This window comes from Nannocystis bainbridge, assembly GCF_028368995.1.
Taxonomy (GTDB): domain Bacteria; phylum Myxococcota_A; class Polyangia; order Nannocystales; family Nannocystaceae; genus Nannocystis; species Nannocystis bainbridge.
In genome coordinates, this window is sequence record NZ_JAQNDL010000003.1 from 1,901,611 (window position 1) to 2,016,953 (window position 115,343).

Genomic DNA, 115,343 nt, shown 5'->3' on the forward strand with positions numbered 1-115,343 from the left:
GCCTGCGCGCCGTGGCCGCAGTGGGAGGAGTGCTCCAACGCTCTCTGCGCGACGGCCTCCACCGGGGACAGCACCGGAGACATCACGACGCCGACCTCGGGCGGCGGGATCCAGACCGTCACCGGCGCCGACGAGAGCTCGACCGACGTCGAGCTGGACACCAGCAGCACGACATTGACCGAGCCGGCCGGGCCGCCGGCGGTCGTGGAGTTCAAGCTGACGCCGGACCCGATCGGATTCAACGGGGCGATCACGGTGGCGGTGTCGGCCGAGCACGCGGACGGCGTGCGCATGGAGCTCGACTCCGGCGAGGTGATCGAGCTGGCGATGATCGAGCCTGGGCTCTTCGACGGCGAGACCGCCGTGCTGACGGGCCTCGTCAACGGGCCGCACGTCGCCCTGCTGACGCCATGGCGCGACGTCGTCGACGGCGAGACGGTGCAGGCGCCCTACGAGGTCGCCCTCCCCACGCCCGGAAGTCAGGGCTTCTGGGAGACCGGCGACCTGATCGGCGGCGGCCAGGTCGCGGCCATGGGCGTGCTGCCGACCGGCGACGTGGTCGAGCTCGGGACGTTCCTCCCGAACGGCGAGTCGCGCTGCTACCTCCGCCGCCGCAACAAGGGCGGCGCGTGGGGGCCCGACGACTTGGTGACGATCTTGCCCGACAACAACTGCGCGCCGATCGACCTCGTGATCGGCGACGACGGCGCGATGTTCGTCGCCGTCAACCGCGAGGGGGTCGACGGGGTGCGCTGGTGGTTGGCGAAGATCCCAGCGTGGGGACAGGCGCCGACGAACCTCGGGCTCGGGGCGAAGGACGAGACGGCCGTGGCGCTCGCGCGTCACTCGTCGGGCGCCGTGGCGGTCTGCGGCTACGCGCCGTCACCGTGGATGTACGACGACACGATGGTGCGGATCTTCCGGCCGAACCTGCCGGGCGAGACGCTGAACTTCGACTTCCCTCTCAAGCAGGCGCATTGGTTCGCCGAGCGACCGCGCGACTGCGTCTACATAGACGACACGCTCGCGCTCGTCGGTGAGATGTACGGCCCGCACGGCGACGACAACAAGCTTCGGGATCGCCTCTTCATCCTCAACCTCGACAGCGAGGGCCAGGCAGCCTGGACCGTGGCCCCCGCGGGCGCCAAGACCCAGAGCGGCGCTCAGGCGGTCGACACTGACAACGAAGGTCGGCTCGTCATCGCCGGCTACACCTGTGACGACGCCTGTCAGCCGGAGGGCGACCTGCGCATCTACGACACGCGCGGCGAGCTCGCCTGGCAGACCTCGCTCGGCACCTTTCCGACCAAGCAGTTCGGCACCCGGGACCTCGTGTGGAGCCCAGCCGGCTACGCCCTCGTGGCGACCGGCGGGCCGAAGGGGAACGAGACCGCTTTCACCGTCCGGGCCTACGCGCCCTCCAAGATCGAACCGGTGTGGACCTTCGCGCGCAAGGACGGCCAGGTGCTCCACCTGGCGCTGGCGCTGGCGATCGGCCACTACGGCGAGGTCTACGCCGGAGGCCTGGGCGCGAACGGCTACCCGGCCGTCGCGTACATCGGCGGGTAGCGCGAGCTACCCCGGCGGGACGAAGTCGGCGCAGGCGACCTCGACGAGGTCGGTCGCCTGGTCGAAGAACGGCCCGTAGTCGGGCTCCTCGCGATCGACGAGTAGGTGGTGGGGAAACATCTTGACCATCTGGCAGGTGCGGTCGTCGGGATCGCACTCGGGTTCGCCTGAGTGGAGGATGCTGAACATGACCGCCGACTCCGGGTCGTCGTGCTTCGCCTGGAGCACCGCCGCCGCCCAGTCTCCCGGCGACCCCTTGGAGCTGAAGGGTTTGGGGCCGTAGTCGAAGGTGTTGGAGATGAGCGTCACCATCAGCAACGCGTCTTCCCGGAGGAAGCCCTCATTGCAACTGCCGGGTTTGTTGAGACCCGGGAGAACCGCCGCCGTGAGCGCCTCGCCGATCCAGGCCCTGCCGTTGCTGCCCACCTGCGCGACGCAGGCGAAGGCGTCGTCGAGGTTCTTCTGGCCCTTGATCATGTAGCGGCGGTCGCCGTCGATCGGGCACGGCTTGTTGGGCGCGTCGTCACCCGCGGGGAACACGGTGCCGGCGCCGATGGTGGTGTCGCAGACAGTCGGGGTGTAGCTGCAGGGATAGCCGGGAACCGGACATGGCATCGGGCACTGCGCGTCGCACGAACTGGAGCCCCAGTCGGCATCGCCGTCGACCACCATGATGTGGTAATCGAAGTCCGCGAACTTCGCCTGGATGGTGTCGATGAACTGCGGGAACGCGGCGAGGAGCTGCGTCTGGAAGTAGCTCATGCCGCCGTAGCGCGAGATCACGAACAGGAAGTCGATCTTCCCCTTGCAGCCGGGCGGCTTCGGGTCGGCGAGGTCCTGGTCGGTGCCGACGTCCCAGATCATAGTGGTCCCACCGCTGCTCGCGTCGCCGCTCCCCGAGCCGGTGGACAGCTCGGTCGTCGAGCTCGAACCGGTGCTGCTCGAGCTGATGGCCGGCGAGCCACCGGTGCTCGAGTCGAGGCCGGTCGCGGTCGGCGACGAGGTCATCGGCGGCATGGTTGTGAACGGCGACGTGTCCTCCTGCGATGGTTGGCAAGCGGACGCGAGGCCAAAGGCGACGACGATGGGCCGGGATCGCAGCCGCATGACCCGGAAGCGTAGCGCGAATCCAGCTGTCGCGGGGATGTTGGCCATCCCGACCCGCGACAACGGGGCCGCCTCGGTGTGCTGCAGGTGGTCGCGTCCAGATTCAGGGCGCACCCCGCGCCACTTCGATAAATACGGCGACGGACCTTCGAGGAGCTCGACGAACACTGCGGTGACGTTGTCCTACCGCGGCAGAGGTTGGCGTAGCGGATCGCCGTCGGTGCGGCGACGCGGGGGTCGAGCCGGAACAGGTCAATCAGAGGGACGGCGGCGCGGTCGAGGTATCGTAAAGGCTGTCGAAGCAGAGTTGGAGGCGGTCGCCGGCTCGCAGTGGAAAGGCCATGATGTCGACCTCGTCAAATTCACGCAGGCCGATCGCGCGGCGCGTCCACAAGAATACGGTCTCTCCCGTCGCGGACGCTCCCAGCGCTGCCCGCCTCCTCGGCGCCATCACCTCGCTCGGGGGGCCGTTCGACCGGTCCTTCGCGCATCGGCTGAACAACGCCTCGCGCTTGAAGATGGACGACATCGCGGAGAACGGCCACCAGCCACTCGCGAACCGCGATAACTTCGACGTGGTCACGAGCGGACCTGGATTCCCAGGCCCCCAGCATGACGGCCACCGTCAACAGGGGAGCCAGCGGCGACGAGGCTAGCCGAGCGGCGGACGCGGCATCGTCTTCAGACGGGCAAGCGGCGTCCCCAGCGGCCACCGCACCCGAGGTTTCCATCGAGTCGGTCATGGGCTCATCACGAGCAGCGTCGGCGGACTCCGTGCTGGACCCCACCGCGCCCGCGGGTACGCCAGCCTCAGCCGTACTTGTGGTCGCGGAGGTGGCCGCCGCAGCACCGACTTCCTCGCGCGCCAACTCGTCGGCATCGTGCGCCGCCGGCTCGCGAGCATGGGCGGCCTGCTGGGATGTCCGGCCAGCATCATCGATCCCTACCTTCGGTTCTTCGTGCGGGCTGCTGCCCTTCGTCTCGCCCCACGACGACGAGCTCGGCGCCGTCAGATCTGCCGTCGGGGTCGTCTCGTCGTCTTCCGCCAACACCTCGCCGGTCGCCGACGCGGGGAAGCGGAACGGGATCGGCGTCTCCTCCAGCAGTCGGCGGTGGAGGACGGACGACGGATCGTTCAGGCCGACGAGGTGGATGTGCCAGAGCCGTTCCCCGTCCGCTCGCGTCACGAGGCAAGTCCCTGTCGCGCGCAGCAAGTTGAGCGTGTCCGCCAGCGCCTCGAGAGTGATCACGAACGACGGGTCGTGCCGCTGGATCTCGTCGCGGAGCACGCCCGTCAGCCCGACGAGATCGTCGGAGCCCCTGAGGCTGCATTGAAACAGGGCGCGTAGTAGCCGGCGGAGGTACTTCTTGCCCTTGAGCCGCCTGGGCCTGCACAGCTCCTGAGCGGCCTGGCCGTCCTGCTCGAGACGCCGGCCCACCGGCACCGAGCGCAGAGCCTTCGCCCGGTGCTCGAGGCCCTTGAAGCAGCGCCAGACCACGTCCGGGATCGAGGGCCCGTCCACCACATCGATCGGCAGGCCGTGGACGATCCCGATGTAGCGGGCCCGCGTGGCCGACGAGACGCGCGCCTGATCGAGCTCTCGCGGCGGCTTCGCCCCCCTCGGAGCGGCGCCCCTTCGGAGGCCGCGCATGCGATCGACGAACACTTCGCGGAGGTCGAGCGGCGCCTTGATGTCGAGGACGACCCGCCGCTTGCCCTCGACGAGGACGACCGCGAGCTGCTGGCCGAGCACCGCCAGCAAGATCGTGCTGGAGCCCTCCTGCGCGACCCCGACGAGGAAGCGCCCGTACGTCGGCTTGAAGTGCCGGCGCACGTCGCCGAAGCGCACCACGGGCCGCGACAACTGACGAGGATCGACGGCGTCACGGACCCGCGCCCACGTCGCCTTCACATCCGCGAGCGCGCCGACAGCCAGCGGCGTGACGGCCTGGCCGCCGTCACCGACGTAGGCGGCGTGCCAGCGGGCCTCGTCGCCCGGGGCCCCGCAGAAATGCACTTGGCCCCCCGCTGGCCAGGCGAACCGGAAGCACTGCACCTGCTCCTCCGAGTGGTTCATGCCGACTGCCGTGGTCGATTCGTCGACCGTGATCGCCAGCCGCTCGCCCGCCAAGTACGCCTCATACTCCGCGAACGCCTGGTCGATCGCCCAGTCGTCGGACCCTGATTCCGCCGCCCTCACGTCCCCCCGCGCTGTCACGATAGCACGGCGACAACGCGCGAGCCGCTGGGACGCTTCATGAGGTTGGCACCCAACGGGGATTTGCGAAGTTGTTTGCTTGTACGACGGGACGGGCAGTAGCCGTCCCGATGCTCTACCACGCCAAGGCGCGCAAAGCCTCGTTATCCGCGGGATACGAGCGGCCTCCTCCAGGACCAGCTTCGTGCCTCATGCGGGCCAACATCGGGACAACATCGGGACAACATCGGGACAACATCGACGAGCGGTATCCAGTAATGCTCGCACTCGAGCATTCAAATACAGAAAATTTCTGGTTGCACGCGATGCGAACATCGGCTTGTCTGGTTCGCAGCGGAGGGTTGAGGTCGATGCGGCGCATGGTCGTCAGCACAGCGTGTGGTGATTTCGTCACGGAGAAGGATGTCGCGGAGGCGCAGCTCGTCGGCGAGCTCGTTGACTGCTACCGCCTGCTGCCTGACGCCGCCATCTACCTCGACGGCCAGCTCGTGCCCGAGGAGGCTCGCCAGGCGGCGCTCGCGGCCCTGTCCGTTGGGACAGCACCCGCGGCGGCCCGAGTCGCCGCGCAGCCGCTCGAGCCGGAGAAGTTGAAGGAGTACGGCGAGGTGCTCGCGCAGCTCTTCGACGACCTGCGCAAGGGCTACGTCCAGTCAACGAACGACCTGCACGACGTCTTCCGGCGCTACCGCGAGATGTGCCTCGACAACGAGCGGCGGTTCGCAGACGAGGTCGCGCAGCAGCGGGCGCTCACCCACAAGAGCCTCGCCGACGTCGACCTGCTCCGGCGCAGCGTCACGACCACCCAGCTCCTGAACGGCTTCGCGTCCGAGGTGCGGCCGCGGGCGATCCAGGAGGGCGGTCCCACGCTCACCGACTACGTCGCCGGGCTCGTGCGAGCGGTCGCCGGCGACAAGAAGAAATAGGGAGGAGAGGGAAGATGGCCCAAAAGACATCATGGTCCGCAGGACAGGTCCTCGCCCAGGCCGAGGGCTCGATCGGCACGACGCTGCGCGTCGCCGTCGCCAACTATTACAAGGGGCATGACCTCGGCACCGCGCAGGCGATCCGCAAGGTCGAGACCGACACCGAAGCCGCCGCGCTCGTCGCGGCGATCCGCCAGGGTCGCGTTCACGAGGTCCTGATGGTCGCCACCAGCGCGGCCGTCGGCGCGATCGCCGGGGCGCTGTCGCAGAAGGCCGTCAGCAACGCGACGGCGGGCGGCGTGCCGCCCGTGACCGCCCTCGGCGCCGTGCCGACGATCGCCGGGCTGGCGGCGCCGATCAGCCTGTCCGGGCGCTCGATGCTCGCGGCCGGCGGCCTGTCGTACATCACCGGCGCGGTGATCTACAGCATGCTGGCGCCGAAGCCGGAGGCCGCGCCATGAAGGGCTCGATCCTCGCCCACCTGCGGCGCGTCTCGACCAGCCCCGAAGGTCGTGCCCTCGTCCACGCCGTCGATGACGCCGGCCTCGAGTACAAGATCGAGGTCCCTGTCGAGGCTGTCCGCGGGGTCAGCCCCGACCAAGGCCTCGTCCTCGCCCTCTCGTGGTCGCTCGAGGCGGGCCCGCGAGTCGCCGAGCCTGCTGCGACACCGATGCCGGCCGAACCTTCCTCGACCGCGACGACCCGCAGTTCCACCGCGAGCGAGGTGGATCAGGCGTTCATGGAGTTGATGGGCCGCCCCCGCGGCTCGACCTCCGCCGTTACGTCCGCTCCCGCCGCATCTACCCCCGGATCGTCCGCTGCGGATAGCCCCTCCCAGGGACTCGCCGAATTGCTCGGCCTGCGGCGCGTTTGATCTGACCTGATCTATTGACATTTCAACCGCACCCTCGCCCGTTCGGGTGAGGCCAGAAACACTCATTTCAAAATCAGGAGACACGATGGATACGGATACACAAGAGAAGATGGAATTCCTCGGCCGCGAGATCGCCCAGAACCTGGCACGCATGGGCAACCCGGCCGCGTTGCCGGCCGGGCAGACCGAGCCGCCGGCCTGCGGCCTCGGCGTGCCGACGAGCGGCTGCGACAACCTGCTGTATGCCCCGATCACGGTGGCCCGGTTCCGCCGTGGCGGCCGTACGAACATCGACCAGGCCGTCGAGGGCAAGATCCCGGTCGCACCCGGCTCTTCCGTCATGTTGTCGCAGGCAGCCTATCCGCCCTGGGCGACCGGCTGCTACATGTTGCGGTACCGGCTCGCCAACAATGGCAACAACCACGACGAGATCAAGATCGAATGGTTCGTCGATACCGAGCCGCTCGACGCGATCCAGTTCGGCAGCGAGATCTATAATGCAGACAATACCGTGATCGGCGTAGGCAAGCTCCCGATCCCGCTCGCCCTCGGCGAGCACTGCTGCATCGGCGGTAACAACCGCCTGCGGGTCCGGATCTCGCACACGGGCAACGCCAACCAGATCGAGAACATCCGCCTCCACGTCGAGCACGCCAACGCGGTCAAGTGCTGCAGCGCTTGCGCGACCGGCCACAGTTGTCAGAGCGGGTGCAAGAACTCCGCCGCCAAGTAGGAGCCGCCGTGAACAAGATCAAGCTCGTCATCCGCGGCGGTTTCGATGGCCAGACTCCCGTCACACAGGCCCCGACTTTTCGTTTGGTCGAGGGCTGGGACGAGGCGGAGCTGGAATCCCCGGCGGGGATTCTGCCCGCTGGCCTCTGGGGGCATGTTCCCGCCGGCGATCCCTACCTTCTCCACGCCTCCTTGCTGACCGTGAATCCGCTCGACCCGCAGACCATGATCGAGGTGCGGACCGGTGCGCCGACGCATACCCGGGCGCAGTTCACCCCGAGCGCCGACAACCTGCGACTCACGCTCGTTCGTCCCAGCGACGAAATCCGCGTGGTCAGCTCGCCGCAAGGGCTCGTCAAGCTCGAGCTGCTGGTCGAGAGTATCGGCGGCGTCAACGAACTCGGCTCCCGCCTCTACGAATGGTCAGACGCCGCGTTCAAGGCGCGTGACACCGGCGTCCGCATGGCCCGCTTCACCGCGAATGCCGCCGTGCCGGGATGGCTCGGCACGCTCCACGTCATCTACGACAGCGTCAACGCCGGCAACCTCACCCTCCCCCCGCGGGTGATCGTGCCGCTCGACGCCGTCCTCACGGTGACGCGCAAGGGTCCCGGCATACCCACGCTCATGGCCGCCGCAGGTGACTCGTTCGCCGGCGGCGTGATCGCTCAGGCCATCCAGCGCAGCGGATTCATCATGAACAACGGCGAGCAGTGGACCTGGGTCGCCGACTAATTCGGGCGCGCGCCGAGACTTCCTCCCCTCTTCAAGGAGCATCACCATGGCCGTCATCGATAGACATCGCGTCGCCCGCCTCGTGGAGCTGTCGGCGGCCGAGCGCACCCTCAAGGGACCCGAGCGTCAGCTACGCGAGGAAGACGTCAAGCTGCTCATCAAGGCGGCCTACGACGATGCCACGGACGCGGCGCGCGCCGACTTCATGGCTCGCGTGCAGAGGCTGCCGACGAGCGCGTGGCCCTGGTCCGCCGTCCAGCTGGTGGCGCCACGCGGCGGAACGGGCGTCAGCCTCGGGAGCATCGTCGGAGTGCCGAGACCCGCCTTGGTCCCGGCGCTGCTCGTGCTGATCCGCGGCCAGGCGGACTCGGCTGACCTCGACCCAGGCAATCGGCTCCCCGAGCCGGGTTCGCCCGAGTTCGCTGAATGGGAGCCGCTGCAGAGGGCGCTCGATACCTGGGACACGCAGACGATCACGAAGTCGATCGGCCCGCAGGGGTGGGTCAGCATGATGGGCAACACTTCCGGACAGGTCTCGAAGGACACGAACGGCGCGACGAGCGGCGCCCCGGCGCCGTCGCCGTCGCCCGGACCGACCGAGCCCGCGACGAAGGATCTGCCTGCGCCGCAACCACCGGCGACGCCGGCGGAGATCACGTGGAAGCACCCCGCCGTGCTCGCGGCGGGGGCCGCCGTCGTCCTCGCCACCGGCGTGGCGGTCTACGCCGTCAGCCAGAGCCGCAGCCGCCGCGAGCTCGAGGACGTGCTCTCGCAACAGGAGGAGCAGCCGTGAACCGCGGGATCTGGGTCACGCTGGGCACCGCGCTCGGCGTCGCGGGCGTGGGCGGGGCGCTCCTCTACAGCCGTCGCGCGAGCGCGGCGAGCCCTCCCACGTTTACACCCCCGTCCGGTCCCGGTACTGGGCCTGCACCGGCGATCGAGCTGGCGCCGTTGCCGAAGGCCGCCCACGTCAAGGGCGACCTCTCGTCCAACTGGGGCGAGACGCCGGTCGACCTCCGGCCGCTCTTCGTGCTGATGGAAGAGGTAGCGAGGATCCCGGGCTCGGCCCGCGTGTTCGCTACGATCTCCTACCGCGAGTCGCGCTTCGTCACGACGGCGCACAACGGCAACGCGACCGGCGAGCAGGACGAGCGCGACGGCTCGCGGCTCGCCTACGACAACAACAAGGCGAAGAATCCGCCACTGCGCTACGGCGAGCAGGCCGCAGAGTTCGGCAGCGGCGGCCTGTTCGGGGCGCTCGCGCCGTACTTCCTGTGGACCGGCGTGCCCGAGGTCGGCAGCAGGGCCCCGCTCCTGAACGCGCCACCCGAGCTGGTCTTTCAGCCACGTGCCGCGGCCTTCGGCGCTGCCGTGTACATGCAGCGGATCCTGAGGAACTACCGCGTCGACGACATCGCCGACATCAAGGTCGGCTGGGCCAACCCGTCGCTGCTCGGCAGCGGGCGCGGCGGGACCAAATACCATGACGTCCGCGCCCGGTTCCTCATCGACGCGGTCGCCCTCGGCATCGAACTGACCGACGCGACGACGATCCCGCCGAAGCTCGACGCTTCGGCATGGCCCGGCGTGCCCGCTGTGTTCGCCGGCCTCGCCGGCGCCCTGCCCAAGGAGCTCGCATGACCCCCGACCTCAGCTGCTACGGCGAGGGCATCCGCGGGCTCGCCGACCTCGTCGGCGATTTCGACCTGCGCTCGCCGATGGACGTGCATGCCTGGTATCGCGTGGAGTGGCAGGCGATCGCCGAGCTGCTCGGGTTTTCGCAGGAGCTAGAGGCGACGCTCGCCCCGCTCCGCGTCGTCCGCGACCGCGTGACCGCGACCAACCAGGCCGGCGTCGACGCGTTCGCGCGCTGGCTCCGGGGGCAGCGACCTGGCCTTTCCGACAGCCACGCGCGCACGCAGGATGCCGTGCTCGCGCAACTCCTCGCAGTGGGCCAAGAGCGGGGCGAGCTGTGGCGTGTGACGGCCGACCCGACGACCCTCGCCGCGGGCGCCTGCTACGACGATGGCGGCCAGCTCCGCCGCGCGTTCTATTCCGATACGGCGCCGGGCTACTTCGGCGACGGCTGGAACGGCCCCCCGCCGCGGGCAGAGAGCGCGTGCGGCTGGACCACGCCGCTCGTGCTGCACCTCGGCACCTTCCCGTGGGTCTACAGCTCGCGGATCGACGGGACCGCCGTGGGAGCGCGCTGGGCCTCGGGCGCGACCATGCCCGCCATCACCGGCATGCGGGCCATGGCGCGGCTGCTCGAGCCCGGTGGGAACCTCCACCAGGACGCCCGCCAGGTCGCGGCGATCTTTGAGCACTTCACCGCCCACACCGCGCCGCTCATCGCCCGCCTGCCGGTCTATCAGTCCGGCCGCGCTGTAGCCGGACATCTCTACCGCCGCGCGGGCTTCCTGTATGTCCATCAAGGCAGCCTGCACCTCGCCGGCCTGCCCGGCCCCCGCGGTCGGATCGCCGCACCGGCATATAACTACGCCCTCCGCCGCTTCGCCTGCTTTTTCGCAGTGCGGCGCGCAGCGCTCCGGGCACTCGTCGCGCTGCCGTCCGACATCCAGCGGATCGCCGAGTGTTCGGCCGACCCATGCCTGCGACGACACGTCGAGGAGGTGGCTCGTGCTGGCTGAACGCTGTCCCGATAGCTCGACGGGCGGAACCGCGCTGGTCTACGCTGCGCCTATGAACGCTCGCAACCTCATCGTCCCCGCCCTCCTGCTCCTCCTCGCCGATAGCATCGGCTGCGAAGAAGACGACCGCAACAGTTTTGGCGAGCCTTGTGCTCCCGAAGTCTGCGACGAAGGCCTCTCCTGCTACGCAGGCTATTGCGAGGAGGAGTGCGTCGAGGACTCGGACTGCCAGCCCATCGACGGTTGGAAGCATGAGTGTCATGCCGGGCAATGCCAGATCGCATGTGACGATCAGGGCGCTTGCCCCCAAACCCTGGCCACGCCGCTCGAATGCATCACCGAATGGTGCGCGGCGACGAAACCGGACTGATCATGCTCATCGATCCGAACAGCCGCCTTTTCGACCGCGTTCCAGATCTCTTCGTCAGCCCATTTCCGGGCGCTGACTCCTACGCCGATGATGCCTTTCAGGCGCTGATGAAGCGCGCGTCCGGGAGCGGCTCTCACTCCGTCGGCCGCGAGCTTCTCACTCGCGCGGGAGGGCAGGCATGGAATAGCGCCACCCAAATCCTTTGGAAGACAAAGGCGACGCAGGCAGGCGATCTGATCTCTGATATCTGGTCCAAGGTCTCCTGGATCGACACTCAGAAGGACACCATCGCAGGTGTACTTGCGGAAGTGCCCTTCGCGTTGACCACGGACCCGGAGAAGCTGGTCGCGTCGATCGCTTCGGTGGCACTCGATGCGGCGCTCGACGCGGTGACGGCGGTCCCCGTCGTTGGATGGATCGTGGGAATCGTCGCGGGCATCGGGCAGGCGCTCATTCCTTTGTTCGAGGGATTGCTGGATGGGGATCGTGTGCCACCGGAACGCCGAGCCATCCTGCCATGGCGGCGGTACAGCAGCGACACTGATCAGCAGTGGGTCCGAGCCTTCGTACAGGTTGAGGCCGCCGGCGTCGACTGGACACCGATGTTTTCGCCGCCGACCGACGCCCGCCCGTGGGCTCTCGCTGACGGCGTGGACGACGAGAGCAACATCATCGGTCAGGTCCTCGCACCGTTCTCGGGCAAGTCAGTCGCATGGAACGGCGCCTACGGCTGCCTCCCCGGCACCTTCCGTGTGGCCGGCATCCTCCAGTACCGCGGCCGCCCACAGCCGCCACACTCGGCGCTGCGCTTCTACAACGACGGCACCCTGATCCACCTCTACGGTGACTTCACCCAGACCGGCGACTTCTACCCCTCGCTGCAGCAGCTCGCCGGCACGACCTGGCAGCAGATCGCGGCAGGCGGCCCCGACAGCTACAAGGTGGACTGCGTCGCGCTCGAGAAGTTGTGGCGCGACTGGTTCAGCGCCCTTTACACCTCCGTGCTCGACCAGGGCCACGGGGACTGGCTCCTCGGCTACCTCGCGCGCGAGGTCCACGGCGAGTGGCGGTTCGGCGCCAGCGCCTCCGGTGCCCTACGCCCCGAGGCCATGGACGGCACCACCGTTCCCCTGGTTACCCGGGGGACCTTTCAGAACGGGGCGCTGGCGACCCCGCGGTCGCGGACGACCTGCATGTACAGCGACCTCGTGCTCAAAGACAAACCGCGGACCCAGAGCGGATATCTGCCCCAGAAGTGGTCGCGCGACGCCAAGACCAAGGAATATATCGCGCCGCCGCTGTATGCCCAGACCCGCGGGCCCGGCATGGCGTGCGTCCCATGGCCGCCCGGCGAGCTGCTGCTCTCGAAGTACAGGCGGGCCGACGACGCGATCGTGCTCCCGGCCGTTCGCGCGGTCGCCCAGCTCCAGCGGCGCAGGCTCTCGCGCAGCCTCGACTGCGCCTACGTCCGCCCCGACGCCGTCGGCGACAAGCCGGCCTACGCAGCCTTCCGTGACGCATCGCTGCGCGCCTATTGCATCGAGATGCGCAAGCGCCTGCTTCAGCACCCGTCGCGGATGATGGTCGAGTACGAGACAGCCCGCGAGGTCGACCCCGAGTACGCGAACGCCCTCAAGGAGGCCGGCGTGCCGACGAACGCGATCCAGCGCGGAGTGGCCAAGCTCGGGCTGCGCGGCTCCCCCGGCGCCGAGGCGCTCGACCCGAAGACGCCGGCCCCCGAGCGGCCGGTGCCGCCACAGGGCGGACTACCCTTTGACCCGGGTCCCGAGCAGGACCGCGGCGGCCCCGGATGGCTCGGCCCCGCGGTGCTCGGCGGCGCCGCGCTCGCCACGACGATCGCCGTCGCGGTCGGCGTCGCGCGGAGCAGAAGAGCCAATGCACGATAGGGAGGTGGAATATGAAGTGGGGACTCCAGCACGTCAAGGTGACGCTCGAGGAGAGCGAATCAGGGGAGACCGTCGTCATCGAGCAGAGCTCGGATGGCCGCGTCACTTGTGAACGCGGGAAGCAGAGCAAGTCCGAACGCGCGGCGAACCAGGCGCCCCGCGTGGCCAAGACCACGGCCGAGGCGCCCACCGCGGCCCCAACCAAGCGCGCAGCCGAGAAGCCGCGCGAGGGAGAGACACGCGCCGCGAAGGACAAACCGAGGGCCAAGGCCGCGGCGAAGAAGTCCCCCGCCACCCGCCCGGCGGGACCGCAGAACGGCAGCCGGCGCACGTCGCTCGAATGGGTGCCGGTCAAAGATCATGAATACGACGGCTTCGCCGCTCCTTCCGGTGCAGGTCAGTTCAAGGCGCTGATCGCCCAGGATACGCAGTGGGCGCTTTTCTACGAGCTCAAAGGCACCTGGCCCAAACACATCGGCTGCTTCCGCAAAGTCGCGAACGCGAAGAAGCGCGCCCAGGAGCTCCACGATGCTGGCTGGCCCGAGTCCGAGTTCGGGCCGGTCACGGCGGGCCAGATCGCGCGCGCTTGCCCGACGCCGGCGGGGAGGGCCGACGAGGAGGCCGAGAAGGGCGAGGAGAGAAGGGCCACGCCCAAGGCCGAGGAGAAGTCAGCGCCCCCGAAGCCCGCGCCAAAGGCCAAGGAGAAGCCGGCCGGGCCGAAGCCCGAAGAGAAGCCGGCCAGCCCGGAGCCCGAGCCGAAGGGCCCGAGCAAGTCCGAAGCAGCCCAGGATCAGGAGCTGATGAGGGGCTTCACCAGCGAGATCGAAAAGGCCCTCGACGAGGACGAGGACGAGGACGACTGACATGTCTCATCAGCCAGGATCCATCTACAAGATCGGCGGCCGTCGCTACATCGACAGCCAGGCCGTCTACAACCTCGCCGATGCCCACGAGGTCGTCGCGCAGCATGACGGCTGGCGCGTGATGCTCGGCGCGGGCGCGGTCCATTGTGCCCGCGTCGAGGATCGCCCCGAGCTGCCGCGTCAGCGCGGCGCCCTCTACGAGCTTTCCGCCGCGGGCGGTGCGAGCCTCAAGGCCCAGCGAGCCACGTGGCTCTCCCAGGGCCTCGTCCAGCCCGGCGGCACCTTCGACGCCTGGCCCGGCGGCCCGCCGGCGAAACCCGGCTGCGGCGGCTGCGGCAAGACCTGCGGCTGCGGCCCCTGCCGCCTCGAGCACGACACTGGCGAAGAGCATTCGTAGGAGAGACCTGTGAAGCCCGCCGAGCTCCTCAAGATCGTCTTGCCGCGCTGGCGCGCGAAGATGTCGCGGCAGTTCTCGCTGGCGACGCTCGATGGCTTTGTCCGTCGAAACCGCGCCACGCTCGAGGAACTCGTCGCGCGCGCGCTCGCAGATCGCCAGGTCACGTGCGGTGCATTGCCGGAGACTCCCGAGGAGTTCGCCGCTTACCTCGCACGCGCCGCCTGACTGCCGTCGATCGCCTCCCTCGCATACGGAGATCCTCATGACCCCCGCTGCCATCCTCGACAAGCTCCTGCCCCGCTGGCGCACCAAGCTGTCGCCGAGCTACTCGCCCGAGTACATCGACGGCTTCATTCAGCGCAACCGCCCCATGCTCGAGGCCGTCGTCGCGCGCGCGATGATGCTGCGCCGGATCAAGCGCGGCGACCCGCCCAAGACGGCCGATGAGTTCGCGGTCTACGCGAGGATCGTCGCGCGCGAGCGGCCGAAGGACGCGGAGCCCGACGCCGCCGTGGTCAAGCGCGTCCTGAAGCGCATGGACAAGATGCTCGCCCGCAAGGGGGACCCGGCCGGCCAGGAAGCCGCGGGCGCGTTTGGCGTCGAGTACGCCGAGCTCCGCGCCGAGGCGATTCTCCTGCGACGAGCTGGCTGGGACGCGGTCCCGCTGCTCCTGAGCCGACCCTCGCTGGCGCTCTTCTCCGCCGGCTCGGTCGTCGTCGTTCGCGACGCCCAGAAGTCGCTGCACTTCCTCCCTGGCCTCGAGGACAGCGGGGAGAAGATCCGCGCCGATGTGGCGGAGGTGCAGAGGCGAGTCCTGCAGCTCCGTGACGGCATCGCCGACGCAGCCCGCTTCGATCGCTACGCCATGGCCCTGTGGACGCGCGCCCGCGCCGGTGGCACCTCGGCCACCCCCTTGCGCGAGGTCGAGACCCCGCCCGACCTGCGCGACAAGTCGTGGCGCACCGAGGCCAACCTCCAGGCGATGCGCCTCGTGCTGTCCAAAGAGCCAGGCGAGCTCACCGCCGAGGACCTCCAGGCCCTCGCGCAATATTCGGGCTGGGGCGGCCTGTCGATCGACAGCGTCAAGAAGATGCTCCCGCCCGAGCTCGTCCCCGAGTCCTTCGGCCTGATCCACGAGTATTACACGCCCACGGCGATCACCGAGTCGATCGCCGAGACCTTGTGCCCCCTGTTGCCGGAGCTAGCCGGCAACGACGGCATTGTCCGAGCACTGGAACCCAGCGCGGGCGTCGGTCGCCTGATCCGCGCGTTCAGCCCACGCCGCTGCCTCGCGCTCGAGGCCGGCGGCCAGATCAAGAAGATTGCCTGGACGGCCGTCGAGTTCTCCAAGGTCAGCTCGACGCTGCTCCGCGCGCTGCGCCCCGACGTCGACCTCTACCACCTGCCCTTCGAGCGCTGGGTCCGCGATGAGGGCTCCCGCTATCAGGGCACCTTCGGCCTCATTGTCTCCAACCCGCCCTACGGCGAGCGCGGCGCGATGGCCCGCGAGGATCCCGACGAATTCTACAAGGAGAAGCGCGCCTTCGCGTACTTCATGCGACGCGCGCTCGACCTCCTGGTCCCGGGCGGCGTTGGCGTGTTCCTGATCCCCGCCGGCTTCATGAGCGGCAACCTCAATCGCAACCTGCGCGAGAAGCTGCTGCGTCGCCATCACCTGCTCGGCGCCTTCCGCCTGCCGAGTCACGATCGCAAGGGGCGCGAGACGGTCCCCGGTGCGTCGGTCGTGATGGACGTCGTCTTCTGGCGCAGCCGCGGCGGCGAGCTGACCGAGATCGACGAGGCCGATGACTTCATCCTCGACGGCGACTACTTCAAGCATCACCCGGACCACGTCCTCGGAAAGGAGGACGGCTCGTTTGCCGGCGACGACGAGGCCGGCATGGCGCGGAGCTGGCGCTACAAGGTCACGGGCGACTTCAAGGGTCTGCCTCCGCTCGAGCCGCGGCCCGTCTGCACCGCCTGCGTGCTCACGTCGATCGTGCAGCGCGACGATGTCGGTACATTTCAAACGGTCGCGCGCGAGGACGACGGCATCCCCGCCGACGTCGACGACGATTTGCGCCCGGCGCTCGAGCTCGGCCGCCGCGTCGGCCGCTACCTCGCCGCTGTCGGCGCCGACGAGGCCGACAGGGCCGCGCAGCTCTGGCCCGAGCTCCACACGGCGCTCCGCGACTTCTCCGCGAGCTTTGGGAACCCCTGGCGCTCCAAGCCCCTGCGCGAACTCGCCGAGGGCCGCCGCAAGCTCGCCATGGCCCAGCAGGTCCTCAACGCCTTCGAAAAGACCGGCAGCGTCGTCCCCGCGCTGCGCGAGGCCCCGGTGGTCGCGCCGAAGTTCTCCGGCCAACCCGACGATGTCATCGCCCAGGCCGAGGGGCTCTATCGCCAGCAGCGCGCCCTGACCGTCGCGCAGCTCATGAGCTTCCATCAGCGCCAGGGCGGCACTCTCTCGACCGAAGCCACCCTCGCGGCTCTCCTCGCCGCCGGCTGGAACCTCGACGGTGATGCGTGGGATCAGCTCCTCCCGAGCGACGCCTACCTGACCGGCAACGATCTGTGGGAGCGCCACGACCGCGCCGTCGAGCGTGCCCAACGCGGCGACGAGCAGGCCAAGGTGCAGGTCCGCCGGTTGCTCGAGGCGATCAAGCCCGCTGTCTTCGATGACCTCACCGATATCAGCCCCCAACACGGCTACGTCCCGCTGGACCTCGTCGCCGGCTGGATGTCCGCGACGTTGAACGGTCGCTACGGCGCCATCGAGCTCGAACGTAAGGGCGGCTTCGTGCAGGTCCGCGGCCACGACTACACGGCCGAGGACCTGCCCCCGATGGCGCCGGAGACCCTCGCGTTCCTCGGCTACTACAATCACGACCCCGAGCTTTTCCGGCCGCCGCAGGAGAAGCGGGAGCGCGACGCCGGGCCTACGACCCGCGAGGATCGGGCCGCCAAGAAGCAGAGCCTCGCCGAGCGGCGGATGGCCCTGGCGAAGAAGTGGGACGAGTCGTTCAAGGCTTGGATCGCCGCCGACGAAGCCCGACGCGAGCAGCTCGTCCACGCCTACAACCGGATCGCGCGCGGCCGCGTCGTCCCGACCTTCTCGCCCGAGCCCCTCGACATCGTCCGCTGGGGCTCGCACGCGCCGAAGCTCAAGCCACACCAGATCGCCGGCGCACGTCGCGTGCTCGCGCAGCGTGGCGGCCTCGTCGCCTTCGACGTCGGCGTCGGCAAGACCTACACCGCCTTGGCGATCATCGCCCGCGCGCGCCAGGAGGGCTGGGTCCGCCGCCCGGTAATCCTCGTGCCCGGCTCGCTCGTGTGGAAGTGGCACGACGACATACTTTGCACATTGCCCGACTACCGCGTCGTGGTGATCGGCTCGAAGCGCAAGCGGATCACGCGCGGCGTCCGAAAGGACGTCATCACCTCCGAGACCGACACCCCGCAGGAGCGGGCAAAGAAGTGGATCGCGCTCCAGACCGGTCAGGCCGACGTCGCCGTGCTCAGCTACGACGCGCTCGCGCGGACCAAGATGAACGAGGGCGCGGTGATGGCCTACGTCGAGCAGGTCGAGGCCGTCTCGCGGTCGATCGCCCTCCGCAAGCGGACGCTCGAGGAAAAGACGAAGAACGCCAAGCAGCGCGACAAGCTGACCGAGCGCGAACGGGCGCTGCTCGAGCATGGCGTGCGCGCGTGGGTCGAGGAGATCCTCGCGCTGCCCTCCGACTGGGAGTACGACCCTGGCGTCGCATGGGACGAGCTCGGCATCGACATGCTCGTGATCGACGAAGCCGCCGCATTCAAGAACCTCTACAAGCCGCAGGCTCGCGAGGACGGGGTGCCGAAGTTCATGGGCGGCGGCGGCGAGGGCTCCGACCGCGCCTGGCAGGTCGACTTCCGCGCGGCCGCCGTGCGCCGCCAGACCGGCGGCGCCGGCATCGTCCTGCTCACCGCCACGCCCGCGAAGAACAGCCCGCTCGAGTTCTACAACCTGATCCAGTTCATCGACCCCGCCGCCTTCACCCGGGCCGGCATCCGCGACCCCGAGCAGTTCATCGATCGGTTCCTCAAGATCGAGTACCGCGAGGTCCTCGACGCCGCCTTCGACGTCACGAAGAGGAGCGCCGTCACCGGCTTCAAGAACCTCGATGACCTCCGCACGATCATCTTCACCTACGGCGAGTTCCGCACCGCCGCCGAAGTCGGCCTCAAGCTGCCGCGCCCGCTGGTCGAGACCCTCACGATCACGATGGACGAGGAGCAGGAGGCGAAGTACGCCCGCTACGTCGCGCAGATCGAGCGCATTCTGGAGAACCCGAACCCTGAAGGGGGAGAGAGCTACGCGATCCTCGGCCTCCTCGCGCGCCTGTCGCTGATCGCTTTGCACGCGTCGCTCGAGGACGGCTACAGCTACAAGACCGCGCTCGAGGGCGGCACGGTCCAGAAGCGCGTCTATCAAGACGGCGAGCCCGTCGACGTCTCTGTCCGGCTCAGTCGCCCGACCTACGAGAGCCCGAAGCTGACCGAATGCGCGAAGCGGGTCGCAGCGAGCCCGCACTGCGGCCACATCATCTTCTGCGAGCCGACGGCGGTCCACCAGTGGATGCGCGAGGTCCTGGTGAAGCACGGAATCCCGCGCGAGCGGATCGCCATCCTCAACGCCGAGGAGACCGCCCCCGCCGACCGGATCCGGATCGCCCGCGAGTTCAACGGTCTTTCCTCGGAGCCCCCCGCACCCGGCACGTGCGCGCGCCCCACCGACAGCGCCATCGCGCCGAAGTACGACGTCGTCATCGCCAACTCGGTCGCCTACGAGGGCATCGACCTGCAGGTCCGGACCTGCACCATCCACCACCTCGATCTGCCCTGGACCCCCGCCGACCTCGAGCAGCGCAACGGCCGGGCCGTGCGCCAGGGCAACACGCTCGGCACCGTCCAGATCTTCTACTACTTCGCCGACGGCTCGACCGATGGCTACCGATTCTCGCTCATCGATGGCAAGGCCGGCTGGCTCGGTGAGCTGATCAAGTCGCAGGTCCGCGACACCAACAACCCCGCGGCGCAGCAGCAACTCACGCCCGAGGACATCTTGTTGATGATCTCGCGCAACAAGGAGAAGACGCGCGCGTTGCTCGAGGAAAAGCGGAAGCGCCAGGCCGAGGAGGCACGCGCCAGGATCGCCAAGGAGGCCGCGCGTCTGCTGCGGCAGGCGGCAGGCCGCTTCCGCGACGCTCGCACGAGCGCCGACCCGGAGCGCGCCGCCCGTCTGCGCGATGAGGGTGAACAGCGCCTCGCCGACCTCGAGCAAGTCAGCCCGGACGCGTGGCCGTGGGCGCCGTGGATGTACGCGGTCCGCGACGCGGACATGATCATCCCCGAGAACGGTGGCGCACCGGTCTACGAGGGTCTGCGCGTCGCCCGGCCCCGCGCCGGTGCGCCGGACCAGCTCGACTATCTCGAGTTCGGCCAGATCGTCAGCACCGACGAGGGCGACAAGATCGGTCTGCGAGCCGCGGGCTCGCCGGGCTGGCAGCTCATCGCCTACACCGGCACGCTCAATGGAACGCCCATCGCCGCCCGCGAGCTCCCGCGCGATGGCGGCCCGCTGTGGCCCGACGACGACGACGCGCGCACAGGCGCCGCGATCGAGAAGAAGATCGACGAGGTCTTTCGCTACGGCCGATTCGAGAGCCTGCGCTGGCGCGGCGCCAGCGACACCTGGCTGGAGAAGTGGTGGCCGCGCTTCGAGACGCCAATCACGGAGGGCCTCGCGCGGTCGCACCAGCGTGAGCAGGTGCCCGTGGTCGACGCCGAGGGTCTGGCGATCGCTACGGGCGCGGAGCTCCGCGGCGCCTCGATCGTCCCGCCAACCCGCGCCGGCTGGCAGGGCTTCCTCGAACTCGCCCCGTCGAGCGGCGAGAGTTTTACCAACCTGAAGGACATCGGCCTGGCCTGGTGGGGCCGCAAGGTCCCGCAGGACCTGCTCTCGAAGGAGCGCAACTTCCTGCGCCGCTTGATCGTGCCACACCTGCTGGACGATCCCGCGTACCGCAACGCCCGGGAGAACTCCGACCCCCAGAACGCGCGCATCGAAAACGACAAAGCGCTCGGTCGCGTGATGCTGGCCCTCTTCAACGAGGACCCCGAGGCTCACGGCGAGCTCTACCGCCGCTTCTCCGACGACGAGGCATTCCGCCGCTCGCTGCACGAACAAGCCTTCGCCGAGACCTACTCGACGAGCGAAAAACAACGGCAGGGCGCATCAGGGAGCGAAGCGGCTGGACCCGAGAACGTCGACCAGCGCGTGGCCGACCTCCCGCCTGCGACGACCGAAGAGACTCGCCCACGTGCGGGACAGGCTGCCGCCAAACAGCTCGCGCGCAGACTTCGGGCCTTGCTGAGCGGCGTCAAGATCGGGCGCTTCCGGTATCATACGCCGCATAGCGAGGCGAGCGGGGACGAAGTCGAGATTGACTTCGTGGGCGAATCGCCGGACGCACCGATTCTCACCCTGCGCGCAGCGCCCCGGCAGGGCAGCGAGATCGATCTCCGGGGCGAACTCGCCGACGAAGACGGCGAGCTCGTCGCCAGCTTCGGCTGGATCGCCATTGAGCTCCGGGATCTTATCGCCATGAAAGAGACCTCGTTCGCGCACTGGTTCGGTATGCCCGTCGTCGCCGAGCCGAGGCTGTCGCCCGTGATGCGCGAGGCCCTCGCTGCCCTCCGCGCCGAGGAGGAAGCAAAGCCCTATGACATGTACTTCTGGCCAGGTGTCCATGATGCGACCCGGGACAGCCTGATCGCCCGTGGACTGGTAGAAGCCCTGGAGAACAAGAAGGGCGGAGCCCCCCACTTCAGGACGACCGCGGCGGGCCGGGCCAAGCTGACCGAAATCGGAAGCCCAGCGGCAGCACCTGCCAGCGCGCCGCCCGTGAGCGACTCCGGCCAGCCCTACGAAGAGGCCCGCAGCGCGATCAAGGCGCTGGGCTTGCCGATCAAGAAGTACGCGTACTACGTCACCCAGGCCGAGACCGCGGTCGCCAGCGGCAAGAGCTACCTGCCGATCGTCGAGCGGGCGCGCAAGACCGCCGAGAAGCTCAAAGGCGACAGCGGCCACAGCAAGCCGAGGAGCCGCGTGGTTCCGCAAACCACAGGCTCCCGCCAACGGCTCGTCGACGTCGTGCTCGACACCTTCAACGCCTCGCCGCGCTGGCGCCTCGCGCAGCTCCGCACGCGCCCCAACGGCCACGTGCTCGTCGTGTACCCCGAGGGCCGCGACCCGGACGCCGCTGTCGCCGCCATCGACATCATCGATGAGAACGTCGACGACGTCCGCTGGCTCGATACCCGGACCCCGCAGGCCGAGCAAGACACGATTCTTGAGCGCCTGGATCGTGCTCTGTGGGCCGCTTTCGAGGTCCGTGAGGAAGAAGCGACCGATGAGGACGAGAATGGTCAACAGAAGACCGCGATCCCCTCGCCGATCCAGGGGCTCATTGACATGATGGAGCGTCGCAGCCTGTCGCTCGGCGCGCGCCGGGATGCGAGCAAGGACACCGCTCGCACCGACGGGCACCAGCAGATCGCAGAAGCTCTGCGAGACCTCGCCGAGCCTGCGTGGCTCACCGCCGACGAGCTCGAGCGCTGGCTCGAGACCGAACGGCTCATGGACGCCGCCCTCGTGCTGCGCCGCTCGCCGGACGCCTCGCCGCGAGAGCTCCTCGCCAGGCTGTGGGCTGAGGTTCTGCGCGAGCTTCCGCTCGACGAGGTCAAGGTGGTGGAGCCCAACGATGAAGTGCTCGTCCCCGAGGGAGTGGTGTTCGGTGACATGAGAAAGGAATTTGTCCTCGAACGTGCCGACGATCGTGGCCGCGCGTCGCTCCGCCGGATCCCCATCGGCATGACCGTGCATCTGCTCGTGAATTCGCCGATGGAGCACGCCGAGGCAGAACGCCGCAGAGCGTTTCGGCCGACCGTCGAGCGCGCGGATGACGAGCGCATGCTCTCGTTCGAGCACACGGGCGCTCTCGATCCCAGGTCGCTTGTGCATCGTCGCGTACGCGACGCACGATTCATCACCGAGCTCTATCAAAAGATCGGCGACTTCCACGACGGCCTCCTCCGGGCCCCCGACACCCTTCGGGACGTCCGCGTGTTGCTCTACTGGGCCGCCATGATGCTTGGTGCGCCGCTCTGCCAGGGCACCGCCAAGGCGCGCGCGACCGTCGCCTTCGAGCAGGCCAAGGCGTATTACGACACCGCCCGCAGCCGGATGATTGAGGGCAGCACCGCCGACGCCGTCCGACGCATGCACGAGGCTCTGCGACGCATCAGCGCTGCGGCGGCCGAGATAGCAAAGAGCTGCGGCGAAGGGCAGATCGACATCACCGTGACACCGCCGCACCTGCCGGTACGGCCCGAGGACAAGGCCGCGATCGAGGGCGGCGAGGGGGAGGTGAGACCATGACCGAGCAACAGTTCATGCAGCGGACGCAGGAGCGGCTTGAGCAGCTCCGTGACGAGCAAAGGCGCCTCCATGAGCGGCTGGCGACCGACCTCAGGCAGATGCAGGGCCTGCGGACGGGCCTCGGCATCCTCGCGGGTACCCTCGCGCTGGGCCTCGGCCTGAGCGTCGGCTACCAGATCGGGAGGCGATGAGATGGCCGAAGCACTCATCAAGTCGCAGTCGGAGGTCGACAACGTGCTGTTCGACGCGACGGAACAGCAGCGAACGTTTGACCTCAATTACGGCGACGCCATCGATAAGCTCAGGCGCAAGCTCGTTCACGAGGTCACGATCGCAACGACGGTGGGACTCGTGCTCGGGGGTCTCGTCGGGACGATTGTCGGCCTGAGGAGGCGCTGACCATGGCTCGCTCATCCGAGTGGGAGAAGCTGGAGATGGCGCAGGGCGACCCGAAACCCGCGTGGCCGCTGCCGACGGTGACGCCGAAGTTTGCGACCTGGAGCGTCGGCGGCGGCAGACCCTACGGTTGCGAGACCGACAAGTGCGAGCGATGGCACGCAGGCGTCGATCTCACCGGCGCACCGGATGGCGCGCTGATCCTTGCGCCCGAGGACGCGGTGGTCGCCGGCATCGATCGCGGCTGGAGCGAGGGCTCCAAGGCGGCGTTTTTGCGCACCAGCTCGGGCCTGTTCGTCGTGCTCGGGGGCTTCAAGACCGGCTCGCACAAGGAATACGGCATCACGACCGGCCAGCAGGTTCGCAAGGGCGACAAGCTCGGGCGCGTACTCGGATCCTACGGGATGATTCACCTCGAGACCTACGTCGCCGAGACGCGCACTGCGAACTCCGTGTGGTGGAGGACCGAGCCGCCACCGGACGGTCTGCTGAATCCGACCAACTACGTCGAGCGGATGGTCGGGGACAAGGTGTCGCTGCTCCAGACGCGGCAACGACACGAGGCGCTCAAGACCCTCGGCTACTACAGGGGCGACGTCGGCGCGACGTGGGGCGCGACTTCCACCGAGGCGCTTCGAGCGGCACAGACGGCTCTGGGGAGCGGCGTCGACGGCAAGTGGGGCCCCGAGACCGAGGACGCGATCCAGCGCGCCCTGGGCAAGCTCCAGGGCTGCTCCGCCGACGAGTGCAGCCCCTCCAGCGGCGGCGGGGTCACAGGCGGTACGAGCTCGGATCCTCTGAGCGCCGTCGGCCGACTCGGCTGGTGGATCATCGGCGGGGCTACTGTCGCCGGCGTCGCCGTCGGTCTGGCGATCGCGATGCGAGCGCGCGAGGAGTAGCGCGTGCCTCGCAGATGGATGGAGGACAGACATGGATAAACAGCACCGCACGCCTATCTGCTCGACCGACCTGTCGGCGTTCTCCTGCCCGCAGCCCGAGCTCCTCGTCGGCGTCTTGAGCAAGCACCCGACGCTCGCTCCCCTCCTGCTGCAGATCGCGGAGCAAGTCCCGCGGTTCTTCAGGAGAGACGCCGTCAAGCAACTTCGACTGCGCCCCAGCTCCGGGACATACACCGCCGTGGACGACGGCGTGGTGGTGGAGATCGTCGTAGCCGCAGATGATCCAGACGCCGACGAATCACTGGACCGATTCGACGAGGAGTGGTGGTTCGATGCATCGGGGCGATGCACCGCCGAGACCGTCGTCGACATCCGCAGGGAATGAGGTATTGGCTATGAACCGTGCGATCCTCGTCACCACCCTCGTCACCAGCTCCGCGCTGATCGGCGCTGGCTATCTCCTGCGCAGCCGGCCGCGGGCACGAGCGCTGCCGTCCAGCATCATCCCGATCGTTACGCCGGTGATCGACGTCCGCGTGGCGGAGGACGTGCTCGGGGTGATGGAGCAGCTCCGCGGAGACGAGGTCACGCTGCTCCTGCACACCGTCGGCGGATGCGTGACGTCGTGCGTGATGATCGCCAACGCGTTGCGGGAGTTCGAGCGCTCGACGGCGATCGTCCCCTACATGGCGCTCTCGGGCGGCACGCTGCTCGCCCTCAACGCACGGCAGCTCCAGATGGGCCGCAGCGCGTCGTTGTCGGCTGTCGATCCGATCGTCAGCGGACAGCGGGCCCGGCACTTGCTCGACGACGAACCGCCGAACGGGATTGCCGCGCTCGCACGTGAGTACGAGGTCGCCATGGCCCGCTACGTCCGCGACACGCTGACCGCGCGGCTGCCCGGCGCGAGCGAGGCCGCGCTCGAGCGCGCGATGGGCGTGTTCATGGGGGAGCACGCGCCGCACGAATGGCCGGTCCGCCGGCCCGAGGTCGAGGCGCTCGGTCTTCCGGTCGGCCCCTCGGCGCGCTCGTGGGCCGAGATGGTCGATGCGTATCGAAAGAGGTGGTGGTGATGTCGGACGTGATCGAGCAGTCCGTGGCGAAGGTGGCCTGCGAGGCGCCAGGCGAGGAGCGACCCCGCGTCGAGGTCCTGAGCGAGTCGCTCTGCACCGCGTCCGAGCTGCGCCAGGCGGTCATCGCCGGCGCGATCACCTCGGGAGTTTTCTGCACGATCGTCGGCGGCCTGTCCCTTCGATCATGCACTCCGGCGTCGACGCCCCCCTGCTCGCCGAGCCGCCGGTTGCGCCCACGAACAAGAACATGCCCGAGCATCTGCCCACCACCGCGGGACCCGAAGGCGGATGCGCAGTCGAGCGGATCGAGGATGTCGCCGAGCCGCTACCGCTTGCGGCGACCGAAGAGGAAGTCGCCCGCGCCGTCGAGCTCGTCGGCGCGTTCGGAGACGAGGTCGAGGCGCAACACAGGCAGAGCGCCGCACGTCTCACTCGGGTCGAGCACGAGATGCACGTGATGCGTGTCCTCGTCGCGCGCGCGGACGCGGGCGGCGATGACACCGACGGCGAGGCGCAGCCCGAGGAAGCGGATGCGGTCCATGGCTGACAACAAGGACGTCGCCGTCCTGGCGAAGAAGGTCTACGAGCTCACGATGCTGACGCCCGACGAGCTCGAGGCCCGCAAGTGGGAGGCGCTGCTGATCGTCAACGCCGTGATCAGCTCGGCGACACCCGACGGCATCGCCAAGGCCCACGCCGACAAGGACGCCCGCTGGGGCGCACAGATCCAGCAGGAGGGAATCCTGTCGAGGCTCCACCCGAAGTGGCTGCTGCGCACCGACGACGACAAGCCCCCGGCGATCAAGCACGCCCTCGAGAGCGCACTGGACAACCCGTTCCGCGACCTCCGCGCGCGCCTCCAGATGCTTCAGTTCATCGCGCCAGCCGATCGCGAGCGGCTGACCGACCTCGTCCGAGCATTTCAGGCGGACGCATGGGCGGGAGCGCGGGGAGACGCGCGTGACCAGTTCGTCACGACGATGCGCAGAATCTCGAAGGAGTGGTTCCGGGATCCGTGGCTGACCGTGCTGCCCCACGACGGCAATCCGCCGCCAGTCTCGATCCTGATCGAGAACCAGGGTCCGACCCACGACGGAGGTTGGCACGACGATCCCTCCGACGACACCTCCTGGGAGCAGGCCAAGTTCGGCTGGGCCGATGCGATACGCACCTGGGACGTGGACTTCCTGCGCGATAACCCGCTGAGCCAGCTCTACCTGACCGTGGAGGAGACGGCGAGCGAGGTCGCGTCGGGAGCCAACGAAGCAGCGAAGGGCATCGCCACGATCATGAAGTGGGCCCCCTACGTCGCCGCGGGGATCGCCGTCCTGGGTGTGACGACGGCGGTCCTGGTCGCCGCACGGCGGTGAGCTGGGGGCAACGACGAGCACGAACCGAGGGATGCGCCTTGATGGCGCGAAGGGAGGAGTGGAGATGGTCATCGCATTCTACAGCCACATGCTCGGCATGAACCAGGAGCCTCTCCATGTCGCTGCCTAAACTCGCCGCGCGTGTCATCCTCGGCTACGTCGGACTGGTCGAAGGGACAGCCGCGTTGATCCGCTTCCGCGAGCGTTCCACGGCCTTTCAGATGGCCGCCGAGCGCGCCACAGCCCTCGGGCGCCGGCTCGTCGTCGTGGGCGATCCTGACGCGGGCATGCACACCCGGCTCATGCGGGCCTATGGCTGCGGTGATGTATGCATCGACATGAACGGCTGTCCGGGCTGCCCGATCACGATCGTCGCCGATATCACCAAGGGTCCGATCGCCGACATCGCCGACGACTCTGCGGTCGTGTTCGTCTCGTGCGTCCTCGAATATGTGACGGATCTAAACGCGGCTCTCCGCGAGATCGCGCGGCTCGCCGGCAGCCCCGATAACGTGTTCGTCGTGACCGTGCAACCGTGGACCCTGACAGCGCGCCTGTACCCCGGCGCGCGCTGGCGGGGCACCGTCGGTAACGCCTCCGGAGCGCAGGCGGTCGACATGAAGCCGGTCGGCCTCGAGGAGAAACTCGCAGTCACCGGGGCGCTGGGCCTGGCGCTCGCGGCTGCGTTCTGGCCGAGGAGGCGGTGAGCGCCGTGGCAGACACGAACGCCGAGCAGGCCCTCGAGCTCGCGCGGGCCGAGGCACGGACTCTGGCGGACCAGCTCCGCCAAGCCCGCGCGGACCTGCATCGCCTCGGCATCGCCGATCAGAACCGGGCCCTCGTCTGTGCGGCCGTGTCCGGCGCACTCGGCATCCTTTGCGGCGTCGGTATCGGGCTGAGCATCCGGAAGAAGTGAGCACCTGAGAGAGGGAGGAGGTGGGTGGTGAAGACAGGACATGGTCCCGCGAGTGGTCCACGGACGACTAGCCCCAACGCTCGGGCAGCGTCCGTGGAGAAATCCCATCCTTACATCACAGTGGGTCTCAGGAATAAATCTGTCTCTTCGGACATAGAAGAGGCGATCCGCCATGAACAGGGTTCTCAAGGCGTGAGTTCCCCCGGGGCGACCGAAATGCCGACGGCGCTCATGACCGTCGAGGAGCTCGCTCTACTGCTCAACACGAGCAAAGGGGCTGTCTATGCCCGGCTCTCGCGTGCAGGGATCCCCGGTGCCGTACGGCTCGGCCGGACCCTTCGCTTTGACCCCCGGATCATTGCACAATGGCTCTCGGCGAAAAGTGCGAGCGCGGGAGGTCACTTATGATCACGCTGCGCCCGTGGAAGGGATCGAAGAATGAATTTGAAGTTGACGTTCGCGTCGAGAACGCAGTGGGGCGCAAGCTCCGCCAACGAGTCAAGGCACCGGTCACCGGCAGGTCCGCTGCCGAGCGGTGGGCCAAGGCGCTCGAGCAGGAGCTCCTCGCTCAACTCCTCGCGCCCGAGCCCGAGCCCGAGAAGCCCCCGCCACCGACGTTCGAGGAGTTCGCCAAGACCTTCCTCGACCTGTGCCTGGCCGACCGGCTCGGGACCAACACATTGATCAACTACGACGTCCATCTGCGCCTGTACCTGCTCCCGGTGCTGGCTCGGCGGCGGCTCGACGAGGTGACGCCCAAGGACATCACCGCGATCAAGAAGTCGCTCGTCAGCAAGTCGCACAACACGATGTGCGAGGTGCTCAAAACCCTCCGTCGGGTGTTCAACCGGGCCATCGCCGAGAACGAGATCAAGAGCGCGCCGGTGGACTTCGAGATTCCCCGTCGGAAGCGCAAGCCCGCGATCGCCTACGACGACCAGGAGCAGGTGGCGCTGCTCGCCGCGGCCCAAGCGATGGGGCCGATGTTCGTCGTCGCCGTCCTGCTCGGCCTCGACGGCGGTCTCCGGCGCGGAGAGATTCTCGCGCTCAAGTGGACGGACGTCGATCTCAAGCGAGGGCTGATGACGATCCGCCACAACCTCGTGCGGGACAAGGTCGACCTCCCCAAGGGCAGGACCGAGGACGAGGTCGGCCTGACGACGCGCCTCGCCGCCACGCTGCGCGGCTTTTCGGCGACCGGCCCGTTCGTGCTCGACAACCACGGGAGTCACTTCCAGGAGCATCACATCAAGTCCTGGATGCGGGCGCTGGTGAAGCGCGCGGGCTTGCCCTGGCGCGGCACCCACGTCCTCCGCAAGTCGTGCGGCACGCGGATCGCCGAGGGCGGTGGCGGGGTGGCGGCTGTCGCCAGCCACCTCCGCCACAAGGATCTGCAGACCGCGAGCGACTACGTCGATCGTCGCCGCGGCAGCGCTGGCGCGATCCACGCCTTGGAGACGTCGGGGAGACGCACTTCCGAGCACTCGTAAGTGCTCGGAATATTAAGATGAATTTGGCTTTTATCTACTGCTCGAAGCAATACAGCCGCTGCTGCGTGGAGCAGTTCGACGCGAAGAACACCGAGCGAGCGCTCCAGTTGAAGTCGATCGCGTTGTTGCGGCCTTCGTAGCCGATCACCCCGATCCCGCCGCCCGCGGTCCAGCCGCTGCAGTCTTCGACGAGCGAAGTGCCGTTCTCCGAGGTGCCGGTCCAGATGTCGGCTTGCGGGGACATGTCGCCGAACTCGTTGATGTTGATCGGCACGTCGACGGTGCCGTCGACCAGGTCGGCCCAGGTCTGGGCGACTTCCTGGCCGTCGAGGCGGGCGTAGCGGGTCGTCGACTTGACGAAGCGGCTGGCCGGGTTGCTGGTGTTGTTGCTGATCCACGCGTCCCAGGTGCCGCCGAGGCCGGCCGCGGTGGCGCGGGCCTGGCACTTGGCCTTGGCGCCGGCGATGCCGCCGAGGTTGCCGTTCCAGCTGAGGCTCGTGTTGAACACGCGCTTCGGCTTGGTGCAGTTGGCGTTGCAGAGGTCGCCGTTGGCGACGTTGCCGTCGTCGCACTGCTCGGCGGGGGCGGTGGTCTTGAGCACGCCGTCGCCGCAGACTGCGGTCTTGCAGGTGTTGAGGCAGGCGTCGCTGTTGGTGCCGTTGCCGTCGTCGCACTGCTCGGTGCCCTGCTTGAAGCCGTCGCCGCACTTGGGCAGGAGGCAGGCGAGGGTGCAGGCGCCGGTGTTGCTGTTGTTGGCCCCGAGGTCGCACTGCTCGTTGGCCTGCTTGATGCCGTCGCCGCAGCTGGCGAGCTTGCAGGCGTTGGTGCAGGTGTCGTTGTTGACGGCGTTGCCGTCGTCGCAGGCCTCACCGGGGCCGACGAAGCCGTCGCCGCAGGTCTGCTTGGTGCAGTTGGCCTTGCACGCCTTGGTGTTGCCGTTGTTGGCCCCGTCGTCGCACTGCTCGACGCCGGTGCGGATGAGGCCGTCGCCGCACACGGCGTTCTTGCACACGAGGGTGCAGGCGCCGGTGTTGCTGTTGCTGTTGCCGAGGTCGCACTGCTCGCCCTTGCTGACCTGCTTGAAGGCGTCGCCGCAGAACGGGAGCAGGCACAGGTCGGTGCAGCCGTCGTCCTGGTTGCCGTTCTTGCCGTCGTCGCACTGCTCGGCGCCGTCCTCGATGCTGTTGCCGCAGACCTCGAGCACGCAGGTGGCGCTGCAGCCGTCGTCGCTGACGTTGTTGCCGTCGTCGCACTGCTCGCCGGGGCCGGTGTCGCCGTCGCCGCAGACGTTGGTCTCGCAGTTGGCGTTGCACGCCTTGCCGGGGCCGTTGCCGTCGCCGAGGTCGCACTGCTCGGGGCTCATGCCGAGGGTGTTGACGAGGCCGTCGCCGCACACGTTGCCGCCCGCAGTCGGTGTCGAGGTACAGGTTGCGATAGCGGGCCAGTTGCTCCGGCGTCGCGTCGAGCTCGCCGAGGTCGGGGCGGGCTGCGTTGCGCGGGTGCAACGGGCGCAGCGCCGCCAGCAGGCGCGCCATGTTGTCGACGGTGAACACGGCCGCCACGTCGAGGTCGTCGGTGTTGCGCGCCGAGCCGTGGACCGCGGCCGCCACTCCGCCCACGATCACGAACTCGAAGCTGGCCGCCAGCAGGCGCTGCAGCAGCTCAGGCGTGTCTTGCACGGCTCAGTCCTGCGCGCAGCAGCGCGATCGCTTGCTGCGTGCGGTGCTTTTGCAAGATCCGCTGCTCGGGCGTCAGCGCCAGGTTGCGCTCCAGCGCTGCCACGTCGATCCCCAGCTCGATCGCCTCGTCCCAGTCTGGCCCGTAGCTGGGCCAGTGCGCGCGGAAGACCGGGCGGAGGTCGATTGGGGCGTCCACGGGGCGCCAGCGTAACACGGCGCTCAGGGCGCCAGGCGGGTCAAGCTCCAGCCCGAGGCTGCCGGGCGGTAGACGAAGCGCTCGTGCAGGCGACCGTCGTGGCCGACCCAGAACTCCCACGACTCGGGCGCCACCGCGTAGCCGCCCCAGTTGGCGGGGCGCGGCACGGGGGCCTCGCCGAGCTCGTGGGCCAGGTGTGACACCTGGTCGAGCAGCGTCTGGAAATCGTCGATCGGCCGGCTCTGCGGCGACACCACCGCGCCGAGCTGGCTCAGGCGCGGGCGGGACGCGAAGTACGCGTCGGACTCGGCGGCCGGCAGGCGGGTGACCTTGCCCTCGACGCGGACCTGCACGTACAGCGACGGCCACCAGAACAGCAGCGACGCGTGCGGGTTGCGGTCGAGCTCGCCGGCCTTGCGGCTGTCGTAGTTGGTGAAGAAGCGCAGGCGCCCGGCCGGGTCGAAGCCCTTCAGCAGGACCATGCGCGCCGACGGCCGGCCGTCCTCGTCGGCGGTCGCCAGCGTCATCGCCTCGGGCATCGCCATGCCGCTCTTGGCCGCCGCGGCGAACCACTCCTGAAACAGGTCGAGGGGCTGGAGCTCGGGCTCGGGCTTGCGCACGGACATCGCGCCAGGTGTAGCGCGGATCGCCGGCCCCGGCCCGCACCGGCGGGTGAGTCAGCGCTCGTTCATGCCCGCGCATGTCCCTTCGGACATGGCCCATCGACCCTGTCCGGACCCGGGCAGGTCAGCGCCCGCCGGAAGCACCTGCCCCTTCGGACATGCCATCTATCCTGCCCCGCCGGGTCAGCGCCCGCCTGAAGCACCTGGCCCTTCGGACATGCCTCTCCCCTACCCCGCCGGGTCAGCGCCGGTCATGCCGTCTTGCTCTTCGGACATGTCCCATCCACCATGTCCCGAAGACCAGCCATGCCAGGCCCCCGCGCTCTCCGCCGCTGCGGCAGCCGCAGCCCTCGTCCCCGCCCGACTCGCCCCCGCTCGAGGCGCTGTCGGCCCCGACCTCGATGACCACCGGCTCGGAGCGGGCGACGTGGCCGACCGCGTCCTCGGCGATCGCCACCAGCGTGTGGCTGCCGGCCGGGAACTCGGCGGCGCCGAAGCGCCACGGCGGCTCGGCGTCGCTGGCCTGCAGTTTGCCGTCGATCTCGAGCGCGACCTCGGCGACGCCCCAGCCGACGTCCGCGGCCTCGGCGACGATCTCGACGACCATCGGCTGCGGCCCCGCCGTCGGGCTCGTGATCACCACCGTCGGCGGGGTGTCGTCGGCGCTGGCGTCGAACGCCGGGCCGCAGCTGGTGCCCGCGGGCCCGGCCGGGGCGGCGGCGCAGAGATCGGTCCACGCGCCGGCGCCGGCGCTGTCGGCCGGGGCGAACCCGCTGCAGCGGAAATCGGGCTGCCAGGCGCCGTCGCCGGCGTGGCACGGAGTGAGGTCGAGCTCGGCCTCGGCCTCGAGCCAGTCGATCGCGGCGCTCGCGTACGCGTAGTGGCCGATCCCGCCGCAGCCGGCGGCGTGCACCGAGGCGACGCCGAACACCCGCCAGGTGTCGTCGGCGGCGCGCAGCAGCGCGGGCCCGCCGGAGTCGCCGGCGCACGGGCCCGCCTCGGTGAGCCCGCCGACCTCGAAGTAATCGGCGAGCACCAGCCGCACCGGCGCCGCGGCCCAGCGCTTGGGCCCGTCGCCGCTGCCGGACTCGGCCTCGCCGAAGCCGACGATGGTCGCCTCGGCCTTGGGCTCCAGCAGCGCCGCCTCGCAGCCGAACGCGATCGGCAACACCGGCACCGGCGCGGGCTCGGCGAGGCGGCAGAAGGCGAAATCGACGGCCTCGTCGCCGATGCCTCCGTAATCGGGGTGGACGCGGCAGAGTTCGGGCTCGACCGTGTGCGCGGGCGCCTGGGCCGACTCGCCGAAGCCGACCTTCATGCCAGTGGCGCCGCAGTGGGCGGCGTAAAGCACCAGGCGCGGATGCACGAGCGCGCCGGTGCAGCGGGTGCTGCCGTCGCCCAGCGAGACCACCCCCGGGAAGGCGCAGATCTCGGCCTCGGCGCCGCCGAAGATCGGGCTCGGCGGCGTCGGCAGGGCTGTCCGCGCGCCTGCCGCTCGCGCCTCGCCGACCAGCAGCACGACCACGCTCGCCGCCGCCGAACCCACCCGGACCTGCCACCGCCGCTGCATCGGCGCGAGGATGACACAGGGGCTCCGGGCCGCGCGACAATTGCTGCCGCTGCGCAGCGAGCGAGCGTATCATCGCGCCGCCGGCCGCAGCCGGACGACCCCCCGACGCTCGGAGATGTCGATGCCTCTCAGCCTCTCGTGGCTCATCCTGACCCTCGCGACCGCCCCGGCCGCCGAGCCCGCCGCCACGCCCCCGACCTCCGAACCCGCGCCCGCACCGGCGCCAGCGGCCGCCACCGCCGACGCCGAAGCACGCGCCGAGCAGGCCGCCGTGCTGTACGGCCAGAAGAAGTACCTCGAGGCCGCGCAGATCTTCGAGGACCTGTGGGCCTCGGTGCACGAGCCGCGCGACCTGTTCAACGCCGGCCTCGCGCGCCTCGCCCTCGGCCACCGCGCTCACGCGATCCGCTACTGGGAGATCTATCTCCAGCAGACCGGGATCCCCGCAGACGGGCGCGAGCAGGCCCAGAGCCGCAGCAAGAAGGCCCAGGCCGCCGCCACCGGCGTGATCGTCAAGATCGCCCCGTCGGCCGTGGCCGAGTTCGGCGCCACGCTGACGCTGACCCGCGTCGACGACGACAAGGACCAGCGCCCGCCGCTGGTCTACGAGCTGCCGCCGCGGGCCCCCGAGTTCACCGCCGGCGGCAAGACGATCCACGTCGACCCCGGCAAGTGGGAGCTGAAGATCAGCGCGCCGACCTACGGGACCTCGACGCGCGACCTGACCATCAAGCCAGGTGCGCCGGGCTTCGTGCTCGACGTGGCGCTGGCCAGCGATCCGGCGTTCCGGGCCGCGAGCTTCCAGATCGGGCCGGGCGAGGCGGTCGCGGCCGGGGCGACGGTGTCGCTGCAGCGGCTGGCGCTGGGCGCCGTGCCGGTGCCGTGCCCGCTCGACGGTCGCGGCAATTGTGCGGTCCGCATCGAGCCGGGCGACTGGGAGGTCACGGTGCAGGCGCCCGGCTACCAGCGCCACGTCGAGAAGATCAGCCTCGGCGCCCAGCCGACCGCGACCTTCGCCGTCGCCCTCGCGCCGTCGCTGACGCCCGCGCCCGCGCCGACGCCCGCGCCCGCGCAGGCCGGCGCGACGCCGACGCCGGCCCCGGCCGAGGCCACCCCCGCGCCGCCGCCGGTGCCCGAGCGCGTGCCAAAGAAGACCCGCGTGCGGGTCTCGACCGGGCTCATCGTCTCGGGCGTGCCGGTGTTCATCACCGGCCTCGCGCTCGCGGTCCACGGCAGCAACGTCTACGACGAGAAGAAGCTGGCGAAGGTGGCCAACGGCGACATGCTGCCGGCGATCCGCCTGCGCTCGGCGGGCTCGGGGCTGATGGGCGTGGCCGTCGGCCTGTGGGCCACCGGCCTGACCGCGGAGTACGACGTGAAGCCGTGGGTGTGGTGGACCGAGATCGGCGTCGGCGCGGCCGCGCTGCTGACCGGCGGCGTGTGGGCCGGCGTCAGCACCGGGCGCTGGAACGCCAACGCCACCGACTCGCTGGTCTGCACCAACAACGAGGGCCTCGACTGCTTCACCGCCCATCGCCTGGCCAGCGGCTTCTTCCTCGGCCTCGGCGCGGGCGCCATCGCCGGGGCGACCACCGGCCTGCTGGTGCAGCGCTTCCACCTCAAGAAGCGCCGCGTCAGCTTCGCGCCGACGCTCGGCGGCGGCCAGGCCGGCTTCCTCGTCCACGGACGGTTTTGAGCGCCCCCGGCGTGTGAGTCTAGGCGGCGCGCGCGGGCAGCCGTGCGCGCCGCGGCCCTGTCACGCTCGGTTAGCATGACAAAATGCTGACCCTCGCCCGCCCCCTGCTCGCCGCACCGCTCTGTGTCTGCACGCTCCTGACCGCCTGCGGCGACGACGGCGGCGGTGTCCAGTCTGCCAGCGACACCGCGGCCACCAGCGAGGACACGACCGGCGACGACAGCACCACCGGCGGCCCCGGCACCACCGACGATCCGACCTCGACCAGCGTCGGCCCGACCACCGGCGATCCGGTCACCGGCGATCCGGTCACCACGACGACCGGCGATCCGACCACCGGCGATCCGACCACCGACGGCACCACTGGCGACCCGCCGCCGCCCTCGCCGTGGGACGGCGAGCCGCTGCCCGAGGCCCCGCCCGGCGAGTGGACGTGGGTCGATTTCCCCGACGCGCTGTGTCGCGACGGCAGCAGCACCGGCATCGGCGTGCGCTACGGCAACGGCGACGGCCTCGTCGTCTACTTCCAGGGCGGCGGCGCCTGCTTCAACGCCCTCACCTGCGCCCAGAACCCGTCCAGCTTCGACGGCGGCGACTTCGACGGCTTCAACAGCGGCATCTTCGAGCCCGGCCCGCAGAACCCGGTCGGCGACTGGACCCACGTGTTCGTCCCGTACTGCACCGGCGACGTGCACGCCGGCAACCGCCCCGACCAGATGTCGGAGGCCGGCATCCAGCAGTTCGTCGGCTTCCGCAACGTCGCCGCCTACCTCGAGCGCGTCGTCCCCACCTTCCCCGGCGTCGGCCACGTGCTCGTCACCGGCGAGAGCGCCGGCGGCTTCGGGGCCGCCTTCAACTACGACCGGATCGCCGACGCCTTCCCCGACGCGCGCGTCACCCTGCTCGACGACTCCGGCCCGCCGCTCGGCTTCGAGGTCGCGCCGCTGTGCCTGCAGCAGAAATGGAGCGACCTGTGGGGCTTCGACGACACGATCCCCGCCGGCTGCGAGGATTGCTTCCCCAGCCAGGGCGGCGGCATCGTCAACATCGGCCGCCACATCGGCCAAAAACACGCCGACCAGCGCCTCGCCCTCATCTCGTCGACCGGCGACTCGGTGATCCGCTTCTTCTTCGGCTTCGGCGGCAACGACTGCAGCGCCCTGCTGCCCAACACCCCCCAGGCTGCCTTCGAGGCCGCCCTGCTCGACGCCCGCGACAACTATTACAATGAGCCCGACGACGTGTGGGGCACCTTCTTCGTCGACAACAGCGAGCAGCACACCTTCCTCAGCAGCAGCCTCTACACGGCCAAGGTCGGCGACACCAAGCTGGTCGACTGGGTCTCCCAGCTGATCGCCGGCCAGGTCTCGCACGTCGGGCCGTGAATCATTTTTAATGAGGGGACATGCTCGAAAGAGCATGTCCCATGGGGCATGGCTATCGCGCCATGCCCCTTCGAACATGTCCTTTGAACATTAGAGCCAGATCGCCCGGCACACGGCGCACGTCTGTCGCTCGCGCCATTCGTCGAGCGCCTCGCTGCGCCGCCGCTCAGCTCGCGGGCCGGCGGCTCACCGCGGCGCCGATCGCCAGCGGCAAGAACCCATTGACGACGTTGAGCGCCAGCATCGCCGAATGCGACAGCAAACCGCGCCCGACCAGCAGCAGCGAGGCGATCAGGAGCGCGTGCATCACCACCCCGGTGGCGACCACCCACCCGCACTGCGCCGGCCGCAGGACGCCCGCGCGGACCGACGCGCGCAGGACCCACAGGCTCAGCGGCACGAACAGCACCACGCTCGTCAAAAGACCCGCGCCGTAGGTCCCCTGCGCCAGCGAGCCGGCGATGTGGATCAGCCCGTTGACCAGCGGGATGCCCCACGCGCACGCCGCCACCAGCGGCCAGCGCCGGCGCAGCAGCACGGCGGTGACAAAGGCGATCTGGCACCCGCCGACGTTGACGGCGCACATGGTCGCCTCGTCGGCGGGACAGTGGGCGAGGTCGGGATAGCCGAGCGTGCGGCACAGGTCGACGAGGAAGGCGTATCGCCGGCCGAGCAGATCGATGCCGTGCTCCTCGAATTGATGCAGCAGGTACATCGGCCACAGCAACGCCAGGAGCCACGCCGGATCGCGCCAGCGCGAGCCCCCGCGGGCGGGCTGGATGGCCAACCAGACCAGCAACAAGACGGCGAGCCCGAGCCCGATGAAGGGCCAATCGCGGAGAAAACTTTCCATTCGTTCTGCCCCTCTCTTTTAAAAAAATCCCCTCCCCGGGTCCACCTGGACCTGGCCTTTATCGCATGTCGCGTGGTTCGAGATCCGCACGACACCTCGCGCGGGTCCGCGCCGAGGCGCGAAATTCGTGCCGTGTTCGCCGCGCCTGCCGCGAGACCTGCTACCAAGGTGCTGTGATGATTCGACCCCGCGCGACCGCCCCGCTCCTGCTGCTCCTCGGCGCCTGTCAGGCCGGCGGCGGCGACACCGACGCCACGACGACCACCGCCGACACCTCGACCAGCACTTCGGGACAGGTCTCTTCGACCACCACCGGCACGGGCGAGCCGACCACCACCGGCACCACCACGACCACCGGCACGGGCGAGCCGACCACCACCGGCACCACCACCGGCACCACCGACCCGGACGAGACCACCGACACCGACGGCGCCGCGCCGATCGTCGTCGAGGGGCTCAGCGTCCCCGAGTCGATCCTCCACGACGTCGCCGCCGACGTCTATCTGATCAGCAACATCAACGGTACGCCGACCGCCACCGACGACAACGGCTTCATCAGCCGCGTCCTGCCCGACGGCACCGTCGACCAGCTCGCCTTCATCGACGGCGCCGACCCCGAGGTCACGCTCGACGCGCCGAAGGGCATGGCGATCGTCGGCGATTTTCTCTACGTCTCCGACATCACCGTCGTCCGCAAGTTCGACCGCACCACCGGCGCGCCGCTGGCCACGATCGCCATCGACGGCGCCGGCTTCCTCAACGACCTCAGCGCCGACGCCAGCGGCAACGTCTACGTCGGCGACATGCAGGTCGAGGCGATCCACGTCATCAACCCCGCCGACGAGCCCACGCTGCTGTTCGAGTCGAGCGACCTGCAGAACCCCAACGGTCTGCTCGCCGACGATCAGGGCGTGCACGTCGTCACCAACGGCGGCACCAAGCTGCTCTACGTGCCGCGCCAGATGCCGGTGGTGATGGAGCTGTTCGACCTCGAGGCCAGCAGCCTCGACGGCCTCGCGCCCCACCCCGCCGGCGGCTGGCTGGTGTCCTCGTGGGAGACCAGCGCCGTCTACCACGTCAGCGCCGACCTGCAGACCGCCGCGGTCGTCGTCGCCGACATCAGCTCGCCGGCCGACATCGGCGTCGACACCGGCCGCGAGCGCGTGCTGATCCCCGTGTTCACCGAGAACCGCGCGGAGTTCCATCTCCTCGCCCCGTGAGGGCGGCGCCGCAAAGGACATGGCTCTCGAGACATGTTCGTAAGACCATGAGATCGGTCGCTCCTCCTCGGGAGGAATCACATGTCTCTCGAGACATGTCTTCACGACCATGAGGTCGAACGCCCGCCGATGCGGCGAGACCACGGCCGCCGCGGAGCCCCGCCTGCCGCGCTGCTCGCCGCCTGCGCGCGGGTCAGGCCCAAAGCTCTAGCCCGGCAGCCGGCACACCCCGTAGTCGGCCCACATCGGCGGCACATTGTCGCCGGAGAACACCGGCGCGCAGACCTCGGACGCGCTGCCGCACTGGGCCGAGGTGTCGCTGACCTCGCACAGCGAGCTGCAGCACGAGCCGGCCTCGCAGTCACCGAGCGCCACCGCCGACAGGCACACCAGGCCCGGGCCGCACTCGCCGGAGCCCTGGCACGCGTCTCCGGCGGCGCCGGCGATCGCGACCTCGATGCACACGAAGTCGCCGCCGACGAGCGAGCACGCCTGTCCGTCGGGACAGCTCTGGGCGAGCGGGTCGCACTCGACCACTGGCGGCGGCTCCTCGTCGTCGCCAGTGGTCGTCCCGGGCCCGCTGGGGCCATCGGTGGTCGGCCCGGACTCGAACTGAATGCAGCCGCCGGCGAGCAGCAGCGCGAGGGCGGCGACGAGACGCGGTCTTGACATGACGCCAGGGTAACGCGAGCCGGGCCGTCCCGTGCAGACGGCGATCCGACCCCGGGGCGTGGTAATGTGCGCGCGTGAAGCACGAGACAGAAGGCCTCCCGGGCGACGGCGTGACCACCCACGTCCACGTGTGGACCCCCGACGACGGCCAGCCGGTCCGCGGGCTGGTCCAGGTGCTGCACGGCCTGGCCGAGCACGCCGGCCGCTACGAGGGCCTCGCGGCCGGCCTGTGCGACGCCGGCCTGGCCGTGGTCGCCCACGACCACCGCGGTCACGGCCGCTCGGCCGCCGGCCCCGACGAGCTCGGCTTCTTCGGCGACCGCGACGGCTGGGGCGCGGTGCTGGCCGACTCCGCCCGCGTCCGCGCCCACGCCCGCGCGCGCTTCGGCGACGTCCCGTGGGCGCTGCTCGGCCACAGCATGGGCTCGGTGGTCGCCCTGCACGACCTCGCCACCAGCGGGGCCCGGCCGACCGCGGTGATGCTGTCGGGCGCGACCGGCAAGGTCGGGGCGCTGCTGCGGATCGGCCAGGGCCTCATCCGCGTCGAGCTGCGACGGATCGGCGCCCGCGGCCGCAGCAAGCTGCTCAACGCGACCGCGTTCGGGACCTACAACCGGGCGTTCCGCCCCAACCGCACCCAGTTCGACTGGCTGTCCGGCGAAGCGGCCCAGGTCGACGCCTACGTCGGCGACCCGCTGTGCGGCTTCTTGCCGACGACTTCGCTGTGGCGCGACCTGGTCGGCGGCCAGGCGCTGCTGCAGACCGATGCCTTCCTGGCCCGCCTGCCCCGCGTGCCCTACGCGGTGATCGCCGGCGACCTCGACCCGGTCGGCGGCAAGGGCCGCCAGGTCGAAGCCCTGGTCAAGATGATGCGCAAGCTCGGCCTGCAGGTCGACCTGCGCATGTGGCCAGGCGGCCGCCACGAGATGTTCCACGAGACCAATCGCGCCGACGTGGTCGCCGAGACGGTCCGGTGGCTCTCGAGCAAGCTCGCCGCCTGAGCGGACCTGCGCAGCGCCGTTGAGCGCCTCAAGACATGTCCCACTGGACATGTCTCAGAGAACATTTTTAAAGGGACATGTCCTCATGAACATGTCCTTGGGTGTTCTCCCAGGCGCGGCGTGACGACGGCAGTCTCGACCCGGGCGCGCCGTCGCAGAGACGGCTCGCCCGCTGAGCGAGTCTCGTCGGTCCGCCGCTTGACGGAGCAGCCTCAGCCGCGCAGCACGATCGACCGACTCTCGGCCGCATCGGTCACCTCGACGCGGGCGCAGCGGATCGGCGCCGACGCCCCTTTGGCCCCGGGCTCGAGGACGAGCTGGCCGCACACGGTATACGTGCCGGGCGCGACGTCCCCATAAACGAGGGGCCTGGTGGCATCCACGCCGCCGTTCAGGACCATCTTCACGGTCGCCCCAGGGGGCCGCGAAAGATCGTCCACTTCGTCGACCTCGACCTCGCCGGGGACGAGCCAGCCGAGGGCGTGATGGGTGCCCGCCGGCGCCTGGAGGTCGACGCGAAGTCGCCGCGGCTCCGCGAGCTGCCAATCGGCCCAAGCCTGAACCCCCGCCGCGACCCACTCGATCGCGACGGGGCTCGCCCTGGGCTCGGCCGGTACCCCGGTGCAATACGCATTCGATAGGACGAGCAGCAAGCTCGCGTGGATCCGCAGATTCCGGGTCGACAGCATGCCCCGGTGTAGCAAGGCACGGGCGACTTCTGCAAGATCGGGGCGCAAGCGACGTCAGGCCCGCGAGCGAGGTACCGGGTGCCCCCGGCGCTCTCGCGCATGCGTCTCGAGCTCCGTGGCCCGATCACCTCGGGCCTGAGGGGATCGCGCCGAAGGACACGACGAGGGCTTCCGGTCTCACGGCGCGCAGTCGACGCTGTCCGCCGGGTGCTGCTCGATCACCGTCTTCAGCGTCGCCTCGATCAGCTTGCTCGCGTGTTCCTTCGGCAGCCCGAAGCCGACGTGGATGTGGCCGGCGGCCACGTTGTGCGGCGTGATCGAATTATAAAAGACCCCGTGCAGGCCGAGGAAGCCTGACAGGAAATTGCCGCTGGTATTTTCATCGATCTGCACGCCCGTCAGCGCCAGCGCGCTCGTCGCCGTCACGATCGCCTTCATCGGCAGCTGGCTCGGCAGCGTGTTGCCCTGGCGGTACTCCGAGATCGCGGCCCACGAGCGGGCCTCGATCGTCGCCTCCGTCGGCCATTGTTCCATCCCGTGGCCGTCCGACGCCCAGTCCTGCGCCGGGCCGCCGTCGTTGTCCTGGCCGTGGCCACCCTCGAGCGCCTCCACCTCCCAGCCGATGTCGCCGCCGCGGCTGGTCGTGATGAGGATGCTCGGCTGATACGTATCGACGATGCGCCAGAAATCCGACGACGTCGCCTGATAGTCGACGCGCAGGTCGTAATCGGGCGAGCCGACCGCCCCGGGGGAGCCGATGTCGTCGTTGCTGGGGTCGCCGTCGGGCGGGAACTCGGGGAAGAACGCGTACACGTCGTAGCCGTGGCCGCCCCAGTTCTCGCCGATCCACCCGTCGGGGTTCTGCTCGGGGTTGGTGCTCCACGGCCGCAACATCTCGTTGGTCGGCGGCCAGTAGCCCATCAGCACCACGGTCTTCTTGCATTCGACCGGACCGGTGGTCGAAGTGTCTTCGGTAGTGGTGGTCGTCTCGGTCGAGCTCGTCGTCGGCGCGCTCGTGCCCGTCTCCGTGCCGGTCGGCGCCTCGGTCGAGGTCTCGGTCGTCGAAGTGCCCGCGGTCGACGGGCCCTCCGTGCTCGAGGCGCCCTCCGTGCTCGAAGCGCCCTCCGTGCTCGAAGCGCCCTCCGTCGGCTCCGAGGACCCGCCGCCGCAACCAGTGACGCACAGCGCCGCCACCGTCCATCGCCCCCATCGCCCGCTCGTCCCCGTTCGCTCGCGTCGCATCATGCGATCCCTGTACCACACCGCGCTCGAGTCCGTGTGTGACAGCGAGCCGTGAGTCATTCGATCTCGATGAGCCACGCGATCGAGCATTGGGCGGTGCCCTCGTCGCGCCGTGAGGGCCCCGCCGAGGCCGCGCACGTCGATCCCCGGAGTTCGCGTCACGACCCACCCGGTCGAACTCTCAGGGCTCGCCGTCGCGGAGGCCCAGCCGGCGCTTCACCTCTGCCAGCGCCCGTCGACTGACCTGCGCGCGCTGACCGTCGGACAGCTCGAGCACCGCCGCGCCGTCGCGCTGGTGGAGCGTGCGGACCTCGAGCAGGTTGACCAGCTCGCTCCGGTGCACCCGCAGGAAATCGAGGCCGCCGAGCCGCTCTTCGAGCGTATTCAAGCTGTCGTCGAGCACGTGTTCTTCGCCGCCGACGCGGAACACGGTGTACTTGTCGGCGGCGTGGAAGCGGGTGATCGCGCGCGGGTCGAACAGGCGCACCGAGTCGCCGGCGCGGGCGGAGATCCGTATCGGCGCGGCGCGCTGGGCCGCGGCCGATCGGGCCTCGACGCGCGCGAGCGCCTGCTCGAGCCGCTCCTGCTGCACCGGCTTGAGCAGGTAGTCCTGCGCTGCCACGGCGAACGCCCGCACCGCGTAGTCCGGGTGCGCCGTGACGAAGACGATCGCCGGCATGTCGGCCGTGGTCTCGGCCAGCTCGATGCCGTCGAGCTCCGGCATGTGGATGTCGAGGAGCACCACGTCGGGCCGCAGCTCGCCGATGAGGCGCACCGCCGCGAGCCCGTCCTCCGCCTCGCCGACGACCTCGACCCCGGCGATGCGCTCGAGCATGCGCACAAGCCGGCGGCGCGCCGGCGCCTCGTCATCGACCACCAGCACCTTCACGCCGCCCCCTCCCCGCGCGCGGCCCCGGCCGGCAGGCGCAAGCGGGCCCGGAAGCCGCCCTCGGCCCGCGGCCCGGCCTCGAGCCCGGCCGCCGCGCCGTAGGCCAGCCGCAGCCGCTCGCGCAGGTCGGCGAGGGCCGTGCCGCTGCCCGAGCGGTTCGCTCGCCCCGTCGCGGCCGCGTCGTCCTCGACCGTCAGCTCCAGCGAAGCCCCGACCCGGGCCGCGACGATCCGCACCGTCGCCCCGCCGCGGCTGGCCGCGACCCCGTGACCGACCGCGTTCTCGACCAGCGGCTGCAGCACCAGCGGCGGCACCACCAGCGACTCGGTCGCCGGCTCGACGGCGAACTCGACCCGCAGGCGCTCGCCGAAGCGCAGCCGCTCGACCTCGACATAATCGCGGACCGCCGCCAGCTCGTCGCGCAGCGGCACCGCCAGCGTGCGCGAGCCGTCGAGGCTGTAGCGGAACAGCCCCGCGAGGCGCTCGACCGCCTGCTCGGCCAGCGCCGGGTCGTCCTCGATCAAGCTGGCGACCGTGTTGAGCGCGTTGAACAAGAAATGCGGGTTGGTGCGGGCCTGCAGCGCCGCCAGCTGGGCCCGCAGGGCCTCGCGGCGGAGCTGCTCCTCGCGCCGCTCGAGCGCCCGGCGGCGCTCGTGGATCCGCTCGAGCGCGGCCGCGGTGACGAACAGGGTCACCGACACGACCGCGGAGATCCGCAGCACCTGCGTGCGGCTGGCGGCCAGGTCGGCGACCCACCCGATCGCCGCGTAAAGGCGCAGCGTCAGCTCGGCGGCGACCACCACGGCGACGGCGACCACGCCCACGCGAGCGGCCCAGCGCAGCGCCGGCGCCCGGCCGGCGGTCCGCGGCGCCACCACCAGGACGAACAGCCCGCTGGCGATCAGCTCGACCAGCACCATCATCGTCGCGTTGAAGGCGAACGTGCGCGCCAGCTCGCCGGGCTCGGGGCGGCCGAGCGCGGCGAGCATCGCCGTCAGGGCGACCGACACGAACACGACGATCCACGCGTCCTCGCGCAGCTCGTCGGCCCACGCGCGCAGGCGGGTCCGCAGCGGCGGGAGTTCGGCGGCGGGCACGGGCGCGAGGGTAGCAAGCGGCCGGTCCGGCCGTCCCGCCATCACGCCTGGCCCCGCGTGAACCGGGCCCGGTACGCCCGCGCCGCCGGCACGCCGATCAGCGTCGGCAGCACCCACGGCAGGAACGCGAGGCCGGGCGGCAGCGCCCCCGCCAGCAGGCGCTCGGCGTTGAACACGCTGAACGCGGTGAGCGCGGCGATCACGGCCCCGAGCATGCTGTCGAGGTGGCGCAACAGCCAGGCCCGGCGCTCGGTCTGCGGGCGCAGGTGGTAGCGCAGGTCGCCCCAGCCGCCGAGGCTGCCGATCGCCCCGAACACGATCATCAGCACGCTGCCGTGGCAGAGCCCCGCGATCGCCAGCGCGGCCCCGGTGCCGAGCACGAACACCGCCATGGCCCGGTCGACCAGCGCACCGTGGACCGCCCGCCGGCGCCCGACCGCGACCGCCCGCAGCCCGCTCGTCACCGATTGGAGGATCAGCACCCCGAGGTAGGCGAGGAAGCAGCCGAACTGGCGCATCATCGCCACCCGCGCCGCCGCCTCCTCGGGGCTCAGCAGCGTCGTCGGCGGCTTCACGGTCAGCGGGATCGTGATCCACAGGCTGGCGATCACCAGCCCCGAGACGGCCGTGAAGGCCATGGCGGCGACGAAGGCCATGCCGACCCAGCGGTGCCAGGCGCCGCCCTTGCGGGCCACCAGCGGCGGGACGAGGGTCAAAAGGCTCACCACGCCGGCGACGATGTGGACGGTGACGAGGGGCAGATAAAAGAGCTCGCGCATCGGCTTCACGGCGAGGATGGACCCCCGCCCCGGCCGCCGCCGCACCCGCCGGACGGGCGGCGTGGAACTCCCGATGAACGGCGCCGGCCGGCCGACGAGCGCGGCGCCGCCGTCCCGGCCGGAGCAGGACCGCCGGCCCTGCACCCACGCAGGACCGCGCGCGAGAGGCTCCGTTCACGCCCATGATTGCGAGCCGGTCGACGCCCCCACGACACAGCATGCGACCGGACGCCGAAGCCATCGGCTCCGACGCATGGCGAGCGAGACGAGGGCTGCTCACAGCGTGTACGGGCTCGAGCCGGGTGACCGGCTCCGAGCGAGCGGCATCCTCGTCAAGAGGCCCACGGCGCGAGGCGTGTCGCCGATGCGCGCGAACAGTGCTGTCACCTCCCGCCGCTCGACCTGCCCTACCCGGCTCGATCGGGGCTGGGACCTGCTGTCAGCCCTTCAGCCGAAACTCGGCCCGCAGGCGCGCCCGGAGCTCGAGCACCTCCTGTCTCTCGGGACAGGCGAACGGACCGCCGAACAGCAGCCCGCCGACCAGCCACAGCCCGACCGTCTGGAATCCGACGAACAGCGACTCCGCGGCGAACCGCTCTGGCGTCCAGAAGGCGACTTCCTCGCCGCCGAGCACGAGGGTCAAGAGCGGCGCGGCGAGCAGCACCGCCGCCGCCGCGAGGAGCGGGCGCGCCGGCAAGGCGGTGCCGCGGCGGGCGTAGTGGACCGCCGAGCCGAGCACGATCGCCAGCGTGCCGAGCCCGGAGGCCTCCGCGGTAGCGTCGATGGACACGCGGCCGAGCGCGGCGATGAACAGCCCGATCGCCGCGGCGATCTTGAGCACCGCGACGAACATCACCAGGCCGAAGAACAACTTCACGCGAGCAGGATACCGCCGCCGCGACCCGGTTCAAGACCGCCGCCGCGTCCTCCGGCAGGACGACGTTCAGCCCGGCCGGCCCGCGACCGCGGCAGGCGCCCGCCACGAGCCCCAGGGACGCGGCCATCCGCGAGCGCCTGCCCACCACATGTCTCTCAGGGCATGACCTCGAGGACGGGTCTATCGTCGAGCGCACCACGCCCCGGGTCACCGGGCGACGCCGTCACTGAAACCTGCCCCCATGAACATGTCCTAAAGGTCATGAATAGAATCGCCCTGCGGCTCGCCGGGTCTCGACCTCGCAATGGCATCACTGTTAGATAACCCAAAAGACATATCTTCAAAGACATGTCCCGAGGACCCTCTCAACCGCGCGTCGGCAGCGGGTGCGCTGCCAGCCAGGTCTCGACCTCGCGGAGCATGCGGGCCGACTCGGTCGTCTCGCGGAAGCTCGCCGCTGCCTGCTCTGCCAGGCTGCGGGCGCGCGCCCGGTCGCCGCCGCCGTCCCACAGCGCCCGCGCCAGCTCGTTGCGGGCGGCCGCCAGATAGCGGGCGTCTCGCGGGCGGCGCTCGAACAGCGCCACCGCCTGCTCGAGCGGCGCCACCGCCTCGGCCGGGCGGGCCAGCTCGGTGAGGGCGATGCCGACGCCCGTCAGGTACGCGCCGGTGTCGGGGTGGTCCTCGCCCAGCGTCTCGCGCTGGACCTGCAGCGCCCACTGCAGCTGCGTCAGCGCCTCCGCGGCCCGGCCGCTGTTGATGAACAGCGACGACAGGTTATAGGCGACCTTGGCGGCGTCGGGGTGCGGCTTCGGCTGGCGCGTGTAGATCTGCAGGGTCGCGCGGTACGCCTGCTCGGCGCGGGCGAAGTCGCCGCGGACCATCTCGAAGTTGGCGAGGTTGCCGAACGCGGCGGCGGTGCTGAGGTGGAGCGGGCCGTGCACGCGCAGGTCGATCGCCAGGGCCCGCCGCAGCTCGACCTCGGCCCCGGCGACGTCGCGCAGGTCGAGCAGCGTGGTGCCGAGGTTGTTGGCCAGGTCGGCGACGGCCGGGTGGTCGGCGCCGAGGTGCTGCTCGGCCAGGGCCAGGGCGCGGCGGTACTCGGCGACCGCGGCCGGATGCTGGCCGAGGTCGTAGAAGCTGCGGCCGTACTGGCGCAGGGCCGTGAGCAGGCGCGGGTCGGCCGGCTCGGCGTGGCGCGTCAATGCGGCCACGGCGGCGCGCAGGCGGGTGTTGGCGCCCTGGAACTCGCCCGAGCTGCGCTCGGCGACCGCCGCCGCCAGCTCGACCTCGGCGCCGAGCAGCGGGTCGTCGCCGGCGCGGGCGAACGCGGCGCGGGCGTGGTCGACGGCGCGGCGGGCCTCGTCGGGGCGGGCCAGGTCGTCGGCCAGCAGCGCGGCCAGGCGGGCCCACGCGCGCGTGGCCGCCCGGTCGTCGCGCGCGGCCTCGGCCGCCCACAGCGAGCGGTAAAAGGCCTCCTCGGCCCGGGCGGCCTCGGCCAGGCCCTGGCGCGCCTCGCCGACCACCCGCTGGGCCGCGGCCGCCAGCCCATGCCAGCCGCGCACGCGCGCCGTCGCCCCGGCCCCGTCGGCCCCGGCCTCGGCCGCCGCGAACCGCCCGGCCTGCACGAGCGCGGCCGCGCGGTCGACCTCGGCCCGGCCGCGGCGCGCGTCGTCGTCGCCCGCCTCGCCGGCCGGCGCCAGCGCCAGCGGGTCGCGGCAGGCGGCCGGCTCGGGCAGGTCGTGGGCGATGGCGACCGCCGCCTCGACCACGTCGCGCTCGCCCGACTGCAGCAGGCCCACGCGCTCGCGCAGGGCCGCGCGCCGCTCGTCGAGGCAGGCGGTCCGGCGCGCCAGCTCGGCCTCGGTCTGGTGCCCGTAGACGCGGGTCGCCTCGCAGGCCGCCCGCCGCTCGCCGTGCCAGCGCAGCGCCCAGGCGTCGAGGGCGGCGACGGTGGTGCCCGCCACGGTGGCCGCGAACGGCAGGTTGCTGGCGTGGAAGCCCCGCCGCAGCGCCCGCGCGGCCTCGTCGTCCCACACGCCGGCCAGCAACGTCGGGTCGGCGCGGCACAGCTGCGGCGGCGCCGGCTCGCCGCGAGCCCACAGCAGCGCCAGCGCGGCCGCCAGGACCGCCCCGCCGGCCGCCAACAGGGTCCCACGGCCGCGGTGGAGGCCCCGCTCGCAGGCGTCGATCAGCGCCGCCATGGCCGGGAAGCGGGCCGCCGGCTCGTCGGCCAGGCCGCGCAGCAGCACCTGCCGCAGCCAGCGCGGGAAGGCCCGCCCGCCGCTCGGCGCCGGCACCGGCGGAGGCGCCGGGGCGCCGCGCCAGGTGCTCTCCGGCAGGCGATACGGGGCGCCCGCGAGCGCCTCCCACAGCGCGGCGCAGAAGCTGTACTGGTCGGAGCGAGCGTCGACCGTCGCGCCGCGCCACTGCTCCGGGGCCATGTACGCCGGGGTCCCGACCAGCGCCCCGGTCGCGGTCAGGGAGGCCGACGCGGCCCGCCCGGGCGCCTCGACCGGCCCCGCCTCGCCGGCGACCGCGAGCCCGAAGTCGACCACGCGCACGCGCCCGTCCGGCCCGACCAGCGCGTTGCCGGGCTTGAAGTCGCGGTGCACGACCCCGGCCGCGTGCGCGTGCGCCAGCCCGCGCGCGGCCTGCAGGTACATGTCGACGATCGCCCGCCACGGCCGCGACGCCTCGGCCTGCCAGCGCGCCAGCGTCGGCCCGGGCACCAGCTCCATGGCGATGAAGACCTCGCCGTCGACCTCGCCGACGTCGTAGATGGGGACGACGTTGGGGTGGGAGATCCGCGCAAGCACGCGGGCCTCGCGGGCGAGGCGGTCGCGCAGGTGGGCGGCGCCGCCGAACGCCTGCGGCCGCACCAGCTTGAGCGCGACCTTGCGATCGAGCTCGGGATCGTAGGCGGTATGGACGACACCCATGCCGCCGGCACCGCGGACTTCGAGCACGAGGTAGCGCCCGCAGGTGCTGCCGCGCGCGCGCAGCCGCGGGGCCGCGGGCTCGGGCGCGGCCGCGGGGACGGCGACGCGGGCCAGCGCGGCCACGGCCTCGCGGCAGGCGGCGCAGAAGTCGAGGTGGGCCACGAACCCGGCCGCGGCGGGGCCCGCCAGCGCGCCCTCGAGGTAGGCGGCGAAGATGCTGTCGTCGGGGCAGTCCACGCCGGCCAGCGGCTTATACCCCGGCGCCCGGGCAGCGTGTAGCCGCGTCGTCGTCGTCCGGGCCCGGCCGCGAGGCGCGAGCTCGGCGTCGAGGAACGGCTTGCGGTCGAAGCGCGCGGCGAAGCTGGCGAAGAAGGCCGGGTCGATCGCCAGGGTCGCTCCGGCCCAGCGCCCGCCCCCGGCCTGCTGCCCTCACACGGCTAGCGGGTGTCAGGCACCTCCTGCACCCAATGAAAGCCGCGCATCAAGATGTACGCGTGCTCGGTGTCGCGGCGGCGGAGGTGAATCGTCGCGCGCCCGGGGCCAGGCGGGCCGGTGAGCACCAGCTCGTCGCTCGCCAGGCGGGCGACTGCGAGGACCCGCGGAGGCTCGGAGACGTCGAGGCGCGTGAGGGTGAGCGTATCGTTGGCCGCGTCGTGCTCGAGGCTGAATCGCCGGCGTTCACCATTCGCGGTGTGCACCATGGCCATCCCCGGGTGGGCGACCAGGAGTCGTCGCCAGCGCAGTTCGCCGGGCTGCGGTTCGCCCTCGAGCTCGAATTGGTCGACATCCCAGACGCCGTGGAAGGCGGGCCTGTCGTCGGCTCTGGCCAGCCGCGCGGCGCGCTGCTGCCATTGTTCGACGCCCCACCACGAGACGAGCAGGACGAAGCCCGCCTTGGCCACCACGCGGGCGATTCCCAGACCACGCCCGAGGCGCGGGGCGCTGTGATCGACGGGGTCGGTGCCGCGATTGCGCACGAACACGTCGAGGATCCGGCGCACGTCGGGCGCCGCCAGGAATACGGCCGAGAGCAGGAAGAACGACGAGTAGATCTTCACCGGCACGTCGAAGCAGAAGTTCATCATCGCCACGTTCGCCAGGACGCCGATGAGGATGAGCGCGCCGAGGGTTGTGGTGCGGCGGGACAGCAGGAGGACGGCGCCCATGACCTCGGCGAGCCCGGCGAAGGCCTGATAGGTCGGCGAGAAGCCCATGAAGGTCCACAGCAGGCCGGCCGGCGACGAGTCGGCGTAGGTCCGCTCCAGCATGAGCGGATCCAGCGCCATCTGACGGCCGAACACCTTGATGAGCCCGTACGAGAACATGTGCTGGGCCAGCGAATAGCGCACGATGATGCGAAACCACCCGAGAATGGTGTCGTACGTCGATTGCCGGCGTACGTACGCGGCGCAGCCGATGGCCCCGACCGCAGCGATCACGAGGTACCAGAACTCCTGCACGTAATTCCAGGTCATGTCGCTGCTACCGGCAGGCATGGTGGAGATCGGCCCCTCGATCCCGAAGACCGCGTTGCCCAGCGTCGGCATGAGCGCCGACCATAATTGAATCCACCCCATCGCCAGCAGTTCGCCGACCCGCGGGACCTCGAATACCAGCAGCGGGATACCGTTGAGGCACAAAAAAAGCCCGAGGAAGATGACCCCGAGCCGTACTCCCAGCCTCCAGCGCATCGCTTCACTGTCCATCCAGTCTGCTCCTCGAGCCAGCCGACAGCGCACGGACAGGAAAGTTCCCGGGGTTGGCGCGCGTCAGGGATGGACGCTCGTGGCTGCGCCGGGGCCGACGCGCGCGGCGGGCTCGGGGCCGATTCGGCCCGGAGGACCGAGCAACGCATCACGTATGTATCAGGGCGTGAGGCGGCGCGCTCGGCGGGAGCCAGGACACAGCTGGCAGAGCGCGGCTTGCGCTGCCCCCCCCTGCGAGCCAGATCGGCGCCATCGCCGAACAGTCACACATGGCCGCACAATGTCGATCAGAAGTTCAAATTGTGATGGAGATCAAACATGCGTGGGCATCTTCCACGAAGATGATATTGCACAGAGAGGCGCGACGAGCGGCATCTCTCAGGACCGGGACAAAGATGAGATTGCACGCCATGCTCCATTAGCATGACAGGCATCCGTAGGGCCAGCGCCATACCCGCCGCGCCCTTGATCGACCGTGACGCCGAGGATTCCAGTAGACATCTCGGAAGGGGGATGCACCATGAGATGGAATCATTGGAAAGGAAGACACAATGTTGAAGACGCTCTCAGTTTCAGCTCTCTTTGCGCTCACCTTGTCGGGAACGCCATCTACCGCTGTCGGGCCGGGCTCGCCGCAGGCGAGTAGGAGTGATGAATTTGTTTGTTTGTCTGATGCCACCGTGCACGGAGAGATCGAAGCATTCATGGACTATTTGGAAGGGGAGGTGGATGTGCCTCCGACGGATCCCTTGCCGCTGTACTGCCTCGCCAAATGCGTAGGGCCTCACGCGAGCACCCAATTCAGACCGATCGCCGGACCTACCACCCCTGAGAAGATCGTGAAAGAATATCCTTACGTGGACCCGTACAAATGGTGTGACTACGTGGCAGAAAAGACCTGCGCGCAACTGGGCGCGGACGTCGGAGTCGGTGAATCGTGTTTTGGCTCCCGCCTCTGAGCTTGCGAGCGCTCGCCGAGGCTCTGCGTCAGGCGCGGTTCGTCTGTCGTCCGACCTGGGCTCGGCGAGCTGCGGGGACCCGGTCGGCGACTCGGGCACCGGGCCCGCATGAAGCCCCCAGCACCAGGCGGATCGCGGGCTTCGCGACGCGCATCGAGGTCGGGACCTCATGCTGCAGCAGCAGTCGACGAGCGCGAGGTCTTCTTCCCCCTGCGGCCCCCTGAGCGTGAGCATGGAGGCACTCGAGCGACTCGACAGCCGCATCAAGGCCCCCAAGGGCCAGATGTATCGGTTGTTGAGCTTGCTCGACGCGGTGACCCGCCATGTCGCGGATCGCCGCGGCGCTACGCGTCCTCGTCGTCGTCCGGCACGCGGGACGCGAGCTCGTCCTCGACGGCCTCGAGGAACTGCTTGCGATCGAAGCGCGCGGCGTAGCTGTTGAAGAAGGCCGGGCCGATCGCCGGGGTCTTTCCGGTCCAGCGCCCGCCCCCGGCCTGCCGCTCGGCCCCGGACTCGCGCCACATCGCCGCCAGCGCCTCGTCGTCGCCGCCGCGGGCCCGCGACCAGTAGTCGTGGCCCTGACCGACGACCCAATCGGTCAAGTCCTCGCAGCTGTCCTCGGACAGGCAGCCGTCCAGCTCGGGGACGAACGGGCCCTCCCACTTCGCGCGCACCTCGGCGCTGGCGTCCACGACATCGGCGTAGAGCACGACGAGCAGATCCTCGTCCAGCTCGGCGACGAGGGCGTGGAACCGGGCCGGGTCGGGCATGCTGGCGTCGAGCAGGTCCCACAGGCGCGCGTAAGCACGGGTCATGGCGCCGGGAGTATCACGACGCGCGGCGCGGCGCGTATACCCCGGCGCCCGGGCGGCGTGTAGCATCCGCCTGCCATGTCCGGGGCCCTCGAGCTGCTGTCCGCCCGCTGGGGCGAGCTTCCGCCGCCGCTGCGCGAGCGGACCGACGCGGCCGCGCTGGCGAGCGCGTGGCAGGCGATCGCGGCGGCCTGGCCGGGGTTCGCCGCCGACCCGCCGGCGTTCTTCGCCCGCGTGGCCCCGCGCCTGGCCCCGGACTGCGACATCGCGGCGGTGGCCTGGGCCGACCTGGCGCTCGCCGACGCCTGCCTGCGCGCCCTCCCGGGCGCCCTGGCGGCCTTCGAGGCGGCCCACGGCGAGGCCCTCGACGCGGCCCTGCAGGCGGTGGGCATCGGCGCCGACGCGCGGGCCGAGGCCCGCCAGCGCCTCCGCCTGCGCCTGCTGGTCCGCGAGACCGAAGCTCCGCCGCGCCTGGCCAGCTACTCCGGCCGCGGCCCGCTGCGCGCGTGGCTGCGGGTGGCGACGGTGCGCGAGGCCTTGATGCTGGTCCGCTCGGCCCGCCGCCGCGCCGCCCACGAGATCGAGGACGACGGCGAGCTGCTCGAGCAGGCCGCGGTGGTCGACGATCCGGAGATCGTGCTGCTGCGCGAGCGCTGCCGCGAGGAGCTGCGCGCGGCCCTGCGCGCCGCCGTGGCCGCGCTCGACAGCCGCGACCGCACGCTGCTGCGCCTGGCGCTGCGCGACCGCCTGACCGTCGACCAACTCGGCGCGCTGTTCCACGTCCACCGCTCGACCGCGGCCCGCTGGCTGCGCGCGGTGCAGGCCAAGCTGCACGCCGACACCCGCGCCGAGCTGGCCCGCACGCTCCGCCTCGAAGGCGCCGAGATCGAGTCCCTCATCCGCGCGATCGGCAGCCGCATCGACATGAGCCTGGCCGGCTCGCTCGAGCCGACCATCGCCTGAATTGTCCTCATGGAAACTTCGGACATGCCCCAAGGGACATATCCGACGCGCCATCCATCGCCTGAACGACTCTCATGAGCTTTGGACATGCCCCAAGGGACATGTCCGAATCGCCATCTTTGATGACTCCCGATTCCGATGATTCAGGACATCGGCGATGCGACCGACCCGGCACCGCGCCGGCCCGCCGGGACACAAAACATCAAAGTCGACGGGCGTTCAATCGCCGAGCGCCATGTCGATCTGCGCCAGCGCGACCGCCATCGCTGCCTTCTGGGCGGCCAGGTTGCCCGCCGCCGTCCCGCCGTCGGCCTTGGCTCCGGCGCTGTCGAACGAGTGGCCGGCGTTCGGGTAGACCGTGATGTCGTAGAGGTTCGGCACCTTCTGCTTGCTCGCCACCTGCCCCGCCTGGATCTCCCGCGAGCCGGCGCCGTGCTCGGTGCTACAGTGCTCGACCAGCGAATCCTCGCTGCCGTGGAGGATGAACAGCGGCGCGGTCGGCAGGTACTTGTTCTCGACGGCCACCTTGGTGCTGGTCGAGAGCGGCACCGTGCCGTCGAAGCCGCAGCCCGGGTAGTACGCGATCCCGACCTTGAAGTCCGGCCGCCCCGGCTTCACGTCCGGCACCGGGATGTCGACCGTGTTCGCCTTGGTCTCGCGGAAGTACTGCAGCGCGTGCTCGATCTGCCAGTGCAGCCCCAGCATCGTCATCGTCCCGCCCTGCGAGAAGCCGAGCAGGCCCATGCGGTCGCAGTCGACCTCGGGCCGGTCGCACAGGTAGCGCGTCGCGGCGTCGAGGTCGTAGATCCGGCCCAGGATCTGCTCGGTGTTCTCGTCGAAGGTCTTGGGCATCTTGCTGGCCTGGGAGTGCTTGTCGCAGAACCCGCGGGCCGAGTAGCTCGACGGCAGCAGCACTGTGTAACCCAGCTTGGCCAGGCGGTCCGACCAGGCGGTGAATTGCGACTCCATCTGCTCGCTGCACGGGGCGGCCTTGGTCTTGCCGTCCTTGAGCAGGCCGCCGGAGCCGTGCAGCACCATCATCGCCGGCTTCTGGCCGACCGCCTTGGACCACTTCGGCCGCACCAACTTGGCCGGGATCGCCAGGCCCTGCGCGTGCAGCGATTTGGGGATCGTGACATCGAGGACCTCTACCCCGACGACCGTGGCGCCGCCGAGGTCGGCCTCGCCGCCACTGTCGCCGCCACCCCCCAATTCGGAGGACAGCTCCAGGTGATGCCATTCCTGCGACTCGACCGCGTCAGGCCCGTACGCCTCCTCGTCGCAGCCGACCGCGAGCACAGCCACGCACATCGTCGTCTTCGCCAGGGTCCTTGCGTGAATCATCGTCAGACACCTCCTCGTCCGACAATCTCGTCACCTCAAGAACACGTCAATGCTGCGTGTCGACCGCCTTCGCAATTACGACCCTGGCGCCGATTGCACATATGTCCCAAGGGACATGCCCTTCGGGGCATGTCATGAAAGACGGGTGAGGCGTGAGCCATGTCTCCATGTGCGTGAGCGGCGGCGGTTGCCGCGCAGAGGTTCACGCAGTCTGCCTCGGAAGATGTGTCGACTTTCTCAAATCAGTGAGAAATCGCAAGATATAGGTCCCAGCGTTCAGCGGTCCGATCGTGCTTCTGCGCAACCGTCGCCGCGGCCCTGCCCCCGGCTGCAGGTCGCCCAAGCTGCTTCCTGCGCGGCCGGCCGCCTACAGCGCAGCGATCCCCGTCCAGCCGGCGCGCTCTCGCGCCTCAGAAGCTGTCTTCTTGGACCCAGGACGGGATGCCCACGCCTTGACACCTCCCCCCGGCGCGTCACGCACCAGCGACGCCGCAACGGCCGCGGATCCCCGCTCCGCACGGCGAGGCAAAGGATTGGATGCCCTCCCCTGCATCGCCCTGGAGCGCCCGGGCTCGTGCCAGCGAATCACGCGAGGGCGCCTACGCGGACGCAGGCTCCAGCGAGGCGGCCCGATCGGCCGCCCCGTGGACCCGTGGCATACCCCGCAGCATCACCACGATGACGGCCGCGAGCAGCAGCTCGGAGACGGCGAAGCCCACCAGATACGCGGCAGTGCCCGGCGCGCCGCTCACGGTCAGGGCCAGATCGGCGGCGTTCCATGACCAGGAGGTAGCGGGCGACGCGAAAGAAGAGCACGCGCGACGGTAATACCGTTCGGGGCGGCCGGGCGATCCGGCCACGAGATCGCGGCTTCAGCCTGGAGGCAGGGGCAGCAGCATGGCCTGCGAGAAGCGCACGCGGTCGGTGCCGTTGTTGGTGCCTTGATGCATCGTCACGTCGATCCACAGCACCACGTCGAGCATGAAGTTGGGAAATGCGTCGAGCAGGGCCTCGGACCAGGCGTCGGTGGTCGCGTTGCCGCTGAGGACATCGCCGAAGAAGGTGGCCACCGTCGAGGCGCGGTGAATCCCGTGCAGCTCGGCGAGCACCCAGGTGTTGCTGCCTCCAGCGTCGGGATCGCGGGCCATGATCCCGATCCCCGAGTGGCGCAGCCCGGTCTTGACGTTGCCGGTCATGTAGAACGGCGAGATCCGGACCGGGCACAGCAGCTCGATGTCGTCGTTCTGGACGGCGGCGCCGACCAGCCAGGAGCCGTCGACGAGCTCGGCCTTGCCGATGTCGTCGGCGTTCGCCATGCGGCAGGCGCTGGCGGGGATCGCCTCGCGGAAGGTCTCCGACGCGGCGGCCGGACCGGGGGTGAATGCAATCGTGGCAGCGATGAATGGCAGGATCGTCTTGTACATGGTGGAGCTCCGGCGATCACTGGGGCGACGGCTGGAAATCGAGGCCGACGAACGCCGGCGTCGCGGTGGCGGTGGTGTCGCGCTGGAGCGTGACCTCGACGTGGTAGGTGAAGAGGAGGAAGGAGGCGGTGTGGTTGACGAAGAGCATCGTGCGGATGAAGAAATTGTCGACGAAATCATCCGAGTCGACGACGCCGCCGGTCACCAGCGAGTCGACGGTGCTGGTCCGCGAGCGCCGCAGCAGGTCGGCGCGCACGAACGAGCTGGCGCCGTCGCCGTCGGGATCGTGGTACCACAGGCGGAACGAGGCGATATTGACCGAATCGGCCTGGGCGTCCGGACGCGACAGGTGAAGCGGGCAGAACAGCCGGGCCTCGCCGGAGTGGCCGGTGGCGAATGTCCACACGCCGTTGGTGAGCTTGAGCTTGGCCGCGTCGGTCGAATTGCGCGGCTGGCAGGCGGGCGCGGGGATGCGGAGGTCGAACCAGGTGGCAGCGCTGGCGACGGTCGGGACGAGGGCGGCGCTCAGGGCCAGGAGAGTCGGGTAAAGGCGCTTCATGGGGTCCTCAGGGCGCTTCGAAGAAGGAGACGCCGCGGAAAGTGACGGTCCGGTTGGTGCCCTGGCGGAACAGCCGCACGACCAGGAAATACTGGGCGTCGACCATCGCCAGGTTGTTCAGCGCGGTGGCGAAGGTGGTGGGCGAGGTGTTGCTGTTGTTGTCGGAAAGCACGGTGCCGACCAGCACCGAGGTGAGCGACGGCGGGGCGATCCGGCGCAGCTCGACCTTGACGCTGGCGTCGGTCAAATCACCGCTGGTATCGATGTACCACATCCGCAACTCTTCGATGATGCGGTTGCCGCTGTCCTCGTCGGTCCACGGGGTGTAGACCGGGCACTCGAGGAAGACCTCGCCGGTCTCGCCGGTGGTGAAGCGCCAGTCGACGCCGTTCCAGGTCAGCTTGCTGCGGTCGCTGGCGAGGCGCGGCTGGCAGGCGGCCGCGGAGACCCGCTCGTTCAGCTTGTCGTCTTCGGCCGCGCGCGCGGCCCCGGGCACGGCGAGTCCGCCGAGGCCGAGCGCGACCACCAGCGGGGCAGCGTGAAAGACTCTGATGAATGCGTCGCGCCGGCGCGCGGGGCGACGACGCGCGCTGGGCAGGGCCGTAGGATGTGGTTGGCTCATGCGAGGCGTATGAGCAATCGACGTGCCCCGCGAATTGTCGTGGAGATCCGCGAGCGAGGTCCCACGATTGCGCGGGCGAGCGAGCGAGCGGGGATGCGGCAGCCCCATGGGGCCCCATGGGGCGATGAATCACCAGAGCGCGCCGTCCCGTGGCGCGCCGCGCCGAAGCGCCAGGGACGGGATGCATGGGGGCCGGCGTCCTCGCAGACATCGGAGGCATGATTGTCGACGGCGCCCGCAATTTTTCTGCGGCCGCTGGTTACTCCGCTCGCATGAGCCTGTCTGTCCCTCTCCGGCTGCGGTCGCTGGCGCTCACGGGTGCGTTCTTGTTGACCGCGTGTCCCATCGACGGCGGCACCGCCACCGACGCCGAGCTCACCAGCGGCTCGGGCGGACCCGCCACCACTGGAACCGGCGGTGACATGACCACCACCGACGTCGACGAGCCGACCACGGCCGACCCGACGACCACCGGCACCACCGGCACCACCGGCACCACTGGCGAGGACGAGGTGATTCCCGTACCGCCCGTGTGCGACGACCCGGCCAGCCCGCTGTGCCGGGACCCGATCACGAAGTGCAAGCTCGACGAGGACCGCGACGGCGTCACGTACACTTGCGACAACGCGCCGGAATTCACCAACCCCGGGCAGGAGGACCTCGACGGCGACGGCATCGGCGATGTCGCCGATCTGTGCCCGATCCTCCCCACCGACGACAACAACGACTCCGACCGCGACAGCGTCGGCAACGCCTGTGACGTGTGCTCGCGGCCGCCCAACGCTTACAACAAGCAGGTCGCGTCGGTGCCGTTCTACATGCGAGCGCGCAACAACCCGACCCAGGTCGACAGCGACCGCGACGGCATCGGTGACGCCTGCGACAACTGCGTGCAGGTCGCCAACTGCCAGGCGTACGGCGACGGGCCCGGGCTCACGCCGCACGTGGTCGGCCAGCCGACCGACATCAAGGTACCCGGTTGTCAGGACGACCTCGACGTCGACCTGATCGGCGACGCCTGCGAGGGCATGGCGATCGCTGGCGCCGCCGGACCGGTCGGCTTCCTCGACGGCGACGACTTCGATCAGGACGGGCTCGCCAACCTCGTCGACGGCTGCCCGCGGCAGCCTGTCGAGCGGCGCGCGTGCGTCGAAGACGACGACTGCCCCTCCGGCGCCACCTGCAGCGCCGCACAGATCTGCAACCACGCCGACCACGACGGCGACGCGGTCGGCGACGTCTGTGACAACTGCCCGTGGACCGCCAACCCCGAGCAGCTCGACGAGGACGCCGACGACGACATCGACAACGACTTCATCGGCGCCGCCTGCGAGCAGCACCCGCTCTGCGTCGAGCACGGCAACCCGCGCCCGCTCGCCTTTTACGACATCAGCGTCGGCGGCTACTGTTGCGTCCCCAGCCATGGCGGTCAGCCCTTGATCGATCCGGACGGCCAGCCCATCGACCTCGCCGACCTGCCTCCGCTCCCGCCTGGCGTGCTCGAGCTCCCGCCTGGCTGCGACGAGGCCTTGCTCGCCAGCGCGGACGGCAAGGCCCACAAGATGAAGGCCTGCCACGTCGACGCACCGATCGACCTGTGGCAGCACCTGTGCCTGATGCCCGCGTGGGACCAGGACTTCGACGCCGTGCCCGACGAGTGCGACCTGTGCCCGTTCGCGTTCGATCCGTCGAACGCGGCCTACGTCGACGCAGACATGAAAGAGTGGCCCAACTACGGCAAGTACTGCCACGGCGACTACAGCCCGGAGCACCTCGACCCGGCCGAGATGTGCATGCCGTGACGGCGAGCGGGGCTTCTCGTGACGCATGAGCTGCAACTTCCCCCTCGGGGCCGCCGGCGCTGCATGTATCGATGGGTCGAAAGGACGCCGGGCGATCGCAACTCTCGCTGCGAATCGACGGTTGGCTACTTTCAGAGTTTGAATGCACCTCGGGATTGGGGCGATCCGCTGGAGGGGCTCTGGGAGGACGAAGAAAAAGATCCGCATCTGCTTCTCGAGGAAGTCGCGGCCCTCCTCCGACTGTAGCCGCCCCTGCTGTGAGACACGGCCTTCGAGCACGTTGCGCTCTCGTTTAGTCCGCGTCTGCCACACGAAACGCATCGGCCATGGTGTCTTGTTCGGCCCGCGAGATCTCCGCCGCAGTCGCCTCCGTTCGCCAGCTCCGGACGACTTCCTTGACTTCCTCAATGATCTCTCCGGCCCTCCGAGGCTTGATGCGGAAGTGCTCTGCAACCTCACGCGCGAGCTCAAGATCTTGCGCGTTGTCCGTTTCGGAGATGTTCATGGAAAGTCCGTCCCCGCTCCTGACCGGATTCATGTCGTAGGCGGGCGCCAGTGACCACCCAGGAGGCTCGAGCAAGAAGCCGTGATTGCGCGGATGATCGTCAACGTTCGAGACGCACACGGAGAAAACGATCCGCCGCCAGAGTTGCTCGAGGTCGCGGTCCGGCTCTACGCCGTGTTGAATGATCACCGCCGCGAGGTCGAGATAGCTCGAGTCATGGTCGCCGTCGCTCTTCTCGAGCATAGTCATCGCAGACGAGAAGTGAATGCGTTCACCGCTCGCCGAACGATCGAAACGCCGTGAAAGAAAGGTGTGGTGGGGACTCGCAAAGCGTTGCCGGGTCGAATCGGGGACAATGATGCCCGCACGATACGCCAAGACGTGTACTACGCTCTCCCACGCTCCTATGTCGACCTCGTCGTCCTTGCTGGGGAACTTGGCAATCCAAAGCCTTCCGTCCGCGTCATATACGCTGGCCTTCGGTCGGGCCCCCCCCAAAGAGCGCCCCGGTGCGATGAGCAACTGCAGCCATTTTTTATAAGACGGATCGTCCTCAACGCCCTGCTGCTCGAGCGCCAAGCTCGCATGTTCCAGCTCTCGCAGAGAGGCCCACGGCGGAGCCGCCAGATCACGATTGTCGTCCAGAAACGGCCCGTCCTCGACCGCAAAGCGCAACGCCCCCATCCGGTGGCCGTCGTACACGCCCAGGAGAAAATCGAGCTCGAAGAGGTGTCGTTGTTTTCGCTTCTCCTCCCTTGCGAGCTGCGCCTCGCGGCGCTTGAGCAGCACTCTGCCCCATCGATCAGGAGAGGAATCGAGGAACAGGTTAAAGTTCTCTTTTCCGGCAGAGGGATACTGAGGCCCCTGAAACAGACGCAACGCGGGATCGAGCACTTGGGCCTGTCCGCCTTTGAGCCACTTCTCATCATATTCGAAGGAAAAGACCTCCTTGGTGCGGACACGCATGGAATGGAGGACCCCCATACGTGTCGGACCGGCGAGTCCCATCCAGTGGGCCCACACCGTGATACTTCGTCTCTCAGACGTCATCCTGCTCCCCTCCCGAGGTCTCTGCGCTTTTTGGCTTCCTCGACCGTGGCCGTCGCTCGGGTTGCATCTTCAAATCCTGAAGCCGCCTCCCGAGTTCATCATCTTTAGCTATCAGCGCGAGGTCTTTCTCCAAACCCAGGCAATGCAACACGTTTGCGTATGCACCGATGGTGACCCCGGCTTCTCCTCGTTCGATGGCCCTGAGTGTCGGAGCAGACATACCGGCGCGCTCAGCGACGAGGGCGCTGGGCAGTCTGCGCCGCAAGCGGGCCAGGCGAATACTCTCCCCCATCTGCTGAAGAAGACGGGAAACTGCGGGCAGCGGGGCCACGGTCGTTCGGGCCATGATGAAATTATCTTTTCGGAAATCAGCGATTTCTGCAAAAATATTTTCTTTTCGTGTCGGCTTCTCAGCCTGAGTACGCTTTCAGCGCGGAAGCTAACTCACGCCAGGCGCGCGATTTGCACATGGAGGGAAATCGTGTTGCGCTGATGACGCTGCCAATCAGCTTTCGTAACCGAAAAAATTCCTTCTAGATGAGCGTCGAGTTGAAAGAATATTTTCTCTCAAGCTAGTCCGTTTCTAATCTTCGTGCACAATTTGCAGTGGCGCAACTCCCGCAAACAAATAGGTCCCTTAGCGCGTCCGTCGCGCACTCGATGCGGGTTTGCCTCACTCACGCGGTCGCGCCCATCGCGCAGACCTGTCAGCCCAGCTCCAGCGCCGCCACCGCAGCCGTCTCCGCCCCAGGAAAGTTGCCCAAGTAAATCGCCGTCATCACGCGCCAAGGACGGCTCGCCGTACGTCATGACCTTGTTTCTGTCGGACAGGTTATCTTATGACTCGCACGACGGTCGTACCCGGGACGTGTTCTCGCTCGGGACGACGCTCTAACCAGCTCTGCACGCAGCTCCTGCCGCGCATAACCGGGCTGCTCTCCATCGTCCTGAGCCTGCCACCGGCGCCTCACGCCAGGTGATTGTGATGACCTCAACATACCAGCATGTACGTCGGGCCATCTCACTGACGATTCGCGGGTCGACACCGGGCGCCTCGGCCATTCGCTGCAGGACGTCGATGCGATGACGGAGAGCGTCTCCCAGGCCCTCACAAGGGCGAATTCCGAAGGCCAGCGCATACATGCCTCCATCCGCGAAAGCTCCCGTCCTATGCGCCTCTCTCGCCGCGCTCGTGCTCACCGCCTGTGGTGGTGGGATCGAGGGCGTCCGGGCGCGTGCTCCCGTGGATTTGCAGTGTGACGCCGGGGCGATCGACGTGCGCCCGGCCTCGCCGTCGGGGCCTCCCGCCGGGCCGTTCTACGCCGAGGGCTGTGACCAGCTGTGGCGCTACGTGAGCCCGCCGCGGGGCAAGACGGAGGGCAATGACGTGAAGGGAATCATCGTCCGCCAGGCGAGCTTCGATCTGTCCTGCAGCGCCGACCAGCTCGAGTTCACGCCGCTGAACGCCGACACCTTCGGCGTCAAGGGCTGTGACAAGCAGGCGAGCTACCTCCTCGTGTGTCCGGTCGGCGGCTGCAAGGCCGTGCAGAACACGCAGGCCCAGTGATACGGCGAGCGGCCTCTCGCCTGGGGCGCGGCGCGTCCGCCTCTCGCTCCTGGCCGGCCACCCGCTCCACGCCGATTCGCCCGCGACAGCGGGCTTCGCCGCGCGCCGATTCCGCTCGCGACGACGGCGGCGCCGCGGGGCGCCGCCGTCTCGTCTGTCCCTTCGGACAGCTCTCTCGAATCAGCCGAACAGCGGCAGCGAGTCGGTGACGATGCCGAACTTCTTCGCCGCCGCGCTCTCGGCCACCCCGGCCATCTCGCGCAGGGCCAGGTGGACGTGCGGGGCGGTGAGGACCACGCCGTTCTCCGTCTCGTCGAGCTCGAGTGTGTCGGGGTCGATGCCGATCGGCAGCTGCTCGCCCTCGGTGGTGGCGCCGACGACCCGGCCGCCGCCGCCGAGCAGGCCCGGGTTGCCGCTCAGGAACATGGCCGAAGAGACAGGCCAGTGGTCCTTGCCCGAGCCCGCGTCCATGCCGTTGTAGCCCTTGCCGCGGCCGAAATCGGAGCCGACCATCACGATCAGGTTGGTGTCGATGCCGGCCATCACCGCCTGCGACATCACGTAGTCGATGCCCCACATCAGCTTGGCCAGCTGGCGCACCTGCACCGTGTCGTGGTTGGCGTGGGTGTCGAAGCCGCCGATCTCGAGGTTGACGCCGACCGCAAGGCCGGCCGTGAACGCCGCCATCGCCAGCTGCGTCTGCTGGGCCATGCGCTCGAGGTCGCCCATCTCGTTCGGCAGGTCGATGAGCGTGTCGGGCAGCGCCACTGACGACAGCAGGTCGAGGTTGCCGCGCGCGAGGTAGAGCTGCCCCGCCGCGGTCTCGATCTTCGGCAGGCGCTGCTTGGCCTTGAACGCGGCCAGCCGCTCCTGCTGGGTCGCGGCGATGCGGTCGAACGTGTCCTGGTGGACGTAGGTGGTCATGTTGCCGGGGTCGGCCGGGTTGACGCGATTCGGCTGGGCCAGCTTGCGGAACGAGGTCACCGAGTTGAGGCGCGTGACCGGGATCAGGTTGCCGGTGCCCGAGTAACCGCCGCCGGAGATGAACGCCAGCGGGTGCTCGGGCGCCCGCGTGGCCGCCACCAGCGCGGCGAAGTTGGGGTAGCCGCCGTCGCCGCGGCCCGACCAGATCGTCACCACGCCGCGGTCGTGGTTGTTGGTCGCCATGTTGACCCCGTTCAGCACCACCAGCTTGCTGGCGTACTTGGCGAAGAAGTCGGCGTTCGACATCATGTACGGCACCGACATCGGGTCGGTCACCAGATTGGCGGCCAGCGGGATGTCGGCGTAATGGATGTCGCCCACCTTCGTCGGGTCGGCGGGGTCGTAATCATAAAGGCGGTTGAACGTGCCCTTCGGCTTGGGGTCGCAGAAGTACACGGGGTCCCAGCCGCCGCGGGCGCTGATCATCACGTAGAACGGGCCCTTGTAGGGCGGCAGCGCGGCGCGGGCGTGGCGCGGCAGGGCGACGGCGAGTCCGGTCCCGGCGGCGATCTTGAGGAAGCTGCGGCGATCCATGGTCGTAACTCCGATCTCGCGGGGGTGGGCTCACTCGTAGAGGAAGGCGAAGTCCGACAGCAGGTAGGCGATCACGGCCTGCCAGGCGCGGATGGTGTAGTCGTCGTCGGCGGTCAGCTTCTGCTCGTCGGGCAGCGCCATCCCGGTGTTCGGGTCCTTGGTCGCGCCGCACGGCCCCAGGCCCTTGCCCTCGAGCGCGTCGGCGATGTTCTGCGCGCCCGCCAGCCACGTCTCGCGGTAGAGATCGTAGGTGCGCTCGATCTCCGGATCGTCGATCGCCAGCTCCTCGCCGAGGATCCGCGCGTGCAGGTACTGGATGTTGGCCTTGATGTCCGCCGCCTTGAAGTCGGGCGAGTCGGTCGCCTCGACCAGCGGGAACAGCACGCGCGACTCGAGCGGCTTGCTGAAGTCGAACGCCGTCGCGGTGCACGCGACCTCGACCGCCATGCGCTGGGCCACGCTCGCCATCAGCTGATTGACGCTCGTCAGCCGCTGGACGATCGTGTTCGAGTCGATGCCGCCGTAGAGCAGCTTGAACTCGCCGTTCAGCAGGTCGCCGGTGCCGCCCCAGCGCACGCCGGTGGTCGCGATCACCTTCCGCGCCAGCTGCTCCGGGGTCGACAGGCGGCCGGTGCCGACGTGCGCGAGCTCGGCCTTATGCGCCTCGCTCGGCTGGTTGGCGACCTGCACGCCGCGGTAGTACGGGCTCAGGATCAGCTTGACGAGGATCGTCTTCAGGTTGTGGTCGTCGGCCACGAACTCGGCCGCGACCGCGCGCATGAAGGTGTCCTGGGTCTCCCACGCGGCCATCTGCTGGGCGTAGTCGGGCGCGGCGGCGTTGGTCGGGTAGCGCGCGGCCTCCTCGCCGGTCAGCGCCTGGAACATCTTGTAGGTCGCCGACAGGCTGAAGCGCGGGTCGTGGGCGACCTTCTGCGCCAGCCACTGCACGCCGGTGGCCGACTGGTCGGTCGGCATCAGCTCGAACTGATAGCCGGGCGCGAACATCTCGGGGAACCAGGTCGGCTTCTCGAGCAGGAACTCCTGGTTGTTGCGGTCGAACATCTGGAACGCCCCGGCGATCGGGTCGATCGTGATGTGACACTGGGCGCAGGTCGGGTCGTCGCGCGTCGGGTTGGCGAACGCGGCCCCGGCGTCGGGGTCGATGGCCTGGCTGGCCAGCGCGAGCACGTCGGTGGCCAGGAACTGGTCGTAGACCTTGCGCGCGCGGTGGCGGTTGCGATTCGTCGGCGTGGTCGGGAACCGGTTCAGCCACATCGGCGAGGTCAGGATGCCGGCGTGCGGGTAGGTCATCTCCTTGCCGTTGCGGGTGACCTTGAGGACGCCGGGCTTGAGCTCGGTCGGGTCGTTCGGGTCCTCGAAGCGGGCGGCGACGCCGTAGATGAAGGCCGAGTCGGGCGTGAAGACGGTGTAGTCGGCCGTCAGGACCTCGGTGAAGGGCCGGTCGTTGCGGACGATGTAGTTGATGAGGTCGAGCGGCTCGCGGGCCACGGCGCGGTGGATCCGCGTCTTCTGGTCCTCGGGCATCGGCGTCATCTTGTCGAAGTACTTGGCCACGTTCGGCCAGTCGGGCGTGCCGGCGTTGATGTTGTTGAGCGAGCCGCCGCCGTAGTACATGTCCGTCAGGAAGGTGTCGTTGAACAGCTCGGTGAGGCGGGCGTAGAACGCGTCCTCCGTCATCATGTCCTCGAGCACATCCATGAGCGCGGCCTCGCCGTCGGCCTCGACCGCGGCGACCTCGTCCGCGAGCGGCAGGCGGCCGACGAGCTGCAGCGACGCCTTGCGCAGCGTCTCGACCGGGTCGAGCAGGATCACGTCCGGGAAGCTCTCGCCGGCCGACGGCGGCGGACACTCGATCGGGTCGTCGAGCTGCTCGAGCAGCGACTCGATGTTCTTGTAGAGCTCACTGTCGGCCGGCAGCACCGCGCCGCCGCCGTGCTCGACGACGCCGCTCGGCTTGGCGAGCAGCAGCGGGGTGTCCTCGAACTCGTAGCCGGCCAGGCCCTGGATGTTGGCCAGGTTGGCCTCGATGAAGCCGGGGTAGACCGGCGTGAGCAGGCGGAACTTGGCGCCCTTCGCCGCGGCCGAGCCGGTCGGTTCGTGGCACTGCACGCACAGCGTGCCCATGCCCTTCGACCACACCTTGTCGGCGAAGAAATCGCGGGTCGAATAACAGTCGCCGTTCGGCTCGCCGGTGGTCCCGGTGCCGGCGGACGTCGTCGGCGAGTCCGTGGTCGGCGCCCCGCCGTCGGTCGTCGACGACGTGCCCTCGGACCCGGAGGTCCCGGGCCCTCCTTCGGTTTCGACCTGAGCGTCCGGGGCATAACACCCGAACGCGAAGAGAGCTGCCCCGAGAGGCAGATAGACCATTCGCCGGCTCAGCCGCGTGTTCTCGACCATCGCGTTCGCGCCTCCACCCGTGCATCGCAAGGTAGACCGCCGAGCTCGCCGCATACAAGCCGCATAAACCCGACCGGGCCTCGGGAGCGGGGACGGCCGCGGATGCAGGTCTGTATGCGATCGCGCGCGCGCACGCGGACCCATCCCGCTCGAACGGCCCGCCGACGGCCGATTCGTCGCCCGCGCGCGCATCTGCGGGCTGGGGCGTGCCCGCGAGGTTCGCCGACCCCGCGCAATCGCAGCGTCAGGTGATCGACCGATCCCGGTGAAGTGGACTTCGCGCGGCGCTCGCGACAGGCGTGTCACGTTCACCGCGCTCCGCGCTCGCTCGACTCCGCGATCCGGCTGCCTACGCGCGAGCAGCGGCGTCTGTGGGCCTGGGACTGGCGTGGGCGCGTGCCCGAGGGCCAGTCGCCCGGCGCCAATGTTTATATGTCTCGAAAGACATGTCGATGGATTCCTCCGAGCGCGACGGGGGCGCTGGTTCGCGCCTCCGGCCGGTTGCGGGGTGACCGCCGGGTCCGATACCGTCGCCGCCATGCCTCGCGCCTTTGCTTCTCCTCCTTCGCTGCGCCTCACCGCCGGCCTCGCGCTGGCCTCGCTGCTCACCGCCTGCCCTGACGGCGGGTCCGCCACGACCACGGACGCCGCCACCAGCGCGACCGGCGACGCGTCGACCGGCGGCAGCGAGACCGCGGGCCCGACGAGCGCCGGCTCCGACGCCACCAGCGCGCCGACCACCGGCGACCCGACCACCGGCACCGGCGGCACGACGACGACCGATCCGCCCGTCACCACCAGCGACACCAGCGACACCAGCGACACCACCGGCACCAGCGACACCACCGGCGAGCCGGTCGATCCGGGCTGGGCCGAGCGCGACTACGCCCGCGTGTTCCTCTCGGGTCACAGCCTCACCGACAACCCGCTGGCCGACTTCATGCTCGAGATCGCGGCGGGGGTCGGCGTCGACCTCGACTACAACCAGCAGATCGGGATCGGCTCACCGATCCGCGTGCGCACGCTCGGCAACAGCTGGGACAACCTCGACTGGCCCGGCTACCGGACCGGCAAGAACCGCGAGGGCGACGGCATGGACGTCATCGCCGAGCTGGCGGCGCCGCAGACCCTCGGGCCCGGCGAGCAATACGACACTCTGGTGATTACCGAGCGGCACGACATCCTCGGCACGATCCAGTGGGAGGACACCACGGGGCTGCTCCGCCACTACCACGATCGCCTGATCGACGGCAATCCGGCCGGGCAGACCCTGCTCTATCACAGCTGGCTCGACATCGACAAGTCGGCCCCGGAGGGCTGGATCGTGCACGAGAAGAACGCCCTGTTCGCGTGGGAGTGCGTGGCGACCAAGGTCAATCACACGCTCGAGGCCGAAGGCCGGCCCGACCGCCTGCGGACGCTGCCGGTCGGCGCGGCGCTGGTGCACCTGGTCGAGGCGGTGCTGGCCGACGAGGTGGCCGGGATCGACGGTGCGATGAATCAGAAGCTGGACCAGATCTTCAACGACAACGTGCACCTGACGCCGCTCGGGGCCTATTACGCGGCGCTGGTGACCCACGCGGCGGTGTTCCGCAGCTCGCCGGTCGGCGCCCCGGTGCCGCAGGGCGTGCCCGCGGGGCCGGCGGCCGACCTGCAGCAGTTGGCGTGGGACTTCGTGCGCGGCTACTACAACGATCCGGCGAGCGGGCAGCACAGCATGGAGGAGTGCCGCGCGTTCATCTCGGACCAGGTGTGCGGGTCGTTCTGGACGCTGCTCGGCGAGCCGCAGAACGTGGGCGGCTGCAGCAACCATTTCGCCAACGCCGACGCCGAGGGCAACCCGTTCCGCTGGCCCGACCCGCAGTGGACGCCGTGGCCGGCGCCGTGAGGCCCCCGGTCCTGTGATTCGCCGGACCCGGCGCGCGGTGCTCTCGGCCAGCGCGCCGATTCACGTGTCCCTGCTGAACATGTCCTTCGGGCCATGTGTGAATATCGACCCTCACCGGCCGCGGCGCGCGTCCTCGTCGGGGTCCGGCGGTCCGTCGATCCGGGTCTCCGCCCGCGCGCTGCAGGGGTCGCAGATCGTCTCATCCCAGCCTTCGACCGTCTGCCGGCGCCCTGCCCCGCCGCAGACCCCACAAATTGTCGCGCTGCGGTCGGCGATCTCGACCAGGAATGCTTCGAACGCCGCGTCGTCGACATCGACGTCGAAGCGCAGCTCGGCCCATTTTTGATAGGCCTGACGGATCTGCAGCCCGGGTGGCAGGCGATCATAGACCTCGTCGACCAGGGCCAGCCAGCCGGGGTAGCCGCATTGCGAGATCCAGCTGCGCGCGGCGGCTCTGTCCATGATGATCTCGTCGCGTGAGGTCATTGCGCGTCGCGCTTGCGCGGCTTCGCGGCCGGCTTCGGCTTCGCTTTCGCTTCCTGCTTGGCCCGGTGCTCGCGCCCCTTGGCGATGTACGCCACCGCGTCGAACGTCTTGCAGTCCGTGTCGCCGTGATCGATCTCCACCGGGCCGATCGTGCGGGCCGCGGCCGTCGCCAGGCGGGCCAGCGCGTCGCTGCGGGTGCCGATGGCGATCAGCGTCCCGTTCATCGCCTCGCGCGTGCGGTTGGGGGCGCCGTGGATCTCGCGCTCGATGCGGGGCAGCAGGTCGGCGAAGAAGCTGTCCGCGAGGTCGTTGGATTCACGGGCCAGGTGGGCCACCAGCACCCAGCCGGCGCGGCGCTGCGACTCCGTCGTCGCGTCGAGCCACGGCACCACCGCCGTCGCGGCCGCGGCCATCCGCGCGCCGACGTGGGTGATCAGGGCGTCGGTCTGCACGTAGCAGGTCGTCTCGGCCTGCCAGCGGCGCAGCATCGCCACGTCGAACGCGGCGGGCTCGGCGATCATCGCCGCCAGCACGCGGGCGTCGTGGTTGCCGGACTGCCACAGCGCCTCTGCCAGCGCCTGGTCGCGGCCGAGGCGCTTTTGCAGCTTGCCGAGGTCGCCGTACTTGACCCCGAACATCGGCTCGGGCACCTCGTGGCGGCGCCAGGTCTTGCGGGTTTGCTCGCTGCCGAGGGCCTCGAGCTCGCGGAGGACATCACGGGCTGTGGTCACGCGCGTCCGAGGGTCGCAACTGCGCCGGGGGGGCGTCAAGCCGGTATACTCGCGGCGATGTCGACGCCTGTCCCCTCGGCTCACGCCGCCCGCGCCGGCGCCTGGGCGCTGCTCGTCGTGCTCGCCACCGACCTCGTCTTCAGCGCCGCGCGGCACATCGTGCCGCTGGTGCTGCTCGACCCGGACAGGCCGCGGCCGGAGTTCGACTGGTACCGCTGGCTGCAGTGGTTCGACGGCGCCGACCTGCCGCTGCGCGCCTTGCTCGTGGGGATCCTCGTGATCGGCCTGCTGCGGCTGCGCCGGGGCTCGGCCGATGCTGGCGCGAGGGCCATGTTCCTCGGGTCAGGTGCGGCCACGGCGATCTCGCTGGTGGCGCTGCTGATGATGCAGCGGAGGGTCGGCGCCGACGCGCTGCCGGGCACGCTGCTCCCGCTGACGGTCGTGCTCGACCGGCTCGGCGTCGGCCTGTTGCTGGCGGGGCTGTGGCGGGCGCGGCGGGCCCTGGGCCGCGGCGTCGGGCCTGCGTTGTCGATCGCCGCGTCGATCTTCGGGCTGCGGCTGGTGCTGCTCTCCGGCGCGATCGACCTCGACTGGGGCGACGGCCACGAGGGCCTCGTGCGCCTCGGCGTGTTGCGGCTCGCGCTCGACGCCGCCGAGTGCGGCGCGATCATGGCGGCGCTGCTGGGATTCGCTCGCCTCGCGCCGGACGGGCCGCCCGCTGCGCGGCTCACCGCGGCCGCGGCGGGCCTCGACCTCTACTTCCGCGCCCTGGTCGCCCGCGTCACCATCGTCGCGGTCGGCGTCGTCGTCACTCTGGCGTTCGGCTTCACCTCGCCGACGGCCCGCGGCAAGCTGCTGTTCGCGGTGCTGGTCCTGCCGCTGCCGACGCTGATCGCCCAGGTCGCGGGGCTGACCCGCTACGCCGACGCGCCGGTCGACGTCGGCCGCGGCGCGCTGCGGGTCGCGCTGCTGGCGATGGGCGTGGGGGCGGCGGTCGAGATCCTGACGCTGGTGGTCTACGCGCGGCTGGTGTGGCCTGACGGCGACGACGCGTTCGCGCCGCGGTCGGAGACGCTGGTGTACGCCGACATGTTGAAGTACGTCGGCGTCGGCGGTCAGCTGGTCGCGCTGGTCGGCGCGCTGGCGTTGCTCGCCTCGTTGCGGCGGGCGGCGCTCGCCCTGGGGGCGCCGGCGCTGCAGCGGCGGGCCACCGCGCTGGCGGTCGCGCTGGCCGGCGTCACCGCCGGCGGCTTCGTCCTGCTGCGACTATTCGGCCAGACTCTGATTCGCGCCCCCGGAGCGCTGTTCGGGCTCGGCCTCGTCGCGCTCGTGATCGGCGTGACGGTGTTCGTATCGTGGTTGCGGCTCGTCGAGGGTGTGGCGCAGGAGCTGCGCGCGCGGGCCAAGGGCGCGTGAAGCTCATTCGTGGGTGGTGCGATACGACCTCGAGGCGCACCGCGGAAACGACACCCTCTCGCATCAAAAACGGCGCGCGATGTCGCGGCGCCGGCGTGGTCGCGATCACCGTGGAATGGGCATCACGGGCTCGCAAGGGCCGTTCTGCGAGCATAACACCGATATTGATAGGTTCTTGAGGTCAGGTCTCGAAGTCCTGATACCCACTTGATCATCGGTGCCCTTAGTCTTGAAGGCGTCGAGTTCGCCGTCGGCCGATGATTTTTCGGTCGGCATCCAGTCCCGACCGCGTCATCGCAATTGTGGGCCGGACCACCCTCTCTTTCAAGGAAATGCTGCGCCATGAATCGACACGCTTCGACCGTCGCGTTTGCCCGACCCACCGTCCCTCGTCGACGCCGTAGCGCGGCTACCGCCGAGGAGACCACGCGTCCGGCCGAACTCGAAGAAACCGTCTTGCCGACCATCCCTCCCGAGGTGAACGACGCGCAGGGCCTGCTCGCCGCCTATTTCCGCGGCCTATCGGCGGTCGAGGTGATGAACAAGGACGAGGAGCTGGCCGCCGCGGTGCGGATCTCCAGCCTGCGCGCCACCTTTTGGCGATCGATCCTGAATTATCCGCCCTTCATCGACGGTATCTGCGACCTCGCCCGCGAGGTGCTGCCCGCGGAGGTGAGCCCGGTCGAGGCGCTCGAGACGATGAAGCGCACCTCGAGGGCGCTGCGCGACCGCGACCTGCTCAGCCATCAAAAGGCGTTCGAGGCCGGCCGTGAGGCGCTGTCGGAGAGGATGGGCCTCGCCGACGTCGACAGCCTGGTGTCGGACCGTATCCTTTCGGACCTGGCCGAGGTCGAGCAGGGCACCAACGAGGGCCTGAGCATGCGCGTGAAGCTGCCGCGCAAGGGCAGCGTGCCCTTCCTTCAATACCTCACCACGGTCCGCGCCAACCACGTCGCGCTGGTCGCCGCCAAGAACGCGTTCGTCAAGGCCAACCTGCGCCTGGTGGTGACGATCGCCCGCCGCTTCAATCACGGGTCGATGCCGCTGCAGGACCTCATCCAGGAGGGCAACATCGGCCTGATGAAGGCGGTCGACCGGTTCGACCACCGCAAGGGCTTCCGCTTCTCGACCTACGGCTCGTGGTGGATCCGCCACGCGATCAGCCGCTCGATCACCGACAAGGCCCGCAGCGTGCGCCTGCCGGTGCACATGACCGACGCCTACAACAAGGTCAAGCGGGCCCGCCGCGAGTTCGAGGCGCTGCACGGTCGGCGCCCGACCGACGAGGAGATCGCGACGCTCACCGGCGTCAGCGTCGAGCGGATCCGTCGCATGCGCTGGGCTTTGGTCGAGGCGCCGATCAGCCTCGACCAACCGCTGTCCGACGAGTCGGGCCTGACGATCCTCGATACCATCGAAGACGACAATCAGATCCTGCCGTCGGAGCAGATCGACAGCGCCCTGCTGATGGAAGGGCTGCAGGAGGCGTTTGCGACCCTGGCGCCGATCGAGGCCGACATCCTGCGCAAGCGCGTCGGCATGGACGACGAGCCGGAGATGACGCTCAAGGAGATCGGCGAGCGCTACTCGCTGTCGCGCGAGCGGATCCGTCAGCTGCAAGAGCAAGCGCTGAGCAAGCTGCGCAGCGAGTTCGAGAAGCGTGCGCTGCTCTGATTGGGGCCCGCGGCCGGTGAGCGAGCCGCGCAGGCGACCGCTTGCGACTCGGAACATTGATTCGGGCGGAGGCCCGCCGCGCCGTCGCCGATGCAGGGCGGCGCGCCGCGTCGGCCCGGGTGCCCGGACCCCCTGGCCCGCGGCCCCGAGTCTGCGGCACGATCGGTCGACTTCGCGTATTCCTGAACTGCGCCGCCGCTCGCGTCCGGCCCCGGCGTCCTTCTCCGAACACTCGTGACCACCCGCAACCAACCCCCCGCGCGCCGCCCCGTCGTCCGCCCGACGCTGCTCGACGCGTTGCGCGAGCTCGACCCACGAGAGGTCGTGCGCCGCCCGCTGCTGCTCGGCGTCGGCCTGGCGGCGGCGCTGACGACGATGCTGGCGCTGCTCCGCCCCGACGCGTTCACGGTGGCGACGGCCGCGTGGATCTGGGTGATGGGGGCGGTGATGGCGGTCGCCGGCGTGCTCGTACGAATGGCGGCGAACACCCTGGTGATTCGCCTGCAGCACGACGGCGACCTGATGGCGCGGCGGCTGCGAGAGCTGCGGCGCGACGCGCAGGCCGAGGTGATCCCGGCGTCGCGGCTGCGCCGCGGCGATCTGGTGCACGTGCCCGCGGGCGACAACATCCCCGCCGACGGCGTGGTGGTGGCCGGCAGCGCGGTCATTCGCAGCACCCTGAGCGGGCGCTCGGTGCCGCTGGTGCGCGAGAGCGGGGCCGACCGGCGCGCGCTGGTGGCCGGCTCGGCGGTGCTGAGCGGGTGGCTGATCGTCGACGTGTGGAGCAACCCGGGCGAGGACTTTCGTCAGCGACTGCTGGCGCTGGCCGAGCGGGCCCGATTGGTCGCGCGTCAGGAGCCGCAGGGCCTGGCGGTGCTGCTGCTGGCGCTGACGGCCACGGGCCTGGCCGCCGGCGCGGCGCTGCAGCCGTGGGCGGCGCTGCTGCTCGCGGGCGACCCGGCGCCGCTGGTCAACCTCCTGGCGCTGCTGGCCTGCGCGGTGCCGGCGAGCTTCGCCGGGCTGCAGTCGGCGCTCGACGTGGCGGGCTTCCGCCGGCTGCTGCGCAGCAACGTGGTGACCGGCTCGGCCGCGGTGGTGCGCGCGCTGGGCCAGGTCGACGTGCTCCTGCTCGAGCGCGCGAGCGTGGCGGTCCGCGGCAATTGCGAGGCCGACGAGCTGATCCCGATGCCGGGGGTCGCGATCGAGGAGCTGGCCGGCGTGGCGTTCCTGGCCAGCCTGGCCGACGAGACGCCCGAGGGCCGCAGCATCGTCGCGCTGGCCGAGCGCCGCTACGGGCTGGTGCCGTCGGGCCTGCAGCAGGCGCGCTTCCTGGCGGGCACGGGCCCGGGGCGGCTGACCGGCGTCGACCTGCCGGGCCGTCACCTGCGCAAGGGCGACGCCGACGCGATCCGCCAGTTCGTGCGCGAGCACAGCAGCGTCGAGCCGCCGGACGAGTTCCGCGCCGCGGTGCAGGCGGTCGCCGGCGACGGCGGCGTGGCGATCGGCGTGGCCGACGGACCGCGCATGCTCGGGGTGGTGCGGCTGCGCAGCCGCATGCGCGAGGCGCTGGCGCGGCTGCGACGCGCCGGGGTGTTCACGGTGATGGCGACGGCCGACACGCCGGCGGCCGCGGCGACGCTGGCGGCCGAGGCGGGGGTCGACGATTTCCTGGCCGAGGCGACGCCGGAGGCCAAGCTGGCGCTGATCCGCCGCCACCAGGCCGCGGGCCGCAAGGTCGCGATGGTCGGCGACGGCAACCATGACGGCCCGGCGATGGCCCAGGCCGACGTGGCGGTGGCGACCAACGCCGGGCCGCTGGCGGCGCGCGAGGCCGGCGGCCTGGTCGACCTCGACGGCGACCCGACCAAGCTGATCGAGGCCGTCGAGCTCGGCCGCGACCAGCGCGCCATCGGCCGCATGCTCGCCGCCTGGTGCCTGGCCAGCGACCTCGCGCTGGCGCTGGTGCTGGTGCCGCTCGTGATCTCCGAGGCGATGGTCCGCGGCGCCGATCAAATATCTCTCGGGACATGTCCCGAAGGACTCTCGCGGCTCGACCCGCTGGCGCTGCACTCGCCGCGCAGCGCGGTGCTGGCCGGGCTCGTGGTCCACACCCTCACCCTGGCCGCCGTGGCGCCGCTGGCGCTGCGCTGGCGGGGCCCCGCGCGCAGTCGCCTGGGCGCCGCCATCATCGGCGTCGTGTTCACCCTGGCGGCCGTCAAGTCGCTCGATCTGTTGCTGTTCGCCGCCTTCGCGCCAGACCTATGAGCCTGATCCACCCTATCGAGGAGAGGAGCGTCGCCGACCCGCGGCGCGGGCGGATGACGCTGTATTTCGGGGCGGCGCCCGGGGTCGGCAAGACCTACGCCATGCTCGAGGCGGCCCAGCGGCTGCGTCGGCAGGGCGTCGACGTGATCGTCGGCGCGGTCGACACCCACGGGCGGCCCGAGGTCGCCGACCTGCTGGTCGGGCTCGAGCGCCTGCCGTCGCGCACCGTCGAGACCCGCGGCAAGGTCATCGAGGAGTTCCACCTCGACGCCGCGCTGGTGCGCCGGCCGAGCCTCGTCGTCGTCGACGACCTCGGGCACGTCAACGCCGCCGGCTCGCGCCACAACCAGCGCTGGCACGACGTCATCGACCTGCTGGCCGCCGGCGTCGACGTGATGTCGACCCTGTGCGTGCAGCAGCTCGAGAGCCAGCACGACGTGGTCCAGCAGATCACCTCGATGCGGGTCCGCGACCCGGTGCCCGACGCGATGTTCGAGCGCGCCGACCACGTCGAGTTCATCGACCCGCCGGCCAAGGAGGTGCTGACGCGCCTGCAGGACGGCAAGGTCAACATCCCCGAGCAGGACGCCCGCGCGGCCGCGGCGATGTACCGCAAGAACAGCCTGCTGGCGCTGCGCGAGCTGGCGCTGCGGCGCATGTCGCAACGGACAGGTCGAGAGAACCTGATCTACCGCAGCGCGCCGCGGCTCGGCGCGGGGCCGACTTCCGAGCGCATCCTCGTGTGCGTCGACCCGAGCTCCCTGGGGCCGCGGCTGATCCGCGCCGCCTTCCGCATGGCCACCGGGCTGCGCGCCGAGTGGTTGGCGCTGTACGTCGAGACCCCGCGGCTGGCGCTGGCCGGCGAGTCGGCGCGGGCCCAGGTCGGCGAGACCTTGCGCCTCGCCGAGCAGCTCGGGGCCGAGGTCGTCCACATCAGCGGCGCCCGCATCGACCGCGAGATCCTCGGCTTCGCCCGGGCCCGCGGCGCCACCCGCCTCATCATCGGCAAGCCGCTGCAGCACCGCTGGCGCGACATCCTGCGCGGCTCGCTGGTCGACGCGCTGGTGCGCGGCTCGGGCGACCTCGACGTCCACGTGATCGCCGGCGACATCGCCCCGCACGAGGTGACGCCGGTGCCCGCCCTGCGCTCGCCGATCCGCATCGCCGCCTACTTCTGGGCCGCGCTGACGGTGGCCACCATCGCCGCGACGCGGCTGCTGCACCTGCCGCTGTTCTACGTGATCGTGCTGCTGCTGGTCGGCATCGCCCTGGTCGGCTCGCGGCTCGGTCGCGGCCCGGCGCTCGGGGCGGCGCTGCTCAGCATCCTTGCGGTCGAGACTTCGCTGCGGCTCGACCTCGACCTGGACCCCATCGACGACCTGCAGCGGGCGGCGATCTACCTCGGCATGCTGGTGCTGGCGCTGTGGGTCTCGGGCCTGACCGAGCTCAGCCGCCGCCAGGCCGAGGCGGCCCGCGTCGACGAGCGGCGGCTGACGGCGCTGTACCTGCTGAGCCGCGAGCTGTCGCAGCTGCGCAGCGAGGTCGACATCGCCGAGTGCGCGATCCGCCACGTCAAAAAGACCATGTCCGCGCGGACCGTCATCCTCCTGCACGGGCACGACGGCGAGCTCGCGCCGGTGGCGGGGACTGACGTCGAGCTGACGACCGACGCGCGCGAGGAGGGCGTGGCCCGCTGGGCCTTCGAGCACGGGCCGGCCGGGCGCGGGACCGAGACGCTGAAGGCCGCGCAGGCGCTGTACCTGCCGCTGACCGCCGCCGGGCGCACGATCGGCGTGCTCGGGGTCGCCCCCGACGACCCCGACAAGCTGGCCAGCCCGGCCGAGCGCCAGCTTCTCGACGCCATGACCGGGCCGGTCGCCCTCGCGCTGCAGCGGGTCCGCCTGGCCGAGGAGGCCCAGGTCGCCGAGGTCCGCGCGCGCGAGGAGGAGCTGCGCGGCTCGCTGCTTTCGTCGGTCAGCCACGACCTGCGCACGCCGCTGGCGTCGATCACCGGGGCCGCCAGCGCGATGCTCGACAGCGGCGACGCGATCGCCTTCGAGACTCGCCGCGACCTGCTGCAGACCATCTATGAGGAGGCCGAGCGGCTCGGGCGGCTGGTCGGCAACCTGCTCGACATGACCCGGCTCGAGGCCGGCTCGGTCGCGCTGCGGACCGACTGGGTCGCGCTCGAGGACCCGATCGGCTCGGCCCTGGCCCGGCTCGACCGCCGCCTGGCCGGGCGCGAGGTCCAGGTCACGCTGCAGCCCGATCTGCCGCTGCTGGCGCTCGACGAGGTGCTGTTCGAGCAGCTGATCCTGAACCTGCTGGAGAACGCCTGCAAGCACACCCCGGCGGGCAGCCCGATGCGGTTGGTGGCGCGGGTGCAGGCCGGGCGGGTGATGGTCGAGGTGGCGGACCGCGGCCCGGGGCTGCCGGCCGGCGAGGAGGAGACGATCTTCGAGAAGTTCGTGCGCGGCAGCAAGGCCAAGACCCAGGGGTTCGGGCTCGGGCTGGCGATCTGCCGGGCGATCGCCGCGGCCCACGGCGGTGAAATCACGGCGGAGAACCGGGCGGGCGGCGGGGCCGTGTTCCGGATCAGCCTGCCGATCGGCGCCGGCCCGCCGGAACCCGCCCCCGACACCTCGCTCGCGTCGATGAGCGGCCCCTCGGGCATGCTACACAACACGGCGAAGATCCTGCTGCAGCAGGCGTCGGGCCTGGAGGCGGAGACGACGACATGAGCGAACAGGGGCCATTGGTACTCATCGTCGAGGACGAAGCACCGTTGCGGCGGTTCCTGCGGGCGGCGCTGGTCGCCCAGAACTACCGCCTGGTCGAGGCCGAGACGGCCGCCGAGGGGCTGCAGCGGGCCACCGAGCACAACCCGGACATCGTCCTGCTCGACCTCGGCTTGCCCGACGGCGACGGGCTCGACGTCACCTCGCGGCTGCGCGAGTGGACCCGTGTGCCGATCATCGTCCTGTCGGCCCGCGGCCAGGAGCGCGACAAGGTGCAGGCGCTCGACGCCGGGGCCGACGACTACCTGACCAAGCCGTTCGGCACCAGCGAGCTGCTGGCGCGGATCCGGGTGGCGCTGCGGCGGGTCGCCGAGCGCACGCCGACCGAGGAGCCGATCGTGTCGCTCGGCGAGGTCACCGTCGACCTGGCGCGCCGGCTGGTCACGCGCGCCGGCAAGCCGGTCCACCTCACGCCGCACGAGTACAAGCTGCTCACCACCCTGCTCAAGTACGCCGGCAAGGTCGTGACCCACAAGCAGCTGCTCAAAGAAGTCTGGGGCCCGCAGGCGGTCAGCCAGACGCACTACCTCCGGGTCTACATGGCCCAGCTGCGGCAGAAGCTCGAGGGCGACCCGGCCCGGCCGCGCTACCTGACCACCGAGCCGGGCGTCGGCTACCGCCTGCGCTCCGAGGACGACATCGCCGGGGGCGCCGCGTGAACCGCCGGCGCGACCGCCCAGTCGCGCTGCTGGACACCTCGCAGGCGCTGCCGGCCGTGGCCGACGAGCTGCCGACGCCGCGCCTGCGCCGACTGATGCTGCGAGCCCTGGGGGTGCCGCTGGCGGCGATGTTGCTGCTGTGCGGGCTGCTCGGCGCCGCGCTGGCGGTCGCCGCCGGGGACGAGGCCGAGGCCGCCCGCGCGCGCACCGTCGTCGCCGAGGCCCACCACGTCCAGCGGCTGGTGCTCGACCAGGAGGCCGCGCTGCGCGGCTTCGCGATCGGGGGCGAGGATAAATTCTTGCCGCCGCTGCACAGCGGCCGCGCGATGGTCCCACCGGCGCTGCGCCGCCTGGCCGAGCTGACGGCCGGCGACCGCGCGCAGGAGGCCCGCACCGCCGCGCTGGCGGCCGCCTACGGGCGCTGGGTCGCGGCCACCGGCATGACGCCGACAGGCCCGCGCGCCGGCGCACCGGTGCTCCCGGGCGAGCCGTCGCGGCTGGCCGCGCGCGCGGCCCAGCTCGAGGCGGTCCGCCAGCTCGTGCGCCAATTGGTCGACGCCGAGCACGGGCGCACCGGCGCCGACCAGGCGAGCAGTTGGTCGCTGGCCGCGATCGCGGCCGGGCTGGCGGTCGCCCTGGCGCTCGTCGGCCTCACGACCTCGGCGCTGCGCCGATCGATCCGCCGCATGGAGGGCGTCTACGCCAGGGCCCTGGTGATGCGCCGCCACAGCGAGGCCAGCGAGCGCGCCGCCCGACGCTCGGCCGAAGCCCTGGCCGCCGAGGTCGCCGCCCACAGCCGCGAGCTGCAGGCCCGCTTCCGGGCCGCGCGCGACGAGCTCGAGCTGGCGCGGGCGCCCGCGCGAGCGAGCTGACGCCCGCGCCGAGCTGGCGCGAGCGCCCGCGCGAGCGAGCTGACGGCGCTCCGAGCTGGCGCGAGCGAGCTGACGGCGCCCCGAGCCGGCGCGAGCGAGATGATGGCGCTCCGAGCTGGCGCGCCCGCCCGCGCGAACGAGCTGACGGCGCTCCGAGCTGGCGCGCCCGCCCGCGCCAACGAGCTGACGGCGCTCCGAACCGGCGCGAGCGAGCTGACAGCGCTCCGAGCTGGCGCGGGCGTACGCGCAGCGAGCTGACGCCGACCGTTCCCGCGCCCGCCGGTGCTCGCATTCGCGGCGCCGTCGTCGTCGCGCGCGTCGTGCCCCGCCCGGGCGACCGGCTATCGTGGGCATGGTGACGAACATCCCCTGGATCATGATCGCGGGCACCGGCACCGACCCGCTGCCCGCCGAGCTCGAGACCGTGGCCCACCAGCTCGGCGTGGCCCTGGCGCGGGCCGACTGCGGCGTCATCTCCTGCGGCTGGGCCGGCGTCGACCGTGCGCTCGGGGCCGCGTTCGTCGCCGAGCTGCGCGCCACCCGGCGAGACCCGCGAGACCGCTTCAAGCAGGTGCTGCAGCGCGGGCGCACCCCGTCGGTCGAGGACGGCGAGTCGATCGACGTCGAGCAGGACGCCGAGGAGTACCTCGTCGCCGTCGACCGGGCCGACGTCGTGATCCTGCTGGCCGGGCGCGGCGGCACGTACCTCGTGTACAAGCACGCGCGGCGGGCCAACAAGCTCGTGCTGCCGCTGCCGGCCACCGAGGGCGACGCGCGGCGGGCCTTCGGCGACATCCGCGACAAGTTCGATCGCGCCGCCAACCTCGGCGTCACCGCGAGCGAGTTCGCCGCCCTCGATCGACCGGCAGGCGAGGCCGCGGAGGCGGTCCTGCGGCTGATCCGCCAGCACCTCGAGGCGAGGGAGATCCGCGACGGCGACTACCTCAAGGCGGACAGCGTCGTCGGCCGCGACAACGAGGCCGCGTTCACGCGATTGGTCCGGGAGATCCAGCGGACCGACATGCTCGGGTTCATCGGCGCCGGTGCGTCGATCCCCGGCGGCTACCCCGACTGGGGCACGCTGATCGATCGCATGCGCCACGCGCTGCCGTCCGAGATCGCCCGCACGATGGCGTGGGTGGCCCGCGAGGACGACATGCTCATGCGCGCCGAGCACTACCGCTCTCTGCTCGGCGAGGACTACGGCCGCTTCATCCGCGAGCAGTTCGACGACGACGCCGGCAGGTGCGGCCCGCTGCACCTCGACCTGGTCCGCCTGCCGGTCGCGCACGTGCTCACGACCAACTACGACACGCTGCTCGAGCGGGCCCACGCGCAGGCGCACCCGGGCGAGCTGCCGCTGCCGACCGACTGGAAGAACGCGTCGGACGTCGAGTCCTTCCTCCGCGCGGCCCGCCGCCGCGGCGAGCGCCGCCGCTACGTGCACGTGCACGGGCTCTACAACGACCCGGCCCACGTCGTCCTGACCGAGAGCGACTACCAGGAGCGCTACTGCCGGGAGACCGCGAGCGAGGCGCTGCTGTCGGCGCTGTTCACCGCCCACGCGTTCCTGTTCGTCGGCTTCTCGTTCAGCGACCTCGACGTGATGGGGGTGTTCCGCAACACGATGGCGCGGGTCCGCGTCAGCGAGCCGCTGCACTACGCGTTCATGGCCCTCGACCCCCGCACGCACGACCCGACGCTGGTCCGCCGCCGCCTGCGGCAGAAGTTCAAGATCGACCCGATCTTTTATATGTACACGCCGGACCACGCGGGCCTGCGCCAGCTCGTCACGCGCCTGCTGGCGACGACGACACCAGCGTGAGTGCGAGCGCATGCCCCCGAGGGCATGCTTTTAATGGACATGCGCTGAAGGACATGCCCGTCCAGACATGTCCATTACGCCATGCTATGCACGTTACTCGCTCTCGGCGACCCCGGCGAACGCCCGCCGGTACAGCCAGGCCTTGACGTCCTCCTGGCTCATGCACCACAGCAGATAGGCGCCGAACACCAGCGGCGTGATCAGCTGCAGCTGCACCACCAGCGGCAGGTGAGTGATGAGCGCGCCGACCGTGAACACCGCGAGCATGCCCACCAAAATGTTGAGCACGCCGACCACCACCGCCAGCGACCGCGCGCCCTCGCTGCCGCGCACGAGGCCGACCACCAAGAACAGCTTGAGCGCGAGGTTGACGTAATTCGGGATGGTGTAGTTGCCCCCCGTGATGTGCATGACCTGCATCACCGTGGCGAGGGCGAGGAGTACGAGCGCGACGATCAACTTGACGGGCATGGGGGTGCGAGGACGAGACCGCACCCCGCCGGCACGGTCAAGCGGATTCTCCTCGCTAGCACGCGGGTCGAACGGCGAACGAGCGCGATGAAACCTGTCCTGACGCGGCTGTGCTCCAGCAGGCGCTCCCGCCGAAGGGCTCGCCCCGCACCCGCCTCGCCGAGTTTCTTGCTAAGAACGCGATCGAGGATATCGCCATGTCCAGCGCCGACGATGAGTTCGGCGAAGAAGCCGAGCCCGCGCCGCCAGTGAACCGCGAGCAATTCTTCGAGTGGCGTTCGCCCCGGTTCGGCGCCGCCAACCCCGAGCCTTTGAGCAACCCCGTTTGGTCATGGCTGGTGCACGCGCGACTCAAAGCCTGGGAAGCCGACCGTCGATTCGCCGCTCAGGAGCCCGAGGGCCCGTGCTGGTGCTTCGACCGCTTCGGCCAGAGCGCCACCGAGCTGCCCGACGGTCGCACGATCTACGTCGCCGGCGTCCACGAAGATCCGTCCGACCCTGGATTTCACCGCTACAACGACGTGGTCGTCCGCCACCCCGACGATCGCTGCGAGATCTTCGGTTACCCGCGCGACGCCACTCGGCGACGCTCGTCGAAAGCGAGGGCCGCCGCCGCATCATCCTGATCGGCAACCTCGATCTCCCGCCGCAGCAAACCCTAAACTGCACCCCGGTGTATGGCCTCGACCTCGCCGATCTCGCAATCACGGAGATCGCGACCACGGGCGCCACGCCGGGGTGGATTTACGGTCACAGCGCCGTGCTCGCCGATGAGGGTCGCACCATCGTCGTATCGCGCGGCAAACGCCTCGACGAACACCACGCGTCCCACGAGAACATCGACGACTGGCGGCTCGATCTCTCCACCTGGCGATGGCAGCGACTGACCGAGCGGCGATGGCCGCGGCGGGAGCTGCGGCGCGCCGACGGTCAGCGCAATTGCCTGAGTGACCTGCAGGAGGCCCAGTGGATGCGCGGGACCAGCCTGGTCCCGGAGCTCGGCGCGCTGCTCGAGAAGCTGGAGCGGGACCTCGGCGTCGTCCCCGACCTCGACCTCGTCGCGCGGCTGTTTCGCCCCTCGGTGGCTCACGAGGCGCTGCCGGAGGCAGACGGCCCGTTCAACGTCGTGCGCATCGTCGTCGCCAGCGTGGTCGTGCGCTTCGTCCATGAATCGTACGCGCTGCAGATGACCGTGGAGGGCGACCTGCCGCTGGCCACAGTCGACGCGATCGCCGAGGAGCTGCGCGCCCGGCTCTCGACGCTGCAGCACACGGACTGGACCCTGACCCCGATCGGCGCCTGAACCCGCGGCGAGGGCGCAGTCGCCTGCACTTCGGAGCATGCCCCTTCGGACATGCCCCGAAGTACATTACAAAAAATCTCAGAATTGCGAAGCCCGCGGCCACGCCGGCAGCGGCACTGCTTCGCTCAGCGCCACCAGCGACTGCAGCGGCACCCACGTGAAGTCCGGGCGGTAGTCGAGCTCGTAGGCCAGCTCGTGGAAGCTGCGCTCGATCACACACGCGCGCAGCAGCGGCGACTCGCGGGCCGCGGGCAGCGGCGAGCCGGGCGTCGCCGCCGCGTCGTAGCCGGCCAAAAACGCCGCTGAAGTCGCCGCTTCCCAGGCCGGGCCGCCCTTGCCGACCATGCCGGCGTAGGCGAACGAGCGCAGCATACCGGCGACGTCGCGCAGCGGCAGCTGGCGCAGGCTGCGTTCGGCCAGCGGGCGGGTCGGCTCGCCCTCGAAATCGAGGATCGACCACGCCCCGGACTCCGGATCGTAGAGCGTCTGGCCCAGGTGGTAATCGCCGTGGATCCGGATCTGCACCCCGGCCGCCGTGCGCAGGCGCTCCTCCGCGTCGGCCAGCAGCGCCTCGCTGCGGGTCGCCACCACCTCCGCCAGCGCGCGCAGCTCCGGCTGCAGCCCGCGGTAGCGCTGGCCCAGGCGTCCGAGCGCCGCCGCGGCGGTCTGGCGCAGGCCCACCACCCAGCGGGCCCGGTCGGCCTGCACGATCGCCCGCGTCGCCATCCCGCTCGCCTCGTCGTCGGTCGTCAGCGCCTCGTGCATCGCCCGCGTCGCCGCCCCGAGCGCTCGCGCCGGGCCGGTCATGTCGGCGCAGGCGAGCGCGTGGGCCCAGCCGTCGACGCGCCCGGGCAAAAACCCGTGCAGCACCCCGGCTGCGGCTGCGCCCTCGCCTGTGTCGACCGTCAGCTCGGCCAGCAGCGGCGGCGCGTGCGGGAAGCCGCGCGCGGTGAGGAAGCGGCCGAGCTCGAGCTCCGGGTGGCGGCCGACCTCGATGCGGCGGAACAGCTTGAACACCCCGGCTTCGCCGAGCACCGCCGCGGTGTTGCTCTGCTCGCCGCCGATCAGCCGCACGCTCGTCGGCGCCGCCGCGTCCTTCAGGCCCGCCGACGCGCGCGCGGTCCAGCGCGCACTCTGACCTGCGAAGCTCGCGCCGTCGCGCAGGCCGGCCGCGAGGGCCAGCAGCGCCTCGGGCGCGTCGCTGGCCTCCACCAATTCGACCCCGCCGCCGAGCTCGATGCTGCGCTTCGGGACATGTCCTTCAGGACCTGTCCCTTCCGACATCTGCGCGCGCAGCAGCACCTGCGTGGTCCACGGCCGCTCGGCCTCGGCGGCCAGCAGGCACAGCGCCGCGTCTTCGCCGAGCTTGGCTGCGCCGACCAGCTTGACCGCGCGGGCGCCGGCGGGGAACCACCGGCGGCCGGCGAGGAAGCCCAGCCATGTCTCGGAGGACAGCCCGGCCAGGGCCGCCAGGTCGAGCGCCGGGCTGGCCGTCACGGGCCCTCCGGGGCCCGCTCGGGCGCTTGCAGCGAGAACCAGAAGAACGCGTGCGGCGACATCGTCAGCAGGTACGGCAGCTGGCCGATGCGGGGGAACGGCCGGTCGCTCCACAGCTCGACCGGGGTCCAGCCGTCGAGCGCCTGCAGGTCGAGCTCGGCGAACTGGGCGAAGCGCGACAGGTTGTGCACGCACAGCAGCAGCTCGTCGCCCATGCGGCGGAAGAACGCCAGGACCGCGCGGTTCTCCGGGTAGAGCGCCTCGAAGCTGCCGCCGCCGAACGCCTGGAAGCGCCGGCGCACGCGGACCAGCCGGCGCATCCAGCGGAGCAGCGACGTCCCGGTCCGCTCCTGCGCGTCGACGTTGATGTCCGAGAAGCTGTACGGCGGGTCGACCAACACCGGCGCGAACAGGGCCGCGCTGTCGGCCCGCGAGAACCCGGCGTTGCGGTCGGCGCTCCACTGCATCGGCGTGCGCACCCCGTTGCGGTCGCCGAGGAAGATGTTGTCGCCCATCCCGAGCTCGTCGCCGTAGTAGATGATCGGCGTGCCCGGCATCGCCATCAGCAGCGCGCTCATCAGCTCGATCTGCCGCCGGCCGTTGTCCATCAGCGGCGCCAGCCGGCGGCGGATGCCGATGTTGATGCGCATCCGCGGGTCGCGGGCGTACTCGCGGTACATGTAGTCGCGCTCCTCGTCGGTCACCATCTCGAGCGTCAGCTCGTCGTGGTTGCGGAGGAACATCGCCCACTGCGAGTTCTCGGGGATCGGGGGCGTGCGCGCCAGGATCTCGACGATCGGCGTGCGGTCCTCGCGGCGCAGCGCCATGTACATGCGCGGCATCAGCGGGAAGTGGAACGCCATGTGGCACTCCGGCTCGACGTCGGTGCCGAAGTACGGCAGCACGTCCTCGGGCCATTGATTGGCCTCGGCGAGGAACACCCGCCCGGGGAACTCGGCGTCGAGCGCGGCCCGCATCTCTCGCAGCACCGCGTGGGTCTCCGGCAGGTTCTCGCAGCTGGTGCCCTCGCGCTCGCACAGGTACGGCACCGCGTCGAGGCGCAGGCCGTCGACCCCGAGCGCGAGCCAGAAGCGCATGACGTCGGTCAGCAGCTTGCGCACCGTCGGGTTGTCGAAGTTGAGGTCGGGCTGGTGGCTGAAGAAGCGGTGCCAGTAGAACTGGCCGGCCAGCGGGTCCCAGGCCCAGTTCGAGTTCTCGGTGTCGGTGAAGATGATGCGCGCCCCGGCGTAGCGGGTCGGGTCGTCGCTCCACACATAGAGGTCGCGCTCGGGCGAGTCCTTGGGCGCCCGCCGAGCCCGCTGGAACCACGGGTGCTGGTCGGACGTGTGGTTGATGACGAGCTCGGTGATGACCTTGAGCCCGCGCAGGTGCGCCTCGGCGAGGAAGCGCTTGAAGTCCTCCATCGTCCCGTAGCGCGGGTTGATCGACTCGTAGTCGGCGATGTCGTAGCCGTCGTCCTTGAGCGGCGACGGGTAGAACGGCAGCAGCCACAGGCACGTCACCCCGAGCTCGGCCAAATAGTCGAGCTTGGCGGTCAGCCCCGGGAAGTCACCGTATCCGTCGCCGTCGCTGTCGTGGAACGACTTGACGTGGAGCTGGTAGATGATCGCGTGCTTATACCAGAGCGGTTCGTTTTCGCTCATGTGACCTCCACGTCGATGTAATTGCGCACCAGTCGGAACAGGTGCCCGGGTTGTGTCACGGGATCGAGGCGAACGTAGTTCCGGCTGCCTCTCCACTCGTAGCGCGCGCCGCTGACCAGGTCCTCGACGAGGTAGGGCTCGTCGGCGGCGATCCCGAGGGCCTCGAGGGGCACCTCGACCCACCCGTCCTGCTCCTGCGACCAGTCACAGTTGATCGTGACCAGCACGTCGCCGACTGGCCCCGGCGCGCGCTTGAGGTAGAAGAGGATGTTGGGGTTGTCGCAGGGGTAGAAGGTCAGGTTGTCGTAGCGCTGCAGCGCCGGGTGCTCGCGCCGCACACGGTTGAGCTGGGTGATCTCGGCGGCCAGGCTGCCGGCGACCGTGTAGTCGCGGTGGCGCAGCTCGTACTTCTCCGAGTCGAGGTACTCCTCCGAGCCGGCGCGCAGCGGCGTGTTCTCGCCGAGCTCGTAGCCGCTGTAGATGCCGTAGGTCGGCGCCAGCGTGGTCGCCAGCAGCAGGCGGATCCGGAACGCCGGCAGCCCGCCCCTCTGCAGGTGCTCGGGCAGGATGTCCGGCGTGTTGATGAAGAAGTTGCCGCGGTAGTACTCCTTCATCGGCCCCTGCGTCAGCTCGGTGAAGTACTCCTTGAGCTCCTCGGCCGTCGTGCGCCACGTGAAGTACGTGTACGACTGCGTGAACCCGGCCTTGGCCAGCCAGCGCATGCGCTTGGGCCGGGTGAACGCCTCGGCCAGGAACAGCACGTCGGGGTGCTGCTGCTGGACCTCGGCGATCAGCCACTCCCAGAACGCCAGCGCCTTGGTGTGCGGGTTGTCGACGCGGAAGATCGTCACCCCGTGCGCGACCCAGAACAGGACGATGTCCTTGCACGCCTGCCACAGCGCCTCGCGGTCCTCGCACCAGAAATCCAGCGGGTAGATGTCCTGGTACTTCTTCGGCGGGTTCTCGGCGTACTTGATGGTGCCGTCGGGGCGGACGAAGAACCACTCGGGGTGCTCCTTCAGCCACGGGTGGTCGGGCGAGCACTGCAGCGCGTAGTCGAGGGCGATCTCGAGGCCGAGGCTCTTCGCCGTGCGGGCGAAGCGGTCCCACTCGGCCAGCGTGCCGAGCTCCGGCGCGACCGCGGTGTGACCCCCGGCCTCGCCGCCGATCGCCCACGGGCTGCCGACGTCGCCGGCCTCCGCGGTGAGGCTGTTGTTCTTGCCCTTGCGCGAGGCCAGGCCGATCGGGTGGATCGGCGGCAGGTAGACCACGTCGAAGCCCATCGCGGCGACGCGGTAGAGCGCCCGCTCGGCGTCGGCGAAGCGGCCGTGCACGCCCGGCTCGCCGCACGAGCGCGGGAAGAACTCGTACCAGCCGCCGAAGCGGGCCCGCGCGCGGTCGACCCGGACCGGGAACACCCGCGGGAACTCGGTGCGGTCGTCGGGTGCGAGGTGCAGCGCCATCAGCGCGCGCAGCTCCGCGTTCTGCGCCGTGACCGCTCGCTCGGCTGGCCCGCGCTCGGGGTCGCGTAATTCGTCGGCGAGCCGCATGAGCAAGCTCCGGTCGGCCTGGCCCGCGGCGCGCGCGGCGGCGTCCACCATCACCGCACCCTCGAGCAGCTCGGAGTGGATCGCCTGCCCGGCGGCGAACTTCTTCTCGAGCTCGACGCGCCAGGTCGTGAAGCGATCGGTCCACGCCTCGACGGCGAACGCCCACGCGCCGGTGCGGTCGAGCGCGATGCGAGCGAACCACCGGTCGCTGTCGTAATCGTAACGGAGCGGCGTGTGGTGCCACGCGCCATCAGGGCCGCACCAGCGCACCTGCGCGGCCAGACGGTCGTGGCCGTCCTTGAAGATGTCGGCCTCGACCACCAGCGTGTCGCCGACGACGCGCTTGATCGCGTGACGACCGTCGTCGAGCGCCGGCGACACGGCCTCGATGATGATCCGTTCAGGGGTTCGGGATGGGGAGCGGACGGCGTTCGATGGCACGGCGGAGGTCGGGAGGCGAGTTGCCCGCGGGGGATGTAAGCGCAAACTCGGGACCATGTCACGCCTGCTCGTCGTCTCCAACCGCTTGCCCGTCACCGTGAGCGCCGCTCAGGGCGAGGCGATCGTGACCCCGAGTATGGGCGGGCTCTCGACCGGGCTGCGCGGACCCTTCGAGCGCTCGCAAGGGCTGTGGATCGGCTGGCCGGGCGACCTCTCGCAGCTCGACGACGCGGCCCGCGCATCGGCGATGAAGGAGCTGCAGGCCCTGCGCACGCTGCCGGTCGAGCTGACCGCCGACGAGCTGCGCCTGTACTACGAAGAGTTCGCCAACGGCGTGCTGTGGCCGGTCTTCCACTACTTGCTCGACCGCATCCCGGTGCACTCCGGCGGCTGGGAGATGTACCGCAAGGTCAACCAGAAGTTCGCCGCCGCGGTCGCCGCGCAGTACCGCCCCGGCGACACCATCTGGGTGCACGACTACCAGCTGCTGCTGCTGCCCGGCATGCTGCGCGAGCTGCTGCCCCGGGCCCGGATCGGCTTCTTCCTCCACATCCCGTTCCCCGCCTCCGAAGTGTTCCGCATGCTGCCGTGGCGAGAAGATGTCCTTCGGGGCATGCTCGGCGCCGACCTCATCGGCTTTCACACGCCGTCGTACGCCCGCAACTTCGCCTCCGCGGTGGTGCGCCTGCTCGGCCACGAGCCGGTCGTCGACGAGCTGTCGGTCTCCGGGCGCAAGGTCCGCTTCCGCGCCTTCCCGATGGGCATCGACACCGAGACCTTCACCGGCGCGACGCAGCCGAGCGACGAGTCGTTCCGCCCGCGGCCCGGCGAGCACCTGCTGCTCGGCGTCGACCGCCTCGACTACACCAAGGGCATCCGTCGGCGCCTGTCGGCCGTCGAGCGCGTGCTGCAGCGCCGCCCCGACCTGCGCGGCAAGCTGCGCATGCTGCAGATCGCCGTGCCCTCGCGCGAGAGCGTCACCGCCTATCAGGACTACCGCCGCCGCGTCGAGGAGATGGTCGGCGCCATCAACGGCCGCTGCTCGACCCTCACCGACGCGCCGATCCACTACATGTACCGCGGCTTCCCGCAGGAGCAGCTGATCGACCTCTACCGCGCCGCCTCGGTCATGCTCGTCACGCCCACGCGCGACGGCATGAACCTGGTCGCCAAGGAGTTCGCCGCCGCGCGGACCGACGGCGACGGCGTGCTGGTGCTCAGCGAGTTCGCCGGGGCCGCCGAGGAGATGCCCGAGGCGCTGCAGGTCAACCCGTTCGACGTCGACGGCATGGCCCAGGCGATCGAGCAGGCGATCGACATGGCGGAGGGCGAGCGCCGCAGCCGGATGGCGGGCCTGCGCGCCCGCGTGCTCCGCTTCGACGTCCACCGCTGGACCGAGGACTTCCTGGCCGCGCTCGCCGACGACGAGCTCGCCGTGCAGGTCGAGCCGGCGCCGCTGCTGCCGGTCGGCCAGGTCGCCGAGGCCGCCCGGTCCGCCGTCCTCGCCGGCCGCCGCGTGGTCCTCCTGCTCGACTACGACGGCACCCTGGTCCCGATCGCCCCCCGCCCCGAGCTCGCCGCGCCCGACCCCGAGCTGCTGCGGCTGCTCGCGCAGCTGGCTACAAAGACAGGTCTCTCGACACATGTCCTTTCGGGCAGGCCGTGGCAGGACATCGACCGCTGGCTCGGCGGCCTGCACATCAACCTGCACGCCGAGCACGGCATGTACTCGCGCATCGACGACCAGTGGCGGGCCCGCGGCGCCGCGCCCGAGGACATGCGCGAGAAGGTCCTGGCCACGCTCGAGCGCGTGTCCGCCAACACCCCCGGCAGCCACGTCGAGCTCAAGGCCGCCGGCCTGGCCTGGCACTACCGCCTGGCCGAGCGCGAGCAGGGCGCCCACCAGGCCCGCGAGCTGCGCCTCCACCTGCGCGAGCTGCTGGTCGGCACGCCGCTCGAGGTCCTGATCGGCGACAAGGTCGTCGAGGTCCGCCCGCGCGGGGTCCACAAGGGCCTCATCGCCCACGAGGTCCTCCGCCCCAGCGACCTGGTGATCGCGGTCGGCGACGACCGCACCGACGAGGACATGTTCGCCGCCGCCCCCGAGGGCGCGTTCACCGTCAAGGTCGGCGGCGGCACCACCTCGGCCAAGAACCGCGTCGGCGACGTCGCCGGCACCCGCGCCCTGCTCCGCGCCCTCGCCGAACAGCTATGAGCCGCGCCGCGGCTGTCCGAAAGGACAGATTTTTCGCCGCCGAGGCATGAGATGGCCCCCGCGACATGTCTCCGGGGACATGTCCTCCCGCGCCGGCCCGCCGCTCCCGCCGCCCACCTCGGGGGCGCCGCGGGGGCCGACCCGCGGCCGGGAGGGCCGACGAGGCGCGAGGAGATCGCCCGCGACCCGACGTGCGCTGGATCGCCAGCCCGCCGCCGCTTCTTCTTAATGGAGAAAGACGGACAGGAGAAATGCCCGCCGGGCAGGCGACGATTCGCCGGTCGACGCCCAACCCTCCGCGGGTCATCCGAAGGTTCGACAATCGCCGCCCGGCGACGATTCCCCCGCCCGGCCCGCCCGGGCGCGTGCGGACCGTCCCCGCGGCCCGACGCGCCGGCTGGCCACGATTCGCGGTCACCCCGTCCGAACCCGCCGGCGACCCTCGCCGCCCCGGCGGGCGAAGATTCGCCGTACGCCGCCCCGTACGGCCCGCCCGAGCGCGCCCGAGCCTCGGCGAAGATCACCCGCCCGGGCCGGCGACGGCTCGCTGCGCACGCCACCCGTCCGCGCCGCTCCGGCGCCGGCCCTCCCGAGAATCACCGCCGCGCACGCCGCCCGCTCCGAACATCGAACCTGCCCGGAATCACCGCCCCGGGCCGGCGACGATTGGCCACCACGCCGCCCCCTTCCGCCCGCCCGACGCATCCCGGGCCGCCCCGAAAATCACCCACCGACGCCTGCCACGAATCGCCGTCCGAACCACGTGACGACCGGCCGGCCAGCGCTCGCGCGGGCGTCACCCCTCTCTTGCGGCCGGAATGCGAATTTGCCGGCGACCCGGCCTCCTGCGAGCAATTGCCAGCGAGACGCTGTGCGCAGTCGACCCCGTTCGCGGACCCGGCGCCGGCCGGGCGAGCCTCGACTTCGACAAACCGCGGCGCGCCCTCGCTGATTTCCTGACGGACGTGCAATCGATAGAGCGGGCTCGGCCGACCTGCCGCGCTCGTCGCTGCGCGCCGACCTTGATGCAATGCAATGCGAGCGCAAGCCGCTCCGCGTCGGCGACGCTCGCGCTCGCTGGGCGGTTGCGCTAAAACCCGCTCGCTCGTGAACTCGCGCGACCTCCCCGCGCCTGCGCGCCCGCGGCTGTTGCAGCCGCCGCCTCCGCCGCCGCGGATCCCCTGGCTATGGGTGATCGTGTTTGCGATCGGCCTCGGCGTCGGCGCGCGCTGGTACGTCGACCGCGGCCAGGCTGCCAGCCTCGACGCCGCCCAGGTCCTCATCGCCCGCGGCGGCCTCACCGACTTGCACGCCGCCGTCGACAACTTTTTGAACATGTCCTCTCGGACACCTTGCATCCGCACCGCCGAGGCGCTGGTGCGGGCCCAGGCCGCCGCCGAGTACGACGACGACCGCGAGGGCGCGCGCGCGGCGATCGGCCGCGCCGAGCCCGAGCGGGCCCTGTGCAGCGACCTCGCCATCGCCGACGGTTTGCTCGCCCTCGCCGACGGCGACCTCGACGCCGCCGGGGCCGCCGTCACTGCCCCGACCACCTCGCTGTCGCGCCCCGGGCGGGCCTGGCTGCAGGGCACCCTCGCGCTCGCCGGTCGCGGCGAGCAGGCCGCCGCCATCGCCGAGATCGAGGCCACGATCGCCGCCCAGCCGGCCGCGATCGCCCCGCGGCGGGCCCTCGTGTGGCTGTACTTCGAGGCAGGTGAATTCGGCGGCGCGCTGCAGACCCTGGCCCGCGCGCGCACGGCCGGCCTCGCCCACCTCGGCCTCGCCGCCGACGAGGCGCTGCTGCACGCGCTGCTCCGGCGCGAGCTCAGCGGCGTCGCCGACCTCGCCGATCAGCTGCTCGCGCTCGATCCCGCCGCGCTCGGCCCCCGCGACCTCGCCCACGCCGCGCTCGCGCGGGCGCTCGTCCACGTGCACGGCGGCGAGCCTGCGGCCGGCCTCGGGCGCGCCGCCGCGGCCTGGCCCTCGCTGGCCCCGTGGGACGCCCACGCCCGCCGGCTCGCGCTCGAGCTGTCCCTCGAGGCAGGTGATGCCGAGCGCGCGCGCGAGCTGCTGGCCCAGCTCGGCGTGCCCGAGCCCGAGGCCTCGATCGTGCGCGCCTGGTCGCTGCTGGCCGAGGGCGACGTCATGGCCAGCCTCGTCGCCCTGTCGGCCTGCCCGCAGGACCACCCGCGCGTCGCCTACCTGCAGGGCCTCGCGCTCGTCGAGCAGCGCCGGTTCCCCGAGGCCGAGCCCTGGCTCGAGCGGGCCGATCGCATGCTGCCGGGCCGCGTCGAGGTCGAGGTCGCGCGCGCCCGCGTCACCGTGCACACCGGCGACGTCGCCACCGCCCAGCGCAAGCTCGAGGGCATCGCCGCCGCCGAGCACTACGCCCCGCGCGCCTACACCGGCCTCGGCGAGGCCTATCTGTCTCTCGGGGCAGATTCGAAGGACCTGCGCGCCGCCCAGCGGGCCCTCACCCGCGCCGTCGAGAAGGAGCCGCGCCCTGCCGAGGCCATGCTGCTGCTCGGCGAGGTGTGGCAGCGGCGCCGGCTCAAGGTCCCCGAGGCCGAGCGCAACGCCCTCGCCTGGTACGAGCAGGCCGCCGCCGCCGGCCTCCGCCTGCCGCGCTACCGCGAGGCCCTGGCCCGCTACCTCGGCGACCTCGGCGAGGGCGCGCGCGCCGAGGCGATGCTGCGCGAGCTGTCCCAAGAGCCAGGCATCGATCCGACCACCCCGCTCGACCTGCTCGCCCTCGCCCTCGCCCGCGCCGACGCCCAGGGCGCCGCCGTCCCCGCCGAGGCCGACGAATGGCTGGCCGCCGCCGTCAAGCTCGGGGCCGACGCCGACGCCCTGACCCGCGCTCGCGCCCGCCTCAACCTGGCCCGAGGGACAGGTCTCGCCCGGTCTGCCAGCGACCTCGAGAAGCTGCTGCGCCGCAAGCCTTACGACATCGACGCGCGGATCCTCGCCGCTCGCGTCCTCGTCGCCCAGCGCGACCTCGAGGCCGCCGAGACCCTCGTCCGCCAGGGCTTCTACGCCGCCGAGCCCGGGCGCGACGAGGTCGCCACCGGCCGCCTCTTCATCGCCTGGGGCGAGATCGCCATCAAGCAGCGCAAGCGCAAGCAGGCCGCCCTGCACGCCCGCGCCGGCTTCCACCGCATGCTCGGCGAACAGCGGCCCACCATCGAATTGCTGGCCGCCGTCGAGTTCGCCACCGACATCTTCCTCCGCACCGAGCAGCACAAGATCGCCCTCGGTATGACCCGCCAGCTCACCGAGGCCCTCCCGTTCCACGGCGACGCCTGGCGCCTGCACGCCCGCGCGCTGTACGACGAGGGCGAGAACCCCAAGTCGGCCACCCGCGCCGTCCTCAAGGCCCTCGAGCTCGACCCCGACAACGTCCGCGCCCTCGAGCTCCGCGCCCACGTCGCCGCCCGCGCGGGCGACCGCACCACCGCCCGCGAAGCCCTGGCCCGCGCGCTCGAGCTCGAGACCCGCGAGCCCGACCGCCAGCGCATGCGCGAGTTCCACCGCCGCCACCTCGGCGAGTGACGGCAACGAGCCACCCTGGACCGAGGGCAAGATCGACAATGTCTCGCGCGGTGAGAGCCTTCGGGGTCCACTTGCGAATCGAGTGGTCCCGTCACTTACCCAGGCAGGAAGCGTCGAGCCGACGGTTGAAGTTCTGCTCACACCAGAACTCAGCGTCACGCTCGCAGTCACTCTCGGCGGAATTGTCACCGAATTCATAATGGTCCTGGGAGACGTAGTAGTAGTCGTCCATGCCCCTGCACATGGCGAGGCAGTACCCATACGCATGGATGTCGGGACGCCGCCCACGACGCCCACCTCCGTCGAAGAGGCAGCTCCCCTCCTGCAACTCGTCCAGGTTTGGACGGACCTCGCCAACGAGCGTGCTCGGACCAAGCTCCGGGATCGAGCGTTCGTCTGCGGCCGCTTGGCCGCGCATGAACAGCACCCCACCAGCGATGATGGCGAAGGCGCCGATGATTGCGCCGTGGGACAGTCGAATGCGCCTCTTCAAGCTCTGCATTTTCCGTTCACCTCTCGCCGAAGGGTTGGTCTTCGGTCGACGGTCCACAGCATGGCGCGGGACCTTCGGGCGTCAACCGAACGACCGCAAACCTGGCGACGGGAATCCTACTCTGATTTGGGTAACGCCGCCTGCGTGGCCGTTGCGTCGGCTTCGCCTCACGCGATGAGACCGCCGAGCTCGGGCGGCGGCACCCAGCCGTATGTCGGCGACGGCCCCCGCCCGGTTGCGGTGGCAGGTCGTTTGTGATGCACATCGTGCGGAGATTACACCCTTGCCGTTACTTCGAGTTCAACCGCTCGAACCTCGATTCACCGACGCCGCAATGGCCCGGGCGACCCACCTCGGTTTACCGCTGGAGGCACCGGTGGCCGAGTTCGCCCTGCAGGTGGGCCCGCAGGGCCGCAGTCGCAGGGGCTCGGCGCGCAGGCGCCCGGAGCATTGCGGGTCGACTTCGTCGGGGGGCCGGGGCCATCGTCGCGGCGATCGTCCGCGTGGAGGTCGAGCAGGCGCAAACGCTATTGCTCGAGCTCACGCTCGCCTCGCGCAACCTGCGAACCCGGGCCCTCGGCACCGAGCTGTTGTCCGACGCCACCGTCTATTTGCTGGCGACCATGACCGGCGCCGCGGCGCTCGACGCTGTGCTGCGCCCCCGCCGCATCATTCGCCCGAGGCCCTGATCACGTCGCTGGCCGACATCGTCCACAGGGTACACCGCGGACAAGTATGAATCCTTCATGCCGAGCATGATCAATCGCTGACCTGCGAAGGTCCAGGTAAGAGATCCGCCACAATACAGGGCGTCGCACAGCCCGGAACATTTGGAGGAGACCATGGAGCGATGCCCTCGGACGGCTTCAAGCTTGGCACGGCTCCAACTGCAATGGCTCCTGGGAGCATGCCCATGGGGTTCGTATCGACACCATCGACAATCCGGGATGGAGCGTCAAAATCGACCTTCAGGGCACCCCTCTGCTCGCAAGAGACCTTCGCCCCGTGGTCATCGATCGCAGCGACGGCGACTGGGTTCGTTGCGATGTCGCCAATGGAATTTTCCAGGGATGGGGAGGCACCACGAACTTGACGGAGATCCTGGATATTTTCTTGCGATGGGCGGACGCCTGATATCATCCGCGTCGATCGTCCGCAGAGCAGCGACGCCATCGCCAAGTAGATCACAAACTCAGGCTCGAGAAGCTCGATACGCGCCGACCTGGGATGACCACGGAAGCCACCACAAGGAAGAAGTAACATGGACGCCATTTGCAGCCTGTTTCTCTCGCCCTTCACGCCCGCACCTGGCCTGTCCGTGGTCACGACACGGGACTGGGGAGGTACGGAGGTGCTGATCGAGCCTCCCGAGTACATATGGGGCGGATTCAAGATGTATCCCGATGTGCTCCCCCAGCACTTACTTCGGAAGTTGCCCTGGATCTCGCAAACCCCTGGCGTGTGCCTCTCGATCCCACACGAATGGCTGCGCCAATTTCAATCGAGTCTGATCAACCCTGAAGCCACCTACGAACACGACCTCGCGGCGTTCCTCCGTCTGCAATGCAACTCGGAGAGTGCATGGGCCATCGTGTTCCTCGCCCATGCCGAGGATTACGACGGGATTTTTGAAGAAACCATCGATAGCGCCATCGAGCGACTGACGCAGAGCGTTTCTTTGGACGGCGGCCTGATCGGCTTCGTGAGCCACCATCGAAACTCGACCCAAGGACGCTGACCGAAGCCCCCGCAAACCCTGAACGAGCAGGGCAAGGCGAGCCCGCGCAGGCCCAAGCCTGCGCAGGCTCCGAGCGCACCCCTACTCGCACACCTTGCGCAGCGCGTCCGCGAAGTATCCCCAGCCCTGCTGGTAATCGCTGCGGTCCACGGGCGCCGCGAAGCCGTCGTGCACGATGGTCACCCGGGTCCCCGCACCGCCGTCGAGCGGCTCGAGCAGCCACGTCACCCGCGTCATCGGCTGACTGGGCTCACCGCGCCAATCGGGCCAGTCGGTGACGAGCTTCTCGTTGTCGACGCGCTCGAGGATCCGGGTCGGCCCGCCGGCGACGCTGCGGCCCTCGATGTCGTAGCGCCAGCCGTACGAGTATTCGCCGCTGGCGAGGTCGACGCGGGCGGCGCCGCCGAGCCAGCGGTTCATCAGCTCCGGGTCGAGCAGGGCCCGGAACACCTTGGCCGGCGGCGCCTTGATCTCGACCGACACGCGGACCTCGGGCTGTGCGCTGGTGAAGTCGGCCAGGACCACACCTGTCCCGCCGGACAGGTGGTCCATGAGGTTGCCGGCGTGCAGGCGCCACAGGTCGTCGATGACGTGGCGCGGGCGGTCGTAAGGCAGCGCCCCGTGCACGGCGTGGGTGACCTCGAGGCGGCAGGTCGCCGGCGTTTCACCGGCGACGAGGCGCCAGCGGACCTCGGTGTCGACGCCGTGGATCTGCCACGTAAAGGCGAGCGCCACGTCGGGCTCGAATGCGGTGACGCGGCCGGTGGCCTCGCTCTCGCCCGGGGAACCGAGAGTGGCGCGACCGTAAAAGGCGAAGCTCCCGCCGACGCGCGGCTCGACGCGGGCGTGCGCGGCGAACCAGCGCTCCAGCTCGGCCGGGTCGATCAGCGCGCGGAAGGCTCGCTCCGGAGGGGCCGCCAGCGTGAAGCCGGCGTGGTGTTCGAACACGGGGGGTGTGGCTGTCATTTCGCGCTCCTTTTGCGGGTCTTCGCCGGCGTGCGTGCCGGCGCGGGGGGTTCGTCGTCGTCCGGCAGGGACTCGACGAAGGATTTGAGGTCGTGCAGGCGCGCCGCCCAGAACACCCGGTAGGTCTCGAGCCAGGCCGTCGCCGTCGCCAGCCGCTCGGGCTGCAGCGCGTAGACCCGCTCGCGCCCGCGCCGGCGCTCGACCACCAGGGCCGCCTCACGCAAGATCCGGAGGTGCCGCGACACCGCCGGCCGCGTCACCGCGAAGCCCCGCGCCAGCGCCCCTGCCGTCTCCTCGGCGCCCCGCAGCTGCTCGAGCAGCCCCCGCCGCGTGCCGTCGGAGAGGGCGAAGAACACGGCGTCGAGGGTGGCGGCGTCGGGCGCGGGGGTCGTCGTGCCGAGCATGTGTAACGGAGTAGTTACAGGTTAAATTTACACGCGTCAAGGGTTGGTTACGCGTCGCGGTCGCCCCCCGGGCGATGGCGCCGCGGCGCCAGCTCGGTGCGAACTCTCGGGGCCGGATCCCGATCGTACGACTGGCGCTCGGGGTCGAGGACTGCGCTCGCTCCTTCGCGCCGCCCGCCTCGAGGTTGCCGCATTCGGGCGCCCTCGCCGGGCTGTCCGAGATCTCTCCCGTGAGCGCGCCGGTCGCCAGGCGACCCCGCCGAGCCGCTGCCGATCCACGCCGCTTCACGAATGACGTTAATCGAGCACGCGTGAATCATGCAACATCGATAACGTGCGAGACCGCGCGAAACCGGCGATCTGATCATCGTTTAGGCCGACCGCCTCATCCGCCATTATCGCGGCGCGAAGGTCGTTTACGCAGTCATCTTTGGCGATATCGCTCTCCACGCATTCTCTTCAGCCGCTCGCAGCATATGCGCGGCTCTTTAAAAACCCCCACGACGATTCGCCTTCGCGTATGGTGCGGCCCGCGAGCTCGACCACCGCGATCACCACGGCCTCGCCGTGCGTGGGCGGCGAGCTCGTGCCCGATCGATCGTCACGACCACCACGCGCCCGAGGAGTTTGCCATGAAGACCGCGAAGACCAGCCAATGGACCACCTTTCAGACCCCCGCTTGCCAGGCCGACTTTACCGACAGCGCGCTGCAGGGGCGCATGAACCAGCTGTGGAACACCAATTTGAGCGGCTTCACGCGCCAGGGCATCACCGGCAACCCGTGGACCGCCACCAATTCCAGCGATCAGACCTGGTACTTCGACCCGACCACGACCAACATCAGCGAGGGGGTCTACGCGCGGATCACCTGGTCGCCGGTGCCGGGGCGGATCAAATACTACTTCCCGAACACCTCCAATGCCAACATGTGGTCGCTGGCCGACACCGGCTATGACACCAACGGCGCGACCTTCGGCCAGATCCCCGCCGACCCGTGCGACCCGTCGGACACCACCAAGACGCCGTACGGCCCCTACGGCCCGCGCGGCTGGCAGGACGAGTATTGCGAGTGGAGCATCACTCGCAACGCGCAGGGCCAGATCGTCCGCATCGACTTCACCTGCGAGAACCCCGAGTACTGGAACACGCTGTGGATGGTGAGCCCGCAGCGGGTCGTCGAGCTGTACCGCAGCACCCTCGACAAGCCGCAGATCGCGCTCGAGGACCTTTACCTGCGCGACGCCGCCGGCAACCCCGTGATCGACGCCTCGACCGGCCGGCCCGCCTACAACCCGCTCAACAAGTGGAACAGCGGCACCGCCTCGACCTCCAGCGCCGGCGGCGCGATGCACCTCACCAGCACGCCCAACACCTTGCAGACCGAGATCGGCCTCGGCTCGACCGCCACCACCCCGCGCACCAGCGGCAACGCCAACCCGAACACCCTGATCTGCTGCGCCCAGTACGGCCAGATCGGCCGCAACTCCGACCCGCACATCGGCCAGAGCGTCAACCTCGTCGTCACCCCGCCGAACCCGGCGATCTCGCCCGCCAAGGCCACTCTCGCCAATCCGCCCGGCCTCTACATCCAGACCCCGAGCTTCAACCGGATCACCGCGCCTCGCGGCATCGACCCCAGCACCTTCTGGACCATCAAGCGCGGGCAAAATACCCTCACCGACGGGTCCGGCAACTCGATGCCGGGCAACTTCATCCTCCACGCCGTGTTCGAGGTCCCCGCCGCGCTCGGCTTCACGATCAGCGACCTCCAGGTCGACGGCGTCCCGGTCCAGTGGGCCGCCCAGATCGCCCAGACCTTCAACATGCAGATCGCCGCCATGGCCCTGCCGCAGAGCCCTGGCCCCGTCGCCCAGGCGTGCGCCGGCAGCCCCGCCGTCGCCCAGGCCCAGGCGCTGCAGCTCTTCAACACCCCCGTCTTCGACGCCATGATCGCGACCCCGATCACCAACCCCGTCGGCCAGGCGATGAACCTCGCCAGCAACAGCACCATGATCGCGCCGCACATCGAGCCCGGCGCGGTGCGGCGGCCCCTGACGCTGGTCCTCACCGGCCTGCTCGACCCGCCGCAGCTCCCCACCGTCTCGTTCGGCCCCGGGGTCAGCGTCGTCGCCGGCGCCATGCAGCCGGTCCGCTACGCCATCCCCGGCAACACCTACCCGTCGGACAGCTGGGCCCTGTCGCTGCTCGTCAACGTCGACGCCAGCGCCGCTCCCGGCCTGCGCGACGCCCTCGTCAACAACCCGGGCCAGACCGCGACCATCCCCACGCCCGCGCTGCTCAACATCGTCGACCCTGTCACCAAGGACATGGCTTGAAGACCATGTCTTCAAGACCCTATCTACTCGCCCTGCTCGGCCCGCTCGCTTGCGGCGCCGGGCAGGAGCCCGTCGAACCAGCCGCCACACCGCGCCAGCCGCCGCCCGCGGCCAAGCAGGCCGACGCCAAGCCAGCCGACGCCAAACCACTCGACGCCAAGACGCCCGACGCCCAGTCGACCGCCGCCGCCGCGAGCGCCTATCAGTGCGCCGTCCCGCTGCAGCTGAACGGCACCGTCCCGCCGGACATCTACCCCCACAACGACGACCGCGACGCCAACTGCTTCGGCTGGCAGGAGTTCATCGCCCTCAACTGGCCGACCACGGCCGGCGCCGGCTTCGGCGATCCGGGCGACACTGGCGCGGTCGCCTGGCAGGGCTACATGAGCAGCCAACAGCTGTTCCAGCCCGACGGCAGCCCGCCGCCGCCGTGGGGCACCCCGCCGACGATCAGCCCCGACTGCCTGGCCGAGGCGGGCCTCACCGCCGCCGCCGCGCGCGGCACCATCCCGCTGAACCTCTCGACCAAATTCTCGAGCGAGTTCGAGTCCGGCGACGGTCAGCAGGCGGCCCCGCGCAACGCCCCCGCGTGGCTCGGCGACGTGCGCGGCAACAACGTCTGGTACGAGGTCCGCGTCGCCGAGGACGAATACGACACGATCGTCCAGAATCAATACTACAACCGCGAGGGCCAGGCCGCCTATTATCAGAAGAACCCGGGCACCGCCCTGGCCCTGCCGATGGGCGCCTTCCAGCCCTCGTCCGTCGGCGCGCTCGAGCTCAAGGCCGCCTGGATGGAGGTCCCGAACCCGAGCGACGCCCAGTGGAACCGCTACAAGCTGTCCCAGGCGGTCGTCGTCGACCCGGCCACCCAGAAGTGTCAGGCGCTGACCGTCGCGCTGGTCGGCCTGCACATCATTCACAAGACCCAGGCCCAGCCGACCTGGGTGTGGGCCACCTTCGAGCACGTCGACAACGCCCCCGACGCCGCCGACGTCGCCGGCGCCGCCAGCAAGTCGTGGAACTTCTACGACAAGAGCTGCCAGCCGCGCACCGTCCAGGTCCCGACCGCCTGTCAATACAAGGGCCAGGCCACCGTCACCGTCGGCTGCGACGCCAACCAACCACCGCTGTACTGGATCGGCGACGGCTGCCCGGCGCCGACCCCGATCCAGGTGACCCGCCTGGCCGCGATCGACAGCGACGCCCAGACCGTCAACCAGACCGCGTGGACGACCATTCGCGCAACCTACCCCGATTCGGTGTGGCTCAACTACCAGGTCGTCGCCGTGCAGTGGAGCACCAACCCGCCGCAGCAGTCGGGCCAGCCGGCCAGCGTGCCGCAGATCTTCAACAGCCCGTCGCCCGACTCGAACCTCGCAAACACCGTGCTCGAGACCTACGATCAGCGCAGCAAGTGCATCGACTGCCATCAATACGCCACCATCTCGGGCAGCACCAGCTTGCCGTCGGACTTCAGCTTCGCGCTGCAGGACGCGCGGCCCGTCACCGCCGGCAAGCCCAAGCCGCTCAAGACGGCCGCCGTGCAGGCCGGCTATCGGCCCACCCGCCGCATCATCGAGTGAGCCATCCCGCGCTGGCGGACTCGACCGTGGCGAACCAGGAATGACGCGATCCGGGCCCGCGCGGGTCCGGATCGCGCTCGCGGTCGTCGACGCCAGTGCCCGTTCGCACGGCGTGGGCGCCTCGAAGCCCGACCGCGGCCCGCCCGCCCGAGATACCCTCCGGGCGCATGCCGTTTCGCAGCCTCGATGGTGACTCTGGCTTCGTGGTGCCCGCCGACCCGCTGGCGCGCTTCGACGAGCTGTTGACGGCGCTCGACGCCGGCCGCGGGTGGATGCAGGACAAGGCGGCGATCCGCCTGGCGGCGATCACCCTGCTCGTGACCTCGGGCGACGCCGGGAGGCTCGCCGCTTCCACCCGCACGGCCAGCGCGGTGCTCGGCGAGCGGCTCGGTTGGGCCTCCGGGGTCGACGAGTCGGTCCGGCTGGTGATCGCGGCCCAGCTGGTCAAGGCCGACGAATCCCCCGACGAGTTCGTCGACGATCTCGAGCGCGTGCGCGGGATGTTCCGCGCCGACGGGCTGCGCCGCGGCGGCGTCTACGAGGTCCTCGCGGTGCTGATCTTGCGCCGCCTGTTCGGCACGATCGAGCCGGCGCACGTCGAGCGCTTGCACGCCATCTACGACGCGATGAAGGCCCACCACTGGTGGCTGACCGGACCCGACGATTTCCCCGCCTGTGCCATGCTGGTCGCCCGCCCGGGGGAGCCCGCGGCGATCGGCGCCGGCACCGACGCGATCTACGCGGCCCTCCATCAGCAGGCCGGCCTGTCGCGCGGCGACCCGCTGCAGACCGCGGCCAACATCCTGTACCTCGCCGGCGTCGAGGCGCCGCTGATCGTCGAGCGCTTCAGCGGGCTGCTCGCGGCGTTCCGCGCCGCCGGGGCGAAGATCAAGACGGGCGAATACGACGAGGTCGCGATCCTCAGCTTCGTCGCCCAGCCGGCCGCCAACATCGTCGCCACGGTCCGGGAGCTCCAGGCCGGCCTGCGCGCCCGCCTCAAGTGGCTGAGCGAGGGCGACGCCCTCAGCCTCGGCGCCGGCCTGGCGTTCGTCCGCCTCGTCGGCGCCTCGGGCGAGCTCGGCGCGCTGGCCGACGCCAAGTTGCTGCTCGACATGCAGACGCTGGTCACGGCCCGCCAGGCCGCCTCGACCGCAGCGTTGAGCGCCTCCACCGTCAACTGAGACGCGCGAGCTCCCCATGTCCCCACGCCTTCGCCGGTCGCTGCTCGCCGCTGCCGGCACGTTCGCCGGCTTCACGCTCGCGTGGATCGCCGTCGGCCTCGGCAACAGCGGCGACGCCTTCCCGCAGGGCGCCGCGCGCCAGCTGCTGCCGCTCTTGCTGGTCGGCCCGGGCCTCGGAGCGTTCGCCGGGCTCCGCGCGAGCTCCCGCCTCGCCGTGATCACCCTCCTCGCGCTCACCCTGCTCTCGGCCTCGTTCTGGCTGCTCGTGCCCGACGGCTGGTGGGCGGTCGGCGCCCCGCCCATGCCAGGCCCGCGCTGACCGCAAATCCGCAGGCCCGTCGACACATGTCTTTGAAGACATGTGCCATGATTCCTCGCTAGTCGCCGCGCGGCGCCGTCCCGGGCGCGCTCCGCATGCCCCCAAGGACATGCCCGAATCGACATGTCCCATGAGACACCATCACCCCCGCGAGCCCTGCCTGGGCCCGCTCGCTCGCCCCTCCCTGCGATCTCCCCCGGGCGCCGCGGGCCGGTCGCCCTGAAACGTGATCGATGCCCCCCGGCGCCGGCTCGCGCCGCCTCCGCCCGGCTCGCGCCTCGCCGGGCCAATCACCGGTGCACCGCCGAAGCACCGCCGCGCCCGCGACGCCGGCCCTGCGCACGCGCCCCCCGCATCGCCCCTCCGTGCCTGCTGCCGCCTCACCGTGACGGGAGGCCAGGCGGCAGCGCGAGGCTCGCCTCGACGGGCCAGGCCGCTCCTGGCATAGTCCCCGGCGCGTCATGGCTCCTCCTTTCGATCTCCTCGTTCGCGGCGGGACATGCGCGCTCCACGGTCACATCACCGTCTGCGACCTCGGGATCACCGGCGGGCGGATCGCCGCGGTCGGCGACCTCGCCGGCGCCGAGGCCGAGCGCGAGCTCGACGCCCGCCACCTCCACGTCCTGCCCGGCGTGCTCGACACCGGCGGTTACCTGCGTGACGAGGGCGGCAGCGCTCAGCTCCTCGCCGGCGTCACCGCCGTGTTCGACGCCCACCCGCACCCCACCACCGCTGCTGGCCTCGAGGACAAGCTCTCGCGCGCGCGCGGCCGCGCCCACTGCGACTACGCCTTCTTCATCGCCGCCGCCACCGACCACGTCGACGACCTCGACCGGCTCGAGCGGCTGCCTGGCTGCAGCGGCGTCGTCCTCTCGCTCGGCAGCGACGACGAGCCGCTGCACCGGGCCCTGTTCTGCGGCCAGCGGCGCGTCACCGTCTCGTGCGAGCCTGACCCGCACCCCGAGCCCGTGGCCGCCGGCGCTGCCGTCGACCTCTACCGCGACGAGGGCGACGCCACGCGCGCGCTCCAGCGCTTCCTCAACATGGCCAAACGGGCGGGTCGGCGCGTCCACGCCTCCAACGTCGACGGCCCCGAGGCCCTGGCCCTGCTGACCCAGCACCGCGACCTCGCCACCCTCGGCTCCGCCGCCGCCGACCTCGGGCCGGCCTCTCCGGGCGCCGACGCGCTGTGGCGGGCCGTCGCCGGCGGCCTCGTCGACGCGCTCGGCTCCGGCCCCGAGGGCGCCCAGCTCGGCCCGCTCCTGCCGACCATGCTCGCCCACCTCCACGCCGGTCGGCTCGGCCTCCCGCAGCTGGTCGAGCTGCTGTCCTCCGGGCCGGCGCGGATCTACAACGTCGCTCGCAAGGGCCGGCTCGCCCTCGGTTACGACGCCGACCTCGTGCTCGTCGACCTCGACGCCGAGCACACCCACGCCGGCGTGCGCTACCACGGCTGGCCGGTCGCCACCGTGCTGCGCGGCGAGCTCGTCGCCCGCGACGGCCGCCTCGTCGCCGGCCCGAGCGGCGTCCCCGTGCGCTTCTCCGACACCCTGCGCATGGTCGTCCTCTGAGCTGTCCCGAGGGACAGCTTGCCGCGTCGCCCCGCCTCGCGCGCCCCGGCCCGACCGCGACATGTCCCGAAAGACAGCCTGCCCCGCAGCCCCCGCGCGGCGGCGCGCCGGGCCCGTCGGCCGGGCCCACGCGCGCCGCCGCTCACCGCCGGGATTGGCGCGACATGTCCCGAAGTACAGGTCATGCCGATCGTCGGCCGGCCTGTCTGCAAAGACAGCATCGGTAAAACCTCCCGAGGACGTCGCCACGCGCACGCTCCGCGAGGGCCGGGCCGCGCGCCCGCGAGCCCGCGGGTGCGAGGGTTTGCTGTAGAGTCCGACCGATATGGCGACACGGCGACGGACACTGGTGGGGATGTGGAGCATCGTGGCGGCGACGGCCGCCGGCTGCAGCGACGACGGCACGGCCTCGACGGCCGACACGACCGGAGGGGTCCTGCCGACCGCCTCGTCGACCGACGGCGCGACCGACGGCACCGCCGGGACCACGGCCACGCCGCCGACCGGCACCACCGAGAACGGCAGCGACAGCGAGAACGCGACCGAGTCGACCGTCACGCCGACCAGCACGACCGACGGCACCACCGAGCCGGTCGTCACCAGCACCACCGTCGACACCGAGACCACCGACGGCTGTGACTGTCCGGCCAACTTCAAGTGCAAGTACGACACCTGCATCCCCGACCTCGGCACCTGCACCACCCACGACGACTGCCCGGGTGACTCCTACTGCGACCCCGACGGCGAGTGCATCCCGTACGGCGTCCCCGAGGGCACGATCAACGACCCCGAGTGTCAGAAGGACGACATCCCCGAGGGCATCACCCCGGTGGTGCAGTGCGAGTGGAGCGCGGTCAAGGATCCGGCCAACGACCCGACCAAGAACTCGACGTACATCTACACCACGCCGATGGTCGCCGACCTCAACCTCGACAACGACCCCGGCAAGCTGCAGCCCTCGATCATCGTCAACACCTTCGCCAGCATCGGCAACATGGGCCGGATCGGCACCCTGCGGATCTTCGACGGCCGCACCTGCGAGCTGCAGCTGCAGGCCGGCGGCGCCGACGAGCCCGACGACTCCAACCGCCCCGGTTATTCGGCGCACTGGGCCATCGGCGACCTCGACGGCGACGTCCCGCAGGGCGGCCGGCCCGAGCTGGTCGGCTACCACCGCGTCACCAGCAACAACGACAACGGCCCGCTCAACCTCTACGCCTTCCGCATCGTCGACGACGGCGACACGCCCAAGCTCGAGCGCATGTGGTACGGCCGCAATTGCGAGACCGACACCCTGCTCACCTTCTCGAGCGCCGGCGCCACCAACGGCCCGAGCCTCCACGACCTCGACGGCGACGAGTTCCCCGAGATCGTCGTCGGCGACCAGGTGTTCGACCGCGACGGCTGCCTGCTCACCACCTGGACCGCCAGCGGCGCCAACCACATGCCGGTGATCGCCGACGTCGACCTCGACGGCCAGATGGACTTCGTCAACCACCGCCGCGTCGCCGGCTGGGACCCGGGCACCGGCGAGTGGGTCGACAAGCCGTGGTTCATGCCGGCCAACCAGCCGGGCGGCTACATCGCCGTCGCCAACGCCGGCCTCTACTCGGTCGTCGACGGCGTCGACTTCGAGCTGGCCCCCGAGGTCGTCGTGCTCAGCGTCAGCAACAGCATCGGCCGCCTGCGGATCCAGAGCCTCACCGGCGAGACCAAATGGGGCCCGATCCAGCTGTACGCCAAGCCCAACGAGACCATCGGCCAGGGCGGCCCGGTCACCGTCAGCGACTTCGACGGCGACGGCCAGGTCGAGTTCGCCACCGCCGCGGCCACCTACTACGCCGTCTACGACCCCGACTGCGTCGCCGCGCTGAACGGCGGCAGCCCGACCGAGCGCCCCGGCGGCAAGTGCGAGCGCTCGCCCGCGCAGCAGGCCAAGAACCTGCCTGACGGCGTGCTGTGGGTCCAGCCCTCGCAGGACCTGTCGTCGAACATCACCGGCTCCTCGATCTTCGACTTCAACGGCGACGGCGCGGCCGAGGCCGTCTACCGCGACGAGTGCTACCTGCGCGTCTACGACGGCAAGAGCGGCGAGGTCCTGTTCAGCGCCCCCGCCTCCTCCGGCACCGGCAACGAGTACCCCGTGATCGCCGACGTCGACGGCGACTTCGCCACCGAGATCGTCGTCCCGCGCACCAGCTTCAACAGCTGCCCGGCGATGGACCCGCTCTACCCGATGGCCCCCAAGTTCGTGTCGCGCCCCGGCTTCGTCGTCTACCGCGACCCGCTCGACCGCTGGGCCAACTCGCGGCCGATCTGGAATCAGTACCAGTACTCGATCACCCATATCACCGACGACGCCCGCGTCCCGTCGGCCGACACGTTCGTCAACAACTGGGAGACCCCCGGTCTCAACAACTTCCGCCAGAACGACCAGGGCTCGACCGGCAAGCTCAACATCGCCGACCTCACCGTCGAGCTGACCGACCTCGGCACCCTGTGCCAGAACCAGGGCGGTACCATCGACCTCCAGGCCGAGGTGTGCAACCGCGGCACCAACCCGGTCCAGGACGGCGTGGTCGTCCAGTTCCTCGAGACCACCGACCCCGCCCAGCCGGTCGACCAGGCCGCCGTCGTCTGCGAGGCCGTCACCACCAAGCTGCTCGCCCCCGGCGAGTGCGAGACCGTCACCTGCACCGCCGACCTCCAGGGCGGCGGCACCGTCTACGTCGACGTCGACCCCGAGGACAAGATCGCCGACTGCCACCCCGGCAACAACCTCGGCGCCGACGCCCTCGACATCTGCCCGGGCTGATCGCCCCCGCGCCGCCTCACCTGTCCTCGAGGCCATGTCGCTGCCGCGCAGCGCCATGGCCCCGGGGACATGTCCATTCGGACATCCTCGACATCTGCCCTGACAGCCCCTCCGGCGGTCCACCAGGTCCGCGCCAGGTCATGGACCTGTCCCGAGGGACATCCCTGCCCCTGGCGCCCGCGCCGTCGACCGGCTTAAAATTATCGACATGCAGGGCAAGCCGATCGCCGTCGAGGGCATCCGCTCGGTCCGCGCCGCCCGCGGGACCTGGAGCGGCGTCGAGGCCGCCTCACTGCATTGGTACTCCTACGGCGGCCGGCGGTCGACCATCGACCTCTCCGGCCCGCGCCACCGCCTCGCCATCCTCCTGCAGCAGGTCGGGGGCTTCTGCGAGGCGCGCAGCAGCCCTGGCAAGCCCGGCCTCACCCGCAACCCGGGCGCGCGCTTCGCCTCGTCCCACCCCGGCGGCGCGCCGCTGTGGGGCTATAGCGAAAGCATCGAATACACCCACGAGCTGGCGCTGACGTTCGACCCGCGCGAGCTGTCGACCCGCCTCGGCGAGCCGCTGCGCGACGACGACCTGGCGCCGCGACCATGGCTGACCAACCCGCGGATCTTCACGCTCGCGGAGCTGCTCGCGACCGAGGTCGGCGGCGACGGCGAGCTCGGCCAGCTCTACGGCGAGAGCCTCGTGCTCGCGCTCGTCGTCGAGTACCTGCGGACCGTGCGCGCGCACGGCCCCGCCGCGCGCAAGGGCGGCCTCACGCCGAGGCAGCTGCGCGACGTGTGCGCGTACATGCACGAGCACCTGTCGGCCCCGGTCGGCCTGCGCGAGCTGGCCGACCTCAGCGGCATGTCGCAGGCCCATTTCAGCCGCGCCTTCAAGGCCTCCACCGGCGTCCCACCCTACCGCTGGCAGCTGGCCGCGCGGGTCGAGAAGGCCCAGCAGCTGCTGCTCCGGCCGGGCAGCTCGCTCGCCGACATCGCCTTGCAGCTCGGCTTCGGCGACCAGTCGCACCTCACCCGCGTATTCCGCCGCGTCGTCGGCACCACTCCGAGCGCGTGGCGCCACACCCACGGCCGTCCCGAACGCCAGGCGACCACCGCCGAAGAAGTGGCCGCGACCCGACGACGCGAACCCTGAATGCATGCAGGCTCGCGTCGCCGCACGTCGACGCTGCGAGGCGCTCTCGCCACGCGATGCCGCCGCGAGGCGACGCTCAGCTACCGCGACCGGCGCGCAGCAGCTGCATCTCCCACGCGAACGCCACCCCGGTCCCGCCCGCGTGCGCCATCATCGCCTCGCTCATGTCCGCCACCGTCGCCTCGCGGGCCCAGTCGCGCTGCAGCTCCGAGCCGAACACCATCCAGGTGATCGGAACAGCCCCGGCCTGGACCATCCGCCGCACCGCCATGTCGTGCGCCTCCGCCGACACCCCGCCGGACGCGTCCGTCACGATATAGACCTCGAAGCCCTCGCCGAGCGCCTGGATCGTCGGCATAGCCAGGCAGATCTCGGTCCACAGCGCCGCCAGCACCAGCTTCTTGCGGCCCGTCGCCTTCACCGCGTCCACCACCTTCTTGTCCTCCCACGTGTTGATGAGCGTGCGGTCGATCGGCTTCTGCTCCGGGAACACGTCTTGCAGCCCCTTGATCAGGTAGCCGCCGCGCTCTTCCAGCACCGTCGTCAGGATCGTCGGCACCTTGAACGCTTTGGCCGTCTTCGCCAGGCCGATCACGTTGTTGACGATCATCGTCGGATCATGGCTGTGAAGATTGGCGAACTGGAACGGCTGATGATCGATCAGCACCAGCACGCAATTGTCGGGGGTGAGCAGCGCGTCGAGACCGGTCTTGTTGTTGGACATGGGAAATCTCCTGCGAGCCCGCGCGGGCGCCGGCTCGTTCGCCGCGGAACCTAGCGGGGCCCGGGGCCGCAGCGCTTGGACGATCGTGCCGGCTTGGAAGATCCCTGCCGTCGATATGCCTGCCCCCCCGCCGCGGGCCCGCGCCGAGGCACCGCGCGCCCGCGACACAACTATCAATACATGTCCTTTTGGCCATATGATGAATAGCTCCGAGCCTGTCCCGAGAACATCTGCGCCAAGCCCGAAGCCTCTGTCCCGAAATTCACCCGCACCCGCGCGAAAACGAGCGCACAGCCCCACGTGGCTCCGGCGTGACCGCTGAAGTATCCTCGAGCGCGCATGCGGCTCCTCGGCGCCTCGGTGGTCCTTTTCACCGCCTGCTTGCCGGTCGAGCCCGGGTACCTGATCACTGCCCCCAGCTTCCGCGGCGTCCGCCTCGAGGTCGTCGAGCCGGGCGGCTACGCCTCGCTGCTGAACGCCCCGCCCGGTCGCCCGCGGGCCACCTTTTTGCCGCTCGACACCATCGAGCTCACCGCGCATTTCGCCGCTCCGTCCGGCGTAGCGATCCAGCCGCCGATCTGGCTGTACTGCGGCGTCGAGTGCTCCGTCGCGGGCCCGCTGGTCGAGCTCGTCGGCGACGTGGCCGCCTGTCCCACGCCCCTGCCGCTCAACCTGATCGACCCGTGTCGCCTCGACGAGGCGATGCAGATCCGCGTCAGCATCGCCGGCGCCTTCACCTTCGCCCGCGCCGAGCTCCGGCTCCTGCTCGTCGCCAGCCGCGACCCCGACCTCACCCCCGCCACGTGCCTCGAACGCCTGACGCGACGGCCGCACACCGACCTCGAACCGTGCATTGTCGCCCATTGGGGGCTCAGGCCCGGCCCGCGGTGGGCCTTGCTCCCGTTCGCCCCGGACACCGCCGCCATCCCCCGCGAGATCCTCGAGCAGGAGGTCGACACCAACCCCGACATCGTCGGCTTCCGGGTCACGCGCCAGCGCGGCGCCGATCGCCGTGAGCAGCTCGTCGATCCGGGTGCGCGGATCGGGGTGCGTCGCGGCGAGCGCATCACCGTCGAGCCTCTCTTTACCGCGGAGTCCGCCCAGCAGTACTGGCTCACGTACAATGACGAGGAGGGCAAGCCCTACTCGGGCGAGCTCCGCGACTATCAAGAGGAGCTGACGATCCGCCCCTGGTTCGACGCCCCCGTCCTCGGCCTCGACTGGGAGACCTACGACGATTGGCGCGAACCTCCCCTCACCTGGATCGTCCCCGACAACGTCGAGCCCACCCGCCTCTTCCTCGACGTGATGGACGATCGCGCCGGCCGGGCCTCTGCCGAGCTCCTGTTCGTCGCCGACGACGCCCCATGATTGCCCTCGGCCTTTACGCCGTGCTCGCGGCCGCCGACCCGGCCCCCGTCGAACGCCCCGCGCGCGACCGCGTCCAGGGCCTGCTGCGCAGCGCCGGCGAGCGCCAGCCCGTCGCTGGCGCCCGGGTCTTCGCCACCGCCCGGCGCGGCCCCGCGTGGAAGCGCGAGGCCGTGTCCGACCGCGACGGCGTGTTCGTGCTCGCCGATCTGCCCAGCCGCGATTTTGTCCTCACCGTCGTCGCCGCCGGCCACCAGCGATTCGAGCAACCGACCACCGCCCCTTATTGGTCGCGCCGCAAGCCGCCGACGATCTACCTCCAACCCCAGGGCGCCGGCGGCTATCGCACGATCGTCGAACAGCAGCGCACCACCCGGCCGAGCACTGTCAGCACCAGGCTGCAACCCGAGGAGATCGCCAACCTCCCCGGCAGCCAGGGCGACCCGCTGCGCGCCTTGCAAAACCTGCCCGGCGTCGCGCGGATCCCCGGCGGCCTCGGCCTCATCGTCCTGCGCGGCGCGGCCCCCAATCAATCGCAGGTGTTCTTCGGCGAGCACCCGCTGCCGCGCGCCTTCCACGTGCCCGGCCTCGCCAGCGTCGTCCAGACCGGCGTCCTGCAGGGCCTCGAATACGTGCCCGGCAACTTCTCCGCCCATTACGGCAACGCCGTCGGCGGCGTCGTCCACCTCACCCCGCGGGTCGGCCGGCGCGACGGCCTGCACGGCCACGCCAAGCTCGACATCACCTCGGTCGGCGCCCTGCTCGAGGGCCCGTTCGGCAAGGGCGGCTCGTTCCTCCTCGCGGCCCAGCGCGGCTACCTCGACCTCGCCCTCAAGGCCCTGCCTGACGACGTGCTCAATGGTGACGCCCTGCAGCCGCGCTACCACGATTATCAATTCATCTTCGACCACCCCGTCGGCCGCGGCGGCACCCTCACCGTGCGCCTGATCGGCGCCTCCGACGACCTGCGGATCGTCTCCGGCGGCCTCCCCAACTTCCGCCTGCGCACCGCCTTCGACCGCGTCGACCTCGCCTACCGCAAGCGTCACGGCCGCTGGGACTTCCTGCTCGCCCCCGCGGTCCGCTTCGACCGCTCGGATTTCTCGGCCCGCGTCTTCACGCGTCGCAACAACGTCGTCGGCCTCCTGCGCGCCGAGGCCAGCGTGCGCCCGCTGCGGCCGCTGCAGCTCACTCTCGGCTTCGACACCCAGCTCGACCGCTACAAGACCCGTCAGGTCACGGCTCCCCCTCAGCTCCCCGAGGAGGACGTGACCGCCCGCGGCCTGCTCACCACCTCGGGCCTCTACCTCTCCTCGCAGCTCGACCTCGGCCGCTACGCCGTCGTCGCCGGCGTCCGCGTCAACGCCTTCACCGCCGCCGAAAACGCCCTGTTCACCGCCGACCCACGCCTCCTGCTGCGCTACAGCCCGCACGAGCGGGTCCGCTTCCAGCTCGGCGCCGGCATGTACTCGCAGCCGAGCCTGCGCAGATCCCTGCGAACGGCCGGCTTCACCTACGAGACCATGGAGGGCGGCCCGGCGCACACCTTCGGCAACGTCATCCTCCCCGGCGCCGCCCGCTTCCTCGACCCCCAGCTCGAGTTTCAGCCCGGCCGCCGCGTCGGCGCCAGCCAGGCCACGCAGTACAGCGCCAACCTCCACGTCGACCTCACCGCCGCGCTCGACCTCGACGCCACGATCTTCTACCGCCGCGTCCGCGACCACCTCCCGCCCGACCCCGACGACCCGGAGCTGCCCGACACCGCCTCGTCGACCCACGGCGTCGAGCTCATGCTGCGCCACGACCTCACCGCGCGCCTGTTCGGGTGGATCGCCTACACCTGGATGCGCTCCGACGCCCACCGCCTGTTCCCCGACGGCACCATCGCCCGCGCCCCCGCCGACTTCGACCAGCGCCACAACCTCGTCATGCTGGTCGGCTACAAGCTCCCGCGCCGCTGGTCGATCGCCGCCCGCTTCCGCCTCGTCACCGGCCTGCCCTTCACGCCCTACGTCGGCGGCCTCAACCACCAGGGCGAGGACACCTACCCGATCGCCGGCCCGCCCAACAGCGGCCGCATGCCGGTGTTCCACCAGCTCGACCTCCGCCTCGACCGCACCTGGATCTTGCACCGCTGCATCGTCGGCGCCTACCTCGACGTGCAGAACGTATACAACCGCCCGAACGCCGAGGGCCTCATGTATTCGCACGACTACGCCAGCACCCGCGCCGTCGTCGGCGTCCCGATCTTGCCGGTGCTCGGCGTGAAGGTCAGCTACTGATCTTCATTGCCATCCCTCTACGATTCGCAGGACTGCTCGAGCGCAAGCACGGCCGTCGGCCTGCCGGCCTTGCCCGTCCTCGCATCGAGATCTATTCGAGACATGTCTCGAAAGACATGTCATGCTCCTCGCCTTGCGCGGTCCCCCGCGCGACGACACGACCTCGGAGCCATCCTTCGCATTCCGCCCCGCGAGAAAAACCGCACGACGGCAAGGTTGTCGACCCGGGTCCGGCGCGCTAGCGTGCATGGAGATGACGCGGTGGCTGCTCCCGCTCGGCATCCTCGTCGTGCCCGCCTGTGTCCCGGCCGAGTACGACTGGGTCGTCGTCGACGCGCGCTTCCGCGGGCTGCTCGTCGAGGTCGTCGAGCCGGGCGGTTACAGCTCCCTCTTGAACGTGCCTCCGGACCGCCGGCGGGCCTTCATCCTCCCGCTCGACACCGTCGAGCTCGAGTGGAAGGTCGCCGTCTCGCCGGGCATGGAGCTGCCCCCCCCGATCTGGATCGCCTGCTCCTCGCAATGCTCGTCCTCGTTGTGGAGCGGGGTCGATCTCTCCGACCTGCAGGACTGCCCCGATCCGATGCCCATCGGCATCGCGGACTCGTGCCGGCTCGGTGACGACCCCCGGATCCGCGTCCGCCTGGGCGGCGCCTATGCCCCCGATCCCGGCTTCACCCTCCTGCTCATCGGCAGCCGCCGCCCCGACCTCACCTCGGAGACCTGCCTCGAGCGCGTGAGCGCCTCCCCGCGCGGCGAGGTCGCGCCGTGCTTCATCATCACGCGCACGCCTCCGTTCAGCGACACGCCGCTCGGCCTGCCGTTCTTGCCCGGATCGGTCGAGGCTCCGCCCGAGGTCCTCGCCCAGGAGGCCGACACTCACCCCACCGTGCTCGGATTCACCGTCACGCGCGAGCGCGGCGACGTCCGTCAGGACCTCGTCATCGACCTCGGCGACGCCGTCCCGGTCCGCCGCGGCGATCGCATCACCGTCGCGCCGCGCTTCGCCGCCGACGCGGCGCAGGAGTACTGGAAGGTGTCTTCCGGCGATTGGTCGGGCTGGCTCGATCAACGCATTGAGATGTTCGGCTACGAGCCGTCGTTCAGCGAGCCCGTCCTGTTCGAAGGACCCGTCTCCGTCTCCGCCTCCCTCGACAAGCTGCCGCCTCTCACCTTCGTCGTCCCGCACGACGTCGTGCCCACCACCCTCTGGCTCGACATCTTCGACGACCGCCAGGGCAGGGCCTTCGTCGAGCTGCAGTTCGTCCCCGAAGACGAAGCATGATCGCCCTCGCCCTCGCCGCCAGCCTCCTCGCCGCCGCCCCGGCCTCCGATCAGGCCGCGGTCCGGACCAGCGTGCAGGGCACGCTGCGCAGCGCCGGCGAGCGCCTCCCCGTCGCCGGCGCGCGGGTCTTCGCCAGCGCGCGTCGCGGCCGCGCCTGGGTCCGCGAGGCCGTGTCTGACGGCGAAGGCCGCTTCCTCCTCCACGACCTGCCGAGCCGCGACTTCGTGCTCGTCATCGTCGCCGCTGGCCATCAGCGCTTCGAGCAGCCGACCCCTGCCGCCTACTGGTCGCGCCGCAAGCCGCCGACCATCTTCCTCCAGCCGCAGGGCGCCGGCGGCTATCGCACGATCGTCGAGCAGGAGCGGATCACCCGTCCCAGCCCCGTCAGCACCAAGCTCTCGCCCGAGGAGATCGCCAACCTCCCCGGCAGCCAGGGCGACCCACTGCGCGCCTTGCAAAACCTCCCCGGCGTCGCCCGCGTCCCTGGCGGCCTCGGCCTCCTCATCCTCCGCGGCGCCGCCCCCAATCAATCCCAGGTGTTCTTCGGCGAGCACCCCCTGCCCCGCGCCTTCCATATCCCCGGCCTCGCCAGCATCGTCCCCGCCGGCGTCCTCGGCGGCATCGAATACGTGCCCGGCAACTTCTCCGCCCATTACGGCAACGCCACCGGCGGCATCATTCACATGACCCCGCGCGTCGGCCGGCGCGACGGCATCCACGGTCAGGCCAAGCTCGACTTCATCTCCGCCGGCGCCCGCCTCGAGGGCCCGTTCGGCAGGGGCGGCTCGTTCATCCTCGCGGCCCAGCGCGGCTACCTCGACCTCGCCCTCAAGGCCCTGCCCGACGACGCCACCAACGGCCTGCCTGCCATCAATCCGCGCTACCACGATTATCAATTCATCCTCGACCACCCCGCCGGCCGCGGCGGCACCGTGACCATGCGATTCCTCGGCGCCGCCGACAACTTCAAGTTCCGCGCGGCCTACAGCGACGGCGAAGGCATCTCAATGCAGAGCGGCTTCCACCGGGTCGACCTCGCCTACCGCAAGCGCCACGGCCGCTGGGACTTCCTGCTGGCCCCCGCGCTGCGATTCGACCGCACCGAGCTCGACGCCGGCTGGGAGTTCAACCGGCGCCGCAACGACATCGTCGGTCTCCTGCGCGCCGAGGCCAGCGTCCGGCCGTGGCGCCCGCTCCTGCTCACCCTCGGCCTCGACACCCAGCTCGACCGCTACCGCTCGTTTCGCCGCGCCCGCGGCGGCGAGGACAACCTCCTCGTCGACGACCGCACGCGCGGCTTCCTCACCGGCACCGGCGTCTACCTGCACTCGCAGCTCGAGCTCGGGCGCTACGCCCTCGTCGCCGGCGCCCGCTTCAACGTGTTCACCGGCGAGAGCAACGCCGCGCACGCCGTCGATCCGCGGCTCCTGCTGCGCTACGACCCGCACGAGCGGGTCCGCATCCAGCTCGCCGCCGGCATGTATTCGCAGGCCAGCTATCGCCGCGACAACGCCAGCGCGGGCCTCTTCAGCCAGTGGGGCGCCCCCGACATGCCGCTCGGCGGGCCCACCGTCTACTCCGGCGATATCATGGCAGTGTTCCCGGCCGCCATTCGCTCCCTCGATCCCCAGCTCGAGTTCGATCCGCAGGGGCGGATCGCCGCCAGTCGAGCCGTCCAGTACAGCGCCAGCCTCCACGTCGATCTCACCGAGAGCATCAAGCTCGACACCACGGTGTTCCATCGCAATTTCCGCGCCAACACCCCCGCGGAGCCCGACATCCCGGAGTTTCCCGACACCCGCACCACCACCACCGGCGTCGAGGTCATGCTGCGCCACGACCTCACCGCCCGGCTGTTCGGGTGGATCGCGTACACGTGGATGCACGCGACGACCACGGTCTCGTTCCCCGAGACGTACGCCTCGCTGAAGTTCCCCAGCGACTTCGACCAACGCCACAACCTCGTCATGCTGGTCGGCTACAAGCTGCCGCGCCGCTGGTCGATCGCCGGCCGGTTCCGCCTCGTCTCCGGCCTGCCCTACACCCCGTTCATCGGCGCGATCGAGGGCGACGGCACCCACGCCCTCGAGTACGCGCCGCTGTTCGGCACCACCAACGGCGCCCGCATGCCGGTGTTCCACCAGCTCGACCTCCGCATCGATCGCACGTGGATCTTGCAACGCTGCGTGGTCGGGGCC

Annotated in this window: 96 protein-coding genes (2 of these 96 only partly in view); 60 read left to right on the forward strand and 36 right to left on the reverse strand. The window is 70.5% G+C overall.

Annotated elements, in window-relative coordinates:
* Positions 1–1,569, forward strand: partial view of a hypothetical protein gene (locus POL25_RS32695; RefSeq protein WP_272090218.1) — the 3' portion only. The gene continues 45 nt to the left of window position 1, outside the view; the window shows 1,569 of its 1,614 coding nt (coding positions 46–1,614); its start codon lies beyond the left edge, outside the window; the stop codon is at positions 1,567–1,569.
* 6 nt (positions 1,570–1,575) lie between these two features.
* Here POL25_RS32695 and POL25_RS32700 read toward each other — a convergent pair whose 3' ends face one another.
* A complete protein-coding gene (locus tag POL25_RS32700; RefSeq protein ID WP_272090219.1) occupies positions 1,576–2,577 on the reverse strand; it encodes a hypothetical protein in 1,002 nt (333 codons plus the stop codon).
* A gap of 461 nt (positions 2,578–3,038) precedes the next feature.
* The gene (locus POL25_RS32705) at positions 3,039–4,808 is read right to left on the reverse strand and encodes a hypothetical protein (protein ID WP_272090220.1); all 1,770 of its coding nucleotides are present in this window, start codon (positions 4,806–4,808) and stop codon (positions 3,039–3,041) included.
* Between the two features lie 446 nt (positions 4,809–5,254).
* Here POL25_RS32705 and POL25_RS32710 point away from each other — a divergent pair, with 446 nt between their 5' ends.
* The 25 genes from POL25_RS32710 to POL25_RS32825 all read left to right on the forward strand — a co-directional run bounded on the left by POL25_RS32710 (position 5,255) and on the right by POL25_RS32825 (position 28,973).
* Positions 5,255–5,818, forward strand: a complete 564-nt coding sequence (locus POL25_RS32710; protein WP_272090221.1) for a hypothetical protein — start codon at positions 5,255–5,257, stop codon at positions 5,816–5,818.
* A 14-nt stretch (positions 5,819–5,832) separates the two neighbouring features.
* The gene (locus POL25_RS32715; RefSeq protein WP_272090222.1) at positions 5,833–6,279 is read left to right on the forward strand and encodes a hypothetical protein; all 447 of its coding nucleotides are present in this window, start codon (positions 5,833–5,835) and stop codon (positions 6,277–6,279) included.
* On the forward strand, positions 6,276–6,692 hold the full coding sequence (locus POL25_RS32720) for a hypothetical protein (protein WP_272090223.1): 417 nt from the start codon (positions 6,276–6,278) through the stop codon (positions 6,690–6,692). Before POL25_RS32715 ends, POL25_RS32720 begins: the two co-directional genes overlap by 4 nt.
* Positions 6,693–6,777: 85 nt before the next feature.
* A complete protein-coding gene (locus tag POL25_RS32725) occupies positions 6,778–7,425 on the forward strand; it encodes a hypothetical protein (RefSeq protein WP_272090224.1) in 648 nt (215 codons plus the stop codon).
* 8 nt (positions 7,426–7,433) lie between these two features.
* The gene (locus POL25_RS32730) at positions 7,434–8,159 is read left to right on the forward strand and encodes a hypothetical protein (protein ID WP_272090225.1); all 726 of its coding nucleotides are present in this window, start codon (positions 7,434–7,436) and stop codon (positions 8,157–8,159) included.
* Between the two features lie 46 nt (positions 8,160–8,205).
* Positions 8,206–8,952 (forward strand): hypothetical protein, encoded by a 747-nt coding sequence (locus tag POL25_RS32735; protein WP_272090226.1) that lies wholly within the window; start codon positions 8,206–8,208, stop codon positions 8,950–8,952.
* Positions 8,949–9,800 (forward strand): hypothetical protein, encoded by an 852-nt coding sequence (locus POL25_RS32740; RefSeq protein WP_272090227.1) that lies wholly within the window; start codon positions 8,949–8,951, stop codon positions 9,798–9,800. The genes POL25_RS32735 and POL25_RS32740 overlap by 4 nt, the downstream gene beginning before the upstream one ends.
* Positions 9,797–10,810 (forward strand): hypothetical protein, encoded by a 1,014-nt coding sequence (locus tag POL25_RS32745; RefSeq protein WP_272090228.1) that lies wholly within the window; start codon positions 9,797–9,799, stop codon positions 10,808–10,810. Before POL25_RS32740 ends, POL25_RS32745 begins: the two co-directional genes overlap by 4 nt.
* Positions 10,811–10,862: 52 nt before the next feature.
* On the forward strand, positions 10,863–11,180 hold the full coding sequence (locus POL25_RS32750) for a hypothetical protein (RefSeq protein WP_272090230.1): 318 nt from the start codon (positions 10,863–10,865) through the stop codon (positions 11,178–11,180).
* Positions 11,153–13,087, forward strand: a complete 1,935-nt coding sequence (locus tag POL25_RS32755) for a hypothetical protein (RefSeq protein ID WP_272090231.1) — start codon at positions 11,153–11,155, stop codon at positions 13,085–13,087. The genes POL25_RS32750 and POL25_RS32755 overlap by 28 nt, the downstream gene beginning before the upstream one ends.
* Before the next feature lie 38 nt (positions 13,088–13,125).
* Positions 13,126–13,950, forward strand: coding sequence for a hypothetical protein (locus POL25_RS32760; protein WP_272090232.1), 825 nt, complete (start codon positions 13,126–13,128; stop codon positions 13,948–13,950).
* A 1-nt stretch (position 13,951) separates the two neighbouring features.
* A complete protein-coding gene (locus POL25_RS32765; protein WP_272090233.1) occupies positions 13,952–14,347 on the forward strand; it encodes a hypothetical protein in 396 nt (131 codons plus the stop codon).
* A 9-nt stretch (positions 14,348–14,356) separates the two neighbouring features.
* Positions 14,357–14,572, forward strand: coding sequence for a hypothetical protein (locus POL25_RS32770; protein ID WP_272090234.1), 216 nt, complete (start codon positions 14,357–14,359; stop codon positions 14,570–14,572).
* A gap of 37 nt (positions 14,573–14,609) precedes the next feature.
* Positions 14,610–22,829, forward strand: a complete 8,220-nt coding sequence (locus tag POL25_RS32775; RefSeq protein ID WP_272090235.1) for an SNF2-related protein — start codon at positions 14,610–14,612, stop codon at positions 22,827–22,829.
* On the forward strand, positions 22,826–23,020 hold the full coding sequence (locus POL25_RS32780) for a hypothetical protein (protein ID WP_272090236.1): 195 nt from the start codon (positions 22,826–22,828) through the stop codon (positions 23,018–23,020). Before POL25_RS32775 ends, POL25_RS32780 begins: the two co-directional genes overlap by 4 nt.
* A gap of 1 nt (position 23,021) precedes the next feature.
* Entirely contained in the window at positions 23,022–23,228 is a 207-nt protein-coding gene (locus tag POL25_RS32785) for a hypothetical protein (RefSeq protein ID WP_272090237.1), read from the forward strand.
* Between the two features lie 35 nt (positions 23,229–23,263).
* Positions 23,264–24,124, forward strand: coding sequence for a peptidoglycan-binding protein (locus tag POL25_RS32790; RefSeq protein ID WP_272090238.1), 861 nt, complete (start codon positions 23,264–23,266; stop codon positions 24,122–24,124).
* Between the two features lie 31 nt (positions 24,125–24,155).
* On the forward strand, positions 24,156–24,509 hold the full coding sequence (locus POL25_RS32795; RefSeq protein WP_272090239.1) for a hypothetical protein: 354 nt from the start codon (positions 24,156–24,158) through the stop codon (positions 24,507–24,509).
* A gap of 10 nt (positions 24,510–24,519) precedes the next feature.
* Positions 24,520–25,197 (forward strand): SDH family Clp fold serine proteinase, encoded by a 678-nt coding sequence (locus tag POL25_RS32800; RefSeq protein ID WP_272090240.1) that lies wholly within the window; start codon positions 24,520–24,522, stop codon positions 25,195–25,197.
* A gap of 184 nt (positions 25,198–25,381) precedes the next feature.
* Positions 25,382–25,744 (forward strand): hypothetical protein, encoded by a 363-nt coding sequence (locus tag POL25_RS32805; RefSeq protein WP_272090241.1) that lies wholly within the window; start codon positions 25,382–25,384, stop codon positions 25,742–25,744.
* A gap of 46 nt (positions 25,745–25,790) precedes the next feature.
* Positions 25,791–26,567 carry a hypothetical protein gene (locus POL25_RS32810; RefSeq protein WP_272090242.1) on the forward strand — a complete coding sequence of 259 codons (777 nt, stop codon included), beginning with the start codon at positions 25,791–25,793 and terminating at the stop codon, positions 26,565–26,567.
* A 116-nt stretch (positions 26,568–26,683) separates the two neighbouring features.
* On the forward strand, positions 26,684–27,274 hold the full coding sequence (locus POL25_RS32815; RefSeq protein WP_272090243.1) for a class I SAM-dependent methyltransferase: 591 nt from the start codon (positions 26,684–26,686) through the stop codon (positions 27,272–27,274).
* On the forward strand, positions 27,271–27,483 hold the full coding sequence (locus POL25_RS32820; protein ID WP_272090244.1) for a hypothetical protein: 213 nt from the start codon (positions 27,271–27,273) through the stop codon (positions 27,481–27,483). Before POL25_RS32815 ends, POL25_RS32820 begins: the two co-directional genes overlap by 4 nt.
* A 231-nt stretch (positions 27,484–27,714) precedes the next feature.
* Positions 27,715–27,891, forward strand: coding sequence for a helix-turn-helix domain-containing protein (locus tag POL25_RS45060; RefSeq protein WP_373372137.1), 177 nt, complete (start codon positions 27,715–27,717; stop codon positions 27,889–27,891).
* 65 nt (positions 27,892–27,956) lie between these two features.
* A complete protein-coding gene (locus POL25_RS32825; RefSeq protein ID WP_272090245.1) occupies positions 27,957–28,973 on the forward strand; it encodes a tyrosine-type recombinase/integrase in 1,017 nt (338 codons plus the stop codon).
* Between the two features lie 34 nt (positions 28,974–29,007).
* On the opposite strand, the gene POL25_RS32830 is transcribed toward POL25_RS32825, so the two are convergent.
* The 4 genes from POL25_RS32830 to POL25_RS32845 form a co-directional block, all read right to left on the reverse strand.
* A complete protein-coding gene (locus tag POL25_RS32830; protein WP_272090246.1) occupies positions 29,008–30,369 on the reverse strand; it encodes a DUF4215 domain-containing protein in 1,362 nt (453 codons plus the stop codon).
* A gap of 266 nt (positions 30,370–30,635) precedes the next feature.
* Entirely contained in the window at positions 30,636–30,848 is a 213-nt protein-coding gene (locus POL25_RS32835) for a hypothetical protein (protein WP_272090247.1), read from the reverse strand.
* Between the two features lie 23 nt (positions 30,849–30,871).
* Entirely contained in the window at positions 30,872–31,474 is a 603-nt protein-coding gene (pdxH, locus tag POL25_RS32840) for a pyridoxamine 5'-phosphate oxidase (protein WP_272090248.1), read from the reverse strand.
* 238 nt (positions 31,475–31,712) lie between these two features.
* Entirely contained in the window at positions 31,713–33,041 is a 1,329-nt protein-coding gene (locus tag POL25_RS32845; protein WP_272090249.1) for a trypsin-like serine protease, read from the reverse strand.
* Positions 33,042–33,162: 121 nt separating this feature from the next.
* Between POL25_RS32845 and POL25_RS32850 the strand changes: the two genes are divergently transcribed.
* Entirely contained in the window at positions 33,163–34,737 is a 1,575-nt protein-coding gene (locus POL25_RS32850) for a carboxypeptidase-like regulatory domain-containing protein (protein WP_272090250.1), read from the forward strand.
* Between the two features lie 83 nt (positions 34,738–34,820).
* Entirely contained in the window at positions 34,821–36,122 is a 1,302-nt protein-coding gene (locus POL25_RS32855; RefSeq protein ID WP_272090251.1) for a pectin acetylesterase-family hydrolase, read from the forward strand.
* Between the two features lie 166 nt (positions 36,123–36,288).
* Here the strand turns inward: POL25_RS32855 and POL25_RS32860 are convergent, their stop codons facing one another.
* Entirely contained in the window at positions 36,289–36,975 is a 687-nt protein-coding gene (locus tag POL25_RS32860; RefSeq protein ID WP_272090252.1) for an HXXEE domain-containing protein, read from the reverse strand.
* 176 nt (positions 36,976–37,151) lie between these two features.
* Between POL25_RS32860 and POL25_RS32865 the strand changes: the two genes are divergently transcribed.
* Positions 37,152–38,195 (forward strand): SMP-30/gluconolactonase/LRE family protein, encoded by a 1,044-nt coding sequence (locus tag POL25_RS32865; protein ID WP_272090253.1) that lies wholly within the window; start codon positions 37,152–37,154, stop codon positions 38,193–38,195.
* A gap of 207 nt (positions 38,196–38,402) precedes the next feature.
* Here POL25_RS32865 and POL25_RS32870 read toward each other — a convergent pair whose 3' ends face one another.
* Positions 38,403–38,867 (reverse strand): hypothetical protein, encoded by a 465-nt coding sequence (locus POL25_RS32870; protein ID WP_272090254.1) that lies wholly within the window; start codon positions 38,865–38,867, stop codon positions 38,403–38,405.
* Between the two features lie 74 nt (positions 38,868–38,941).
* Between POL25_RS32870 and POL25_RS32875 the strand changes: the two genes are divergently transcribed.
* Complete coding sequence (locus POL25_RS32875; protein WP_272090255.1) at positions 38,942–39,868, forward strand: alpha/beta fold hydrolase; 927 nt, start codon at positions 38,942–38,944, stop codon at positions 39,866–39,868.
* Positions 39,869–40,080: 212 nt separating this feature from the next.
* Here POL25_RS32875 and POL25_RS32880 read toward each other — a convergent pair whose 3' ends face one another.
* The 8 genes from POL25_RS32880 to POL25_RS32915 form a co-directional block, all read right to left on the reverse strand.
* Positions 40,081–40,605, reverse strand: coding sequence for a hypothetical protein (locus POL25_RS32880; protein ID WP_272090256.1), 525 nt, complete (start codon positions 40,603–40,605; stop codon positions 40,081–40,083).
* A 129-nt stretch (positions 40,606–40,734) separates the two neighbouring features.
* Entirely contained in the window at positions 40,735–41,802 is a 1,068-nt protein-coding gene (locus POL25_RS32885) for a hypothetical protein (protein WP_272090257.1), read from the reverse strand.
* A 178-nt stretch (positions 41,803–41,980) separates the two neighbouring features.
* On the reverse strand, positions 41,981–42,688 hold the full coding sequence (locus POL25_RS32890; protein WP_272090258.1) for a LytR/AlgR family response regulator transcription factor: 708 nt from the start codon (positions 42,686–42,688) through the stop codon (positions 41,981–41,983).
* On the reverse strand, positions 42,685–43,785 hold the full coding sequence (locus POL25_RS32895; RefSeq protein WP_272090259.1) for a sensor histidine kinase: 1,101 nt from the start codon (positions 43,783–43,785) through the stop codon (positions 42,685–42,687). The genes POL25_RS32890 and POL25_RS32895 overlap by 4 nt, the downstream gene beginning before the upstream one ends.
* Before the next feature lie 41 nt (positions 43,786–43,826).
* Positions 43,827–44,573, reverse strand: coding sequence for a DUF2306 domain-containing protein (locus POL25_RS32900; protein ID WP_272090260.1), 747 nt, complete (start codon positions 44,571–44,573; stop codon positions 43,827–43,829).
* Between the two features lie 430 nt (positions 44,574–45,003).
* Positions 45,004–45,441: a hypothetical protein gene (locus POL25_RS32905; RefSeq protein ID WP_272090261.1), complete on the reverse strand. Its 438-nt coding sequence runs from the start codon at positions 45,439–45,441 to the stop codon at positions 45,004–45,006.
* Positions 45,442–45,806: 365 nt separating this feature from the next.
* On the reverse strand, positions 45,807–48,617 hold the full coding sequence (locus tag POL25_RS32910; protein WP_272090262.1) for a serine/threonine-protein kinase: 2,811 nt from the start codon (positions 48,615–48,617) through the stop codon (positions 45,807–45,809).
* Between the two features lie 200 nt (positions 48,618–48,817).
* Positions 48,818–50,071: a hypothetical protein gene (locus tag POL25_RS32915; RefSeq protein ID WP_272090263.1), complete on the reverse strand. Its 1,254-nt coding sequence runs from the start codon at positions 50,069–50,071 to the stop codon at positions 48,818–48,820.
* Positions 50,072–50,637: 566 nt separating this feature from the next.
* Between POL25_RS32915 and POL25_RS32920 the strand changes: the two genes are divergently transcribed.
* Positions 50,638–51,045 (forward strand): hypothetical protein, encoded by a 408-nt coding sequence (locus POL25_RS32920; protein WP_272090264.1) that lies wholly within the window; start codon positions 50,638–50,640, stop codon positions 51,043–51,045.
* 344 nt (positions 51,046–51,389) lie between these two features.
* Here POL25_RS32920 and POL25_RS32925 read toward each other — a convergent pair whose 3' ends face one another.
* The gene (locus POL25_RS32925) at positions 51,390–51,860 is read right to left on the reverse strand and encodes a hypothetical protein (protein WP_272090265.1); all 471 of its coding nucleotides are present in this window, start codon (positions 51,858–51,860) and stop codon (positions 51,390–51,392) included.
* Between the two features lie 75 nt (positions 51,861–51,935).
* Here POL25_RS32925 and POL25_RS32930 point away from each other — a divergent pair, with 75 nt between their 5' ends.
* Entirely contained in the window at positions 51,936–52,820 is an 885-nt protein-coding gene (locus POL25_RS32930; protein ID WP_272090266.1) for a transcriptional regulator, read from the forward strand.
* 219 nt (positions 52,821–53,039) lie between these two features.
* Here POL25_RS32930 and POL25_RS32935 read toward each other — a convergent pair whose 3' ends face one another.
* The 5 genes from POL25_RS32935 to POL25_RS32955 form a co-directional block, all read right to left on the reverse strand.
* The gene (locus POL25_RS32935) at positions 53,040–54,164 is read right to left on the reverse strand and encodes a dienelactone hydrolase family protein (protein WP_272090267.1); all 1,125 of its coding nucleotides are present in this window, start codon (positions 54,162–54,164) and stop codon (positions 53,040–53,042) included.
* Between the two features lie 599 nt (positions 54,165–54,763).
* Positions 54,764–55,024 carry a hypothetical protein gene (locus POL25_RS32940; RefSeq protein WP_272090268.1) on the reverse strand — a complete coding sequence of 87 codons (261 nt, stop codon included), beginning with the start codon at positions 55,022–55,024 and terminating at the stop codon, positions 54,764–54,766.
* Positions 55,025–55,036: 12 nt separating this feature from the next.
* The gene (locus tag POL25_RS32945) at positions 55,037–55,588 is read right to left on the reverse strand and encodes a hypothetical protein (protein WP_272090269.1); all 552 of its coding nucleotides are present in this window, start codon (positions 55,586–55,588) and stop codon (positions 55,037–55,039) included.
* A gap of 16 nt (positions 55,589–55,604) precedes the next feature.
* The gene (locus POL25_RS32950) at positions 55,605–56,147 is read right to left on the reverse strand and encodes a hypothetical protein (RefSeq protein WP_272090270.1); all 543 of its coding nucleotides are present in this window, start codon (positions 56,145–56,147) and stop codon (positions 55,605–55,607) included.
* A gap of 7 nt (positions 56,148–56,154) precedes the next feature.
* Positions 56,155–56,673, reverse strand: a complete 519-nt coding sequence (locus POL25_RS32955; RefSeq protein ID WP_272090271.1) for a hypothetical protein — start codon at positions 56,671–56,673, stop codon at positions 56,155–56,157.
* Positions 56,674–57,041: 368 nt separating this feature from the next.
* On the opposite strand from POL25_RS32955, the gene POL25_RS32960 reads away from it, so the two are divergent.
* On the forward strand, positions 57,042–58,571 hold the full coding sequence (locus tag POL25_RS32960) for a thrombospondin type 3 repeat-containing protein (RefSeq protein ID WP_272090272.1): 1,530 nt from the start codon (positions 57,042–57,044) through the stop codon (positions 58,569–58,571).
* 292 nt (positions 58,572–58,863) lie between these two features.
* Here the strand turns inward: POL25_RS32960 and POL25_RS32965 are convergent, their stop codons facing one another.
* Positions 58,864–60,042, reverse strand: coding sequence for a type II toxin-antitoxin system HipA family toxin (locus POL25_RS32965; RefSeq protein WP_373372122.1), 1,179 nt, complete (start codon positions 60,040–60,042; stop codon positions 58,864–58,866).
* Positions 60,043–60,115: 73 nt separating this feature from the next.
* Positions 60,116–60,472, reverse strand: coding sequence for a helix-turn-helix domain-containing protein (locus POL25_RS32970; RefSeq protein ID WP_272090274.1), 357 nt, complete (start codon positions 60,470–60,472; stop codon positions 60,116–60,118).
* Between the two features lie 897 nt (positions 60,473–61,369).
* Between POL25_RS32970 and POL25_RS32975 the strand changes: the two genes are divergently transcribed.
* Positions 61,370–61,693 carry a hypothetical protein gene (locus POL25_RS32975; protein WP_272090275.1) on the forward strand — a complete coding sequence of 108 codons (324 nt, stop codon included), beginning with the start codon at positions 61,370–61,372 and terminating at the stop codon, positions 61,691–61,693.
* Between the two features lie 180 nt (positions 61,694–61,873).
* Here the strand turns inward: POL25_RS32975 and POL25_RS32980 are convergent, their stop codons facing one another.
* Both POL25_RS32980 and POL25_RS32985 read right to left on the reverse strand, forming a co-directional pair.
* A complete protein-coding gene (locus POL25_RS32980) occupies positions 61,874–63,211 on the reverse strand; it encodes a DUF1501 domain-containing protein (RefSeq protein ID WP_272090276.1) in 1,338 nt (445 codons plus the stop codon).
* Positions 63,212–63,241: 30 nt separating this feature from the next.
* The gene (locus POL25_RS32985) at positions 63,242–65,629 is read right to left on the reverse strand and encodes a DUF1588 domain-containing protein (protein ID WP_272090277.1); all 2,388 of its coding nucleotides are present in this window, start codon (positions 65,627–65,629) and stop codon (positions 63,242–63,244) included.
* Between the two features lie 538 nt (positions 65,630–66,167).
* On the opposite strand from POL25_RS32985, the gene POL25_RS32990 reads away from it, so the two are divergent.
* Positions 66,168–67,517, forward strand: a complete 1,350-nt coding sequence (locus POL25_RS32990; protein ID WP_272090278.1) for a hypothetical protein — start codon at positions 66,168–66,170, stop codon at positions 67,515–67,517.
* A gap of 111 nt (positions 67,518–67,628) precedes the next feature.
* Here the strand turns inward: POL25_RS32990 and POL25_RS32995 are convergent, their stop codons facing one another.
* Together POL25_RS32995 and POL25_RS33000 are read right to left on the reverse strand one after the other, a co-directional pair.
* Complete coding sequence (locus tag POL25_RS32995; RefSeq protein ID WP_272090279.1) at positions 67,629–68,003, reverse strand: hypothetical protein; 375 nt, start codon at positions 68,001–68,003, stop codon at positions 67,629–67,631.
* Entirely contained in the window at positions 68,000–68,734 is a 735-nt protein-coding gene (locus tag POL25_RS33000) for a DNA alkylation repair protein (RefSeq protein WP_272090280.1), read from the reverse strand. Before POL25_RS33000 ends, POL25_RS32995 begins: the two co-directional genes overlap by 4 nt.
* 57 nt (positions 68,735–68,791) lie before the next feature.
* Between POL25_RS33000 and POL25_RS33005 the strand changes: the two genes are divergently transcribed.
* The 7 genes from POL25_RS33005 to POL25_RS44650 all read left to right on the forward strand — a co-directional run bounded on the left by POL25_RS33005 (position 68,792) and on the right by POL25_RS44650 (position 80,243).
* On the forward strand, positions 68,792–70,150 hold the full coding sequence (locus POL25_RS33005) for a hypothetical protein (protein ID WP_272090281.1): 1,359 nt from the start codon (positions 68,792–68,794) through the stop codon (positions 70,148–70,150).
* Positions 70,151–70,606: 456 nt separating this feature from the next.
* Complete coding sequence (locus POL25_RS33010; RefSeq protein ID WP_272090282.1) at positions 70,607–71,824, forward strand: sigma-70 family RNA polymerase sigma factor; 1,218 nt, start codon at positions 70,607–70,609, stop codon at positions 71,822–71,824.
* Between the two features lie 234 nt (positions 71,825–72,058).
* Positions 72,059–74,089, forward strand: coding sequence for an HAD-IC family P-type ATPase (locus POL25_RS33015; RefSeq protein WP_272090284.1), 2,031 nt, complete (start codon positions 72,059–72,061; stop codon positions 74,087–74,089).
* On the forward strand, positions 74,086–76,830 hold the full coding sequence (locus tag POL25_RS33020) for an ATP-binding protein (RefSeq protein ID WP_272090285.1): 2,745 nt from the start codon (positions 74,086–74,088) through the stop codon (positions 76,828–76,830). The genes POL25_RS33015 and POL25_RS33020 overlap by 4 nt, the downstream gene beginning before the upstream one ends.
* Positions 76,827–77,546, forward strand: a complete 720-nt coding sequence (locus tag POL25_RS33025; RefSeq protein WP_272090286.1) for a response regulator — start codon at positions 76,827–76,829, stop codon at positions 77,544–77,546. Before POL25_RS33020 ends, POL25_RS33025 begins: the two co-directional genes overlap by 4 nt.
* The gene (locus POL25_RS33030) at positions 77,543–78,418 is read left to right on the forward strand and encodes a CHASE3 domain-containing protein (protein ID WP_272090287.1); all 876 of its coding nucleotides are present in this window, start codon (positions 77,543–77,545) and stop codon (positions 78,416–78,418) included. The genes POL25_RS33025 and POL25_RS33030 overlap by 4 nt, the downstream gene beginning before the upstream one ends.
* A gap of 355 nt (positions 78,419–78,773) precedes the next feature.
* Complete coding sequence (locus POL25_RS44650) at positions 78,774–80,243, forward strand: SIR2 family NAD-dependent protein deacylase (protein ID WP_272090288.1); 1,470 nt, start codon at positions 78,774–78,776, stop codon at positions 80,241–80,243.
* Positions 80,244–80,336: 93 nt separating this feature from the next.
* Here the strand turns inward: POL25_RS44650 and POL25_RS33040 are convergent, their stop codons facing one another.
* Entirely contained in the window at positions 80,337–80,714 is a 378-nt protein-coding gene (locus tag POL25_RS33040) for a hypothetical protein (protein ID WP_272090289.1), read from the reverse strand.
* A 110-nt stretch (positions 80,715–80,824) separates the two neighbouring features.
* Between POL25_RS33040 and POL25_RS33045 the strand changes: the two genes are divergently transcribed.
* Positions 80,825–81,340, forward strand: coding sequence for a hypothetical protein (locus POL25_RS33045; protein WP_272090290.1), 516 nt, complete (start codon positions 80,825–80,827; stop codon positions 81,338–81,340).
* A gap of 47 nt (positions 81,341–81,387) precedes the next feature.
* A complete protein-coding gene (locus POL25_RS33050; RefSeq protein ID WP_272090291.1) occupies positions 81,388–82,017 on the forward strand; it encodes a hypothetical protein in 630 nt (209 codons plus the stop codon).
* Between the two features lie 78 nt (positions 82,018–82,095).
* Here the strand turns inward: POL25_RS33050 and POL25_RS33055 are convergent, their stop codons facing one another.
* From POL25_RS33055 to POL25_RS33065, 3 genes are read right to left on the reverse strand one after another with little or no spacing between them, the layout of a single operon-like run.
* Positions 82,096–83,514, reverse strand: a complete 1,419-nt coding sequence (locus tag POL25_RS33055) for a phosphotransferase (protein ID WP_272090292.1) — start codon at positions 83,512–83,514, stop codon at positions 82,096–82,098.
* Positions 83,511–85,178, reverse strand: a complete 1,668-nt coding sequence (gene treS / locus POL25_RS33060) for a maltose alpha-D-glucosyltransferase (RefSeq protein ID WP_272090293.1) — start codon at positions 85,176–85,178, stop codon at positions 83,511–83,513. The genes POL25_RS33055 and treS overlap by 4 nt, the downstream gene beginning before the upstream one ends.
* The gene (locus POL25_RS33065) at positions 85,175–87,226 is read right to left on the reverse strand and encodes an alpha-1,4-glucan--maltose-1-phosphate maltosyltransferase (protein ID WP_276594456.1); all 2,052 of its coding nucleotides are present in this window, start codon (positions 87,224–87,226) and stop codon (positions 85,175–85,177) included. The genes treS and POL25_RS33065 overlap by 4 nt, the downstream gene beginning before the upstream one ends.
* Between POL25_RS33065 and POL25_RS33070 the strand changes: the two genes are divergently transcribed.
* Both POL25_RS33070 and POL25_RS33075 read left to right on the forward strand, forming a co-directional pair.
* On the forward strand, positions 87,225–89,384 hold the full coding sequence (locus tag POL25_RS33070) for a bifunctional alpha,alpha-trehalose-phosphate synthase (UDP-forming)/trehalose-phosphatase (RefSeq protein WP_272090295.1): 2,160 nt from the start codon (positions 87,225–87,227) through the stop codon (positions 89,382–89,384). The genes POL25_RS33065 and POL25_RS33070 overlap by 2 nt on opposite strands.
* A gap of 1,107 nt (positions 89,385–90,491) precedes the next feature.
* On the forward strand, positions 90,492–92,936 hold the full coding sequence (locus POL25_RS33075) for a tetratricopeptide repeat protein (protein WP_272090296.1): 2,445 nt from the start codon (positions 90,492–90,494) through the stop codon (positions 92,934–92,936).
* Between the two features lie 91 nt (positions 92,937–93,027).
* Here the strand turns inward: POL25_RS33075 and POL25_RS33080 are convergent, their stop codons facing one another.
* Positions 93,028–93,438, reverse strand: coding sequence for a hypothetical protein (locus tag POL25_RS33080; protein WP_272090297.1), 411 nt, complete (start codon positions 93,436–93,438; stop codon positions 93,028–93,030).
* A gap of 494 nt (positions 93,439–93,932) precedes the next feature.
* Here POL25_RS33080 and POL25_RS33085 point away from each other — a divergent pair, with 494 nt between their 5' ends.
* From POL25_RS33085 to POL25_RS33090, 3 genes are all read left to right on the forward strand, one after another.
* Positions 93,933–94,118 (forward strand): hypothetical protein, encoded by a 186-nt coding sequence (locus POL25_RS33085; RefSeq protein ID WP_272090298.1) that lies wholly within the window; start codon positions 93,933–93,935, stop codon positions 94,116–94,118.
* 139 nt (positions 94,119–94,257) lie between these two features.
* Complete coding sequence (locus POL25_RS45065) at positions 94,258–94,563, forward strand: immunity 53 family protein (RefSeq protein WP_373372138.1); 306 nt, start codon at positions 94,258–94,260, stop codon at positions 94,561–94,563.
* 127 nt (positions 94,564–94,690) lie between these two features.
* Positions 94,691–95,167: a hypothetical protein gene (locus POL25_RS33090; RefSeq protein WP_272090299.1), complete on the forward strand. Its 477-nt coding sequence runs from the start codon at positions 94,691–94,693 to the stop codon at positions 95,165–95,167.
* Positions 95,168–95,248: 81 nt separating this feature from the next.
* Here POL25_RS33090 and POL25_RS33095 read toward each other — a convergent pair whose 3' ends face one another.
* Both POL25_RS33095 and POL25_RS33100 read right to left on the reverse strand, forming a co-directional pair.
* On the reverse strand, positions 95,249–96,133 hold the full coding sequence (locus POL25_RS33095) for an SRPBCC family protein (RefSeq protein ID WP_272090300.1): 885 nt from the start codon (positions 96,131–96,133) through the stop codon (positions 95,249–95,251).
* The gene (locus POL25_RS33100) at positions 96,130–96,537 is read right to left on the reverse strand and encodes an ArsR/SmtB family transcription factor (protein WP_272090301.1); all 408 of its coding nucleotides are present in this window, start codon (positions 96,535–96,537) and stop codon (positions 96,130–96,132) included. Before POL25_RS33100 ends, POL25_RS33095 begins: the two co-directional genes overlap by 4 nt.
* 632 nt (positions 96,538–97,169) lie before the next feature.
* On the opposite strand from POL25_RS33100, the gene POL25_RS33105 reads away from it, so the two are divergent.
* The 7 genes from POL25_RS33105 (at position 97,170) to POL25_RS33135 (ending at position 107,489) form a co-directional block, all read left to right on the forward strand.
* Entirely contained in the window at positions 97,170–98,873 is a 1,704-nt protein-coding gene (locus POL25_RS33105; protein WP_272090302.1) for a DUF8225 domain-containing protein, read from the forward strand.
* A gap of 5 nt (positions 98,874–98,878) precedes the next feature.
* Positions 98,879–100,459: a cytochrome c family protein gene (locus POL25_RS33110; RefSeq protein WP_272090303.1), complete on the forward strand. Its 1,581-nt coding sequence runs from the start codon at positions 98,879–98,881 to the stop codon at positions 100,457–100,459.
* Positions 100,460–100,626: 167 nt separating this feature from the next.
* Complete coding sequence (locus POL25_RS33115; RefSeq protein ID WP_272090304.1) at positions 100,627–101,640, forward strand: DUF4003 family protein; 1,014 nt, start codon at positions 100,627–100,629, stop codon at positions 101,638–101,640.
* A gap of 16 nt (positions 101,641–101,656) precedes the next feature.
* Entirely contained in the window at positions 101,657–101,959 is a 303-nt protein-coding gene (locus POL25_RS33120; protein ID WP_272090305.1) for a hypothetical protein, read from the forward strand.
* A gap of 461 nt (positions 101,960–102,420) precedes the next feature.
* On the forward strand, positions 102,421–103,530 hold the full coding sequence (locus POL25_RS33125; protein ID WP_272090306.1) for an amidohydrolase family protein: 1,110 nt from the start codon (positions 102,421–102,423) through the stop codon (positions 103,528–103,530).
* A 355-nt stretch (positions 103,531–103,885) separates the two neighbouring features.
* Positions 103,886–106,345 (forward strand): FG-GAP repeat domain-containing protein, encoded by a 2,460-nt coding sequence (locus POL25_RS33130; protein WP_272090307.1) that lies wholly within the window; start codon positions 103,886–103,888, stop codon positions 106,343–106,345.
* A gap of 208 nt (positions 106,346–106,553) precedes the next feature.
* Positions 106,554–107,489, forward strand: coding sequence for a helix-turn-helix domain-containing protein (locus POL25_RS33135; protein WP_272090308.1), 936 nt, complete (start codon positions 106,554–106,556; stop codon positions 107,487–107,489).
* A gap of 76 nt (positions 107,490–107,565) precedes the next feature.
* On the opposite strand, the gene POL25_RS33140 is transcribed toward POL25_RS33135, so the two are convergent.
* On the reverse strand, positions 107,566–108,213 hold the full coding sequence (locus POL25_RS33140) for a hydrolase (RefSeq protein ID WP_272090309.1): 648 nt from the start codon (positions 108,211–108,213) through the stop codon (positions 107,566–107,568).
* 339 nt (positions 108,214–108,552) lie between these two features.
* Between POL25_RS33140 and POL25_RS33145 the strand changes: the two genes are divergently transcribed.
* From POL25_RS33145 to POL25_RS33160, 4 genes are all read left to right on the forward strand, one after another.
* A complete protein-coding gene (locus POL25_RS33145) occupies positions 108,553–109,584 on the forward strand; it encodes a hypothetical protein (protein WP_272090310.1) in 1,032 nt (343 codons plus the stop codon).
* The gene (locus POL25_RS33150; RefSeq protein WP_272090311.1) at positions 109,581–111,863 is read left to right on the forward strand and encodes a TonB-dependent receptor; all 2,283 of its coding nucleotides are present in this window, start codon (positions 109,581–109,583) and stop codon (positions 111,861–111,863) included. Before POL25_RS33145 ends, POL25_RS33150 begins: the two co-directional genes overlap by 4 nt.
* Positions 111,864–112,116: 253 nt before the next feature.
* A complete protein-coding gene (locus tag POL25_RS33155) occupies positions 112,117–113,145 on the forward strand; it encodes a hypothetical protein (protein ID WP_272090312.1) in 1,029 nt (342 codons plus the stop codon).
* A protein-coding gene (locus POL25_RS33160) for a TonB-dependent receptor (RefSeq protein ID WP_272090313.1) crosses the window boundary here: on the forward strand, positions 113,142–115,343 show its 5' portion. It continues 132 nt past the right edge of the window; 2,202 of the gene's 2,334 nt are visible here — the first part of the coding sequence; the start codon lies at positions 113,142–113,144; its stop codon lies off the right edge, out of view. The genes POL25_RS33155 and POL25_RS33160 overlap by 4 nt, the downstream gene beginning before the upstream one ends.

Coding starts and splice junctions, on each gene's coding strand:
- POL25_RS32710 (WP_272090221.1), top strand. CDS start 5,255: ATGGTCGTCAGCACAGCGTGTGGTGATTTCGTCACGGAGAAGGATGTC.
- POL25_RS32755 (WP_272090231.1), top strand. CDS start 11,153: ATGGTGCGCGGCGACGAAACCGGACTGATCATGCTCATCGATCCGAAC.
- POL25_RS33150 (WP_272090311.1), top strand. CDS start 109,581: ATGATTGCCCTCGGCCTTTACGCCGTGCTCGCGGCCGCCGACCCGGCC.
- POL25_RS33120 (WP_272090305.1), top strand. CDS start 101,657: ATGTCCCCACGCCTTCGCCGGTCGCTGCTCGCCGCTGCCGGCACGTTC.
- POL25_RS33065 (WP_276594456.1), bottom strand. CDS start 87,226: ATGGTCCCGAGTTTGCGCTTACATCCCCCGCGGGCAACTCGCCTCCCG.
- POL25_RS33005 (WP_272090281.1), top strand. CDS start 68,792: ATGTCGACGCCTGTCCCCTCGGCTCACGCCGCCCGCGCCGGCGCCTGG.
- POL25_RS33110 (WP_272090303.1), top strand. CDS start 98,879: ATGTCTTCAAGACCCTATCTACTCGCCCTGCTCGGCCCGCTCGCTTGC.
- POL25_RS32950 (WP_272090270.1), bottom strand. CDS start 56,147: ATGAAGCGCCTTTACCCGACTCTCCTGGCCCTGAGCGCCGCCCTCGTC.
- POL25_RS33115 (WP_272090304.1), top strand. CDS start 100,627: ATGCCGTTTCGCAGCCTCGATGGTGACTCTGGCTTCGTGGTGCCCGCC.
- POL25_RS32860 (WP_272090252.1), bottom strand. CDS start 36,975: ATGGAAAGTTTTCTCCGCGATTGGCCCTTCATCGGGCTCGGGCTCGCC.
- POL25_RS32865 (WP_272090253.1), top strand. CDS start 37,152: ATGATTCGACCCCGCGCGACCGCCCCGCTCCTGCTGCTCCTCGGCGCC.
- POL25_RS32785 (WP_272090237.1), top strand. CDS start 23,022: ATGGCCGAAGCACTCATCAAGTCGCAGTCGGAGGTCGACAACGTGCTG.
- POL25_RS33135 (WP_272090308.1), top strand. CDS start 106,554: ATGCAGGGCAAGCCGATCGCCGTCGAGGGCATCCGCTCGGTCCGCGCC.
- POL25_RS32925 (WP_272090265.1), bottom strand. CDS start 51,860: ATGACCCGTGCTTACGCGCGCCTGTGGGACCTGCTCGACGCCAGCATG.
- POL25_RS32775 (WP_272090235.1), top strand. CDS start 14,610: ATGACCCCCGCTGCCATCCTCGACAAGCTCCTGCCCCGCTGGCGCACC.
- pdxH (WP_272090248.1), bottom strand. CDS start 31,474: ATGTCCGTGCGCAAGCCCGAGCCCGAGCTCCAGCCCCTCGACCTGTTT.
- POL25_RS32795 (WP_272090239.1), top strand. CDS start 24,156: ATGGATAAACAGCACCGCACGCCTATCTGCTCGACCGACCTGTCGGCG.
- POL25_RS32980 (WP_272090276.1), bottom strand. CDS start 63,211: ATGGATCGCCGCAGCTTCCTCAAGATCGCCGCCGGGACCGGACTCGCC.
- POL25_RS32720 (WP_272090223.1), top strand. CDS start 6,276: ATGAAGGGCTCGATCCTCGCCCACCTGCGGCGCGTCTCGACCAGCCCC.
- POL25_RS32845 (WP_272090249.1), bottom strand. CDS start 33,041: ATGCAGCGGCGGTGGCAGGTCCGGGTGGGTTCGGCGGCGGCGAGCGTG.
- POL25_RS45060 (WP_373372137.1), top strand. CDS start 27,715: ATGACCGTCGAGGAGCTCGCTCTACTGCTCAACACGAGCAAAGGGGCT.
- POL25_RS32985 (WP_272090277.1), bottom strand. CDS start 65,629: ATGGTCGAGAACACGCGGCTGAGCCGGCGAATGGTCTATCTGCCTCTC.
- POL25_RS33070 (WP_272090295.1), top strand. CDS start 87,225: ATGTCACGCCTGCTCGTCGTCTCCAACCGCTTGCCCGTCACCGTGAGC.
- POL25_RS32930 (WP_272090266.1), top strand. CDS start 51,936: ATGTCCGGGGCCCTCGAGCTGCTGTCCGCCCGCTGGGGCGAGCTTCCG.
- POL25_RS32995 (WP_272090279.1), bottom strand. CDS start 68,003: ATGACCTCACGCGACGAGATCATCATGGACAGAGCCGCCGCGCGCAGC.
- POL25_RS32965 (WP_373372122.1), bottom strand. CDS start 60,042: ATGCGTGTCCGCACCAAGGAGGTCTTTTCCTTCGAATATGATGAGAAG.
- POL25_RS33025 (WP_272090286.1), top strand. CDS start 76,827: ATGAGCGAACAGGGGCCATTGGTACTCATCGTCGAGGACGAAGCACCG.
- POL25_RS32810 (WP_272090242.1), top strand. CDS start 25,791: ATGCTGACGCCCGACGAGCTCGAGGCCCGCAAGTGGGAGGCGCTGCTG.
- POL25_RS32800 (WP_272090240.1), top strand. CDS start 24,520: ATGAACCGTGCGATCCTCGTCACCACCCTCGTCACCAGCTCCGCGCTG.
- treS (WP_272090293.1), bottom strand. CDS start 85,178: ATGAGCGAAAACGAACCGCTCTGGTATAAGCACGCGATCATCTACCAG.
- POL25_RS32715 (WP_272090222.1), top strand. CDS start 5,833: ATGGCCCAAAAGACATCATGGTCCGCAGGACAGGTCCTCGCCCAGGCC.
- POL25_RS33080 (WP_272090297.1), bottom strand. CDS start 93,438: ATGCAGAGCTTGAAGAGGCGCATTCGACTGTCCCACGGCGCAATCATC.
- POL25_RS33130 (WP_272090307.1), top strand. CDS start 103,886: ATGTGGAGCATCGTGGCGGCGACGGCCGCCGGCTGCAGCGACGACGGC.
- POL25_RS33040 (WP_272090289.1), bottom strand. CDS start 80,714: ATGCCCGTCAAGTTGATCGTCGCGCTCGTACTCCTCGCCCTCGCCACG.
- POL25_RS32885 (WP_272090257.1), bottom strand. CDS start 41,802: ATGATGCGACGCGAGCGAACGGGGACGAGCGGGCGATGGGGGCGATGG.
- POL25_RS32970 (WP_272090274.1), bottom strand. CDS start 60,472: ATGGCCCGAACGACCGTGGCCCCGCTGCCCGCAGTTTCCCGTCTTCTT.
- POL25_RS33090 (WP_272090299.1), top strand. CDS start 94,691: ATGGACGCCATTTGCAGCCTGTTTCTCTCGCCCTTCACGCCCGCACCT.
- POL25_RS32815 (WP_272090243.1), top strand. CDS start 26,684: ATGTCGCTGCCTAAACTCGCCGCGCGTGTCATCCTCGGCTACGTCGGA.
- POL25_RS32915 (WP_272090263.1), bottom strand. CDS start 50,071: ATGCGCTGGAGGCTGGGAGTACGGCTCGGGGTCATCTTCCTCGGGCTT.
- POL25_RS33155 (WP_272090312.1), top strand. CDS start 112,117: ATGACGCGGTGGCTGCTCCCGCTCGGCATCCTCGTCGTGCCCGCCTGT.
- POL25_RS33125 (WP_272090306.1), top strand. CDS start 102,421: ATGGCTCCTCCTTTCGATCTCCTCGTTCGCGGCGGGACATGCGCGCTC.
- POL25_RS33100 (WP_272090301.1), bottom strand. CDS start 96,537: ATGCTCGGCACGACGACCCCCGCGCCCGACGCCGCCACCCTCGACGCC.
- POL25_RS32945 (WP_272090269.1), bottom strand. CDS start 55,588: ATGTACAAGACGATCCTGCCATTCATCGCTGCCACGATTGCATTCACC.
- POL25_RS33140 (WP_272090309.1), bottom strand. CDS start 108,213: ATGTCCAACAACAAGACCGGTCTCGACGCGCTGCTCACCCCCGACAAT.
- POL25_RS32700 (WP_272090219.1), bottom strand. CDS start 2,577: ATGACCTCGTCGCCGACCGCGACCGGCCTCGACTCGAGCACCGGTGGC.
- POL25_RS32935 (WP_272090267.1), bottom strand. CDS start 54,164: ATGATTCACGCAAGGACCCTGGCGAAGACGACGATGTGCGTGGCTGTG.
- POL25_RS33105 (WP_272090302.1), top strand. CDS start 97,170: ATGAAGACCGCGAAGACCAGCCAATGGACCACCTTTCAGACCCCCGCT.
- POL25_RS32960 (WP_272090272.1), top strand. CDS start 57,042: ATGAGCCTGTCTGTCCCTCTCCGGCTGCGGTCGCTGGCGCTCACGGGT.
- POL25_RS32745 (WP_272090228.1), top strand. CDS start 9,797: ATGACCCCCGACCTCAGCTGCTACGGCGAGGGCATCCGCGGGCTCGCC.
- POL25_RS32990 (WP_272090278.1), top strand. CDS start 66,168: ATGCCTCGCGCCTTTGCTTCTCCTCCTTCGCTGCGCCTCACCGCCGGC.
- POL25_RS32855 (WP_272090251.1), top strand. CDS start 34,821: ATGCTGACCCTCGCCCGCCCCCTGCTCGCCGCACCGCTCTGTGTCTGC.
- POL25_RS33095 (WP_272090300.1), bottom strand. CDS start 96,133: ATGACAGCCACACCCCCCGTGTTCGAACACCACGCCGGCTTCACGCTG.
- POL25_RS33020 (WP_272090285.1), top strand. CDS start 74,086: ATGAGCCTGATCCACCCTATCGAGGAGAGGAGCGTCGCCGACCCGCGG.
- POL25_RS32870 (WP_272090254.1), bottom strand. CDS start 38,867: ATGTCAAGACCGCGTCTCGTCGCCGCCCTCGCGCTGCTGCTCGCCGGC.
- POL25_RS32850 (WP_272090250.1), top strand. CDS start 33,163: ATGCCTCTCAGCCTCTCGTGGCTCATCCTGACCCTCGCGACCGCCCCG.
- POL25_RS32725 (WP_272090224.1), top strand. CDS start 6,778: ATGGATACGGATACACAAGAGAAGATGGAATTCCTCGGCCGCGAGATC.
- POL25_RS32750 (WP_272090230.1), top strand. CDS start 10,863: ATGAACGCTCGCAACCTCATCGTCCCCGCCCTCCTGCTCCTCCTCGCC.
- POL25_RS32805 (WP_272090241.1), top strand. CDS start 25,382: ATGCACTCCGGCGTCGACGCCCCCCTGCTCGCCGAGCCGCCGGTTGCG.
- POL25_RS32780 (WP_272090236.1), top strand. CDS start 22,826: ATGACCGAGCAACAGTTCATGCAGCGGACGCAGGAGCGGCTTGAGCAG.
- POL25_RS32790 (WP_272090238.1), top strand. CDS start 23,264: ATGGCGCAGGGCGACCCGAAACCCGCGTGGCCGCTGCCGACGGTGACG.
- POL25_RS32735 (WP_272090226.1), top strand. CDS start 8,206: ATGGCCGTCATCGATAGACATCGCGTCGCCCGCCTCGTGGAGCTGTCG.
- POL25_RS33145 (WP_272090310.1), top strand. CDS start 108,553: ATGCGGCTCCTCGGCGCCTCGGTGGTCCTTTTCACCGCCTGCTTGCCG.
- POL25_RS32765 (WP_272090233.1), top strand. CDS start 13,952: ATGTCTCATCAGCCAGGATCCATCTACAAGATCGGCGGCCGTCGCTAC.
- POL25_RS32920 (WP_272090264.1), top strand. CDS start 50,638: ATGTTGAAGACGCTCTCAGTTTCAGCTCTCTTTGCGCTCACCTTGTCG.